The following is a 96,600-nucleotide window of genomic DNA, read 5'->3' as shown; positions in this document are numbered from 1 at the left end:
GCTTTTTTAATGTTTTAAAGTATGTTTAAAAACTGATTAAAGAACTAAGCGAATAATAACACGTGTTAAATTTTGAGCAATTTGGTTTTGCCTAATATGCAATTTCGTTTTGCCGATTATAGTAATACAGGCCCGCAGACACCGTAGAAAAGAAAATAATGGTAGGCAATACCGAGAAAGCGAAGATAAAGCCCAGTCCGGCATTTTGAGCCGGATTGGCCAGGTTACCGAAGAGGAACTGCGCCCCTGCCTGCGAGAAATCAAGAAATGTAACGAAACCGCGACTGACCGCCGCAAAACCATCTGCCACCAGGGGAACCTGGGTAACCATGATCCCAAAGAAGACCTGTAAAAAGACACCGAAGCCAACGAGCTTCCAGTCTATCAGCTTTTTGTTTTTTGAGAACACAAACGCTATTGCCAACAAGGCAATAAGACCAATGACACCTCTTAAAATATCGTACATAGTATTGGACAAATATTGCCAAAAGTAAACCTAATATCCCATAAAACAAAAAGTCCTGTGCCTAACTGGCACAGGACTTTTCCTACTACATAGGATGTTAAATCAGTTACGCTTGTTTAACTCGTCGCGGATCTTTGCTGCTCTTTCGTAGTCCTCCTTTTCCAGAGCTTCGTTTAACAGCTTATTCAGCTCATCCACAGATATTTGGTTCAGGGGTTCCTTTGATCCTGATGAAGCGGAGGCAGCGGTAGAGCTGCTTTTTACCGCTAGCTCTTCATTTTCCTCTTCCTCTTCCTCCAGGTCGCTTAAAATAATGCCTGCCTCCGACAGCACACTCTCCACCGTGTAAATAGGTACGCCGAAACGCAATCCGATGGCAATAGCGTCAGAAGGTCGGGAGTCCAACTCAAAATCGGAGGTGCCGTTTGTGCACATGATCTTGGAGTAAAACACGCCCTCCTTAAGGTCAGAGATCAAAATCTCCGTCACCCGTACATCCATTTGTTCGGCAAACGACTTGAACAGGTCGTGCGTGAGCGGCCGGTTGGGGTTTATCTTCTCGATCTGGATGGCAATGGACTGTGCCTCAAACATGCCGATGATGATCGGCAACCTTCTGTTTCCGTCTCTCTCCCCTAACACCAGGGCAAACGATCCCGTTTGCGACTGGCTGGATGAAAGCCCGAGTATCTCTAACTGAATTTTCTTCACAGTATCTTCTACGTCTATTTGTCTAAAGCTTTGGCAGCTTCAATTAATTTAGGAACAACCTCAAAAGCGTCGCCCACAATGCCATAATCAGCAGCTTTGAAGAACGGTGCTTCCGGATCCTTATTAATAACGACAATCACTTTAGAAGAGTTAACCCCTGCCAGGTGCTGAATTGCACCGGAAATGCCAATAGCGATGTACAGGTTAGGGCTAACCGTGATGCCTGTCTGGCCTACGTGCTCGTGGTGCGGGCGCCAGTCCATGTCTGACACCGGTTTGGAGCAGGCTGTGGCCGCACCAAGCGCTTTTGCCAGGTCCTCTACCAGGTGCCAGTTTTCGGGGCCCTTCAGGCCACGGCCACCCGACACCACGATTTCGGCCTCCGGCAGCAGCACGCCGTCTGTCTCCTGCATCACGGTCTCTTTTGGTGCAGCTGCGAAATCGGCATCCGTCAGATCGGCTGAAAGCTTCTCTACCGTTGCTGTTCCTCCCGCATGCGATACCTCAATGGAGTTTTTCTTTACCGCAATGATCTTCACATCAGCTGTTAGTTCCACATCGGCAAACGCTTTGCCCGAAAACACGCCGCGCGTTACCACAAAACTGTCTCCGTTTATGGCAGGCAGGGCGGTTACGTTCGTGGCCAGGGAGCCATTAAGGCGAACGGCAAGCTTAGAGCCTACCGCCGCGCCCACGTTCGTGTTCGAGAACACCAGTACTTTGGCACTCTCCTGCTGGGCCGCGTTCGCGATCACTTTTACATAGGCATCGGCCACAAACTGCGTCAGGCGCTCATCGGCATCGTAAAGCACTTTGCTGATTCCCTGCTCCCCAAGTTTTGTGAGCGCATCCTCGTGCACTTCTCCGATAGCTACGGCTGTGGCAGATGTGCCCAGCTGTTTGGCTACCTGGCTTCCGTAAGACGCCGCCTCCAGCGAGGACTTTTTGATCTCTCCGTTCAGACCTTCTACAAATACTAATACAGACATAGTTATAGTACTTTAGCTTCGTTTCTCAATAATGAAATTAATTCTCCTGCGTTTTCAGGATCGATCATGCGCACGCCGCTCTTTTTCTCCGGCTTGCTGAAGGCATCGATGCTGGTTTTAGCAGTTGCCTCTATAGGCTCTTTTACCGTCAAAGGCTTCGTGCGGGCCGTCATGATGCCGCGCATGTTCGGTATTCTGGGCTCCGACATGGGCTGTTGCGCGCTGGCCACAAAAGGCAGCTTCACTTCCACCACCTCTTTGCCTCCTTCTATCTCGCGCTCCAGTCTGGCGGTGCTGTCGTCAAGCATTTCCAGCTTAAAGGCCGGCGTAATACTCGGGATGCCCAGCATCTCTCCGACCATGTTATGCACCTGGAAACCGTTGTAGTCGATGGACTCCTTGCCCATCAGGATCATGTCGTAATTGTTCTCTTTGGCCACGGCGCTTATCTGCTGGGCTACAAAGTATGCATCTTTTGGAAATGCGTTCACGCGTATGGCATCGTCTGCGCCTATGGCAAGCGCTTTGCGGATGTTTGGCTCAGTATCGGCCTCGCCTACGTTTAAAACCGTCACACTGCCGCCCTTTGCCTCTTTCAGCTCAATGGCTCTGGTCAGTGCGTATTCATCCCAGGGGTTGATAACAAACTGAACGCCGTTCTTGTCGAATTCCTTGTTATCTCCCGTGAAATTGATCTTGGATGTAGTATCGGGAACGTTACTAATGCAAACTAATATTTTCATGGTTAGAAATGTTAGCTTATTAAAAGTTAAATTTGTGCGAAGTTAGTTAAAATATAGCCAAATCGAAATGTCGCAGAATAGAATAGAGCAACTTCATAAATTCCTGGAAGAGGACCCGAATGATCCTTTCACCATTTATGCCCTGGCCATGGAATATCGCCCCACAGACAAGGAAAAAGCACTTACCTACTACACACAACTCCTGACCGAGCATGAAAACTACGTGGGTACATATTACCACGCAGCTAAGCTGTACGAAGAGTTAGGCCAAAACGACGAAGCAGAACGCATCTATAAAAAAGGAATGCTGATTAGCAGGCAGGAAGGAAACCTGCACGCCTTCTCAGAATTGCAGCAAGCTTACAACAAGCTGATGGGCCTTGATTACGAAGATGATTAAACTGCCGGCTGCAGAAACCAAAAATAGTATGCATGCAGCATATTTCCAAACTATACTTATATAACTTGTTTAGGCTGGTTTTGTTGCATCAACGTTTAACCAGTTCGGGATTTGCGGAATGCACGGGTTTAGGGGATTTGGTTGTCCCTTGTCGAAGCGCTGTGGTTGCGGGTTGCAATTTTTGTGATACCGGGTCGAACCACCCCCAACCCCTCCTTATCCAAGGCGGGGAGTTTTTTTCTGCTAAAGCTGCTGTTTACTTCGTGAAGGACAGTAGTCAATTGTTGGAATACATATTTGTTTTCAAATCGCAGTACTTTTCTCCCTTGCTCCCGAAGTCTTTGGCCTCTTTCATTTAATACTTCCAATGTTCTGCTTCAAAAGGCGTAAGATTTTTTCTTAGAGCTCTCAGGTATTTTTAGTTAAGCATAATTTTTATACTTCTGCACCAGAAGCTACCCTAAAGCAACCAAGTTTATGTAGTAGGTAAAAACTCCCCGCCTTGGATAAGGAGGGGTTGGGGGTGGTTCGGCCCGGTATCACAAAATGTCAACCTGCAAACACAGCAGTTAGAACCTGCACCTCAAATAAATCCCCTAAGTCCCTACTTTCCGAAAAAAAACTGGCTCTTAAAAACAACATCGACACCACAGATGAAGAAACAACTATTATAGAAGGCACAGAAGCAGTGGTAGCCCAGGAACTGTAATTCCAGAGAAATACCGCTAGTTTGAACGCATCGGTAACTTTGGAGAATGATAGCTGCCAGTTGTAACTGCTTAAAAAAACAGCTAAACATGCTGCCAGCTACAAACTGGCAGCATGTTTAGGTTTAACTCCTGTAGGGACAGGCCGCGACCTGTCCGGACGTACTGCTGTAACTATAGAACTATAACCGCAACTAATCCTGCAGCAGCTTTTTCATCTGTAAATTAAACCTGTATGTTTTAGCAAAAGCCTGTCTAAACTGAAGCACGGACAGGTCGCGACCTGTCCCTACGAGATCGCGCCAGCAAATGCTACAAACAATACCTTACGCCAGCGTCAGCACCAGATCGTCGGTATTCACCAGCGTTCCCTCTGTCAGCTGGATTGCCGTAACCTTGGTGTCTTCGGAAGCGGTAATGGTGGTTTCCATTTTCATGGCTTCGATGATGAAGAGCGGCGTGTTCTTTTTAACAGTTTGATCCTTCTCCACCAATATTTTTGAGAGCAGGCCCTGCAAGGGCGCCCCAATCTGCTTCGGGTTCGTCTTGTCTACTTTCTGGTGCGCTACCCGCTCTACCTTTACTGAGGTGTCGCGCACCTCGATATTGCGCGTCTGGCCGTTCAGCTTAAAGAAAATGGTGCGCATGCCATCCTCGTTCACCGGCCCCATCGACTGGTACTTGATCACGATGGATTTTCCGCGCGCGATGTCAATGATCGCCTCCTCACCGGGTTGCAGGCCATAGAAGAACAGGCGCGTCGGTATTTTGGACACATCGCTGTACAGCTCATAGTGTTGGTGATAGTCCTCGTATACTTTAGGGTATAACTGGTGCGAAAGGAAATCGGTGAAGCCGCACACCTTGCCGAACTTCTCCTGGAAATCAGCGAACGCCTGGTTCAGGTTAACAGACTCCAGGTGCTCGTTCGGTCTTTCGGTAAAGGGTTTCTCATCTTTGAGCACGATCTCCTGCAACCTTTTTGGGAATCCGCCCACAGGCTGGCCCAGGTCGCCACGGAAAAACGACTGCACCGACGCCGGGAAAGAAACCTGCTCGCCCCGCTCCAGCACATCCACGGTAGTCAGGTTGTTGGATACCAGGTAAAGCGCCATGTCGCCTACCACTTTGGAGCTCGGCGTTACTTTCACCACATCCCCGAACAGCTGGTTCACCTCCGCATAGGTCTCCTTTATCAGCTCCCATTTATCGCCCAGGCCCAGAGCCTCGGCCTGCGGACGCAGGTTGGAATACTGCCCACCCGGAATCTCGTGGCGGTATACTTCGGCAGTGCCTGCCTTTAAGCCCGACTCGAACGGGTAATAGTATTCCCGCACCGTTTCCCAGTAATTGGAATGCTTGTTCAGGCTCAGCTGGTCAAACTCGCGGTGCCGGTCCTGGCCGCGCATCATCTCCACAATAGCGTTAAAGTTTGGCTGCGAGGTAAGGCCCGACATCGAGCCCAGGGCCACGTCCACCACATCCACGCCCGCCTCAATGGCTTTTAAATAAGTGGCCGACTGTATAGAAGACGTATCGTGGGTGTGCAGGTGAATCGGGATCTTAACGGTGTCGCGCAGGGCGGTGATCAGCTCGGTGGCCGCATACGGCTTCAGCAGTCCGGCCATGTCTTTCACAGACAGTATGTGCGCGCCGGCATCTTCCAGCTGCTTGGCCAGCTGCAGGTAGTAATCCAGGGTATACTTGGTCTTTTTTGGGTTCAGGATGTCGCCGGTGTAGCAGATGGCTCCCTCGGCCAAACCCTGCGTTCGCTTGCGCACATAGTTGATGCAGGGCTCCATGCTCTTCATCCAGTTAAGGGAGTCGAAAATGCGGAAAACATCCACACCCGTCTCCCATGATTTCTCCACAAACGCCTCGATCAGGTTATCCGGGTAGGCCTTGTAACCCACGCCATTCGAGCCCCGGATCAGCATCTGCAGCAGGATGTTGGGTACCGATTTGCGTATTTCCTTCAGCCTGTCCCAGGGGTCTTCGTGCAAAAAGCGCAGGCAAACATCAAATGTGGCCCCGCCCCATACTTCCATACTAAAGGTTTGCGGGTGGTCTTTGGCAAAGCCTTCCGCTATCTTCAGCATATCAAAGGTGCGCATGCGCGTAGCCAGCAGCGACTGGTGCGCATCCCGGAAAGTGGTGTCGGTATAATGGATCTGCTTGTCGTTGCGCAGCCACTTGGAGAACTCCTCCGGACCGAGCTCGGTAAGCAGATCTTTCGTGCCTTTTGGGAAAGGATGCTGCAGGTTGCTGCCAAAAAAGTCTGGCTTACGGAGCATCTTGTCCTTGTCCGGATTCTTCACGTCCGGGTTCCCGTTCACGATCACATCTCCCAGAAAAGTGAGCATTTTGGTGGCCCTGTCGCGGCGCTGCTTAAATATAAACAACTCGGGGTGGGTCTTGATGAAATCCACGGTATAGGCACCTGAGATAAACTCCGGGTGATTGATGATATTCTGCAGGAACTGGATATTCTGCTTCACGCCGCGAATCCGGAATTCATCCAGGGTGCGCGACATTTTCAGGGCCGCATGGCGCAGCGTAGGCGCATGGGCTGATACCTTTACCAGCAGCGAATCGAAGAAAGGGCTGATCTTGGCCCCCTGGTATACGCTGCCCTGGTCGAGGCGGATGCCGAAACCGCCGGCACTGCGGTACGCGATCACGGTGCCGTAGTCAGGTTTAAAGTCGTTCTCGGGGTCTTCGGTGGTAATGCGGCACTGAATGGCCACGCCGTTTGCCCTTACCGTGTGCTGTGGCCCGAGCAGTACTTCCTCGTTATCCAGGGTATAGCCGTCGGCAATAAAAATCTGCGTTTTTATCAGGTCGATGCCCGTGATCATTTCCGTCACAGTGTGCTCCACCTGAATGCGCGGGTTCACCTCGATAAAGAAGATGTTGTTCGTGTGGGGCTCTACCAGGAACTCTACCGTGCCCACATTGTTGTAGTTCACCGCTTTGCAAATACTAATGGCGTAGTCGTAGAGCTGCTGCCTGATCCCCTCATTCAGGCTGATGGCAGGCGCCACCTCCACCACTTTCTGGAAACGGCGCTGCACCGAGCAGTCGCGCTCGAACAAATGCGTGATGTTGCCATAGTTGTCGGCCACGATCTGCACCTCGATGTGCTTGGGGCTCTCCACATACTTCTCCAGGAACAGCGTATCGTCGCCGAAGGCTTTCAGCGCCTCGTTCTTAGCCTCAAAGAAACCCCGCTCCAGTTGGTCATCATCCCGGATCACGCGCATGCCCCTGCCGCCGCCGCCAGCAGCTGCTTTGAGCATGAGCGGATACCCGATGCGCTGGGCTTCCTCACGGGCCGTATCAAAAGTGTTCAGGTCCAGGTCGCTGCTTTGGATGATGGGCACCTGGCAGCTTACCGCCACCTTCTTGGCTGCTATCTTATCGCCCAGCGAGGCCATTACCTTGGGTTTGGGGCCAATAAAGATAATGCCGTTGTCGGCGCACTTTTGCGAGAAATGCTGGTTCTCTGAAAGAAAGCCGTAACCGGGGTGTATGGCGTCTACGCCGTTATCCTTGGCAATCTGTATAATGCCGTCTATGTCGAGGTAAGGCTGCAGGGGCTGGTTGTCCTTGCCCACCTGGTAGGCCTCGTCGGCTTTGTAGCGGTGCAGGGAGTAACGGTCTTCGTAGGTATAAATAGCTACAGTTCTGATGCTTAGCTCGGAGCAGGCGCGTAAAACGCGTATCGCTATCTCGCCACGGTTCGCGACAAGTACTTTCTTTATGTTCATAGAAGGTGAGATGAGGTAAAAATTTCAACCATTGATACTGCTGTGGATTTCCTGTAAAGCGGCTTATACCGCTCGTAAAGCCTTAAAACCGGACGGGAATACTAAAATATTCATTATCCGACATATTTTGTCCTGATAGCTGATAATACCTGATTTTGGGGCAGAAGGTTATATCACAATTTAGCCAGTTTTTTGAGGCCGCGCAGTTCACCTACCATTTATGAACAACAAAGCACAGCCCGGTACCGCCCCATAGTGAAAAGGTAGCCGAACAAATAGCAAATAGGCAGGTTTAAGGAGGGAAAAGCCACAGACCACACGCATGGAAAAGAACATACTGATTATAGGGGGCACCTCGGGCATCGGCCTGGAGATAGCCCGCCAGTTGCAGGAACAGGGAGCGAACGTGATCACGGCATCCCGGAAAAATTCAGATGAGGCCAAAGCGCTGGGCTTGCAGCACATTGTGTTGGATGTACTGCAGTTCGACGTTCTGTTTACTGCCCAGCTTCCCGAAGTGCTGCACGGGGTGGTGTACTGCCCCGGAAGTATAAAGCTGAAGCCTTTTGAGCGCCTGCAAACCGAGGATTTCCGGAACGACTTTGCGCTGAATGTGCTGGGTGCCGTACAGGTGTTAAAAGCTGTGATCCCGCTCTTGAAAAAAGCTGCCGGTGCCAGTGTGGTACTCTTCAGCACGGTGGCGGCGGAGTTGGGCATGCCCTACCATGCCTCCATTGCCACTGCCAAGGCCGCTGTGCAGGGCTTAACCGTGGCGCTTGCCGCAGAATACGCCACTTCTTTTATCCGATTCAACGCTGTAGCCCCTTCCCTTACAGCCACTCCCCTTGCCGCCTCGCTGCTCAGCAGCCCCGAAAAAACGGAGGCCGCCGGTAAACGGCACCCTTTGGGCCGTGTGGGGCAACCGCAGGACATGGCCAGCGCCGCCTGCTTTTTACTATCCGAGCAGGCCAGCTGGATGACCGGGCAGGTGCTGCACGTGGATGGCGGCATGAGTACATTAAAACTCCTATAACGGATGTTCAGCAACATTTATCGCTTAATCTAAACACAACTTTCTATGCTCCTTTTCTGGTTTCGCCGCGATCTGCGGCTTCATGACAATGCCGGTTTTCACCACGCCCTGAAAAGTGGCGAGCATGTACTGCCGCTGTTCATTTTTGACCGGGACATTCTGGATGACCTGGAAAACGATGCCGACCCACGCGTCTCGTTCATTCACGAAGCCGTTTCGGAAATGCATAGGCAGCTGCAGGAACAGGGCAGCACCTTGCTGGTAAAGTATGGCAAGCCGGAGGAAGTTATACAGCAACTGTTGCAGGAGTATGAGGTAACGGGCCTTTACACCAACCGGGATTACGAGCCATATGCCCTGCAGCGCGATGAGCGGGTGCGAACGCGCATGCAGCAGCAGGGGCTGGACTTTGTAGCCTTTAAAGACCAGGTGATTTTTGAGCGCGACGAGATCATGACGCAATCCGGAACGCCCTACAAAGTATACACGCCTTACAAGAACGCCTGGAAAAAAGCTTTCAAGGCAAGTATGGCCGAGCCGTATCCACTTGAAAAATATTTCAGCAACCTGTTTCCGCATGCTAAAACCCACCTGATCAGCTTGCAGGAGCTAGGGTTTAAGCAATCAGGTATGTCGATTCCGGACCCAGACCTCTCTGCCGCCACCCTGCAAAAGTATTCCGAAACCCGTAACCTGCCCGCCCTCGATGCCACCAGCCGGATAAGTACGCACCTGCGTTTCGGTACAGTAAGCGTGCGCGAGGTGGTAAAGCTGGCGCTCCAGCACAGCGACACCTGGCTGCAGGAACTGATCTGGCGGGAGTTTTTCATGCAACTCCTTTTCCATTTCCCGGAGTCGGCCACAGAAAGCTTTGCCCCCAAGTTCAGGCAGATAGCGTGGCGCAACAACGAGAAGGAGTTCATACGCTGGTGCGCGGGCAAAACGGGTTTTCCGCTGGTGGATGCCGGCATGCGCGAGTTGAACCAGACGGGCTTTATGCATAACCGGGTGCGCATGGTGGTGGCCAGTTTCCTGGTAAAAGACCTGTTGATCGATTGGCGCTGGGGCGAGGCATACTTTGCCGAAAAGCTACTGGATTATGAAATGGCCAGCAATGTGGGCAACTGGCAGTGGGCCGCGGGTACGGGTGCCGATGCCCAGCCCTACTTTCGGGTATTCAACCCCGACAGCCAGATCAAAAAATTCGACAAGGACCATACTTACATCAAGCGCTGGGTGCCCGAATTCGGCACACCTGCCTATCCCGAGCCGATGGTAGACCATCGCCTGGCGCGCGAGGATGCCATTCAAGCTTATAAAAAATCGATAGCGGCTACGGAGGCATAAGCGGCAGCCGTCAAAAATCTGCCTGCCACTTCCCAATTCCTGTGTATATTTGGGCCGATGCTCCCACGACTTATAACCATACTTTGCTTCCCGTTGCTGTGCCTGCCCACCTTGGGCAAAGCGCAGCAGGCCCTACCCGACACTGCCCAGATCAACGCCAGGAAACTGGTAGTGCTGGGCAGTACGTTTACCGTAGGCTACGCTGCCCTGATGGTATCGCTGAACCAGGCCTGGTACACGAAAGAGGACCGCACCGATTTCCATTTCTTCGACGATAACAGCGAGTGGAAGCAGGTGGACAAGGTGGGGCATTTCTGGGGCGCTTTCCATGAGAGCAGGGCCGGCATAGACATGCTGCGCTGGGCCGGGGTACCCGATAAAAAAGCCATACTTTACGGGGGGTTGCTGGGGGTGGTGCTCCAGACACCTATCGAGCTTTTTGATGGCTACCAGGCAAGTTACGGCGCCTCGGTGGGCGACCTGCTGGCCAACGCCACCGGCTCGGCCACTGTAATTGCCCAAGAGCTGGCCTGGAACGAGGTCCGCATCATGCCCAAGTATTCCTTCCACACCACCACATACGCCGACATGCGCCCCAACGTGCTGGGCAGCAACCTGAGCGAGCAGGCCCTGAAAGACTACAATGGACAAACCTACTGGTTCTCGGTAAACGTTGGCGCCTTTTTACCGGAGGCCTCCCCTTACCCCAAATGGCTGAACATTGCCCTGGGCTACGGTGTGCAGGAAATAGTGTACAACAGTGCCAGTGGGAACAAGGCCCTGGGTCTGGATGCGCACCGCCAGTTTTACCTGAGCCCCGACCTGAACCTGATGCACTTTAAAGGACGCAGCAAAGTATGGAACACGGCCCTCTATGTGCTCAGCATCGTGAAGATCCCGGCCCCTGCGCTGGAGTATAACCGCAAAGACGGCTTCACCCTGCACCCTTTATACTTCTAAGTCGCTTTTACATCGTATCTTTACAAAGAAATAAAGTATAAGCTGCTGAAGGCATAGAGTCCGCATCAGTTTAACATAATAAAAACACTATGAACGTAGGAGACAGAGTGCGTTTAATGTCCGGCCGCGAGGAAGGCATTATTACCCGCATTTTAGACAATAATATTGTAGAAGTTGCCATCGACAACGATTTCACCATACCCGTGGCCCGGCGCGAGGTGGTGGTGATCGCCCCGGAGGAGGCTGCTTTCTTGAAAAAGGACGACACCGCCATTCAGCCGTCAAAGCGGCAGGAACCCGCTGCCCCGGTATTGGCAGCGCAGGGCATCTACCTGGCGCTGGTGCATCAGTCGGAGGAGTTGCTGGCGGTGACCGTGGTGAACAACACCGATTACGACGTACTGTTTACCTCCGGTGAGGAACGCGAGAACAAGTACCGCGGCTTGCAAAACGACAAACTCGCCCCCAAGGCTACGCGTGTGATCACGCATTATCACCTGAAGGATTTTGAGAAGTGGCCCAGCCTGTTGATCCAGTTCTTGCAACACCGCAATGGTTGTCCGGCACTTTTTGAGCCGGTGACCAAGCGGGTGCAGTTCCGGGCCAGTTCCTTTTACAAGAGCAAGAAAACGGCTCCGGTGCTGAATAAAGAGGCTTACCTGTTTCAGCTGGACCAAAAGCCTGTAGCCGTTGACACCGACAAGATTGCGGAGCAGCTGATAGAGGCCACGGCCAAGCACGAAACTTTTAAACTGCAGGCCCCGGAGCACGAGATCGACCTGCACATCGAAAAGCTGGTGGACGACCACAGCAGCATGAGCAACAGCGCCATGCTGCGGTTGCAGCTGGAGAAGTTCCAGGACGCCTTGGACAGGGCCATGGCCGCCAACATGCACGAGATCGTTTTCATACACGGCGCCGGCAACGGCATCCTGCGCAAAGAGATACAGAAAGCGCTTAGCCGCACACCAGGCATAAAATACTTTGAGGACGCCAAAAAAGAGAAGTTCGGTTACGGCGCCACGCTGGTAAAACTCAAATAGTATTCAGCGTACGGCTGTGGATAGCACAGCAGGTAAAGTCTATACTTTTAATCCGCAATTTTAAACTAATAGCCGTATCTTTGTAGTATAAAATGTAACAGCAAGCCGTCTTATCGCCGCGAAGCAATTCGGGGAGGAAAGTCCGGGCAACACAGAGCATCCTACTTCCTAACGGGAAGGGTTTCGGGTGACCGGAATACAGCCAGTGCCACAGAAAATAACCGCCGCGGGCAACCGGGGTAAGGGTGAAAAGGTGCGGTAAGAGCGCACCAGCGGCTGGGTGACCAGTCCGGCTGGGTAAACCTTAGGAGTTGAAAGACCAAATAGGTCCCGATTTACGGAGTTGCTCGCTCCATGGTAACTTCGGTTGCCTATCGGGATGGGTAGGTCGATGGAGCCTGTGCGCGAGTGCAGGCCTAGATAAATGATAAGATCCCGATTCGTCGGGAACAGAACCCGGCTTACAGGCTTGCTGTTACTTTTTATACTTCCCTCCTCCGGGCTTGCACCCTTTGTACAGTTCCTATCTCCATTCTTTTTCTAACATGTACATGCTTTTCTGCCCAAGGCGGTAGAGGGTTGTATTCGGAACTCGCTTTTTCCCTGCTTATCTTTGCGGCTCAATTCCACACCCCATGCCTGACTTAACTTTATACGACCCGTTTGAGCACATGCAGTTCACGGCTACCAACTGCTTTTTGTGCGGCACTGCCATTACACCCGATCACCGGGCCCCCGTATTTGGCGCGTGGCTGCAGGAGCGCTACCACCTGCAGCACAAAGAACTGTTGCTCCTCGATAAAAGCGTTACCACCTTCGGGCAGCTCACCATCCCCTGCTGCGACCATTGCCACACCCATTACCTGCTCCCCCTGGAGGAAGAAGTGGCGCAGGCTGCCAGCCAGGGGCTTGCCGGCTTACAACAGCTGGACCCGCAGCGGTTGTTTCAGTGGATAGGAAAAATGTATTATGGCATACTGGTTAACGAGTTGATAAAGGAGGCGAACCCCTTGGTAATGCCCGAGCACGCGGTAAGCGAAAATCCTAAGATGCTGGGCAAGTTCAGGTCTTTTTTCCAGGTGCTGCAGTCATTGCGGGTTCCCATGGTGTTCTCTGATTTCCTGCCTTGCTCCCTCTTTTTCATGGAAGTGAACCCACTGGAGGATGCCTTGCCTTTTGAGTACCAGGATGAGCTGACCACCATGGCCTTCAGCATCAAGCTGGGTGAGGTGGCCATTGTGTGCACCCTGCTCGACAATGGCATCATTGCCCGAGCGCTTGGCAGGTTGCAGCAGATTACGGCAGGGCAGCTACTGCACCCGATACAGGTAGCCGAGTTCAAGGCGCGGGTTTTCTATGCGGCCTATATTTTTAACGTAGTGCCGGAATATTTCATCCGTCCTGTAAAGGCTGGCGAAACCCACCTGGTGCTGGACACCATTATTGATGATGTAACGAACGAGATCTTTAACCCCTGGGACATGACGGCTTACGCGCACATGCTGGAGGAGATGTGGAAGCCCTGGGGAATACGGGAGCAGGAGATTTTGACGGATGCCCGTAAGCCGGTGAGCTATCTTTTAACAGAAGACAACGCATTTAAACCGATAGAAAGGCTGGAAAGGTAAAAAACAGCAGAACCGAAGCCGTAATCCGCTCTGGTTCTGCTGGTGTAGTATTCTGTAATTATTCAATTACAAAGCTGACATCCACTGTTGATGAGATGATGATCTCGCCGGCCGAAATGGAGGGACCGCCTTCGCTGTCCTGCATGGCAACCTCCATCATTGCAGCCTTGTACATGGGCCTGGGCCCACCGCCGGATGTATTGTCGCTGATGGCATAAACGCGGCCTAATTTTGCACCAAGCTCAGAAGTGAGTGCTGTGGCTTTCTGCTTAGCATTTGAAACAGCTTTTTTTCGGGCTTCTGCTTTATACTTTTCAATATCGGCTACCTGAAAATTTATGCCGTCGATATGGTTAGCCCCTACTTTGTAAAGCCCGGAAATGATCTCATCATACTTATCAAGTTTTTTGATAAGTACTGTCATGCTTTTAATGGCCATGTAAAAATCAGGCGTGGTCTTGCCGTAGTCTCCCCCGCTGTACACAGGCCGGAGCGTAACAAAGGAAGTCTGAACATCACGGGCATCAACGCCTTGCTTTTTTAAATATGCAATGATGGCTGCAGCCTTTTTATCCGTCTCTGCTCGGGCGGCCTCCAACGTTTTTTCGCGGGTTTCAACGCCCAGGTTCACCACCACTTCGGTGGGCTGCACTTTCACCTCGCCGCTGCCTGTTACGCTCACAAGCGGTGGCATTACGGGCATTTGTTGGGCCTGCAACTGAAAGGTACCTAATATAAAAGCAACCAATAAAATTAATTTTCCCTTTTTCATAATTTTAGAGCGTTTGAGGTTACAAAAGTTCAGTCAGAAATATTGCGTTCGGTTTTCAAAGATTGATGCCAGGTGCTTTGTCCATTCTTCAAATGTTGTACCATTTTAGGTTCAGTGCCAAAAATAAGAAACCCCTGACACATCATGCCAGGGGTTTCTTATAAATATTCTTTCGCTTAATACTGCTTAATCAACACTCTCATCGTCGTCCGTGCTGTAACGGGCTAAAAGTACTGCCCCGATCGTAAGTGCACCCGCAGTCATGATCAGTTGTGTCGTAGTGAAGCGTTTAGTAGCTTTTAGTATGATATTACCGATATCCTGCATCAGTTCAGGCAGCTTTTCGTGGCGCCCCTGAAAAACGTGCAAAGCCGACTCGACTGTTCGTGACATATCGTGCGGCTGCAGGAGGGTCAGCATGCCTTCGCTACTGTTTGAGTTTTGGTTGCCTGCGTTACTGCTTTTATTTCCTGAGTTATTATTTTGATTTTGTGAATTATTTTTTTCCATAGTGCTATAAGTTTTTCTTTTTGTATCAGTAGTACGTTATACGGTGCCTTTTCGGTAAAAGGTCTGATTTAAGCCAAAGGGGTTCCTCCATGTTGTATGATCATGTCGGTCATGCGCTTTTGTAAGGAATCGGCACTTAACATCATGCTAGCCGGAAACCCCACCTTTAATTCATCTATATCCAGTGTTTCAGTCGCTGGATCGTAGTTATACTTCCCGGACACGCCCTTTTCGCTAAAGCTGCCTACATTTGCCTGCAGTCCGAGGCCCATTTGCTGCAACTGTTCTTTTAACTGATCAAAAGCCTCTGGCTTTACACCAGTATACTGTAATCTCCTGCTCATTTTGGTTCTACTTTAATTGTTTGATGGATGCATTTTCTAACGCAAGATGCTTCTGTTGGTTGAGATGCGCCAAACACTACGCCCTATGCTCCTGACAGTCAATCAGATTATAAAAACTATCAAAAAAAATTTCCGGACACTGTTGCACATAAAAAAACAGCTAGTATATTTGCACCACAATTAGGCAGAACGGCCCGTTCGTCTAGGGGTTAGGACGCTAGATTTTCATTCTAGTAACAGGGGTTCGATTCCCCTACGGGCTACTGGAAGGGGAAAGTGAACTAAAAGATCACTTTCCCCTTTTCCTGTTTGGGTAAAAAACGCCTTATCTCGCTGGTAATGGCGAAAAACCCGTTGTCCTGCGAGGTTCGATACCCCTTCATTTCTTTGTAATAATACACCCTTCGGGTAACACCATCGCCTGCAGCTGCTTGTGGCCCTGCACATTTACCTTACCCCATGATTGTAAGATAATTACCGCCTTTCCCAAACACTTTTCTATGAACGCTTTAGGGTTCGAGAAGCCGGCGCCATTTTTTTAAATTCTGCTCGATTTCCAACAGTTCTACTTTAAACTTCACGAACATTTCTTTCTCAATCTCGCCGAAGGCGTAGCGGCGTGTTAAGGTGTCCAGTTTCTTTTTCAGCTCAGTTTGCTGGGTTTGCAGCCGCTTCTCTTCGCCCCTGCTCTCTTCAGTGAGCTTATGGCAGGTCTCCTCCAAGATATTGGGCGTATAGTGCGTGTCCAGCTCGGAGAGAAAGCTTTCATAGAACTTTTTACTTTGACTGAATACTTTTTCAGCCAAATCTAAAGAAAGGGTTAGATTTGGCTATGATGGTAAAAGAGTTTATGACGCCTCCTTCAAACGGATGGCCATTGACCTCTCTCATGCAAGCGGATCGGTAAAAGAGGTAGCTGATGAGTTGGCATTGATGCCGGCCGGCTGAGCAAGTGGCGGCGGAAGGACAGTTCACCAGTAAGATCTACCGAAGGGATAAGCGACGATCAGCAGTAGATCAAGTGGCAAGGCCTGCAGAGAAGTGGGTATACAATCTAACCTACTTCAGGACCGGGGAAGGGTGGCTGTACCTGACAGCGGCGCTGGGCTATGACTTCTTGCCAGCTTGGAAGCCTGTTGTACAACCAGGCTGTGGCTGCCTGAGAAAGTCTCCAGTAAAGCATTGCAATTGCTATCTAAGCATGATCTAAAATTAATAAGGGTGTTATAGGTGCATACTATCATGACAAGAGATTATATTGCCTAACAGCAGCCTCCACCATCATAGAAGTAACTAGATTCTGTAATAAACAGGTCGTTTCTGTTCAGATCATGTAAAGATTTGGCAGTTTTATCACATACGGCCAGCGGCTGGTTCTGAATCAGGATATGTCCTTTTCCGTCGTCAAACAACTCGTCCGAGCCATAATAAATGGTATGCTTGCCAGTAAATACACAAGGACCATCAACCGGCATTGGATCTTTGATGGCACATATTTCTACGCTTTCGATATAAACTAGTTTATCTGTGTCGTACTGCCCCGGAGCCAGCACGCGGTAAGGCCTTCTGGCACGCACCTCCACAGTACCGAACCCTACCCTGGTGATCATATCAATATATTGCTGCAGGGGCAAAGCGCCGCTCAGGCACAGAGCACGCAGCCTGTCGTCGCCGCGCAGGCTCTCGCTCATGTGGTCCTCACTTGTTGGGTCCGAGAGCACCAACCTGCCATGCGGCTTCAATACGCGGTACATCTCTTTAAGTGCTAGTTCCAGCTCTTCTTCCTTAAAAATATTGAACAGGCAATTTTGCGCGGCAACGTCTATACTCTCACTCTCAACAGGAAGTTCCAGTGCATCCCCATTCCGTAGCTCCACATAGTCATTTTTAAACCAGCTATTCTGTTTTTCAGCTGCCTGCAGGTTCTCTGCGCAAACATCCAGCATCCTATTCACCGGGTCAACGCCTATAACGGCACCAGGTCTACGGCAGAAATAGGAAAACTGCAGCAGTTCCATGCCGCCCCCAACGCCCACATATAAAACCGTAGGGTTGTTGCTCAGGTCACGGGGATTTACCGTGGAGCCGCAGCCATAGTTCATCTCCAGCATCTTAGATGGCACATAAAGTTCCGGCAGTTGCCACACCGGAGTAGTGGTGCAACAAAGTCCCTTCTGCGGATTATTGGCAGCATCTTCATAGACTTGTTTGGCTGCTTCCAGGTAATTACTCATACGACTAAAATTATAGTTTCTGTTCTAAATCGCTTCTTATACTAATCTAAATTGCTTCTTATACTAATTGTAAAATACTATACACTACACCCGCTATAAAGGCCGCTACAGGTAAAGTCAACAGCCAAGAAAGCAATATATTTTTGGCAACTTTTAAATCGCTTTTCCCGGTTATTGCACCAATTCCAAATATAGAACCAACTGAAACATGGGTGGTAGAAACAGGTAAGCCATGCATACTGGCTGTTGTAACCAGCACACCGGTGATCATGTTTGCTGCAAAGCCTTGCCCATGGCTCATACTTGTTATTTTCTTGCTCATGGTTTCACCCACTTTTCTAGCGCTGGTAAGCCCTCCTACTGCTATAGCGATAGTCACTATTCCAAGGCCCCACTTGATGTCAAAAGCCTGTACGATCAGAAGCAGTCCTGCAATTTTAGGAGCGTCATTTAACCCTCGCGCAAAGCTTACCACACCTGCACTCAGAAAATGTGCTCCGTCCAATATACGTTGCAAGTTCAGGCCAAGAAGACTTCCCTTATAAACATCAACGCAACTCTGCTCAGAATCTATTTTTAAAGATGCAACGGAAACGGCTGCCACTGATCCGACTGGTATCTTATCAGGATCTAGCTTATAAAGGGGCACGTATTCTTTACCTACACATATACAGGTTGTTTTGGATAAACCTAATACATGACTACTTCTACGAAATGCGTAATAGGCAATTAAACTCAATACTGCTGCCATCAGCGGACTAACCAGCAAAGGGATCAGAAAAACGCTACCAAGTTTTACAAAATTAAAGGCCGATCCTACAGCTACCAAGCCACTACCAAATAGCCCTCCCACCAGCCCGTGCGTCGTTGATATTGGCATGCCTACTCTAGTGGCAATAAAAACAGTCAACGATGCTCCAACAGCAACTGATATGGCAAACTCCGGCCCTTGTAACAGGGCATCGGGCACCAGCCCCTTACCCGAGAAGTTTTTAACCAGCACCCCAGCTAAAAAAATTGCCGCAATTGAGCCTATCAGCGTGGTAACAGTTGCCCAAGTTATAGCAGTTCGATAGTTGGTGGTGCCGCTTCCGAACAGAGTCGCAACACCTTTAAAATTGTCATTAGCGCCATTGCTGAATGCCAAAAAACATGCTGCTGCAAACAAAAGGATTATCATATAGCTATTATTTAATTTACTGCTTCTTCGCCACAGCTCGAGCCTGACCCTGCTGTACAACCATAACAGTGCTGTTATGTTTTTTTGAAGAAATCGGGCAAGTCGTTATACTTCTTGTTGGCCAAAATGATGGTCAGATTATCCCTCACACTCACCTGCCTTTTAATAACAGAAAGTTATTCTACAAACCACTTGAAATCAGGCTACATTTCCGGCGCTCCTCTGATTAAATCAACTGTTGTAATTTGTGGTGAAAGGCGTACAGCATCGGGGCAAAGCTGAATCTTTTCCCGCGTCTTGACTCCTTGCGGTCCGTTCCTACATTAACATGGCAGTGCTTGCGAACCTGGTTGTACACCTTGCTCAAGTTGAACTGCATAATGGGGGTGCCTGAAGGCTTAAGGGGGAACTCGCTCTAGTTTACAAAGTCAGTTGCTTACCCGGTTCTTATCTGACCCCTGTGCAAAAGGTAATGCTTCTAATGATGGCCATAGTCACAGAGAAAGTTTTCTGTAGCGCATTTTGCTTTTTTTAGTTTAATTAAATTGTATACCGCTATAAAACATGTTTAAATAAAACTAATATTCTAAAGGTATGCTATAGTTTATAAATATATTGTCAAGGAGCAGACAAGTATGAAAGGAAGTTCTAATTTTAGACAGATTTGAAGCTATTAATTCTTAACCACCAATATAATTTTGAGGCAAGAACTACTGTAAGCACTGCGGGTTGTGTAGCTATCAGGCGAAGCAGAGAACTCACAGCAAATGCCAAAGAAACTAGCATCTAAAGGCATCCAATCCTCCAGCATAAGATTACCATACTTACTTTTAAAATATAATTGAAGCAAAGCATTGTCTTCCAGATAAATCCATTTTACAAATACCAGGCTCATAAAGCTCTGCCATCTAATAAAGAAGCACAATCGAAGCGTTAAGTACTGTACCACACAATATTCCCTCCTAAATTTTACAAAGCACAGGTACGAAGGTCTACAATCATGGCCAAACACTGGATGACAATAATATTTTCTTTCTTTCCCTTATACTTATCTATTATCTAAAATCAAATCACATACTTGATATATGACATTTTAGGAAATAATTATTGTCAGAAACGGAATCAGGTTTAATTCTAGCAAATGCAAAAGGCTTATTAAATTAAACTGCTATCCTAACATTAAAGTCAGTTATTCACAATACAAATGTCGATGCTGCGACAAAAACTCATTAATAAATCTACAGACTTGATTAACTCAGATAACTGCATATTAACTAAACCAGTTCTTGCAAGCCAGCGTTAAAAATGATCTAAGAGGATATACACTATAATCTAAAATACCAGGATGAAAGGTAGAGAAGACAGAAACAAGGATGTTGAAAGGGGGATGAAGCTTGCCGCTAGTTTGCCGGACATCATGCCTGATCAGGCCGATGAGCGAATAAAACTTGTTTATGAAGAAATTCAACAAAAATTGCGCGTTCCTATTGTTAACCTGATATTCCGCACGCTTGCGAATTACCCTGATTATTTAGTTAATGTCTGGGAGCAATTAAATCCCAAACTGTGCACTAAAGCTTTTGAACTGGCTGCCGACAACTTACGCAACGAAGCATTGCTGAAGCCTATACCTGATGTAAAGGGACTGGACAAGGAAAATATTGATGACCTGAGTAAGCTGAAGGCCTTTAACGATACCATTCATTATGTCCTACCCAAGCTCCTGATTATTACTACTGCTTTCGAAGAATCTACCTTTAATCTGGATGTAGGGAACGGCCATAATGATAAAGACTTAAGTGACTCTAAACAAATACCTTTGGGAATTGCAGATGGTACCACAGAAGTACAGATGGTAGCTCCTGAAAAGGCATCAAAAAGGCTACAGGAAATTTTTGAATCAATAAAGAGCAGTCATGGACATCCGCTGGTATCTTCTTATTTTCGCGGACTTGGAAATTGGCCCGACTTTTTGGAGCAAACCTGGACTAAACTACAACCAATTGTTGGCACTTCTGATTATGAGGAACGCAAACATAAACTTATAAATCGGACGGAATCAACAATCCAGCAGCTGAATTTCCCTAAGTTAAAGCAAACAATGCTAAATGAGAAAAAATCTACAGAAGTAAAAGCCATTTTAGCTGCTTTCCGGCTCAAGTTCATTCCTGAAATGCTCCTTGACGTTGCCTTAATCAAAGCGATGCTGGATGGCCCTGAAGAAGCTTCAACTTCTCGCTTCAGCGTAGCAGGTTTGAGCGGCGAAATAGGTTAATACGTTGTAATGAGTTACCACATAGTAGGGATGTTACCGTCAAAAGGGTCAACAGCTTAAATAGCTTGAGCATTTTCTTCTTCTAGAAAATATTTAATGAGAGAATATATATAATCTATTTCAAAGGACAAAGAAATAGGGTTAAGGGGTATTTGCGTAGAAATGCACGCTAGTCAAACTCTCGCCACATCTCTCCTACCTACAGCAGATTGCTTAACATATTCAAGTCTCTGTGGAGCTGTAAGTTTCCCCGAAAATTGAGCCACTGTAAAGTTGAATTTTCAAGTTGCAATTTCTTCCAATAATTCCACAGGCGTTCTGAAATTCAGCGCCTGATGTGGCCGGTGGTGGTTGTAATCCTGCATCTACTCCTCACTCTTCTGTCGCACTTCGGATAGGGTTCTGGACACATAGGCATTCAATAATTCACGCCTGATGTTGCCATTGCAGCGTTCTATGTAAGCGTTCTGCATCGGTTTGCCAGGCTGAATAATGACCAGCCTTACCTTATTCTCCTTGCATCAGTCCTCAAGTTTGTGGGAGATGAACTCCGGCCCGTTGTCGACACGGATCATCTCGGGCAGCCCCCTGAACTCCCTCAGGTACTCCGGCGCTGGCTCCAGAACCTCAGGCGAATAATGGGGGGAGAGTTCTCCAGGGGAGACACAGGATATAACTCCATCTCCTCACTCGGGTAAGGCTGCTTTTTGGTTGAAGAGTTTCTCCACGCTTGCTGCCCACGCGTTAAAGGATTTGTGCCTATAGCCCTCAAGGCTACGTGTTACAAAGTGCCGGGATAGCGCACATTGTAGTTTGGTATTGTGAGGATGATGGAAAAGAATATCGGGTAGTTTTACCAAGGTTATGCCTCCAAAAGCTATATGAAAGTACTGTAAACGCAGTTACTGAAGTTGAAGTAGCGAGTTTCAGTTAGTTGATATTACTTGTTCCTGGGTTATTCTAGAAACTAACAGCTTGTAATTAGTTTTTGCAAATCATAACAGTGAACCTGTTTAAGGTTTTAAGAACCTTCAAAGCATTAGATTGGTAGAAATGTTTGGAAGCACATTCAAACACCAGGCCCTAATTCAATGGAAGTTTTAAGTGAAAATAGCATAAATAAATGGATCGTGCCACAGCTAAGCGCTGGCACACGCGGCCCTAAGCTCCAGGTGGTAGCCCCCTCTCTATCCAACACGTACAAGCCCAGCAGCTCCTTGTAGCCCGTCGTGGTCAATACCCGGGATGTTGCCCAGCTGACCACGCGTCCCTCCTGGCGCACCTGGTAGTGTATAGCGGTTGCCTTTCTGACGCTCTCTTGATTCGAGGTAAAGGGGCATTTCCGCATCCAAAGCGGCCTAGAAGAAGTGTTTTAAAAGAGGAACCAATGCTCTGTTCTTGCAGAAGTTGGGCTTGCCGCTCCGAAACTCCTCCAGGAACTGGCGCTTGATATTTCCAGATCTAGCAGCTCCTAATTTTCCATGTTAACTGCGTTAAAGGTGTCACTCAATACCCTTTGACTCGATTTAAATTATACTCCCGGACTTTCAGTTAGAACTCTGCGATTTACCGTATTAATAGCCATTTCTACTTGCATTTAATTGCATGGTCTACCCCCACTTGGTTAAGTTAGCAATGTTATCCAACTAAATTAAGCGCCTTTCTCCAAATTTAGATTTGCGCTACAAAATCCAGAAATACTTTTTTATGGAGTTCAAGATCCATATCAGGAGATAGTGCCACACGGGCAATATAATCTTTGTCGGCTTCTTTGGTCGTGCCCTGTGTAGAGGTCGCGGGTATCGTCCAGTAGCATCCTTTTAACTGACCATAGCTCACACAGTACTTACTCTCGTTCGGAATACTTGTGATCATCATATCGATAAGTTTTTGATTTAATGATCGTTTATATACTTCTCTTTCTGCATCCGTGTCTCCTTTCGTGGGAAGATCGAGTGAAAATACGGAGGGTGTAAAGCCTTCTTTGGCTAACTTTTCAGAAACGAAATTGATCTTTGCCGCTGGTAAAACCTCTTTGATGAAGTTTACAAATGCACGCGTATTCCTGTAAGCATCTGCAATCCTTTGATTCATGGAAGGTAATTGCTCTGCTAATATCTCCATCTGAAGATCTGTCGCCTGGTTGTCGCATAGTATGAGGTGCTTTTCTATTTTTCCCAGCAAGGCTTCTGCTTTTGTGTTTGCTACACAGTAGCCGGCTGTAGCTTTTCCGCCACTCGGGAATTTCGAGCCACTTACATATGAAATGGTCCTGACAGCTGAGAGTATCCCGTCTGCGCTTACGAATTGTACATTAGGACAAAACGTTTGATCTAAGATAAATACCGGATCGATAGCCACTTCACCAGCTGCAGTCTTACGCGCTTTACTTAGAACATCTCTTAATTTTTCAAGATCCGGAACCTCCACTCTTGGGTTTGTAGGTATTTCAGCGATAATGTAAGGCACAGCATCCTGCCTGGCAATGTTCTCCAGCACTGTATCTATACTTCGAACCATATCATTATCCCCGTCAACCGGTAAATCCACTACTTCAACATTGTCAATACAGGCAGCTACCCGTCTTGCCTGGTCATTCGTTCCGCCATAGCAATTCGGAGGAACAATAAACTTAATGGCCTTTCCTTTATGGTTCTCCAGGGCATCATGAACAAGTCCCATCATAATTGCATATTGCATAGAAAGTCCGGAAGAACCAACAAGCGCTTTTGTGGTGGTACCGGTAATTTTCTTGATTGAATCCTGGACCAGTGCCTTATTCGTTTCTACATCTTTTCTCTCGTTTTCAAAAGAAGGCTTTCCTATCAACTGCTGCAAGGCAGAGAAACAATTGGCTGGCGTCATGGCAATGGTCTCTCTTCTTCGCACATGCTGAATCTCAGAGATGTAACCTTCATTCTGTTCACCATTTACTAGTAAAACACTTCCCAAATGAGGGTGAACACTGATTAAGAAGTCAATGTTAGAGATAAGGTCCGCATGACCAATTTCAGCTTCTTGTGAAACGTAAATGGTACTGCCGTTAAACTCTGCAATCTCTTCTGCTTTCTCAACACGTTTAAGATCAAATTTATAGCCGTAAACACGCTTTAACACTTCAGCATCAAAGGCATCCGGTAATGCTCCGGTATATAAGATTCGGGTATTTTTATGGTCTATTAAGTTTTTTCTTAGTACGGCTAAAACAGGAACCGTTTTGGAAGAAAAACTGATGACACAATCCGGTTTTAGACCATTCAACTTAGCAATTACCCATTCGAGTACGGAAGATAAGGGGTGGCCCAAGCGAATATAGTCGAAAGCAGTGGGTAACTCCCTGAGCGCTGATGTTTCAGCATTATTGTTGTTAAAGAGGTTTTCAAATTGCTCCAGGAATTGCGTTTTGGCCAACTCTTCCTTATAGATATCCAGCCGATGGGTGGTTAGCCTCAACCAGTCTGTTGGCATGTTTTCTAAAACGTGTTCAATATATTTTAGCACTTTGTAATCTTTCATGATTTTATTCTTTGATAGGCTGTTTAACTAAATTGCTAAGTTAAAAATTAAAAGTCGTAAAGACATTTGTTACAGCAACTCTAACCGCTTGGCTAAGCATGCATGTGCGGTAATTGCCTAGTCAAACTAGTGTGTTGATATACTCCGCGCACCAGTAAAGGGTGCCAATGATGCTCCTGCTAACTATATCCCAACAAAGTATCCTGGCTTCAGGTATAGCAGGAATAATTGGAAGTGGTTGTGCTATATGCCAACACTTGCAGCGGCCGCTGCATTCCATTCAACAATTATCTTTAGTATGACCAAAGAGAACACGCAGCAAAAAAAATTCCGCATACTCTATAAGCTTGAGGCCTGGCTGGAAGGCCCCATGTTCTTACTCGCAATCGTCTGGTTGTACCTTTTTATAATAGAGCTGGTGAGGGGCTTATCCCCCCTTCAGGAAAAGCTGGTTATTCTGATATGGATTCTTTTTGTGCTGGAGTTCGTGATAAAATTAGTACTCTCTGCCAACAAAATAACTTACATAAAAAAAAACTGGCTGACCATACTGGCACTCTTCATTCCTGCCTTCCGGGCATTCCGCCTGCTCCCGGCCATCAGGGTGTTACAGCTGAGCCGGGTTGCCACTACAACTACCTTTGTGAGAGGCCTTACTTCCTCTAAGCGCTTGCTGAGTGAACTAAAAAGTGCGCAAGGCATAAATCCGGATGCAGAGATGCACGTAGGAGTGCTGCTTGCTTACAGCCCTGCCGTCACGCCGGAGGGCATGCAACCACTTCTGCAGCAGCTGGTGCTTGATGTGCAGCCGGAGATGACTTTCTCCACCGGAATCCCATGGTCATTCCACCTGGTGGAACCAGTGGCCCTGACATCCGACAGGACAAGGGAGCCCTCCGATTTTCTGGGCGCGGCCACCATGCGGATGACCGAAGGCCCTTACGATATTGTGGTGGTGGTGACAGATGTCACCCTGATCTCCCGCAAGGACAGGATTGAAGCAGGACTTGCCTCTCCCGTTACCTATACGGCTGTGATTTCTACCCAACGGCTTACCACTACATCCAGAGGAAAACCTGTACGCACCCTGGATGCTCCGGCCGTACGGGTAAATGCTGCCACCCTCCTGTTGCACTTGCTCGGGCACATCAGCGGTCTGCAGCATACGGCAGGAGAACAAGGAGGTATAATGGCTCCCTACTCTTTCCGGGAGAGAAGAGAATCTACGCCCCAGTTTAAGGACCAGGAACGCAAGCAGCTGAAGGAGAACGTGAAGTATCTTCCGGAAAGAGAGCTGCATGGGGGCACCGCCCTGGAAGGCTTCATATTTCACCTGATCATGGCTGCTAAACATCCAAAGGCGGTTTTTACTCCGCTGCTGCGTAACTGGGCCATCCTGTTGCCTCTGTCGCTGCCGGGGCTTGCCACAGCGGCGGTGGCCCCCAGCCTGCTCTTGATCTTTACAGCAGAGATATGGGATGTCGGGCTCAATATGGGAAACCAGACCACGGCTTTCTTTGCGACTGCCAGTATTTTGGGGGCTTCTTTTTACCTGATCAAGATCCAATCGCTGTTTCTTCCCAGGAAAGAGAAAAACGTGCTGACCGAGCATCAGGCCATAGCCAATGTCGTCATCTTCCTGAGCATCCTTTTGGCCTGCTTCGGGCTTTTCCTGATGATTGGCGGGCTGATGATGATCATCGAGCTACACGTTTTTCCCGAAGACCTTATCAGCACCTGGCCCACACTGGACAAACCTGTAGTAGGACTCTCGGACAAGTTGCGCCTGGCAGCCTTCATCAGCACGGTAGGCGTGACTACGGGCGCCCTGGCGGGAGGCCTGGAGAAAAAAACCGTTATCCAGCACCTGGCTTTGTTCCTTAACAAACCCTAAGCGCAACCTAACTTTAGCCTTCCGCTTATAATTAGCAAGCTTCATTTTCCGGTTTACTGAAAAGGCCTTCAACTAGCGCTGGAAGACTTTTTCTTTTCTTTTTGGACATTCGTCGAAGAGTATTTCATGCCCAATCTATACAAATAAGCTTGGCCATAATACCTCTCTCGCTAATACTGCGTAAGTATAAATAATAATAAACATAATCATAATTTATAGTTCAAATTCATCATGGCATCTAAAAAGATCATCACCGTATTCGGTGCAACCGGCGCGCAGGGAGGCGGGCTTGCGCGGGCTGTTCTGACCGATAAGCAGAGTGAGTTTGCTGTTCGCGCTGTAACCCGAAACCCCGAATCAGATAAGGCCAAAGAACTGAAGGATTTGGGGGCCGAGGTTGTTGAAGCGGACATCGACGATAAAGCAAGCATGCAACGTGTCCTGCAAGGGGCTTACGGGGCCTACTTTGTTACTTTCTTCTGGTCGCATTTTTCTCCTGAAAAAGAATTCGCAGAAGCAAAAAGTATGGCGGAGGCGGCAAAGGAGGCAGGCTTGAAACATGTGATCTGGTCCACGCTGGAAGACACCCGTAAGTGGGTGCCCCTTGATGACAACCGGATGCCCACCCTACAAGGAAAATACAAGGTGCCACATTTCGACGCAAAAGGGGAAGCTGATCATTTTTTCACTGACCTGGGTGTGCCTACAACTTTTATGCGGGCTTCTTTTTACTGGGATAACTTTGTATACTTTGGCATGGGCCCAAAGAAAGGGCCTGACGGAAAACTGTATTTGACGCTGCCCATCGGAGACAAAAAAATGGCAGGTATAGCTGCCGAAGACATCGGAAAATGTGCCTACGGTATTTTTAAACGAGGTGGCGAACTGATAGGGCAGACAGTAGGAATAGCGGGAGAACAACTGACCGGCCATGAAATGGCGGCAGCATTTTCAAAAGCATTGGGCCAGCAGGTTTCCTACAACAGCGTGTCGCCGGAAACGTTCCGGAATTTCGGTTTTCCAGGCGCAGACGACCTGGGCAACATGTTCCAGTTCTACCGCGACTTTGATGAGGTTTGCAACAGCGTGCGGGATGTGAGCTTTTCAAGAAAACTGAACCCCGAACTGGAATCATTCAGCTCCTGGCTGGCTGAAAACGCCTCCCGCATTCCGTTAGAATAACCAGGAACAAGATCAGCTTGCCAGCACTGGTTACGAGCCTGCCTTCCGCTGCGATTTCTTCGGAATCTGGCTGCAGGGGCCCTCGTAACGCACAAAGATGTGGATCCATAAGGCTCTGGACAGTCTGAAAATGATGGGCAGAAAGCCAACCACGATGAAGGCAACAAGACCGGCCATTAAGGCGATTGAAACATCCTCCAAAAACTGATACAGCACAAAAAGCGCGACGAAAAAAATCGCCACATTGATACCGAAGCTCACATACATCGCACCGTAATAGTAACCGGGTTCCGGCTCAAATGGCTGTCCGCAACAAGGGCAATACGCATGCATATCAGCAAATTTACTACTGTACAAAGTGCCTTCCGGAAACATGTTCCCTTCCCGGCAGCGGGGGCACTTAACTGCTGCAATGCTGTATAAAAGTGAATTTCGCTGCTCCATTATTTACTGTTTTACTAATTTTACAAAGTTACTATTATGCTTGTTTCTGTAAGGCTTAAAACTTCCTTTTTCTATACTTTCCAGGTAAAAGGAATGAATACCAGCACTTTTTGAGGGAAAAATGTGAAGGTTGTATTTGATTCTAAATTTGTAGAATTTTTTGGAATTAATGCCGTTGTATGCAAGTTAATGATTCGTAAAATAAATACGCGTTGGTAGTTTGCAGTATGGTATTCTCAAGAGCACAAGCCCCTTTCTTAAATTTAATTATAGCATCTTTTTTCTGTTTCACCTTCTTATCCTGCCAGGAGGAAAAAAAAGAACAGGCAATTGCGGTTAAACCTCCTACCGAGCAGCAAGAAACCAGGCAGCAGGTGCAGATTCCTGCCTCTTTCACCGATTCACGCGCCAAGGCTTTGGGGAACCAGCTTGATTCTATTTTTAGCTTTTTAAACCGGAAAAAAGGGTTCAACGGCACTGTTTTAGTCACCAAGTACGATCAAATAATTTATAAGGGCGCTTTCGGATACTCCGATTTTCCACGAAAAGACACCCTAACGACGCAAACCGCTTTCCAGTTGGCCTCGGTATCCAAACAATTTACGGCCATGGCCATCATGATGCTGAAAGAACAGGGCAAGCTCAAGTACGACGACAGTGTGCAGCAGTATATCCCTGATTTTCCTTACAAAGGCATTACCATCCGGCAGCTGCTCACGCATCGGTCAGGTTTGCCAAACTATACTTACTTCAGCGATAAACTGTGGCCAGACCGTAATGTTCCGATCACCAACCAGGATGTGCTTATCCTAATGGCTACCTATAAGCCTGCGATCTATCACCAGCCTGGTTCACACTTCGATTACAGCAACACGGGGTATGCTTTGCTGGCTTCGGTGGTAAGCCAGGCATCCGGCATGCCCTTTGCCACCTTTCTGCAGCAGCGTATCTTCGGCCCCCTGCACATGACGCACACGTTTACGTTCCGTGATAATTTAGCTGTGCTTACCCAAGGCGTGGCGACCGGCCATACCGGAGGCAGACGCAAAAGAACACCTGACTATCTGGACACTGTGCTCGGCGACAAGGGCATCTACTCTACCGTGGAAGACCTGTATAAATGGGACCAGGCGCTGTATACACAGCGCTTGGTTAAGCAGGAAACCCTGGCAGAAGCTTTTACCGGCTCGCGCCACCAGAAAAGAGCCGAGGAGGATTATGGTTTTGGCTGGCGCATCCGTTCGCTTGAGAACGGAGACACCGCTGTGTACCATGCAGGTTTATGGCATGGCTACACCAGTTACCTGCTGCGCAACCCAAAGGATCACAGCGCCCTTATCGTGTTAAGCAACGTGCCCAACGGAAGCCTGAATCATTTGAAGGACCTGCGGCACTTTTTGTATGCCGCTCAGGAATAGGCTTATTGCTATCAAATAAATGCCAATTTATGCTTGAACCATTCCGGTAAAAGGCTGTTTTTAGCGCTCTGACTTCTCAGGCATGTAATCGGGTCTTATTTTGAACGGCTGCCTGCCAGCTGCACCACCAGTTGGGCAATCTCCCCGGGAACCTCCTCCTGCAAAAAATGCCTGGAGTCGAGTTGATGTACGGTGTTCAGGTTGGCAGCTGCTTTTATTTCCTTCCCGTAACGATCATAGTCCAACCCTGGGTCGTCGGCTCCCCATATGGCCTGGATGGGATAGGGCACCCCCTCCACGGCCTGGTTGCAGAGCCGCTTAAACTCCTCCGATTTCTGAAAGTTCCGCATGATTTTCAGGAAGGCTTTTCCCCCATCGTCCCGCTTCAGCAGGTCTACATAGGCGTACACCTCATTTTTAGGCAGGGCATCGGCATGGTTTACCCCCAACTGCGAGAAAAGCAGGTACCAGGTCAGGTGGGTGATGGTTTTTAGCTCCGCCTCTCCGAGCAGCGGCACCTCAAAAGGCCGCATGGGCAGGGGCTTCTTAAACGTGTCAACGTCAATCCAGGTGTTCAGGATGGTGAGCGAAAGCACCTTTTCTCTGTTCTCCGCCGCCAGGGCAAACCCGATCGGGCCACCAATATCGTGAACGAGCAGGTGAAACTTCTCTATGCCCATCACCTCGGCAGCACGGGCACAGAAGCGTGCAAAGTGGTGGAAAGTATACGTAAAGTCCTCGGGCCTGTCAGAGAGTCCGAGGCCGGGCAGGTCAATGGCTACGCCGCGCATTCCCTTCGCCACCAGTGCCTTTATTACCTTTCGGTACAGGTACGACGAAGTAGGCACGCCATGTATGCAGAACACCACCTCCCCTTCTCCCTGATCCAGTACAAAGGTTCTTATCCCGTCTACTTCTATAAATTTTCCTGCGGCCTGGTGCTGTGCAATTACCTGTTCTACAGATGGATCGTTTTGCATGGGCTTGTGAATTAGATTGATGACTTGCCGGTAACAAGTTGATAGGCTGGTTTAAGGGAGGAGAAATTGATTACGGCTCCGGCAACGCAGTAGATGCAGACTTTTTTTTGCACGAAGGCCATGTTATATAAATACTGCGCCGCCCCTACGGCCTGCCCTGCCACTACTCCCGCCAGGGCCAGGTCTAGCAACCGCGACTCCTTTTTAAAGCGCGAGGCGGCCATAGCCAGCAACATAGTGGCTGCATAAGCACCCAGGCTTATCACGCCGTCCGGCATGCCAAGGAGCATCGCGTCTTTTGAAGTATTCACTTTTACGGTGTCGAACACTTTGCCGGGCAGGTCGGGCAGCTTCCGGATATAACCCATTTGCAGCAACGAGATCAGGCTGAAATCCACCAGGCCTGCGGCAGCCGATGCGGCGATTTTCCGGCGAAGCTCCGTGTCAGTACTCTTATCCTTACGAATTTGGTCTATCTGAGATGTTTTCATAGCGTTGTAGTTAGTTGTATCCTGCTCTACGAGACAAAGCCCGGAAAGTGTTCCTAACAAAATGCTTGCTTGTAATCGATGATGGCGCCAATCAGGGAGGCATGCACAAAAGCCTGGGGCACATTGCCCAGCCACTCCCCGGTTTCAGGATCCCCTTCTTCGGGCATAATACCGGCATCGTTCATAAACCGGAGGGCGGCCCCCAGTATCTGCTCACACTTCTCGCGGTTTCTGCGCATTACCCAGTACTGGGCAACCCAGCAGGTGCCGGCCAGAAATGCGCCTTCCTGCTGCGAGTCGAATGCTACCAGGTGGCGGCGGTAAAGGTTATTGGCGCAGTATTCGCGCTCCAGTTTCGCCATGGTCTCCAGCATTTCCGGAGTATCCGCCTCGATAAACCCCCAGATGGGGAATAGCGCGGCGCTCACGTCCACCTCTTCGCTGCCCGCATACACGGCATAGGCACCGCCGGAGGTCAGGCAGTTAGTAGCCACAAAAGCGCGTATCTCCGCAGCGGCATCCTGCCAGCGCTTCTGCTGCTGCGTATCATGGGAGTGCTCCGCGATGTATTTCAGGCTGATGGAAGCCACTACCTTGCTCGAAGTATACTGGTGCGTTTCGGATTCTTCCCAGATGCCGTGGTCCGGTTTGTGCCAGTTGGCAACCAGGAAGTCCGCCATTCGCTCCACCGTTTCCCAATGCTCGCGGGTGTTGTAGCGGTTATAGATCACCTTGGCTGCGATGAGCACATTGCTGTTGGCATCGAGCTGCAGCTGGTTGTTGGCACCGTTGCCATAGCACACGGGCCTGCTGCTGCGGTACCCGGCAAAGTCCAGCGCCTGTTCATCCCCTGCCGGTTGCTGATCCAGGGTGAGCATGGGCACCACGGGTTTAGGGATGCGGTGCATGGCCCCGCACACGAAGTTCAGAAACTCACGCTCTTCCTCGCCATTGCTGCCGGCCCGGGCCAGGGCACTCACGATCATGGCTGCATCGCGAAGCCAGACATACCGGTAATCATAGTTCCGCCGGCCTCCCAGCACCTCGGGCAGTGAAGTGGTAGCTGCCGCAATCACGCCCCCGTTCCGGGCATAGGTAAGCATGCGCAGCTGCCTCAACGATTTGCGCACCTGCTCTTCGTAAGGCCCTTCGTAGGCAATGCGGCGCGCTACTGTACGCCAGTTCTTCAAAGTCAGCTCCCTGGATTCCTCCAGCGCCTTCCCTGCATCGTCAAGGGCTTTCTCTGAAAGTATGCACCAGGCCACCTCGCCGGCAGGCACCTGGCAGACCACCGCCTCCTGCAAGAGCTCCAAAGGATGCGAGGCGTACACGTGAAAATCATACTGCAGGGTTACGTGCCTTTCGCTTGCACGGGTAAGCACCACAGGCTCGCGGCCGTAGTTTGGGCGCGGAAACAGGTGCATCTTGTAAGCCGCTGGCGCTTTAGACAGCTTGCGGCAGATGCCGAAGAAACTACCTTCCAGCGGCATCCAGTCTTCCAGCACCAGCTTTCCCTTGTCGCTGGTAAAGTATGTCTGCAAAAGGGCGCTGTCTTCCAGGTACTCCCTTTTTTCAAAGTCCATGCCCGGCATTTCTATCCGCCAGAAGCCGCCTTTCTGCTGGTCCAGCAAATGGGCAAAATAAGAGGGATGGTCAAATCGCTTCGGACAGTACCACACCACGCTCCCCTGCTTGTCCAGCAGGGCGCAGGTGCGCCTGTCGCCTATCATGGCCAGATCCTGTGTGTTCACTAACTTTTGATCCATTGCTTTATTTCACGTTTGCGTGCTCCTGTTACGGAAACCACGCTCAAGAAACTATACTAAGCTGCAGCGAGTCGAGTTGTTTAAAAGTGGCGTGCCTAAAAAAGAAGGCTTATACGTATCCCTTGCTGCGCTACACTTTTATTCATTCAGGCGCCAGTCATAAGGCAAATAACTTACCTGTGCCCCAGGTTTAACAGTGATGTTGCTATACTTGTTGAGGAAATCCGGCAGGCTGCCGTTTTTTGTAAAATCTCCTTTAAACCAATTGAATAGCTGTGACAACTCTACCCGTTCGGGGGTAATGAGGTTGCGCTTCGGGTCATTGATAAATGCCCGTGCCTGCGCATCGAGTTGCGCGTTCAGGTTTGCCGCCGTAAAGGCTTGGTTGCGCAGGGGCGGGCAGGAAAAGGAGGCGCAGTTAATGGCAAAATGAATGCGCGGCTCGCTGAACTGCTTGCGCAGAATCTGGTGCTCGATCTCATTGAGACTCGCTTCCTTGCCCCCGATCCTGAAGAATTTCTGATGCCATACGGTGTTTACCCCTGGCACATGCAGCGTGGGGTGCAGGTCCTGTATACTGTTTAGCGGGTAATTGTCCAGGATCAGCTTTACAGTAAAAGCATTGTAGGCATTAATCCAGTAAGCCAGTTGCTCCTCCTGTGTCCACTGCTGCTTGTCCGGTGGGTTGTTGCTCAGGGTATCCAGGTACTGCTGCAACAGGGTGCTGTCTTTCAGAAATCCTTTGTAATTTACCACTCCGGCATGGCTCACGTATTGTTGCAGTAGTTGATCCCACACCTGGTGCGAGGGTGGCGTAGTGCCTTTACCACCTAAGGTAGAAGCACGCTGGCAACCGAAACTTGTGCAAAACAGGAGCAGGAAAAGGCGTAATCTCATGTTTTCTTTATCTTTGATGGTGTGACAGCGTATTTACAATACCTGCTGCCCTAACCGTTAGCCCTTTTAGCATGTTCCAGTAACATGCGAACATGCAGTTAATTATACTTTGAAATACGTTAACCTACTCTGATGAAACTTAACCTGTCGCAAATTGTTCTGGCCACCTTGCTCTGCACCGCTTGCCAGCCCTCCGGGGATCAGAAAAATGAGGTGATGCACGCAGCACCCGAATCAACCGCTGCCACCCCCGCGTACCCGGATTACTTCATGAAGGTACTGCAGGCACATGGCGGATTAAACAGGTGGAAAAAAATGGGCGCCATGCAGTACCATCTCACCAGCGACGGCAAAACGGAAACCCACACCATCGACCTTAGGAACCGCAAAGACCTGGTAGTGGCTGACACCTTCCGGATGGGTAACGACGGCAAGCAGGTATGGGTTAGTCCTAATAAAGCAGCCTACCCCGGTAAGTCTGCCCGATTTTACCATAACCTGTTCTTTTACTTCTACGCCATCCCCTTTGTACTGGCCGACCCGGGAGTAACGTATGAGCAGTTAGGGCAAATGGAACTGGAGGGTAAGCCCTATAACGTGATCGGGGTTACTTTTGGCGAAGGCATAGGCGACTCGCCGCAGGATAAGTACCGCCTGCTTATTAACCCGCAAACCAACCGCATGGAGTGGCTGCTGTACACCGTTACCTTTTTTGACGGCAAGCCTAGCGATAAGTTCAATGCTTTGAAGTATGAAGATTATCAGGAGCATAAAGGCCTGCTTTTCCCCCGAAAGCTTACCGGCTACAAGTATGAAAACGGGAAGATAGGCGATGTGCGCTACAGCGCCACCCTGGATAACCTGCAGCTACAGGAGCAGCAGCCGAACCAGCAGCAATTCGAGATGCCCGAAAAGGCAGAGGTAGCCACGGAATAGCCCGCAGGGGCGCCACGCTTCGACTACCTTTAACTTTGGTTAATTTCATTATATTTGTAGTGGGGTGCCTTTAGAACCGACGTGCCATTCATGAAAAAAACAAGGCCTAACACAAAAACAGGATACCGGACGCTTCTGCTCTTAGCAGTGTTCGTGCACCTGTACTTTGTACAGCTGGTTTGTAAACTGCCTTCGCTGGCATTCGGTCTGCAACCCACTGAAACAGCCCAACCGCATTCGCATGGCACGGCACACAAGGGCCAAAACCACCATGCGCTTCCGGCCGCCGGCCTGCCTGAGCAGCATGCCCACAACCAGGCAACAATGCCCCCTGACCAAGACGATGCATGCTGCGCTGATCAACAGTACGCCCCTTTTGTAAATGCGTCAGCTTCGTATACTTTACAGGAACCTACAAAAGCCCCTGCCTTTATAAGTCTCGGCCGCTTGCAGGCCATGCTGCAAAAGCTCGCCAGCAATAGCATTAAGGCAGCATTCTATGCTCCACCAGACCGCCTTCCCCCTAAAATCCCTGATATCAGGGTATTCCTGCACTCCTTTCTTATCTGATTCACTTTCTCTTCCTTTGCCACACGCAAGCGTATATGCCTATGCCCTCCCGGCACAGGCATAAGCTTCATACTTGCGGTATTTTTGCCGGACTTTCGGGTGCGGCATTTTTACCAACCACTATGCAAAGTATAATTTAGAACATAAGTGTATTATACCTGCCTTTGCGACCCGGAGGCAGCCGCTAATTCTTTTGGCGATGAAGGAAAAGGAAAAAACGTTAGAGGTGCTTCAGATCAAGAACATGGTTTGTCCGCGCTGCATTAAAGTAGTGCAGGATGAGCTCAGAGCATTGGGCTTACAGGTAGAAACCGTTCTGCTTGGCAGTGCCGTGGTTGTGGCCAACCCCAGCATAGAACCCGGCCAGATAAAAGCTGTGCTGGAAAGAAACGGATTCGAGCTGCTGCACGACAAGCGCGAGGAACTGGTGGAGAACACAAAGCTGGCCGTGATTGATCTTATTTACAACGATAAGCTGGCAGCGCTGAACACAACCGTATCTACGTACCTGGCAGATGCGCTCGGGAAAGACTATGCCACGATCAGCCAAGCTTTTAAAGTAACCGAAGGCCTGGCCCTGAGCAGGTACGTTGTGCTACAGAAAATAGAACATGCCAAAGAGTTGCTTACCTACAACGAGTTAAGTTTGAGCAGCATTGCGGCCAAACTCGGTTATAAAAGCATGCAGCACCTCTCCAGCCAGTTTAAAGCTGTAACAGGCGTGGCTCCTAATACATACCGCAAACAGGGTGGCGCAGCGAGGCAAACCATAGACGATGTACACCATACCTCCCAAAATGTGAAAGATATGTAAGTCCTAGCATCAAATCTGTAAAACAAGCCCCGGTGCATGCTAGTAAAAGTTTAGGTTAGCCAGGGCGCTACCTGTAGCAAAGCACGTAGAGTACAGACACTGAATGCTTGACCTGCCGCTATACTTTTAGCAGGAGTACTGTTAAAGAATCAACCTTCAGAAAAACACCATTTAATCTATCGACCAAAAACCCGAACCGCATGAAAAACATAACCCTTTTAATAGCATTCACCCTTTTATTTGTTCTAAGCAGCAGTAGCACGTTTGCGCACGGCGGCGAGAAACACGGTAATAAGGAGAAAACGGAGGAAGCAACCGCGACTGCGCATGACACCACCTCCGCCACGCACCCAGTCACCCCTGCGACACATGCCGCCCACGAGCAGAGCCCTGCCACCGTGCATGCCTCCCTCGATGACTTCCCGAACAAACACCCGCTGTTTGTCCATTTCCCGATCGTGCTGCTGCTGGTGGCTGCCGCCGTGCAACTTGCCAATGTATACTTCCTGCGCAAAGATCTGGATTGGATCACCACACTTACCATTCTGGTTAGTTTCATTACAGCTTACTATGTTGCCAGAATTGTGCACCCGCATACTTCGGGCTTAAGCGAACATGCCAAGCTGGTGCTGGGGCAGCACGACTTTTACGCAGACTGGACCATCTACTTAGCCGGTGCGGCACTGGCAGCGCAGTTGCTGAACCAGTTCCTGTTTAAAGGAAAACGCTGGAGTGTGCTGGTGGTGGCACTGATACTTGCCGGGGCCGCCTGGTCGGTGTCTATGGCTGGCCATTACGGAGCTCAGCTGGTTTACCTGGAGGGCGTAGGCCCGCAAGGCAAGTTCCTGGATACCGGCCACAACCATTAACATAGCAGCGGCGCCTGATCTTTCAGGCGCCGCTGAACGTTAACAACCAATTACTACTAAGAACCTATACTATGAACGATAACCACGACCATCACCACAGCCCGAAAAAGGAAGCAGCGCATAAAGTAGCTGCGATAGAAGACAAGCTGGAGGAAAAGACGCTCCATGGCCACCAAAGAGCCATGCCAAACGAGCACACGGGCCATGCTGGCGGCGGCCATGACCACCACCGCATGATGATAGCGGATTTTAAAAAGCGGTTCTGGATATCGCTGGCCCTCTCAGTGCCTGTGATCATCATCAGCCCCATGGTGCAGTATATTTTGGGATACTCCCTTCATATACCCTACAGCCTCTACATTGCCTTTGTCCTGTCCAGTGTCATTTATTTTTACGGTGGATGGCCTTTTCTTACCGGGTTGGTAGCAGAGGTTAAAAAGGGTGCTCCGGGTATGATGACCCTGATCGGAGTGGCCATTACGGTGGCCTACCTGTACAGCACCGCGGTTGCGTTTGGGTTACCCGGCATGGATTTTTTCTGGGAACTGGCCACCCTGATCGTGATCATGCTGCTGGGCCATTGGATTGAAATGCGCTCGGTACTGGGTGCCTCCAAAGCCCTGGAACTGCTGGTAAGCATGATGCCGGCGGAGGCTGTGCTGCTGCGCAATGGGGAACCGGTACAGGTGCGCCTTGAAGAACTTCGGAAAGGTGACCTTATTCTGGTGAAGCCCGGGGAGAAAGTGCCAGCCGACGGTGTGGTGGAAAATGGCGAAAGTCACCTGAACGAAAGCATGCTGACCGGCGAGAGTAAACCCGTGAAAAAAAGCACCGGCGAGCGTGTGATCGGGGGGGCCATAAACGGCAACGGCTCGCTGCAGGTGCGGGTTGAGCACACCGGACAGGAAAGTTACCTGAACAAGGTGATCACGCTGGTGCAGGAGGCACAAAAAACCAAGTCAGAGACGCAGCGGCTGGCTGACCGTGCCGCCAAATGGCTGACCTACGTGGCACTTGCTTCTGGTTTTGGCACTCTGGCCGTCTGGCTGATTCTGGACCATTCGTTCTCGTTCGCCCTGGAGCGCATGGTTACCGTAATGGTCATCTCGTGCCCGCACGCGCTGGGCCTGGCCATTCCGTTGGTAGTGGCCATCTCTACGGCAGTTTCTGCCAACAACGGCCTGCTTATCCGTAACCGGACCGCCTTCGAGAACTCCCGCAGAATCACCACCATCATCTTCGACAAAACAGGCACGCTCACCAAGGGCTCGCATGAAATTTCCACCGTGCAGACTTTCCAGCATACCCTTGATGAACGTGAAATGCTGCGCCTGGCCTCAGGTGTGGAGCAAAACTCGGAGCATTTTATCGCACAGGGTATCCTCCGCGACGTAAAGGAGAAAGGTATAGCAGTGCCGCCCTCACAGGGCTTCAACTACCTGCCAGGCAAAGGCCTGGTGGGCAAAGTGGAGGGCCGTGACGTGAAAGTGGTAGGACCTAACTACATTAAAGAATTCAACGTTCAGGTGCCGGCCAGCAAGGCTGAAGAGGGGGTGGAAACGGTGGTGTATGTGCTCGTGGACGGACAGCCCATCGGTTTCATCACCATGCGTGACCAGATTCGGGAGGAATCGGCTGGGGCTATTAAGCTACTGAAAGAAAACGGTATCAAAAACCTGCTGCTCACCGGCGATAATGAACGGGTGGCGAAAAATGTGAGCGAAAAGCTGGGCATGGATGGCTACCTGGCCAATGTGCTCCCGCACCAGAAGCAGGAAAAGGTGAAGGAACTGCAGGCACAGGGAGAGTTTGTGGCCATGACCGGCGACGGTGTGAACGATGCCCCCGCCCTGGCCCAGGCCGATGTGGGCATAGCCATAGGCTCCGGCACCGATGTGGCCGCCGAGACAGCCGACATTATATTGGTGAACAGTAACCCACAGGACATTGCCGCACTTATATTGTTTGGCAAAGCCACCTATAAAAAGATGATCCAGAACCTGGTCTGGGCCACAGGCTATAACGTACTTGCACTGCCTCTTGCCGCCGGCGTGCTCTACCAGCAGGGCATCATGGTCTCGCCGGCTGTAGGGGCTGCCCTCATGAGCCTAAGCACTGTGATCGTGGCGATTAATGCACAACTGCTGCGCAAGCAGATCCGGCGGCAATAGCACGCAAAACTTTGGCATTGGCAGCAAAAACTTTAATCCGCTACGCTTACCGGAACCCGCACCCCGAGCTTATCCCAGGAAATGGCGATATTGCCTGCCTTTTCGGAGGTAGAACTGATCGTGTACTGTAGCCTTTCCTGGTGTTGTCCGTTTGTGTATGGCTTTATCCGCACACGCACCAAGTCATCTTTCTGATCGTAATTGTCAGCCAGGTGCTGTTTAAAGTTTTTATTCAGGATAACGGTCCACTCCTCACGGCCCGGAATGGTAAATAAAGCGTACTTCCCGGCTGGTATGGTTTCCTGCCCGATTACCAGGGGTTTGTCTGTTTCCAGGGTGGTCGCCATGTGCGCCCCTGTCACCCAAACCTGGTCGTAGGCTACCAGGCCGCCCCATATCGTGCGCCCCTTCACACCCGGCGCATGATAAGTAATTTTAAGGTTGGCTGCCCCAATTTCCCCTTCTGCCACAGACGGGATGCTTCCTTTAATGGTATCCTGTAGGGCAGCGGCATTCACCTCCTGCATTTCCTGCGTTTGCGATGCCGTCACCTGGCCCTGTACACTTTCCTGCTGTTCTGATGCGCAGGCGGCCAGCAGGCCCACCGCTAACGTAACTGCCGAAATTAACTTTGCTGTTTTTTTCATTGATTCGGATGATAAGATAAGGTCAGAGAATTCATCAGGCTTTTAAGAATCCTTACTTTCATTTTAATTGGCAGAAGCTATACTTTGTGGCTTATTTTCTTCTTTACCTTCCTGACCGAGGGAGAGGAAACGTAGTAAAGCCAGAAGCCGGAAAGTATGGTTACGAGCCCGAAGAGGGAGAATGCCCTTAGCAGGATGTTGCCGAAGTTATCCCTGCCCTCGTAATCCATGGTGTGCAGCATCCACAGAAAGTCGAACACTCGCCATTGGTTGTGGCGTATGGCCTGAAAAGTACCCATCTCGGCGGAAATGTAAACCGTGCAGTTAGGCGCTGCAAAGGTAATAGCCCAGGCGGGTAAGGGTTTTTCGCGGTACTCGTGGTGCGCTCCTACTGCTGTCAGATATTCCACCTGCTTCACCACCGCCGGCTCAACGATGTTGTTTTTGGCAATACGCACCGCCTCTGCCTTGTTCAGTGGGGCAAGCAAGTGACCGGTGGTTGCACTGGCCAACTGTATTTTCACGTTGGCATGCCCTGCTTCATGCATGCCTGCCCCCATCCCGGCATGGTCGGCGCTACCTTGCGTAAAGTACCGGATCTGGTAGGCTGGCTTGCCAAGTATATCGATCAGCTGAACAGAGTTTATGGAATCTACGGGTGTGGAAGCCTGCAGCTCGTTTAAAGCCAGCTGCGGCGACACCAGACCCATGGAGGCCGGCAGGTAACTCTTCTCCTTGCGCATGTGGTCCCCGTGCACGTCGTCTATGTTGTTCCAGCTGAAGTACAGCCCGCCCAAAGTCCAGAACAGGAACTGAACGCCTAATATGAGGCCCAGGTATCGGTGTGTTTTACGGATATAATACTGCTTGTTTTTTGCCATGATAAAGCAAATATACCAATAAAATCACACGTGATCCCTTTCGGCATACCTGTTTATTGCAAATAACGGCTGTTTATATAAACTTAAAACCGTACTGATAAGCCGCCTCCGGCCCCGAAGCGGTTGTCGTAGCTTCCGGTGAGTAAGAAGTTCTTTGCCAGGAAATACTCCAACCCCAGACTCCAGGTAATCTCTTTGCGAAAATTATCTTTGCCGCCGCCGGGGCCCTCATTCGTAAAGTCATTTACCCACCCGAAATCTGCCTGGTACTCATACTCTCCGAAGAGCACTGTGCGCGGAAAGATCATGAGCTCGCGGCTCAGACTGACCTGGGGTCGGAGTTTATTATCCAGGCGCACATCCAGGTTAAACATGTAAGGCGTGAAATAACGCACGCCTGCAATTGCGGTGGTCTCTATCTTATCCAGACTTTTGTCTTCTTCGTTCTCCACGTTTACTCCCCCAAACAGCCGCAGGTAATCATACAGGTAGCGCTCATAGGTAAACTCGGCCTCCAGGTTCTTGTTCCAGCCATATTCTGCCCGCAAATTAAACTGGTTTCGCAGATTAGAGGAAACCAGGTTCAGCTCCGTCATATGCGAGGCTACATCGGCCAGGCCCCAGGTAAAGAAATGGTTACTCATGTTAGTGAGTCGGGTAAGTGGGTACCGTTTCAGGCGTTCGTCGCGGGGAGTATCGTAGCTGAAGATCCGCGCCATGCCGGCATCCAGGTGGTAGAGGATATGGCAATGGAAGAACCAGTCGCCGTACTCGTTGGCATCAAACTCGATCACTACTTTTTGCATCGGCGCCACATTAACGGTGTGCTTGAGGGGAGAGTACTCGCCGTTCTCGTTGAGGACCCTGAAAAAATGCCCGTGCAGGTGCATGGGATGGTGCATCATGGTTAGGTTATTCAGCGTAATGCGGGTTACCTGCCCCTGCTTGATCTTAATTTTGTCTGCCTCATTCAGGGGCACACCGTTCAAACTCCAGATGTAGCGCGTCATGTTCCCCGTTAAGTTCAGCAGGATTTCCCTTACCGGTTTATCTTCGGCAAAGTCTGTGGGTACCGGCGACCTCAGGTAGTCGTAGTTATACGCTGCGAACATCCCCATGTGCCCCATGCCGCCGTGGCCCTGCATGCCTGCCATAGGCTTGGCTTCCCGGGGCTTCTTATCCGCGGCTACTGCCGGCTTTTGCTGCATGTCCTCCATCTGATGGCCCATCTTGCTGTGGTCCATTTTAGAGTGGTCAATCTTTGGACTGGCAGCTGTATCTTTCTTCATCTCCCCCATCTGGTGCTGCATGCCGGCATGGTCCATTTTGGCGGCTGCCGTGTCTTTCTGCATCCCTTTCATGCCGTCGTGCTGCTTGGCATTCATTTTTTTGGTTTGACCCATTTTCGCATGGTCAGGCGTGTTTGTCTTGCCCGGGTCCATCTGCGCCATATCGTCCATCTGCATACCCCATTCCTCCATCATCTCATGGGGCTCTACATGGCTGGGGTTAAACTGAATAGCAGGGGCACCCATTTTCATTTTCATGGCTGCCATTTGCTGCATCATGGCAATCTTATCGGGTCGCTCCACATCCGGTGCACTCAGCACAGGTCCTTGCCCCAAAAAGGCCGAGGTTTGCCCGGAGCCATCCTGCACGGTTGCCCGCATCTCCATTTTGCCGTTCTCCGGAATGGTCACAATAAAGTCATACGTCTCGGCTACTGCAATAAATGTTTTGTTGTGGACCACGGGTACCACGTCCAGTCCGTCGGCAGCTACCAAAAGCGGGTCTTTGCCCCCAAAGGTTAACCAAAACTGGCTGGAGGCAGCCGCATTGATGATCCGCAGACGCACCCGCTGGCCGGGTTTGTACTGGGTATATTGCTGCACCTCCTCGCCATTGGTCAGAAAGGCGGGATAGTACACGTCGGCAATGTCTGCACCGTCCATACGCTGTTTCCAGAAATTCAGCTGCGCCCCGAATGCACCCCGGGCGATCACCCTGTTCAGGGGCGTTGACGTGCCCTTTTTAATGTCGTACCATTCCAGTCCACGCTTTAAAGTGCGCAGCACGTTCCTGGGTTTCTCATAGGTCCAGTCCGATAGCACAATTACCAGGTCAGTGTCATAATCCAGGCGTTCTTCCCTGTCTTCGATCACGATAGAGCCATACACCCCCGACTGCTCCTGCAGGGCAGTATGGGAATGATACCAGTAGGTACCGGCCTGTTTAGTAGGGAACTCATACTTAAAGGTAGTGCCGGGCTTGATAGGTGGCGTGGTCAGGTAGGGCACCCCGTCAAAAAAATTAGGCACCAGCAAGCCATGCCAGTGCACAGAGGTTTCCACATCCATCTCATTGGTTACGTACATTACAGCGTAATCGCCTTCGGTAAAGCGCAGCGTGGGGCCCGGAATGGAGCCGTTCACGGTCATACCCATGCTTGCTTTGCCGGCAATATTCACTTTTTTCTGGTTGATGGTGAGCCGGTAAGTAACCGTATCCGTCTGTGCCTCGGCTGCAAGGCCTACTAAGCTGCAAACAAGTAACAGCAACAGGGTAAGGAAGTTATAAAAGGTATCTTTCAAGGTGCCTGGTGATTTGAGTTAAGGTTTACTGCATAAAGCATTTAAGGAGCCAATTCGTTGAACTAAACAATTTAATGGCCGAAACGCATGCTCCTTTTATACCATACTTCGGGGTGGCTTGTTTTACATATATTTGTTTTACTGTTATATATTTTCGGCCAATGGAACACCACCCGTACACTCGCCGATAAGGCGGCAGCTGATATATCTGTTTGAAGCACTCTTCATACATAGCTGAATTACACCCCGTAAAAACGCCACGCTCGCTTATCCGTTAGAAGCCATAGTTTACTAAAACTTGAAGAGGCATGCAGGTAGTTTATTTAAGCAGCGGAATCATACTTTTTGCAGTCGTGATACTGGATATCATCAAAACCACTTTCTCTGCTAACGGAGGTGGCAAGATCACCACATGGGTATCAAGAGGAGTCTGGAATTTGTTCTTCGTGGCGGCAGGGAAAAAAGGCAGGTCGGAGTTGCTGAAGTACGCGGGACCGGCCGTATTGATTTCCGTACTTTTTGTATGGGTAACCGGACTATGGACAGGTTTGTTGCTGGCATTACTATCAGACACCAATGCGGTTATAAACAGCACCACCAAAGCCAGCGCCGGTGCCTGGGAAAAATTTTATTATGCGGGTTTCACCCTCTCCACGCTGGGTATGGGCGATTATATCCCCTCTAATAACTTTTGGCGGGTTGTTACCGATGTGGCAGCTTACTCAGGACTGGTTTTTATCACAGCTTCCATCACCTATTTCGTTCCGGTGCTTTCAGCTGTAGGGCTGCAAAGCAAACTGAGCCTTTACATCAGCAGCATGGGAAAAACACCGCAGCAAATGCTAATCAACAGCTGGAGTGGCAAAGATTTTTCTTCGTTTTTTGACAATACCTCCGACCTGTGCCAGCTGCTGATGCAGCATACGCTGAACCACCAATCCTACCCTGTTATTCATTACTTTCACAACAGCAAGCCCAATCTGTCTATCACAACTGCTCTTGTGCTGCTCGATGAAACGATCAGAATAATGCGAGATAGAGTGACGCAGGAAGCCGTACAAGACAAATTGAAATTTACCATGCTACAGACTGCTCTCGATGCATACCTGGAAATGGTACAGGAGAGTTTTTTAAAGGATCCGTCTCCCCGGCAGGAGGCACCCCATCCGGATGTTAGGCTTCTCGCAGAAAAAGGCATTCCGTTGCAGCAAACAAGTCACACCCCACTGGCAACAGGCGATCCTGTACAGCGAAGGCGCCAGTTGCTTACCGCTCTGTTAGAAATGGATGGCTGGGGTTGGCAGGAGGTGTATGAAACGAATGCCTGATTATCTTATCGTAAAGCCATAAACTTAAGGCGCAAGCCAGGGGAGCATGCAACAGCCCTGCCCTTTTAACGGACAGGGCTATTGCAATAACTGGTCACACGCCGTTTGCCTTAACACCACATTGTTAACAATCACAAGTGTTCTGTATGCGAGGCGGGCACTGCCAAACTTGGCTGCCTCAATACCTCATCGTTGCGGCAAGCGCTATTCCTCAGTCAAGCGCTTAATCATAGCTTTCATCTCCCCAATCTCTCTTCGCTGGGCTTTAATAATTTCATTCGCCAGCTTCTTTACTTCCGGGTCTTTTATATCTGCACGCTCACTTGTTAATATGGCGATAGAATGATGCGGGATCATTGCTTTCATCCAAAGCACATCCCCAATTGGTTCTTGTGCGCGCACAAGAAATAAGGCACTCACAAACAAGAGAAAGCTCCCTGCAAGAATTGCCATGTTCTTTTTTCTGTTTTTGTACATTCTCCGCATAAAAAGATACATGATCACGGCCATTGCTGAAATACCCAAACAGGACATGTAAAAGCGGGTCAGACTAAAATAAACATGGTCAAGCTGATACGTATTCAGGTACATGGTAATGTACATGGCAACAAAAGATAAAGCCAACATGGAAACGAAATTAGTATAGCTACCGCTCATGTTGTTGCTTTGATGCTGGTTTTCCATTTTTATAGTTTTATAGTTGGTGTAAAACATCTAGAAACGGTAATATTAAGGCTGAGTTGGTTTTATGTGCATTTTGTAACTTGGATGGCGTTTTATATAAGTCTTCTGCTTCTCCAACCCTATCACAGTGGGATGCTCCGCATGGTAGCCATCATCAACGCACCTGGGGTGTAAACCAACTGCATACGGATAACCCAGAAGCTGAAGGCAGTTTTTTTACCTGCTTAGGTTCTGATGAAGGGGTAACCACACAGCCTACTGCCTCCAGCTAATTATTGGATCAAGTATACCTTTCCAGTTTTTCCTGTCGGGCCTTCCTTGTCGGTCCCCAGGATGTAGACCTCGCCGCTGTTGTCTTGCCCAAAGCCTAACACGTAGTGCCCGAAGGCATTGCCCGGCTTATCCCGAAAGTAAAGTTTTCTGTGGTTCCAGGGTCCCTGTTCTCCACTTACCTTCGCTGCAAAAACGGCGCCGTCCGGTTTACCGTGGTGCTGTGTCCAGACGCCAAAAAGGTAATCCCCATTCAGGGCGGCGCGCTTGTCTCCCCTATACACGTAGCCTCCTACACTCACTATACCCAAGCCTTCCTGCGGATAACTCATGCTGTTTTTGAATTCTATCACAGGATCCACGAATTTGTTTCCCAGGCTGTCCTGGTTAGGGCAATCTGGCAGCGGGTTCTTGTTATCGGCAGCATTAAAGCAAAGCGTGCCTTCTTTCACGTTCCATCCATAGTTAGCTCCTCTCCTGATCACATTCACCTCCTCGCGCAACACCTGCCCTGCATCAGCCGCTATAATCATACCTGTTTCGCTATCTATAGAGAAGCGATAGGGGTTGCGCAGGCCGTAAGCAAAAATCTCTTTCATGCCACCCTGGTTCCCGGCAAAAGGATTATCCGAGGGCACACCATAAGGCGACCCGCTGTTTACATCGATGCGCAATATACTGCCCAGCAGGTTCTGCCTTACATCCTGCCCGTTTCCTCCGTCATTCTTTTCGTACCAGTCATCCACATGGCCTGTACCGATATCGTTCTTGTTGCCGCCATCACCCAGGCTGATGTAAAGGTTGCCATCCGGACCAAACATCAGAGTACCGGCATTGTGGTTGTCATAAGGCTGATCTACGTACATAATTACTTTCCCGGAGTTCAGGTCAACCATTTCTCGGTTATTTCCTGAAGCAGTGTACTGTGCGATCACGCTGGTGTGGTCAAAGTTATCAGGAGCTCCTTTACGCAATGGGGCGCTGTAGTACACAAAAAACCTCCCATTTTTCTGAAAATCAGGGTGGAAGGCAAGCCCGAGCAACCCACGCTCTTCATGCTCAGGTTTCAGGTTAACAATTTTTGACTTGAGGTCGAGAAAAGGCGTTGGCAGTAGCTGGCCGTTTTGCACTACCCGCACCTCTCCGATCTGATCAAGGATAAACAGCCTGCCATCGTTAGGCGGCTGCGTCAGGAAAACCGGTGAAACAAGGGCTGAGGCAATGAGTTGCAGTCCCACAGAATCGACTACAGCTTGGTCTGAAGTTGTAGTTGCTGTTTGCGCTTGTTCTGCAGAATCTGGTGTTGATGTACAGGAAATGCAAAGCATCAGCCCTGCAGCCATATAGAACAGGTTTGTGTTTTTCATAGTTGTTTCTTTTTTTGGTAGGTACGTGCTGGAGTGGCTTTTTGATTAACCAAGCTATGTGAGCGATATAATTAACAAACGTTCATCACCATATAAAACCATCCTTCCCGCTAGTGGCATAACCCAAAACTGACACATGATCACATGAAAGCAAGGTGTTTAGCAATACCTATACTTGCCTCTTCGTGCCGCTACCGGAATTTAAGAACCTGCGTCTTACGCGATACGTCTTCCTTATCCACCACAATAAGAGAGTGGTTAAGCTTTATCCTCCCCTGCCTTGATCTGGGCATGGTTGATGGCCGCCACCAGAATAACGCCACCCAGTATGTTGCCGAGCAGGGTAGGCAGGCAGTAGTTTGCCAACACTTCGCCCCAGCCCGCCTTGCCCATGGCCGCCAGGGTAAACGTTTCGACAGAGCCTGCTATGATGTGACTGAAATGGCCCAACCCAACCACATAGGTGATGATGATGATCACCCAGACGCGCGCAGTTTCGGCATAGGGTAAGAGCCATACCATCAGGGCGATCAGCCAACCGGCAAAAATACCGCGCAACAGTGTGGTACCAAAGTCCGGTTCCATGGCCTTGTTGCCGATCTCCTCAAATGCTTGTAATACATGCGGACTGAACGTAGTGGTCTGGGCAACCACCAGTGCCACAATCAAGGCACCCAGCAGGTTGGAAAAAAGCACAACGCCCCAGAGCCTGAGAACATTTAAAAAAGTATCCACATCTTTCCGGTGCAGCAGCGGCAGGATGGGTGTCAGGGTGTTCTCCGTGAACAACTGTTGCTTACCAATTATAACGATCAGGAAGCCTATGCTATAGCCGAAGCTCGACACCAGTATGCTCCAGTCCGAGTCGGGGAGGTAGGCCTCCATCAAACCTTCGGTGATCATGGAGAAGCCCATGGAAAGACCCGCCGCCAGGCCGGACCAGAACAGGGCTGCGGACGATCGCTTCAGCTCTGATTCTGCTTCTATAAAAACAACATCGTGTATGTTCCTGGCTGAGGGGGTGTGGTCCAGGTTCGTGCCTTCCTCATCGGCGTCGATTTCCTTTTTATCATTCATCATTTTGTAACAAGCCCGTCTGTTAAAGGTTATGCAGCCTTTAACGGTGGCAACGTATGGCAGGCTGCCAAAACAACGTTATTCTACATATTCAAACAGCGCACCAGGTGCAGAGTAAGTGGCTAATCCCAAGGCCTTGTCGTGCCCCTGGCTTTTGTTACTAAAGATATTTACCTGCAGTGTCGGAAGACCTGGTTACCAGAAATCCGAGGGGCTGAATACCTTGCCCCGGTTGTTGAGCAGGATGCCCAATACAACTTCATGCGCCCCGCCCCCAAGTCTACTTATTCTGGCACCCGACATGTCGTAAGCGTAGCCTACCTGCAGCAGACTACTCACATTTAGCCCCCCCAACAGCACCACCGTGTCGTACTGCCTCACCGAGCCACCCACCCAGACTACATCTTTATAAAGCATTTTCAGGTTGAGGTCCACAGATAAAGGAGCAGGCCCGGCATACTTCAACAATGCGGAGGGAAGCAACGAATAATTTGGGGTGAGCATTACTTTATAGCCACCCGTCAGGTAATGGTGTACGCGCGTGCTGGCGCCATGACTATCTTCTTCGCTGAACCTTGACGTAAGCTCGTCCTGCATGATCTGTGCGCTGGAGGCGCCTATGAAAAAGCGTTTGGAATAGAGCAGCGCCCCTGCCGTGATGTTGGGTTTGACACGGTTGTAATTGCCTCCCGTAAAGGTAGGGTCATTTGGGTCGGTGAGTCGCAACCCTGCCTCATCGACGCGGTAAACCGAGAGTCCTCCCGAGAGGCCGACGGACATGTTAACCGCCTTGCTCACCGGCAAATGGTAGGCATAGGTAAGTCCAACATCTGTTCGCTTCAGTGCCCCGGCTTTATCAGAGATGGCGGCAAAGCCGATACCATGGTGCGGTTCAGCCTGCACCACATCCTTCTTGGTGTAATTCCGGAAGAGCGCCTTACTGCCGGTTCGGCCCCGGTAGGGCACACTGGTGGCCGTTGTATTAAGGTTCGTTTTCCCGAGTGGCATGTGCACTGTCAGGTAATAGGATTCTGGTGCGCCTTCTACCCCACCCCATTGGTTGCGGTACCCGGACTTTACCTCACCGTAGTTTTCGGAACCTGCCAAGGCCGGGTTTACCAAAAAACCGTTGAGCATGTATTGGCTGAAATGTGGAATTTGCTGCGGGAGCGCCTCCAGGCACAGCAAAGTTAGCAGTAGCAGTAAGCCTGGCTTTCTCATTAGCGTAGTACCGTTATGGAGCCCGTAAATGCTTTGCGCCCTTTGTTGGTGTCTATCACATAATAATAAGCCCCATCTGGCAGCGGAGCGCCGTTACGGCTGCCGTCCCAGGGTTTACTGTAACCCTGAGATGAAAAAACCTTGTCGCCCCAGCGGTTATAAACTGTGATACTGACATTAGGGTAATCCTCAATTCCTTTGATAAGCCAAACCTCGTTCAGCCCGTCGCCGTTCGGCGAGATGCCATTGGGAATCTGCAGGCGCTGCAACACGCGCACGGTCACCTGATCGGTACGCACACAACCGTCGGCGGAGGTCGCTTGCAATGTGTAAGTTGTCGTCACCTCCGGAGCGGCTGTCGGCTGGGCTACCGTTGCATTGTCAAGGAACTGTGTCGGCGTCCATATAAGGGTGCCCGTGCCGCTGCCGGACAGCACGATCTTCTCTCCCTCAATAATCTCCAGGTCAGGACCTGCGTCAACCTCAGGGTAAGGACTGAACTTTAGCATAAGCTCATCGGTGGCGGCCACGCAAGGGCTATTACTCACCGTCCAGCGCAGTTGATACGTTTCGCCCATCAGGCCGGTGAAGCGTGAGCTCGGATTTGCGGGGTCAGCCAATTGCCCGCCAGTACCGCTCAAAATAGACCAAACACCCGTTCCGAATGCTGGTTTTGTGGCGGAAAGCGCTGTGTAGGTAATGCCGCAGACGGGTAATTGATCCGGGCCTGCGTCTGCCACCGGTATGGGCAGGATAACCACGCTCTTTTGCAGCGCAGCCACACAACCATTAGCAGAGGTTACTTCCAGCTTAACCGTATAACTGCCCGCTTGCGCATACTTGTGCATTGGGTTTTGGGCGTCGGAAGTACTTCCGTCGCCAAAGCTCCAGCGCCAGGCCTGCAGGCTCCCGGGGTTTACCGAGCTTTCATCCTTAAATACAACGGCATCGGACACACAGCTTATTACAGGGGAGAAGGCCACCTGTGGCCTGGCGTATACTGTCACTGTCTGCGTGGCAGTATGCTGGCAGCCTGTATCGGTTGTTACGACCAGCGTAATTTCGTAATCCCCGGCGGCACTGTACTGGTGCTCCGGGTTCGCCTGGCTGGAGACAGCCCCATCGCCAAAAGCCCATTGAAGGGCAACAATACTCCCTTGCGCCACCGAGGAAGAGTTGGTAAAACGCGTCTTTTCGCCAAAGCATACATTTGCGGTCTCGAAACTGGCCTGCGGGCTGGCATTTACGGTGATGGTCTTACTGATGACGCCCTGGCACACGATGCCGGAGTAGGCCACCAGGCTTACTTTATAAGTTCCCGCCTTTTGGTATACATGGAGCGGGTTTTGCTCACCGGACACCGTGCCGTCCCCGAAATTCCACTGCCAGCGGACTATCCTGCCGAAAGCTACTGAAGAAGCATCCGTGAACTGAACGCCTTCCCGTTGGCAGAATGCTGCCGCCGAGAAGTCAGCCAGCGGGTTAGCCCCACTCACCACGTAGTCCTGAGCTATGGTTTCGGTGCAGCCTTTATCAGAGGTGGCGGTCAGCTGTACCTTGTAAGTACCTTCGGCTTTGTATTTATGCTTCGGATGCTCCAATGCAGAAGAGGTGCCATCGCCAAAGTCCCAAAGGTAGCGCATGGTACCTGACAGGATGGTACTTTTGTTCGTAAACTGCGCCTCATCACTGATACACACGTCGGGCAGTTCCATTCGCACCTGTGGCTTGGGGTAAACCACCACTTGCCGGGTATACGATAGCTTGCAGTCGGGGCCGAATTGCAGTGTTTGGACCACCGTATAGGTGCCGGGGTTCGCATACACGTGCTGCGGGTGCTGCACGTTGCCCATGGCCGTACCATCCCCGAAATCCCATTGCCAGCCTATCACAGGCTCGCTGGCCACTGATTTATCGCTAAATACAGTTGCGCTTCCCTGGCACACGGCCAGTGCTTCAAAGGCTGGCACGGGCTTGGGCAGCTGTTCCACCTCCTTTTGGATTTCATTGGTACAGCCGGCGCTGGTGGTAACGCTCAATTTTACGGTATACTTTCCTGGTTTGCTGAAAATGTGTCGTGGGTGCTGCTCTGAGGCGGTGGTGCCATCGCCGAAGTCCCAGGCCCACACAGTTACCCGGCTGTTATCTCCGGCTACAGTACTTTCGTCCTTAAACTGCAACGCCTCATTCAGGCACTCAGGGGTGTAAGAGAAAGCTGCCTGCGGGTTGGGATAAACGATGAGTTCGGCAGTGCTTTCATCCTTCGAATTACAGTCATTCCCGTTGTTCTTTACCGTAGTGAGTTTCACGGTATAAGTTCCCGGGGCCGCGTAAGTATGGGTCGGGTTTTGTTCCGGGGAGGTGTTACCGTCTCCGAAGTCCCATAGCCAGCTCTGGGGTTCATAGGAAGCAAAGCCGGTAAAGGTCACTTTCTCTCCGTCGCAATAAGTTTCTGAATCGAAGGTAAAATTCTGAAGCAGGTTTTTCACGTTTGCCCCGGCGGAATAGCCATACGACTCTACAGGGCCAAACCCGTAGGCCATGGCGGTAAAGCCTTCGTCCGCTTTCAGGGTGTGGTTGCCAGGCCCCACCTGGCGCTGCGCATATGAGTAAACGGGGTTACCTGGTATGGGTGTAAAGGACATGGCAGTGCCGTCCAGGCGGAAACTACCGATAACACTGGTTTGCATCACGACATTGATGTAATGCTTTTGAATGTTAAAATAAGGAGATGAGTATACGGTGATCTCGGTAAGGGTCTGCTCTGCCGGGCTGAGTATGATCATCTCCGGGTCTCCTGTCACGTTATCACAATTCTGGGTAAGGGTGAACTGCGCCAGCATCACAGGCTTGTCTGCCATTATAAAGTTCGGCGTGTTCGTGATAAACTCGTAGTATTTGCCCTTGTTGACAGTAATTGCCCCCCCCCCGTTAACGGTTATTTTCGTGTCATCCTGCGATGCCAGTATCCTGAATTTGTCTCCCCCTGTCCTGGTCATGGCCGGTGCGGTGGCAAAATTTTGGCCCCAGGCGCTGACAGGGTACAGTTGCTGGTACAAGTTATCGCCTGATGTGGCATTCTCGCAGCCCATCCTGGTATAGGAGCTTCCTGAAAACACCGCGATCCTTTTACAGTCCGCCCCGTTTGTGCTGATCGACTCTACCTTGCTTCCTGTCAGGTCATCCAACGACTGTACCTGAAACACCTGCCCTTGCATTAACGTCACATAAAACGGGTTTCCCTTCGCTGCGCCCCCTATGGTATTATCGGTGGGGGTAATTTGCACGGTCGTGTTATCCTCAATGGCCACCACGGTAAACTCTGAGTAAGGAGCCACCTGCGAGTTAAGCGATGTTCCTATATCGCTGTGGCTCATAACATAGTACTCACGCCCGAGTGTGGAAGCAGGGAGCGCCAGCGTAGAGCCAGACTGGTTTCTGGAGTAAATATGCGAGAAAACCACGACAGGGTCCTTGGTTACCAGGTGAATGCCCTTGTCTTCCACCTTTTCGGAGGAAGCAATATAGGCTGTTTGCGGAATGTTCACGATAGTTACCTGGTTGGCCGTTACGGTAAAAGGGGCCGAATAATTTTGTCCGGGTATCGACACCGTGCCCGTGGTGGGCACGGTGGAGGTGATGTATAAACTCATCTGCGAGTTCAGTCCGCTTAAATGAGTGGGGTAGGCCAGCCAGAAATCCTTACCTTTATTAGAAGAGTTCTGAGCCAGAACTTTTGCGCCTGATACACTCAGTATTAAAAACGCGACAAGCAGGCAAAGTGTAAAACGTATTCTCAAAACAGCAATGTTGATGAAGAATTAAAGTGAAAACAGCCCTTCTCCCAAAATCAGGGTGAGGGTAATCGTAAATTTGTTTTCTGCCGTGAGTAAAAAAACGGGAATCCTGTCGTAGCGTGAGATGCTTCTGGACAAAAGAAGAGGTTTGGACTATTTAGCCGCTAAAAGGAAAGTAATTACTTTTCCTAATCTTAAAAACACTAGAACCAGCGTGTAAAGGTTAAATCATAAAACGGGTTGTAAAGTATAAATTTTAACTTTTAAATATATGAACTTCAGTTAAAAGTATCAAAAATTTATTTGCTGAGGAATGCGTATAGCCTTTCCGGAACTACTAAATCTTCGCAGGCAGCCTCTAATCGAACTCTCTGGCAAGTGCTGATAAACTTTAAAGGAACATTAGGTTTCTGTTTACTTTCAAATTGCGCTTCCAGAAGAACTTGAGAAAAAGCCAGGGAAGCAGTACTTAAACGACTGTAGCGACATTTTTAAACATGCTGTTTAGCAGATACTTACAAATAAAATCGGGATTATAAGCTTTAAAAATCAATATTGCCAATTTTTTATCGTAAATTGTAGAAAATAATGAACATATATACTTGCAAATATGTAGTAAGTGTATAACAAACAAAATATCATGAATAACGGAACAGTAAAATTCTTCAACGACCTGAAAGGGTTCGGCTTTATCAAAGATTCAAATTCTAATGAGGAGTACTTCGTACACGTATCTGGCCTGGTAGACGAGATCAGAGAAAACGACGAGGTGACTTTTGAGCTACAAGATGGTAAAAAAGGGCTAAACGCAGTTAATGTTAAGCGTGCTTAGTTTTAACATATAGTACTAATAAAAAAGCCTTACATGCGTAAGGCTTTTTTATTTTTTTGGAAGAGCCGGTTTTTTATACTTCCAATGCAAAAGAATAAAGTTAAATTAATGTTAAATATTCTCTAAACTAAGATGAACAGAAAATATTTAGTAGATACAGCGACACGCGAGTACCTGTGTGTCGCACTACAAAAAGGACAGGAGTGGGAACCGAATAACCAGGATTCACTGGAAAGCTTTATGGATTCCCGCCCTAACAAAGACAGCGCCGATTTCGAATTAGTATCCGGCGAATACAACGATAATTCCTTCTTCGAGAAGTGGATTAGAAATGGCACCAACTTCCTGTTTCGCTACTAAGCAGAAACAGGAAAGCCTGATGACGCGTGGGTAACATAATACTTAACAACTAAGAGCAAGAACAATTAATGGGTAGATCGCAGGAAACCTTCAGTAAAAAAGAGAAGGAAAAGAAAAAACTGAAAAAAAGACAGGATAAAGAACAAAAGAAAGAAGAACGCAAAGCTACTTCCAACAAAGGAAAAGGCATTGATGAAATGCTTGCCTATGTTGACGATAATGGCAATATTACGGATACTCCCCCAGATCCGCTCAAGAAAAAGAAGGTGATCAAGCAGGAAGATATCCAGATCGGTGTTTCCAGACAAGAAGCAGTTGACCCAGCTGACCTGATCCGGAAAGGAACAATCACGTTCTTCAACACTTCTAAAGGCTACGGCTTTATCAAAGATCACGATTCGCAGGAAAGTATTTTCGTGCACCAGAATGGCCTGGCCAGTCCGGTAAAAGAAAATGACAAAGTAACATTTGAAGTAGAGAAAGGCTTGAAAGGCTTAAATGCTGTTAATGTGAAAGCCATTAGCTAGCAAAACATACTTCACTATGTCAGGTGCCTGGCATAAAAAAGGAAAAATGGAAAGCAAACGGATGCTGCAGGTTTATGGTTAAACCGCAACGCCTGTCTCGCTTTCCTTCTTCTTTTTTAGCCCGGGCCTGATTGTCTTGCCTGACTGGCATCACTCCTATCCGACGCAAGTGCTTAAAAATACTTTGAGCTTATTAAACCTCTGGCATTCCGAAGCAATTACGCTTAAAAGTGGCACCACCATGGGTCAGTTTCATAAAACTTGCTTAAACCATTCGCACTAATGTTTTTATCCTGTTACTAGCGCGTAGCCACTGCGCCTTGTCCCTACTTTCCCTCATTTAAAATTTGCACAAAACAATGATTATTATATATAATATATACTAATCTAAATAAGTCACGTACAGTGAACTAATATTAGGTGAAATAAAAATATGTATAATTATATTTTTAATAAAATAATTATATTAAATATGTTAAACCCAACCGCTAATCTATAAGCAAAGACCAAAACCACGAGATATCCATTAATAAAGTCCTAAATACATTGTTCATGTTTACTTAATTTAACTTGCTATGAGGAACAATTTTACATTGATTATTTTGCTGCTATTAATAGGTTGGGCTCCAGGTGCATTGGCCCAGGAGAACTTCGTGAGCGGCAAGGTTACTGGCGCAGAGGCAGGCATGGCCTTGCCCGGCGTTAGCGTTATTATCAAAGGCACCACCAGGGGCACCACCACCGATGCCTCCGGGGACTACCGGATCCAGGTACCCGATAACCAGGCTGTGCTTGTGTTCAGGTACCTCGGCTACGAGGTGAAGGAAGTAAGCGTGGGCAACCAGTCTACCATAAACGTAAGCCTGAACACCGACACGAAGCAACTTTCTGAGGTGGTGGTAACGGCCCTGGGCATTACACGGGAGAAAAAGGCGCTTGGCTACGCGGCACAAAGCGTAGAATCGGAGTCGCTGACCCGAAACAGGCAGCCGAACGTGATCAACGCCTTACAAGGCAAAGTGGCCGGGGCAACTATCTCCAGCACAGGCGGAGCACCGGGCCAGGGTGCCAGCATTCTGATACGGGGCATCAACTCCATCGACCCGAGCAGGCCCAACCAGCCGCTATTCGTTATCGATGGTATTCTGATCGACAACTCCACCTCCACGTTTGGAGCAGGCACAGAGTTGCGGGGCATGAGTAACCGATTGGCCGACATCAACCCCGATAACATTGAAAGTATAAACGTGCTGAAAGGAGGCGCTGCCACCGCGCTCTATGGCCTGCGCGGCGCCAACGGCGTAGTGGTGATCACGACAAAAGAAGGACAGAAAGGCGCTTTGCGAGTAAACCTTACCAGCACGGCAGGCATTGAGGAAGTGAACAAATTCCCGGATATCCAGGATACCTACACACAAGGGTATTTGGGCGTGTATGACCCGGAAAGCTTCTGGCCATCGTGGGGACCTACCGTGGCCGAGGCCCGGAAACTGGACCCGACGCATCCTGCAGAACTCTATAACCATTTTAGGGATGCTTACGAAACCGGTCACCAGTTTCGAAACACGCTCTCCTTTTCTGGCGGCAGCGATGCCATTACCTACTCCTCCTCTCTTTCGCACCTGAAGCACGAAGGGGTGTTGCCCTTCACGGATTACGAGAATATTTCGGCGCGGCTGAATACCGATGTGAAGCTCAGCGACAAGTTCAGGACAGGTGCCAACTTTACGTTTATCAACTCGGGAGGCAAGCGTTACAACGCCGACCGTTTTAACGAAAGCCTGAGTTACTGGTCGCCCCGCTGGGATGTGACTGATTTCAGGAAGCCCGATGGCACCATGAAAACCTACGGCAACAACAACCCGGTGTATGGCGCCGCTACCAATCAGTTAGAAGATGACGTGAACAGGTTTATCGGCGGCCTGAGCTTTGGCTACACCCCCTTAAGCTGGCTGGACCTTAACTACCGCGTTGGCTTAGACACGTATAACGATGCACGCACCGCCACCGCACCCGGACCAAGGGGTTTTGCCGATGAGCGGGTGTATGAAGACAATGGCCAGGGGTTCATTAATGAGTACACGTCCAAATTCAGGGCGATCAACTCCACTTTTATTGCCACTGCCACGTTACCCCTCGGCACTGACTTTAACAGTACCTTCCGGCTGGGCCATGATCTATACGACCGGAAAGTAGAGAGTTTCGGCGCTGAAGGAAGCGAGTTAGCCGTGTTTGATTATTTTGACCTCAGAAATGCCCGCTTCTTATCGGCGGTGCAACAGAAGGAAGAGTACCGTTTGATGGGTTTTTTCGGGGAGGCCTCCATCGATTACAAAGATTTCCTCTTCCTGACCCTGACCGGACGTAACGACATTACCTCTACCCTCCGAAAACCAAATAACTCCTTCTTCTACCCTTCCGCAAGCCTTAGCTACGTGTTCTCCGAGCACCTGGACCTGCCCGATTTTATCAACCAAAGCAAGCTCCGGCTATCGTATGCCCAGATCGGTAAAGATGCGTTGCCTTACGCCACCTCCTCGGGTTACTCCACATACGGCGGCTTCCCGACAGGCTTTACCGGCTTTACCAGGTCGGCTCTGCTGGGCAACAAAGACCTGCGGCCCGAGTTCACAAACACTTATGAGGCCGGCCTCGAAATGGCTTTCCTGGATAACCGCATAGGGTTCGACTTCACGTACTACTACTCGCTGAGCAAAGACCAGATCCTGAACATCAACGTAGCCTCTACCACAGGTTTTGTGCGGGCAGCCGTAAACTCCGGTGAAATGCGAAACAAAGGTGTGGAGGTGGTACTGAACGCCAACCCTATCAGAACCAGCGACTTCAACTGGACCTCGAAGCTGGTGTTCTCGGCGAACCGCAACAAGATCCTGAGTATCCGCGAAGGACTGGAAGAAATCGCCTACGCTTCGCAGTTCGGTTACGTGGGTTCTACGGTTACCCTGAAACTGATACCCGGCCAGCCTTACGGCAATATCTACGGCTCACACTACCAGCGCTACTACGGCCCCGGTGAGGAGGAGGACCCTCTGTTCCTGGATACATCCAGGCCGATTGTGATCGGGGCCAATGGCTTTCCAAAGCGGGCTCCCCTCTCCAGCCAGAAAATACTGGGCAACTCGCAACCCGATTGGATTGCCGGTTTTACCAACACTTTTTCTTATAAAAACCTGAGCCTGACCGGCCTGATAGACACGCGCCAGGGCCAGGACAAGTATAACCAGATGGGCAATTTCTTTGCTGCGTTCGGTATTGCCAAGTACACCGAAAACCGCGACCAGACCATTGTCTTTGACGGCGTGCTGGAAGACGGCACCCCCAACACCAAAGCGGTTTACCTGGGCCAGGGCATCGGGCCAGATGGCGTAAATTACGGAAACGGGTATTATCGGAACGTCTACCGGGGCGTGTCAGAGAACTTTGTGGAGGATGCCTCCTGGGTGCGCTTGCGTTCACTTACCCTAAGCTATACTTTGCCGAGCCAGTGGTTCGAGAAGATATTTGTGCGAAACGCCGCTGTTTCACTTACGGGCAACAACCTGTGGCTCTCTACCGATTATTCCGGCTTCGACCCTGAGAACAGCTCCACACCCGCCGGCAGCAACGTAGATGCTTTCGCCGGATTCACATACCCGGCTGTCAGAAGCTATCTGTTCACACTTAATGTAGGATTTTAACCAGACAAGGCATGAAAAAGATATTCAAATACACATTCGCCATTCTGATGCTGACAGGGGCCATGCTCAGTTTGCAAAGCTGCGAGGATTATTTTGACCTGGATGAGAACCCGAACCTGGTGAACAACCCTCCCTTAAACACGCTCCTCTCCACCACCACCCAGAAAACCGGGCTCAACAGCCAGCGGGTGGGCAGCATTACCTCCTTCTTTGTGCAGTACCTGGCGGGCCCAACCGCTGGCGGGTCTACGGATACGTACCAGGTAACGGACTATTCCTCTACCTGGGATGCGCTTTACCTGGCCATGGCCGACATTTACGACATGAAGCAAATGGCCATGGAGGCGGGCGCCACCGATTATGTGGGCGTGGCAGACGTGATGATGGCCTACCACCTTACGCTGGTGTCGGATATGTGGGGCGCTGCGCCGTATAAGCAGGCTTTCGTTAGCACCACCCTCACCCCGGGCTTCGACTCGGCTGAGGAACTGTACAGCACTTCGCTCAACCTGCTCGACGAAGGCATTGCCGAACTATCCAAAGCTGACTCCAAAGTGATTCTGAGCCCGACGAATGATCTTATTCACAACGGCAGCAAGGAAAACTGGATTAAAACGGCCTATGCCCTAAAAGCCAGGCTCCTGAACAAGGTGAGCGAAACTTCCAGTTACGATCCGCAGGCAGTCTTGAGCGCTGTAGAGAACTCCTACACCTCCAACGCTGACAATGCTGACATGGGTGTTTTCGCCACCCGCAACCCCTGGGCCGCCATAGCGCTGAACAACGAGAACCTGGTATTGGGCGGATGGCTTTCAGAACAACTGGTGCAGCACCTGAATGGCGTTACCTACGGCGTGGTAGATCCGAGGCTTGCTAAGATAACCGACCCTACCATTAATGGCGATTTTGTGGGCACACCGAACGGAACGGGTAATGTTGGCTCCGCCAGCAGTACCATACACGATGAAGTATACATTTCCCGCAACTCACCGCTCACCTCCGACGAGGCGCCCCTGCTCATCGTTTCGTATCCCGAGGTGAAAATGATAGAGGCCGAAGCTGCCCTGCGTGCTGGCCAGCGCGACAGGGCCTACGCTGCTTACCTGGAGGGTATCCGGGCAAGCATGCGCCTGTTTGAAGTAGATGCCGCCGCTGCCAACGCGTATATTGCTTCCCCTGCCGTGGCGGTTGGGCCCGCTGCCCTTTCGCTCGACCATATCTTTAAGGAGAAGTACGTGATCACGTATCTGAACCCCGAGGCCTGGGTAGATGCCCGGCGCTACAATTACCAGTACGCCAACTTCACCCTGCCCGAGGGTGCAGCTCTCAACACGTTCATCAGAAGAGTGGCCTACCCACAGGGAGAAACCTCCAAGAACCCCAACACGCCGGAGAGTCCCGTTCTTTCGGATCCGCTCTGGTGGGATAAATAAAAGCTGCTAAAGACTGTTCTATACCTTAAAGCAGCGAGCCAGCCCATTAAAGGGTTGGCTCGCTGCTTTTTCTAGCCTATAGCAAACAGGCTTTTTTCTTGAAAAACATCATTCATACTCTAATCTGAACCGCTCCAGGTCGGGAAGGTATTTCTTTTTGCGTTTTCGCTCATACTGGTAAACGGCTTTGCCCAGATTCTTCATAAACGGAAAGCCTACTTCGTCATAGGCATACTTCCCATCGTTCAGAATGTCGTTCTCATTCACATAGATCACCGCCGTTAGCAAAAACTCCACTTCATGCTCCAGGTCAACCACGTAGGCATTGTCGATCATGAAGCCGTAGGCATCCCCTATTTTGTTAAAGATGCGGATGTTGCCCGGGATTCGGTGCTTGTCCTGCCCGTACAGCAGGAACTTCACGTAGCTGTCCGGGTATTCCGCTTCATCATACTTCGGGTAACTACTTTCGCGCGGCAGCATCGACATGTATTTGTACAGGAAATCATAATCGTCGGGTTTCAGGTTAAAGCGCTGCGCAGCCGGCACTGCCTCCGGGAAAAGGATACTTTTCAGCACACCCTGCAGCACCTCCACAGAGATGTAGTTTTTGGCCGAAAAATCCATGGGCCGGTTCACCAATGTATCGTCCTGCATGTAGCCTTTGCCCAGGTAAACTTCCTTTAAAGGGCTGGGGTTAGGGCTGGCGTTGAACAACATTGGTTGCCGGTACAGCACCTGATCGCCTTTGTAAAAGGTAAAAGGATTGGTATGGCTGTTCTCGTCCGGGGTCAGGAAAATGGACAGCCTGTGCGAGAGGCGCACATCCGTAAAGCCTTTCTCGTGCAGCCCTTCGTTCAGGCGCTGCTGGCCCAGAAACTCATACAGGCGGTTATAGGCGTCGTTGTCGCTTACGAGCAGCACTTTCTTGATATAATGCGCCAGGGAAGGCAGGCCATTCTCTGAGCTGCTGTCGGTGCTGACCGCCGATTGGCCGGCATAGGCGCTGTCGATGCGCAGGGCAGTGTACTTATCCACGCCCTCCAGGTTCAGCGCATTCAATTTCTCCAGCGCCAGGGCGGCGGCGGGTAACTTTACTGTGCTGGCCGGGTAAAAATACTCATTTGGGTTCAGGCGATAGCTGTAGGAGGTAAAGTGGGGCTCGTTCTGCGCATCGCGGTCTATCTGGGTATAGAGTACCTGCACACGGTATTTTTCGGGCTGCCCCAGAATCTGCTGAAACTGCTCCGGGTGCTTTTTCATGATCTTCTCAACCATCGTAGTCTTTTGTTTTGCAGTTGCCGCACAGGACGCCAGCACTATGGAAAACAGGCCATAAAGTATGAACCTGGCAATAAGCGGCCGGCGCCTCTGAAAATAACTTAAATCTCGGATCATATACACAGGTTTGCTTCAACAGGAAGATACAAACCTTTTTTAATATCTGCCAGCTTGTTGCAGGGCTTTGGCTAAAAGTACAAACAAGCTGCGTTAATTTCGTAAACTACAGTTTTGGGGCTACTTTCAGGTTTAAGCACGGAGCATGTTTTTGATGCGGCGACATCTGAAACCCCGGCTATCCTACTTTAAGGCGGCCAGAAATTCAGTTTTCGCTTTGCAGAGGCGATAATTCACGGGTTTTATCTTACGTTAGTGCTTAAACTTGGCTCCATGCGAAAATTTAATACGATTGTCTTTCTCCTGTTGGCATTGACTCCCTTTAGGTGCCAGCAGAAAACCTCCATCCAGAAACCTCTCCCGTACATGGCCAGACTACCGTATCAACAGCACCATGCCTACAAAGAACAGGCTTTGCAAAACCGCCGTTTCAAGCACCACGACATCGTGCCGTTGCTGGAGCAACTCAGGCAAAACCCACTGTTCGAGGTGCAGGTCGTGGGCAAATCTGTGGAACAGCGCGATATTTACCTGGTAAAGGCAGGGACCGGCAAAACGAAGGTGATGCTTTGGTCGCAAATGCACGGCGATGAGTCGACTGCCACGATGGCCCTGTTCGACCTCTTTAACTTTTTGCAGCAAAGCGACAGTCTGGATGCAGTGCGGCAGCAGATCCTGCAGCAGCTCACCCTCTACATCGTGCCCATGCTGAACCCGGATGGAGCGGAGCAGTTCATGCGCCGCAATGCCCTGCAGCTGGACCTGAACCGGGATGCGCTGCGGCTGCAGAGTCCGGAGGCGGAGCTGCTCAAAAGCCTGCGCGACAGCCTGAACCCGGCGTTTGGCTTCAACCTGCATGATCAAAGCATCCATTACACCGTGGGCAACACGGCAAAACCAGCCACCATCTCGTTCCTGGCCCCGGCCTACGATTACGCCCAGACGGTGAACCCTGTGCGGGCCCGCGCCATGCGCACCATTGTGGGCATGAACGAGGCCCTGCAGCAGTTGATACCCGGGCAGGTGGCCAAGTACTCCGATGAGCACGAGCCCCGGGCTTTTGGTGACAACATCCAGAAATGGGGCACCAGCGTGATCCTGATCGAATCGGGGGGGTATGCCGGGGATCCGGAGAAACAGGAGATCCGGAAGCTTAATTTTGCGGCCATTGTTTCGGCGTTGCAACTCATCGCCAGCGGGGCTTACACGCAGTATACTTTAGAGGACTACTACACTATACCCGAAAATGAACGAAACCTGTTCGACCTGATCGTGCGGAACGCGCGTTACCCGCAGCAGGGCATTAACACACAGCTGGACGTGGGTATTATACGAAACGAGGAGGAGGCCGCTGCCGCCCCCTCCGGTTTTTACTACAACAGCACCGTGGAGGAGCTTGGCGACATGCGTGTTTTTTATGGCTACGAAGAAGTGGACGCAGAAGGCCTGACGCTGGTGCCCGGCAAAGTATACCCGCCTCCTTTCAATAACCTGGCGCAACTGGCAGCCGCCAACACCCGCGAACTGCTGGCCGGCGGCTATACCACCGTCCGGTTAAAGCAACTCCCCGACCCTGGCTTTAACCCACTGCAGCTGCCGCTGAATGTCACCTCCGTTACAGGCGATGTGAACCACGCCCTCGGCCTGGACCGAAAAGCGAACTTTGTGCTGCAGGATGCGCAAGGCAAGGTGCGCTACGCGATCGTGAATGGCTTTGTGTTTGACCTGCAGGCCGAAAAGCCGGCGCTTTTTCACGGGCTGGTGCTCTAAAAAGCAATAGCCGGATATATAGGAGGTTGATATTATTGGATCACTTTGTATCTTACGGTTTCAACCGGACCTAGCTAACCTATTCTACATGGTTTTAAATTATCTGTGGGCAGGATTCTTCCTGATCGCCTTTGCTATTGCCCTTTTCCAGCTTATCTTTTTCCAGGATTATGATATTTTTCAGAAGCTCGTAGCCAGCACCTTCGATAATGCCAAGCTTGGCTTCGAGATTTCGCTGGGACTGACCGGTGTGATGACACTCTGGCTGGGACTGATGAAAGTGGGAGAAAGAGGCGGCATCATTGCCGTGTTCGCCCGGTTGGTGGGGCCTTTCTTTCACCGCCTGTTCCCCGAGATCCCGAACAACCACCCTGTGTTCGGCTCCATCCTGATGAATTTCTCTGCCAACATGCTGGGCCTCGATAATGCCGCTACGCCTTTAGGCCTGAAGGCCATGAAAGAGATGCAGGCGCTTAATCCGCGCGAAGACACGGCTTCTAATGCGCAGATCATGTTCCTGGTGCTGAACACCTCTGGCCTTACCGTTATCCCGATCAGCGTGATGGTGTTCCGGGCACAGTTGGGGGCCGTTGACCCCTCCGATGTTTTCATCCCGATACTGCTGGCTACTTTTTTCTCCACTATTGTTGGCCTGATTGCCGTGGCGCTTTACCAGCGCATCAACCTGCTTCATCCCGTTATTCTGGCTTACCTGGGCACCCTGATGCTCCTGATCATCGGCCTGATCTATTATTTCAGCATCATCCCGCAGGAGCAGGTTAGTGTTATTTCCACGGTGGCCAGCAATGTTATCCTGTTCACTATCATCGTTTCTTTTATCGGCCTGGCACTTTACAGAAAGGTAAATGTGTACGAGGCGTTCATTGAGGGGGCAAAAGAGGGCTTTGCGGTGGCCATTACCATCATCCCCTACCTGGTGGCAATACTGGTCGCCATAGGGGTTTTCAGGACGTCCGGCGCACTCGACCTGCTGGTGGGGGGCATCGGGTACCTGGTAAGCTTGACCGGCGTAAACACGGACTTTGTACCTGCGCTGCCTGTCGCGTTTATGAAGCCGCTCAGTGGCAGCGGTGCCAGGGGCATGATGGTGGAAGCCCTAAACACCTATGGCGTAGACTCGTTCGTTGGCCGCCTGGCCTCCACGATACAGGGCTCCACGGAAACCACATTTTACATTCTGGCCGTTTACTTTGGCTCTGTGGGTATCCGCAACACCCGCTACGCCCTGGTGTGCGGCTTAATTGCCGACCTGGCCGGTGTGATAGCAGCTATTTTAATTTCTTACCTTTTCTTTCACTAAGATACTGTAGGAAGGTCTGATTCTTAAAACGCGCAGCCTCCTGCTTTAAAAACAGGAGGCTGCGCGTTTTAAATGTTAATAGTTCTGATTTATTTTACCCAGTTCTTGCGTTCGGTGAAGTGATTACAGCCGAACATGGCGCCGGTTATCATCTCAAATTGCTTGGGCTTCATGTCTTTTTCCGGTCCTTCGTGCACCAGGGGTAATACATAGGACGGCTCCATAGCATGTTGCCCGGTCAGCTCGTCGCACACGCCAAAATCTTCGCTTTTTACTTGCACCTTACCCGGGTTCTGTTCCCAGTGATTGCAATGATTGCAGGTTGCTTCCATAGTTGTGTATTTTAGTTTTCGGATAGTAATCAGTTACTTAAATATACTCCCATCAGGCTGTTAAGGGTTGCACGATCGGGCTGCCCTTCAGCAATTTAGAATTATGCTAAACAAGTTTAAGGCCAACATTCAACACGATCATAATTTGTTGAAAATCCATATCACAGAAAGAAGAGAAAACAACCTAAGCCATCACTGCCTTCTCTTGTAAGTTATGTGGCTAAACGCTGACTGGCTCGATACCCGACCAATGTATTTATGTAAATCTTTTAGATAGGCTGAACCGTAATAATTGAAAATAGCGATATCAAACTTTATAAGGTAAAAAGGATGCGATCGCTTGATGTCTTATCTAAGAAGAAAAAAATGAAGAAACTGATGTACACGGGTCTTGTCGTTCTCGGAACGGCCGGCCTCTTCTCATGCGACAACAACGAGCATAGAGACGATGATGAACTGGACGACAATAAAAATGTTGTGGCACGCGATACCGTTGTGACTGAATATCAAGTTGAGGAAACCGTGGTGGAGTATGATACCACCAAAAGAACCAAAACAGTTGATCCGGATATAGAGGAAGAACATTAATCTTTAATTCCGAAGGCAAAAGCCTCGCATAAAGCATAAAGCCGGTTGACCCTCGTGTATAAGGTCAACCGGCTTTATGCTTTATGCTTCAACAGGAATTACTCGGCAAGTTCGCGATGCTGCCTTTTACGTGCGCACCTTATGGCCGGCCATGGCATAGTATAAAATAAAGAGGTAGCAGGGCACCATAAGCCAATACGCCTGCTGGGCACTAAAGGCATCCGTGAGGGCACCGTAGGCCAGCGGCAGCAACGCGCCCCCGGCAATGCCCATGATCAGTAACGAGGACCCGATCTTGGTAAAGCGCCCTAAGTCAGCAATGGCCAGTGGCCAGATGGCCGGCCACATCAGGGCATTGGCCAGGCCCAGCAAGGCAATGAACAGCACAGAGGTATACCCGCTGGTAAGTATGGCGGCAATGGCAAACAGCACACCCAATACCGCCGACACCTGCAGGGCTTTGTCCTGTTTGATGTATGTGGGTATGGCCACAATGCCGATCAGGTAGCCCACCAGCATTGCGCCTAAGGTAAACGAGAAAAAGAACTTAGCCTCCTCCAAAGTAAAGCCCTGCGCCACCCCATAGCTGATAATGGTATCGACTGACATCACTTCTACGCCAACATACAGAAACAAGGCCAGCACGCCCAGCAACAGGTGCGGAAACTGGGTGATCGATTTTTTACGGCTGTTAGCCGCCGCCACTGTTTCGTTTTCCTGATCTGTGTCAACCTCGGGTAAGGAGGATAGCAGCACCAGCACCGCGAGTATGATTAAGGCTACTGCCACCACAATATAAGGTGTGATCACGCGATGGGCAAGGGCATCCAGTTGCAAGGCCTGCTCCTGAAGGCTCATGGAGTCCAGTTTTTTGAGCAGCTCATCGGTATCCAGGAACACGATCGCGCCCAATGCGATGGGGGCCAGTATTCCACCCACCTTGTTACAGATACCCATGATACTGATGCGCTTGGCAGCGCTTTCTGAGGGCCCCAGGATGGTGATATAGGGATTAGAGGCTGTTTGCAGCAATGCCAGGCCGGTGCCCTGCACAAACAAGCCGATCAGGAAAATGCTGTACGTGCGCGTTAAGGCAGCAGGGATAAATATGAGTGCCCCTATAGCCATGATAGCCAGTCCGGCCGCCATCCCTTTCTTGAACCCTGTCGCCTTGAGCACCCACGACGACGGAATTGCCATCACCAGGTAGGAAATATAAAAGGCAAAAGCCACCAGGTACGACTCGAAATTAGTCAGCTGGCAGGCAATTTTCAGGTAAGGGATCAGGACGGAGTTTAACCAGGTGACGGAGCCGAAGATAAAGAACAAGGCGCCTATGATCAGGATGGGCCGCAGGTAAGAACCGCCGGTCTTCTGTGGCGTGTCTGTTCCGGTGGAAGCTACTTTTGTCATGCTGCAATTAAATTAAGATGGATGCTGCCTTGCTTAACCCATTCGTGCCTTCAGGTGGTGTTTCCGGTGCGCAACAGCGGTACAATATAAATTTAATCTTCTATACTTCCTGCTTTACTCGATGATTATTTCATCCACCATCAGCCAGGTTTTCTGCCCGGCAGAGGGATATTTTTCCGGACTGGGGCCGATGTTTTTGGCAATCACCCGTACATACCTTGCTTTAACGGGGGCAAAAGTGGCGGCAACCGGGTGCCTGACTATGCCCTCCGAACCAGCCGGGTTTGCATCCCCGATCATTTTAACGGTTGTAAAGTTCCTGCCATCCTCCGACACCGCGTAGGCCACCACGTTTGGCAGGAAAATTCGGTACCCGATGTGTTGCAGAAAAGAAGTGCTGAGCTTTGAGATCGTTTTCACCTGGCCCAGGTCTATTACGGCTTCCATATCCTTGCCATAAAAGCAGGACCACTGCCCGTCAGTCTGGTCCGTGGACCCTGTCTGGCCATCCACCAGTTTTTCTTTTGGGACATAGCTGCCGTGCGCAGGCGTACCAAGCGTAACAGGTCGTGCAAGGCCCTGGTGTGCGGTAAAGGTTTTAGAACTCACTTTGCCTGCCCGCCGGCCATCGGTAAAGGAGGCCGCCCTGATGGTGGCGGTTTTGCGAAGCGTAAAGGGTTTGGTATACAAAAGGGATGAAGTGGTGGGTTCGCTCCCATCCAGGGTATAGTATAACTTTACAGCAGCAGCATCTGTGGCAAAACGCACTTCCAACCTATCGCCGGGGCTGCTCAACTGCAGTTGCTGGCGCACATCGAACGCGCTTCTGGCATAGTTTATACCCAACGCATCGTAGCGTTTATACTGCTGTTGCATGCGGCTCTTAAAGCTTTCCCAGTCTTTTTTGCTGGCCGGGGTCCAGAGCACTTCTGCCAGTGCCGCCATACGGGGCATCACCATGTACTCCAGGTGCTTTTCGGTTGGGATATACTCGGTCCATACATTGGCCTGGGCACCCAGAATATACTTTTGCTCCTCTTTGGAAAGCTCTGCCGGGGTGGGGTTAAATGCATATACATTGGAAAGCGGACTGTAACCGTGTATAGCCGTGGGCTCCAATTCGCGTGCGCCCTGGTAATGGTCAAAATACAGGTGCGTGCCTGGCGCCATCACCACATAGTGCCGGGCTTTGGCCGCCGCAATGCCCCCTTTGGTACCGCGCCACGACATCACATAGGCGTTCGGCGCCAGTCCGCCCTCCAGTATCTCATCCCAGCCGATAATGGTTCTGCCCCTGGCGTTCACAAACTTTTCCATGCGCTGCACAAAGTAGCTTTGTAATTCATGTTCGTCTTTCAACCCTTCCGCCCTCATGCGCGCCTGGCACTTGGGGCACGCTTCCCAGCGCGTCTTCGGCGATTCATCACCCCCAATGTGGATGACCTTGCTCGGAAAAAGGGCCATTACCTCTGTCAGCACATCCTCCAGAAAAGTAAAGGTTTGCTCGTTTCCGGCACAGAATATATCCGAGAAAATACCCCACTTAGCAGCCACATGAAAGGGGCCGCCTGTGCAGGAAAGCTCCGGATAAGCCGCCAGTGCAGCCAGCGCATGACCCGGCATCTCGATTTCCGGCACCACGGTAATATAGCGCTCCTGGGCATACTTCACCACTTCCCGTATCTGGTCCTGTGTATAAAATCCACCGTGGCGTTCCTGCTTATACGTTTGGGGCAGGTCCCAGTAATGCCCGATCAGGGTGCTGTCGCGCCAGGCTCCAACGCTAGTCAGTTTCGGGTACTTCTTTATTTCGATACGCCAGCCCTGGTCGTCGGTCAGGTGCCAATGGAAGGTGTTCATCTTGTGCATGGCCAGGTAGTCGATGTACTGCTTCACGAATGCTACCGGGTAGAAATGGCGGGTCACGTCAAGGTGCATCCCCCTCCACCCATAGCGGGGCTTGTCTACTACCTCGAGGACCGGAATGGCAACGGTTGCTTCTGTTTTGCTGACAGGCAGCAACTGCCGGATCGTTTGTGTGCCCCAGAAAAGACCCGATGGCTGATTGGCAGCCAATGTGATACAGGCGGGGCTCACACGCAGGGTATAGCCTTCTGAGCCCAGCGTATCGGGGGCATGCTGGAGCGTGAGGTGAATCAGGTTGCTCGCGTTGCTCTTGGGCTCCTGCTGCACAATTTCAGGCAAGGTGCCTGTTACAAGCTGTATCTGGTGCGCCAGGCTCTGCCCGATCCGATTTAGCTCCTCGTTTTTAGCATCCACATAAATTTTTGTGTCCGCATTTAAAGTAAAGCTGCCCTTTTGGGAAATGAGCTGCGCCGGTTGTGGGATAAGCGAAATACCTGACTCGTTACCAGCCGGTTGTGCCAGTGCAGGAACTGCTGCGCACATGGCAGCCAGACAAAAGAAAAGGGTGATGATGCTGCAAGTGCTCTTCATGCTGGGTGTAAGGGTGAATAGAGGTATGTTCAAGTTGCTCTGTTAACGAAAGTAAGTAAGATAATAACGCATATTATACTTTACATAATAATCAAACTAAATGCATTTTTACACTTGCTGCCATGCCTTATCCCCTTTACCGCTGCGGGCAAGCCGGTGATAAGATCATGAGCAATATAACGCTGTACAGAAACGGGTTACAACGCGTGCCAGGGCAGCCATAAAGCTGAGCACCCAGATCTTAAAACTTCCACCGCACAAAGGCCTCCATGGCCTCATATTCTGCCAGGCCAAGCGCATCGTAATGCTGGGCTGTTTCACGGGTTCTCTCCTCGGCCCTGATCCAGAACTCCCGAGCATCATCGCCGGGGAAAACCGGCCTGTCCTTCTGCGACTGGTGCTTAAAGATAGCATGCCGCTTCCGCATCACCTCCTGGGGTGAGAGCGGCACGGCCATCTCGATCTCGTGCGTCTCAAACTCGTGCCAGGCGCCGCGGTACATCCAAAGCCAGCAGTCCTTGGCCCAGTCTTCCGTTTCCTGAAGCCTGCGCAGGGCCTCCTCCACTATTCTGAAGCAAACAATATGCGTGCCATGCGGGTCGGCGAAGTCGCCGGCGGCAAACACCTGCTGCGGCTTAACCTGGCGCAACAAGTCCATGGTAAGCTGCACATCGGTGTCGGTCACCGGCTTTTTAACCGTTTTGCCTGTCTCATAGAAAGGGAGTGCCATAAAATGGATGTGGTCATCGGACAAGCCGGCATAACGGGCACCGGCAAAAGCCTCACTTTTCCGGATGAAGGCCTTCACATCGCGTATCTCCTTTGTGTCTACCTGGTTGGGTTGTTTCTGCTCGATAAAGTCGCGCATATCGGAGTAGATTGCTTCCAGTTTCGCACTGTCCTCCCCGATACTCTGGTTAAAGTCAATGGCAAACTCCATGTAGCGCAGCACATCATCGTCCCAAACGGCTGTGTTGCCTGAGGTCTGGTAAGCTACATGCACCGCGTGCCCCTGGTCTACGAGGCGGATAAACGTGCCCCCCATCGAGATCACGTCATCGTCGGGGTGGGGCGAGAAGATCACGACGCGCTTCTGCGCCGGTTCCGCGCGCTCCGGACGGCGCGAATCATCGGCTCCGGGCTTGCCACCCGGCCAACCGGTAATGGTGCGCTGTAGCTTGTTAAAGATAGCAATGTTAATGTTGTAGGCTGGCCCTTTCTCTGTGGCCAGCTGTGCCATGCCATTGTTATTATAATCCTCCTCGGTCAGTTTCAGGATGGGCTTCTGCACTGTTTTGGAAAGCCAGATCACCGCTTTTTTGATCAGGGTATCCTCCCAAACGCAGTCTTTTACCAGCCAGGGGGTGTTAAAACGGGTCAGCTCGCAGGCAGCGTCCCTGTCCAGCACAAACTCAACGTTGTCGGAAAGCTGCAGGTAGCTGGCCGGCACATCGCTGGACATCTCCCCTTCCACTGCTTTTCTGATAATGGGTGCTTTTTTACCGCTCCAGGCCATCAGAATGATTTCACGGGCCTTGAAGATGGTGCCGATCCCCATGGTGATGGCTTTGCGCGGAACGTTCTCCTTGCCGCCAAAGTCGCGGGAGGCATCACGGCGGGTCAGGTCATCGAGGGTTACCAAGCGGGTACCCGAGTTTGGCGCAGAGCCCGGTTCGTTAAAACCGATGTGGCCTGTTCGACCAATACCCAGCAGCTGCAGATCCAGGCCTCCCAGCGCCTCGATCCTACGTTCGTACTCCAGGCAATACGCGTGAATTTCCTCTAAGGGCAGCGTGCCGTCCGGAATGTGCACGTTCTCCCGCTTGATGTCGACGTGGTCGAAGAGGTGCTCGTGCATAAACGTGACGTAGCTCTGAGCCGCCGTTGGCTGCATCGGGTAATACTCATCCAGGTTAAAGGTGATCACATTCCGGAAGCTGAGCCCCTCCTCGCGGTGCAGGCGCACCAGCTCGGCATACACCCTCACAGGCGTAGCGCCGGTGGCCAGACCAAGCACAGCCGTCTCTTTCAGCTGCTGCTTGCTCCTGATCAGGTTGGCGATGCGCTGCGCCACGTTAAGGGAGGCAACTTGCTGATCAGGATAAATGGTGACAGGAAGCTTCTCAAAACGCGTTTCTTCCAGAAGGTTTAATCGTGCCATGTGCGTGTATCAGCGTATGTTCCGAAGTATATAGGTCAGGTTAGGTATAATCTACTGGCATGCTTTTACCAGTTCAGGCGCTATTCCGTTTCATATAGGGCAGCCTCTCGCAGGTTCAGCAGTGTGGTGTCTGGTGTGATGCGCTTGGCCCTCAGAAAACGGTCCAGCTCATAGGCATCGTGGTTGGGGGCTTTCGGGTTCATGCTGTTGATGCGCACTTTTCCGGCGGAATGAATGAACTCCTGGTCACCGCCGATCCACATGCCCACATGCACTACCCGCTCCGGCTTTCCGTCCTGGGCAGGTGTTCCGAAAAACAGCAGATCGCCGGGTTTCATGTTCGCCCAGCCCTTCGAGGTGTCCACCAGCTCCCCGACGTGCACCTGCTGGGAGGCGTCGCGTGGCAGCACCAGGCCATTCATGAAGTAGATCGTTTTGGTAAAGCCACTGCAGTCTACGCCTTTCACAGAGGTTCCGCCCCAGAGGTAGGGCAAGCCCAGCAAGCCTTTGCCGGCCTGCACCAGGTTATCGCCGGTCGGTTGCCGGCTGGCAGCCCATACGCGGTAATCTGTCGCTTCGTTTGCGGCGATGTAGGCGCTGCGCCCATCCGGAAAGGCAACTTTGTAAAAGCCTTTCTCCTGCCCCTGCAGCAGCAGTACATCCCCGTAAACCAGATCAGAAACAGTGCTGCCTGCGGCGTCGGGGGCAGCGTAAGCAAAGCCGAAAGGATTCGTGTACAGCAGCTTTTCTCCTTTTTGCCAGGCGGAAAAATCGCTGTCCTGCATCAGCGTGATGCCTCCGTAATCAACCCAGGCCAGGTACTTATCCGGTGTTTGCACCAGGTACCAGCCCTCCTGTTTTTTCCATACTTTAACGGTTGTGCCCATGGTGGCCTGTGTGGCAAGTTCAGCCGAATGCTTTGGCTCTGAGCGTATGTTAGCCACCGAAACACTCACCACCGCATGGTGCTGCCCGTTCAGTTCAGCCTCCGGCAGCACGAGGATGCTATCCACAAAGGGAATGCCGGCGTCCTGTAAATCCGCCAGCAGCGCAGCTTTGGCTTCCGGCAGATTGGTCTCGCCACGCAGCACCTGATGAACAGGCTCCACGTTGAACAGGGCCACGCGTTTGTCAGGAGCGTATTGCTGGCGTGTTTGATCGATGTGCGTTTGCAGCAAGGCCGTGTCTGATGCTGGCGTAGTGCTTGTCTTGCCTGAAACGCAGGACATCATACTTACCAACAGCAGCACAAACAGGGAATTCTTCATCTTTTATCTGTAAAAGGAAAAGTCTGGTCTCTACTAGATACAACTTTACGCCGGTGAATAAGGTTCGCCAGGCGTTGCAGGTCAGCGGGTAAATGCAGGCTGTTCAGCACGATGCGGGTAATAGGTGCATCGGCCGGGGTGGGGTACCGGAAGCTGGAGAGCATCACCTTGTGCTTGAGCAGATAGGGACACAAGCCCTGGTCCGGGGAATGGAACACGGGATACTGCTCAAAACTTTGGAATGGTGCCGGTTGCTGCAGCTGCTGCTTAAAATCAGCAATGTTGGCAAGTAACCGCTCCCGGGCCCGGGCATACACTACTTTGCTTTGCAGCAGCGCATACAGGTAGGCGGGCACTGCCGGGGAGGCGCCGCCAAAGTATGGGCTTCGCCTTAACTGTGCAATGGTGTGCCCGTCAGAAAGTATGATGCCTGCCGGAATGCCCAGCGCTTTTCCAAGGGAGCCCAGCACGATCAGGCGCAGAGAAGCCGGAGCGAGCGCTTTTACCTGCCTGAAACAACCAGCCCCCTCCTCCCCCGTCACGCCAAATCCATGCGAATCATCGATAATGAGCGTGATCCCTTTGTCCTGGGGCAGGGCAGCAACCCAGTTGAAGGAGTAGTTGCGGGCCTGCAGCGGATCGAGCGAATTACATACGATTGTGACATGCTGTGCGGATAAAGTGCCCAGGTGCTGCAGCAGCTGACCCACCCACGCATCATAGTCCTGCTTTGCATCCGGGGCATCTGCAACGCTTCGCCATAAGGCAGGGTGCGCACCGGGGGCATACACAAAAGGGCCGGTATCATGCAGCGCCTGCACCACAATCTGACCCGCCAAATACCCGGACGACATGGTGAGCGCAGCCTCTGCCCCGGCCCAACCTGCCAAATACGCTTCTGCCTCGGCGTATATTTGCAGGCGCAGGTTAGAATGGCGTGAACTGGAATAGTTGGTGCCGTACCTCGCCATGCCCTCGATCAGGTTGGCCCTGAACTGTGGGTTATGCGGAATGCCTAAATAAGAGGTGCCACTGAAGTACAGGTACTCTTCCCCCTTCAGGTGGAGTGTACGCCCGGGCAGTTGGTCCGTATAGAGCAGGTCTGGCTTCAAGCTCAGGCAATCAGTGTGGCTCCTGTCCCGTTTACCGGGCTGAATTGAACCTTTCCGTAATCGATGGTGACACCGGTGGCAATGTCCTCACGCAGTAAGAGCGCCCCGTCCATGTCCACGTAATCCAGCAGGGGCAACAGTTGTGCAATGGCCGAAATACCGATGCTCGACTCCGTCATGCAGCCCACCATTACCTTCATACCCAGGCTTTTGGCCTCCGCCAGCATACGGCGCGCCGGGGTTAATCCGCCGCATTTCACGAGCTTTACATTTACCCCATGGAAGTGCCCGTGGCACTTGGCTACATCTGCCTCCGTAATGCAGCTTTCATCGGCTATCAGGGGCAACTCTGAGTTTTTGTATACTTCCCTCATGCCCTTGAGGTCGTCGGCGTGCATGGGTTGCTCTATAAACTCCACCCCCAGCGGCTTAAGCTGCCGCGCGTTTTCAATGGTTTCCGCCACGCCCCAGGCGCAGTTGGCATCTACCCTGAAAACGGCATCCGTGTGCTTGCGCAGCTCCCGCACGATGGCCACATCATCCGGTGTGCCGAGCTTTATCTTATAGAGCGGCCAGGGGGTTTCCTGCAGTTTTTTCACCATGTTCTCCAGCGTGTCGATGCCAATGGTATAATCGGTGAGTGGCATGTGCTCCGCCTCCAGGCCCCACATTTTATAGAGTGGCTGCCCGTTCATTTTACCGTACAGGTCGTTAGCGGCCAGGTCGAGGGCGCACAAGGCGAAGGGGTTGTCGGCAAGCAAAGGTTGCATCCTGGCCCAGAATGCCGCCGGATCAGTCAGTACTTCCGCTTCGATCCGTTCCCGTACCTGCTCCAGGGCCTGGGTCATACTTTCTATGGTGAAGCCATAGTAGGGGTTGCTGGTTGCCTCGCCGTAGCCTTTGTGCTGCCCGTGCTGGAGCTCCACAACCAACGTGGGCTGCACATCCCGTGAATCGTAAGAGATGGTGAAGGTATGTTTCAGGGGCAGATCGAATGAACGGATGGTCAGTTTCAACATAGTGGTTCGGATAAAACGTTTGCTCAGTATTTCTCGTGTACTTCTGTCATGATGCGCTCCATATCCTTACGAATATCAGCGGATGATGCACTAAAGTTATTGTTTAGAAAGCTGTACAGCAGCATTTTGCCGCTTTTGGTAAAAATATAGCCGCTCTGGTTGTGCACATGCGACAGGGTGCCGGACTTGCCGAACACAAAGGGCACCTCGGCTCTGTAGATGTTCCGGAATGTGCCGGGTCTGCCGCCGGCGGCCAGCAAGGGGAACAGCTTCTCACGGGGTCTTTCCTGCTGCAGCTTCAGCAGCAAGGCGATGATGGTTCGGGGTGTGAACATGTTTTTAGTTGACAAGCCGGAGCCGTCTACCCAAACCGGGGCGTCAGGCAGAGCGTTTAACTGCTGGCTTAGCACATGCCTGATGGCGCGCTCCACAGCCAGCGTGTCTGAAAGCATGCCGGAGCTCAGCACCATCAGCTGCTCTGCCAGCAGGTTGTCACTCACCTGCAACATGCGCTTAAAAACCGTATCAGCCGGAAGTCCATAAAGTACCGTCGCGTCTTTTGGCAGCGGCCGCTTCACCAGCTTCACAGGCCGATTGAGTGTGTCGGCCAGCAACTGCGCCGTTAACTCGGGTGAGGTGATAAATGGCACTTCCACCGAAAAATCTCCCTTCGCATACTTGGGGTAGTAGGTGAATTTGTTTTCCCGCCACGCACGCACGAATGCCTCCTGCTGTGGGTGAGCGGCTGTGTCTGTTTGCACGAATTGCCTGAAGTAGGCAGGCGTTATACTTATAGCTGAATCAACCCTGCCCACGAATTTCACGATATTCCCATGGATAGGGAAAATGCTCCGTTCCGGCTGGTAATAATAATTGTAATCATCCCAGCCCCAGTTCACGGCAAAGGGAGTGCTGACCAATGGCGCATCGAGGTAGTATAGTTTTTCAGGCCGGTTTTTCAGGAAGTCGTAGGCAATCGTGTTCTGCAGGTCCATGTGCGTGAAGGTTGGGTCGCCGGTGCCCCAGAAAAGCAGGGAGTCGCCGCGCACGGCATACTTCAGGGCCGGTATCGAATCGGGCAGCATGCTTTGGCTGGCATAAAAAGAGAACAGCTTGGTGTTGGAGGCCGGCACAAAGTACTTGTCGGCGTTGTGCGCCACCACCATTTGCCCCAACGCCGGATCGTAGAGCGCAAAGCCCACAAAACCCTGGCGCAAGCGCTCTACCTCCAGCACCTGCTGCCTGATCACCTCCGGACCATAATCCACTACCGCGCCAGGCTTGCTTTTGTGAGGCGTGCGGGCCGTGCCACAAGCCGATAGAATTAGCAGCGCAAGCATTGTGTACAGGCTTAAACGAAGTGCAGGGAACAGGATACGGCTATGGGTCATGGGGCTGGATCAGTGTGTGCGTTGGCTATGGTTTTTCCCCATACAGATACTTCTTGTAAAGGTTGTACAGGATGCGTTTATCGTTCTCAGTTAAAGTAGCGTCGACCTCTTTTTGTATGAAATGCCGTTTAAACGCCGTTATGGCGGCGGCCAGGTTGCGGGTGTCATACCCGATGATGCGCAGCGCCGCCTCCGGGTCGAAAGACGCTGGAACGGGATGCCGCGGCACCTGCACAAAGGAGATCACGCTGTCCTGCACCCCATTTTTCAAAATCGTGGAATCAGACAAAGGACTGGTTTTAGCCACCAGCACACTGTCCAGCGCATCCGCATCGTACCATAGGCCATAGCCTCTCTCCGCCAACCTCTTCCAGGGGAACGCAGCGTTCGGATCGTCTTTGCGGGTGGGGGCTATGTCGGAGTGGCCTATAAAATTGGCCGCGGGAATGCTATACTTCCCTTTCAGCAGCGCCAGCACTTCCAGCAAACTGCTTACCTGGGCATCGGTAAAAGGCACTTCCCCGTTGTTATCCAGCTCTATGCCGATAGAGGATGAATTGATATCCGTGTCGTTTCCCCACTTGCCTACCCCGGCATGCCAGGCGCGCAGGTAGTCGTTGAGCATGTGGTAGACGTTGCCGTCGCGCCCGATCACATAATGAGCACTTACACTGGTGGCTGGCGTGGTGAAGGTCTTGAGGGTCTGGGTCAAAGAGTCCTGGGCGGTGTGGTGAATGATCACAAAATTCGGCTTGCGCATGTTGAAGTTGGTAGCCCCCACCCGGTATTGGCCCTGCGGGTAAGCCGCCCCGGCGCTTAGCCGGGGCCATTCTGAAAGCGTGCGAGCGTATGCCCTTGCCTGCTTTTTATACTGCCTGTTGCTCGCGGCATACGGGTTAACGGCGCATGCAGTAATTGCAAGACCTGCCAATGCTATACTGCCGTAACGGAACAAGGCGTTTTTCATGCAGTTTGTTTTTTCTGATAAACCCTGCCTGCTTCCAGCTGGTGCGGGCCAGCAAATTTACAGGCAAAAGGCACGATTAGAGAAGAAACGGCTTTTATGCCGGAAAAGGTTTGGTTAGCTTCTGGTCCCGCTTTTCAGATCGCCTGTTTCCATCTTATCTGCTCTGCCTCTTCCAGGGAGTCCATCATCATTCCTCCTCCGGGTTTGCTGGTTGCCAGCAGCAGCAGAAAAGTAATGGCGCCGTTCACCACGATCAGTTCAAAGCCCATGGCATACCCAAACCAGTCCACTGAGTTAGCATCCAGGACATAGGTGAGGAGCGGTGACACCACGCAGATGTAGGGCACCAGTTTATCGGCCACCGCACGCTTGTTGGCCATACCAAAGGCAAACAAGCCCAGCAGCGGACCATAGGTATAGCCTGCCGCCCTGAAGATGGCGTTGACCACAGAGTCGTTGTTGATCACCCGGAACACGAGAATGACCAGGAGCATCAGCACCGAAAATGCAATGTGCACGATGTGGCGGGTACGGATCAGCTTGAGATCGTCGTGGTTTTGTTTTTTGGTGAACCCCAGAAAATCCACGCAGAAGGAGGTGGTTAAGGCGGTGAGGGCCGAATCGGTGGTGGCAAAGGTGGCGGCCGTCAGGCCCAGCATGAAGATAACCCCCGGCAGCAGGGCCAGGTGGTTCAGCGCTATTTCAGGGAACAGGTGATCGGGGGTTCGGAGGGCGGACACATCAATGCCCTTGGCGTTGGCGTACATGTACAGCAAGGCGCCTACGCTGAGGAAGAAGATGTTGATGGCCACGAAAACAGCTGTAAAAGTGAGCATGTTTTTCTGGGCCTCACCTATGTTCTTGCAGCTCAGGTTCTTCTGCATCAGGTCCTGGTCCAGGCCCGTCATGGCGATGGTCACAAATATACCCCCGAAAAAGTATTTCAGAAAATGGTTTTTGCTCCCCATAAAATCATCCCAGAAAAATATTTTGGAGTAGGAGCTTTCCTTCACTGCCTCAAAGGTCTGCATCAGGTTCATATTCAGGCTGCGGGAGATAAACCAGATGGAAAGCAGCACAGAGGAAAGCAGGAAAACGGTTTGAAGGGTATCGGTGATCACGATCGTTTTAAGCCCTCCTTTGTGCGTGTACACCCAGATCAGCACCAGGCAAATAGCCACTGTAACCCCAAAGGGCACGTTCCAGGCATCGAAAATAAATTTCTGCAGCACAATGGCCACCAGGTACAGCCGGAAGGCCGAACCGATGGTACGGGAGATCAGGAAGATCATAGAGCCGGTTTTGTAGCTCCAGTAGCCAAACCTTTTCTCGAGGTAAGTATAGATCGAGATCAGGTTCATGCGGTAGTACAGGGGCAGCAACACGAATGCGATCAGTACAAAGCCAACCGCATTGCCCAGCACAAACTGGAAATAACTGAAGCTGCTGTTGCTCACGGCCCCGGGCACAGAAATGAAGGTGACACCTGACAAAGCCGTGCCGATCATGCCAAAAGCCACGAAGTACCATTTCGAGTTGCGGTTGGCGATAAAGAAACTGGAGTTATCCGAAGCGCCTCTCGAAGTATAGTAGGAGATGCCAATGAGAACGGCAAAATAGCCTATCAAAAAAGACAGGAGAACGAATGGAGACATAAGCAGTGGTTTAACACAGGTTACTGCGCGGAACTTCCGTTCGGCAGTTACTTTTAGGGTATGAAGATATTAAAAACTTCCGACTGCTCACTGCTTACCGTCATATTTTTGCCGATCATTTACCTGGGCAGGTCCAGCACAAACTCCTTCCCCTCCGGCACTGTCAGCCTGTAGCCTTTTATCCAGGGGTTGTAGAGGCGCAGGGTCTTGTAGTTAGTGCCTTGCTGCAGGGCAAAAGCGGGCAGGTCGGGAATGGTGGACGTGACGGTGAGAGGGCGCGTGGGCAGCGGGTTATAGCCCAGTTCCTCGCTCAGCTCAAAGCCATACTTGGCCGGGTTGCCCAGCACCTCTTTCAAGGCCAGGATCCGGAACATGTACCGGGCTGTCTCATCGTTCAGGTACAGGTCGTAATAGGAGCTTACCCCCTGCCGCTCCAGGGCCCGGTCTATGCCGCCCATGCCACGGTTGTACGAGGCGGCAGCGTTTGTCCAGGAGTCGAAGCGTTGGTGAGCAGTTTTAAGGTACTGGATGGCGGCCAGTGTGGCTTTCTGCACATGAAAGCGTTCGTCCACCTCCTCGTTTACCAGCAGGCCATAGCCCCGGGCCGTGTCAGGCATCAGCTGCCAGAAACCTGCAGCCCCGGCCGGCGAGGTAACCTGCCCGAACAGGCTTTCGGCCAGCGCCAGGTAAACAAAATCTCTGGGGATGTTGTGGGCGGCCAATACCTTTTCCATTTCGGGTACATAGCGCTGCATGCGTTTAAGACCCAACAGTGTAGTGGCGTGCAGGTAGGAGTTTACAAGCAGTTCGCGGTCCAGGCGCTCGGCCACATCGGGCACATCGAGGGGCACGGGCTCACCGGCGAAAGTCATGGAAGTGGGTAAGGCCGGAGGCACAAATACCCGCCTGTTTACATTCGCGCTGTTGTCGTTGCGAGTTAATGCGGAATCGTGGTGCACCTGCTGCTGGCTGCAAAGCTGCAGGGCCACTAGCAGTATCGCCGATATCCATATGTATTTCCAGATTTGCTGTGCCATGCTATGCTCCTCCTTTGTTTTTAGTGCTCTACCTAGAATAACAGTTCGTTCCTTAATTTATTCTTTAAGGTAAGGAAAAAAGGGGAAGTTTAAAAGAGCAGAAGCGGCAACCCTTCTGGGAGTTGCCGCTTCTGCTCTAGCTTTTTTCGGGCAATTTACACCTTTTGCCCGCGCTGCTCCGCCTCCAGCCCTTCCAGAACCTCCAGGGCAGTACTGACATGCTCCAGGGGCTTCGACATGGAGTTAAAGATGTAGCGCACCGTTCCTTGCCTATCAATAATATAAGTGACGCGACCCGGCAGTATACCCAGCTTTTTAGGCACCCCGTACAACTTGCGAATACTTTTGCCCTTATCGCTCAATAACACGAACGGCAAATGGTACACGCGCTCAAACCGCTTGTGCGAATCAATGCTATCAGAGCTGATGCCCACCACTTCGGCGCCGTGCTCTTTAAAAACCTCATACTGGTCCCTGAACTCGCATGCTTGCTTGGTGCAACCGGGGGTTCGATCCTTCGGGTAAAAGTACAAGACCACGTTTTTTTCCTTCAACAGGTCATACAGGCGAAAGAATCCTCCGTCTTGTCTTTCTAATTCAAAGTCAGGAGCTTTATCGCCTACCTTCACTGTGCTGTCTTTCATACTGATACTTTCTTTTACCTCTTTATAACCAACCCTGGCTTAAAAAGTTCTATTTGCTCCCTGCGGAAAGAAGGGCTACAAAGATAAGCCGAACTTTCTCATAAGGCCAGGGTTTACCAGAATTTACAGATACATGCTGGCATTTGCTTATTACTTTGCACCAGAGCAAAGAAAAAGCCAATCAATAGCAAAGGAACCAGAATTTAAAGATATTTGCGCCTTTCCATACTCTATGCCCATTCTCAACGTCATCATCCCGGCTTACAACGAAGAAAATTCCATTGCCAAAGTGATACAGGCGATTCCTGCCGGCCTGGCACAGGATGTGATCGTGGTGAACAACAACTCTACTGACCGCACCGCCGAAAACGCAGCCGCAACCGGTGCAACCGTTTTGCATGAACCTACCCCTGGCTACGGCAACGCCTGCCTGAAAGGAATTGCCTATGCCGCCGCAAAACCCATAGCCGCGCGCCCTGAGATCATCGTTTTCCTGGATGGGGATTTTTCGGATTACCCCGAAGAGTTGCCTCTACTGGTACAGCCCATTTTGCTGGGTGAGGCGGATATGGTTATCGGATCACGGGCTCTGGGCACCCGGGAAAAGGGTGCCATGCTGCCGCAGCAGCTGTTCGGGAACTGGCTGGCCACTACTTTGCTCAGGTGGTTCTATGGCGCGCGGTTCACAGACCTGGGTCCCTTCCGGGCCATCAGGCTGCAAACGCTGCTGGCCCTTGATATGCGCGACAGAACCTATGGCTGGACCGTGGAGATGCAGGCCAAGGCCGCCCGAAAAAAAATATCGTATACCGAGGTTCCGGTAAATTACCGCCGCCGCATTGGCACATCCAAAGTATCGGGCACAGTAAAAGGCACGGTGATGGCGGGCTATAAGATAATTTTTACCATCTTTAGGTACCTTTAACCTCAACCCCGAAAATGGCCGGTATGCCGCGAAGCCAGACTGCAGTTTATACTTTGCTGGGTTTATCAGCGGCTGCTTACCTGGCCCTGGCCTATGCCATTCCCCGCACACAGTTTACACAGCTGCTCCTCCTTTATGCGTTTGTTTTCGGGGCCTATGTATACATCATCAACCAAAAGGTAAACCTGTGGCTGGGCGTGGCGGCAGCCATACTTTTCCGCCTCCTGTTCCTGCTGGCCATTCCCGCATTATCTGACGATTATTTCCGGTTTATTTGGGATGGGCGTCTGCTGGTGGCCGGACTCAACCCCTACCTCCACCTGCCCGCCTTTTACCTGACTGCCAAGGCGCCCCAAATTACGGGTATCACGGAGACGCTTTACCAACAGTTGAATTCGCAGCAGTATTACAGTGTGTACCCTCCGGTGGCGCAGGCGGTGTTCTGGCTATCGGCCAAGCTTTCGCCCCACAGCATGGCAGGCAGCGTGTGGGTGATGCGGCTAGTTGTTGTGCTGGCAGAGGCGGGCAGCATACTGCTGTTATGGCGCCTGCTCCGCAAGATGGCCCTTTCTGAAAAAGCGGTGTTGCTTTACGCCCTGAACCCGCTTGTCATTATTGAGTTAACGGGTAACCTGCACTTTGAGGCCCTGATGATTTTCTTCCTGCTGCTCATGCTGCATCAGCTCTTCTATCAGCGCTACTTGGTGTCAGGCATTGCCCTTGGCCTGGCGGTAGGCACCAAGTTGTTGCCACTCATGTTTCTGCCTTTCCTGTTACGGAAACTCAGCATCCGGGAGTTTTTGGTATTTAGCACCGCTGCTTTCTGTACTGTGCTGGCCGTTTTCTATCCGCTGGTTTCGGTGGAGGTACTGCAGCATGTGTTTCAAAGCATCGACCTGTACTTTCAGCGATTCGAGTTTAACGCCTGCGTGTATTACCTGCTGCGCTGGCTTGGTTTCCGGTTAACAGGCTACAACCAGATCGCGGTTTTGGGCCCCGCGCTCTCCCTGCTTACACTCGGTATTATTTTGGCCTTGGCTACCGTTAAAAAACTGGGTTCGGTCAGGCGCCTGGCGGGCTACATGGCTGCGGCGCTTACTGTGTTTTTTCTGTTGGCCACCACCGTGCACCCCTGGTACATCTGCACCCTGGTCGCGCTCACGGCTGTGAGCCATTTCCGTTTCGCTGTGGTATGGTCGGGTTTGGTGATGCTTACCTATGCCACCTATCGCTCCAGCAGTTACCAGGAAGACCTTTCGCTGGTTACTCTGGAATACGCAGTAGTTTTGCTGTGGCTACTGGTTGAGTTGTATTTATACCGGCAGCGCAGGCGTGTATCAAATTTAGAGGGCCGGTAAGCTTAACGGCCGCTACATTAAACTTGCCGCTGGCCCTCATGTCCCCACACCTACAATCAGAACTTCATACTTTATATTAATAATTCAATATTATTTGTTTATATTCATTCACCTACCAATGCTATCCTTTTACTTATTTTTTATACTATTTTAATGTTCTGCATAATCTTTTTACCCTTTTAGTAGTAAATGATTATGAATAACATCCAATTTTCTACAGTGTTTCACCACTGTAGAGGTACAGTTCGCAAACGGGGTTTGCTGGAGCCGTATCTGTTTGTGTGAGTGCCCCTTGTTACTCGTGTAAACCTTGCTTAATAAAACATCTATCAAAAATTTATTGTACTCCTATGAAAGTAAAAATTATTTACTCAATGCTACTTTGTGTAGCAACATTTTTTATGCAGTCTTGTTCGCCTGACGCGGAGGATGCGATGCCTTTAGGCAGTGCACGATCTGCTAATTTAGTTGACCCATGTGCCGATTGTGAATATGAAAACTTGTATAAAACAGTAAGCAACAATAACGAAGTAGTAGGAACAGTTGCTATTTGTCAGACAACTACAGAATTAAAAATTACATTAACAGTTTCGGGTAGCAGAGACAAAGCTTGGTTTCAACAAACCGGCTACGGAATTTACACTGAAGAGCCTACTGCCATAACTCCTTCTCCAGAGTATCTAACTTCTAAAGATTCACGCCATGATGGAAAGTTACGATCATATACCTACACGATACCTTTATCAGATTTAGGTGAATCAGGAGATCCAGGAGATGTAATTTACATAGCAGTATATGCTGTAGTGCCCGGACCTGATGGCGCAGGTGGTATGATCTGGGCTGGAAACTTAACTCCTCCAACTCAAAATCCAAACTCCCGCTATTTCTCTTATACTATTAAAGAATGTACCACACCTCCGCCTCCCTCAGAAAACTGTTTCTTCACTCAGGGCTACTGGTTCGCAAAACCAGATGGCAGTCAGTGGCCAGGCTCATATGCAACTGATGGAATTGAATTCGGAGGCAATGAGTATACTTATGCTGATGCCCGAGCAATATTTTTTGGAAAGAATAATAAAACAGGTAAAACTATTGCTAAACAGGCTTTTTTACAAGGTTTAGCACTTAAACTGAGTATTGCAGGCGGTGCTGATGCAGAAGGTCTAAGTGGTTCGTGTGAAGGCGTAACTGCTGCACTACGTGACATTGAAGCTTATTTCTCTGCAATAAAGACTAATGGCACAAACCCGATAACAATAAAAGTGACACCGGATAATATCAATACCTCAGCGTTCAACAAAACTTCATCTGGAGGAGTTACCCTCCAACGTTTAAATCAAGCAGCAGGACAAATTTCTGATTGCTTAAATCAAAACCACTGCGATAAGCTTACGTTGTAATAATAAAAACAAATATTGCCTGGATACCTGATAAAATATTCAAGTATCCAGGCAATATTTTATATCGTTTAGCTTAGTGATTAACCTCCCGCAGCGGCTCCATCAAAAAGTCATTCAGCGGTTTTACGGCCTTAAACCCTTCCAACACCACATCCGGAAACTCCTGGCTCAGCACCACGTTATCGGGCAGGGGCATGATGGCGTTCCAACTTTTGTGGCGCAGGTAGTCTATGGCGGGGTTTTCTTTGTCGTAGCCTTTGGGAGTGGTCTTCAGTTTCTCGCCTTGCAAACCTCCGAACCGCTTTTTGAAGGCTGGCGCTTCCACAATGCCGGTTAATTCGTGCAGGTTATAGTCGATTTCCTGGCGTACGGCTTTCAGGTAGTCTGCCGGGGGCATCCAGAGGCCGCCGGCCAGAAAGGATTTGTTGTTGGCGGCCAGGTGCAGGTAATAGCCCGGAAGTATGGATTTACGTCCCCCTTCTGCCAAATAGGCACCGAAGTGATCTTTGTAAGGCCTCTTGTCGTGCGAGAAGCGCACGTCGCGGTATATCCGGAACACCAGGTCTTTGCCCTGCTGCCCCTGCGCTGCCGGCTCAAACTGCTGCATCTGCAGCAGCAGTTCATCCAAAAAAACAAAAAAGTCTTTACGGGCGGTTTCATAGCGCTTTTTATTCTCCGCAAACCATTCCCGGGTGTTGTGCTCGACAAGTTCTTCCAGAAAAGCCAGTGTACTTTTTTCTATTGTTTTGGGCATCGTATCGCTTTTAAATAAATCAGATAATGGACTCCAGGCTTTCGTACTCCCAAGTGCCTGAAATGAAGGCCTAATCCTGATCAACCAGCCTAAACAGGAAGTTTGAATACAACTGCCCTGCACATAAGGTGCGAGTCAGGAACCCGTGCCATGCCGAAGTTACGGAAAAACCGTAAAACAGTATAGGCTATTCTTTTTTTGCCATGGTACACTTTTTACGCGTTCTTCTCATACTTTTACTCCCGGGTCTCTTATTTGCGCAGCAGCAAAATATCCCTTACCACGAAGGCAGGCTGATGCAGGCCATTCGGCAATACCAGAACCTGGTAGACGCCAACAACTGGCACTCCCTCCCCGCTGGCCTGCTCCTGCGCCCCAACGACACCAGCCGCTATGTATCTCCGCTACAGGAAAACCTGCTGCTCACCGGTGACCTGCCCCTGGACTCTGCCACCAGTACAGCCGTGTATACTTCAGCGCTTCAAAAGGCCGTGTCAAAGTTTCAGGCCCGGCATGGCCTGATCACGGATGGGGTACTGGGCCCAAATACCGTGGCAGCCCTGAATGTGCCGCTCTCGGAAAGGTTGCGGCAACTGCAGCAAAACCTGGCCCGCTTCGATACCACGCTGGCCACCGTATCGCAACCGTATGTGGTGATCAACCTGCCCGATTATACTTTGCAGGTAGTGGACAGCAACCGGACGGTGATGGAGATGCGCGTAATTGTGGGCAAACCTGATCTTGTGACCTATCCCCTTGTCAGCGAAGTAGACATGGTGGTGCTGCACCCTTATTGGTACCTGCCTACCTCCATTGCCGTAAACGAAATTGTGCCTTTGTTGCGCCGAAACCCTGGTTACCTTGCCAAAAAGAAAATGCGGCTGGAGAAGGATACGAACCTGGGATGGGTGCGCGTAAACCCCTGGCGCGTGAACTGGGATAACATCGATGAAACCAATTTTAACTACCGGATCGTGCAACTGTCGGGGCCGGACAATGAGCTGGGCCAGGTAAAATTCCCTTATCCTAACAAGCTGCCGCAGTACATGCACGACACACCAAACAAGGAACTGTTTAACTACCCTGACAGGGCCTTTAGCCATGGGTGCATCCGGCTGGAGAACCCGGTTGCCTTTGCGTATTATTTGCTAAACATAGGTTCGGGGTATGATGCAGAAAAAGTAGACAAGCTATGGCACAGGCAAAAGCCTAACCACTACATAAAAGTAAAAAACCCATTGCCCCTGTACATCATTTACCAAACCGCCTGGCCCGACGCACAAATGCAGGTGCAGTTCCGGGATGATGTGTATGGCTACGATAAAGCACCCAGCCAAACGGTAGAATAGCGCCAGGCAATTAATTCCTGGTATCCGGGAAAAATTCCCTGCTCATTTGATACATTGTATTCAGAAAAGCGCTTAACTGCCGGCCTCCTCCCAAAAATCGTCACCCAGATCCTCAATATAATCCACATCAGAGAGCTCGGGCAGTACGGTGTGCGTTAAATGCAGTTTCTCGATGTCGTGCAGGGTATCCGGGAAAACGTGTTCGGTGCTCCAGCGTTTGTGCAGGAACAGCTCCGGATGCCAGTAGTTCATGCCGAGCAGGTAATAGCCGCCGTCCAGGGCAGGGCCGATCACTACTTCCTTGCTTTCCAGTGCCGTAAAAGCCCTGCTGATGATCTCTGGGGTCAGTTGATGGCAGTCGCTGCCAATGATCACCACCGACGTGTAGCCGTCCTTAAAAGCCTGCTCAAAGGCTGCTGACATCTTCTCGCCCAGGTCGCCGGGGGGTTGCACAGCTTTCGCATACACACTGTCTGTCCAGAGGTCGTTACGCGCCACCCTATCGGAGTAGTACACCAGCTTGTCATGGGGCAGGTGCTGGGTGATTTGCCTGGTGTGCTTGAGCAGGTGCATGTAAATGGCCAGGGCTTCTTCGGGACCTACCGAGGAGGCCAGCCGGGTTTTTACCTTGCCCAACTCCGGGTTGCGCACAAAAAGCATGAGCAGCTGTTTCTTAGTCATATACTTTCTCTCCCTTTAATAGCCACATACCCCAGACACCCGAAAAGGCGTGTACTTTAGTTGTTAATTTTTTTCCCTGATAAACGGGCAAGCCCTGGTTCACCCACTCAAAAACACCCCCGTACAGGTTCCATACCTGCGTAAAACCTGCCTCTTGCAGCTGTTCCCCGATCTGCTCGCTGCGGTAGCCCACCGAGCAGTACAAAACGATGGGGGTATCCTTTGGCAGGTCCTTTAACTGGTTTACTTCAAAATGCTGGAAGCCGGCAAAGCGGGCACCCGCCAGGTGGCTCACCTCATACTCTTTACGGCTTCGGGTATCCAGCAGTACTGGTTGTGCACCCAAAGGGCGGCTGAGCAAATCCTTTAACGCTGTAACCCGGATCAGGGGCACGGTGTGTTCATAGAGCGCTCCCAGCAGCACATGATAGGCCTTAGCAGTAGGCTGCCCGCAGGCTTTCAGCAAAAAGACAGCGGTTACCAGAAAAACATAGGCTACCCTTTTAGGCAAACGCACGTCAGCCTTCCGCTTTTACGGTTTCGCCCCCACAGCTGGAACCGGCACCTGCCGTGCAGCCGTAGCAATGCTGGTTAAGTATGATCTGCCGGTTATCCAAGGCGGCCACCTCAAAGTCGCGGATGTGCTGGGGCATGTTCTGGGCCACCTTCAGCTCCAGCATCTGGTTAAAGTCGCAGTCGTAGAGGTAACCGTCCCAGCCAACCGAAACGGTGTTGCGGCACATCACACCGGCGGCGGCCACCGGGTTAAAGGCATCCACTAGTTTCTGCATGTAGCTGTCGTAATTGCCGCTCTCCACCAAATAATCCAGGTAGCGGCTCACAGGCAGGTTCGTGATGCAGAACAGGTTGTTAAACCCGATGCCATAGCCATTCTGGAGCCTGCGCTTGAACTCGGCCTCCAACGATTTTTGTCCGCTGGGCAAAAAAGCCCCCGAAGGGTTATACACCAGGTCCAATTGCAGGCCACTGTCCTGCTGGCCATACCCTACGGCATTGAGCATCTGAAGCGCCTTAATGGATTTCTCAAACACCCCCTCGCCGCGCTGTGCATCTGTGCGGGAGGCCTGAAAGTAAGGAAGCGAAGAGATGACATGCACCCCGTGCAGCTTAAAGAAATCGGGCAGGTCGTGGTACTTTTTGTTGGCCAATATGATCGTAAGGTTACAGCGCACGATCACTTGTCGGCCCAGCTGCGAGAGTTCCTCCACAAACCACCTGAAATCCGGGTTCATCTCGGGTGCACCGCCAGTCAGGTCGACGGTGTCGATGCCGGGGGAATGGCGCAGGGCATCCAGGCAAAGCTGCATGGTCTCGCGGGTCATGATCTCTTTCCGGTCCGGACCCGCGTCCACGTGGCAGTGGCGGCAGGTCTGGTTGCACATCTTGCCCACGTTTATCTGCAGGATAGTGGTACCGGTGGGCCGGAGCGGGAAAAGGGCGTGCTCCTGCAGTTTCCGGGCAAAAGCCGGAAACTGCTCGCCGTGCCTGGTGGGCTGCTGCAGCACATTCAGCTGAAACAGCGCATCAGACATGGCATGGTGCTGCCCTTGTAATGATTTGGTAGTAGAACCCATGCTTACATCGTCACTTTTTTGATCTTGTTCATCATTTGCACCCCGTGCACCAGGGCGGATCCTCCTTTTATGGCCGCCGCCACATGCACGGCCTCCATCATCTGGTTTTCATCGGCCCCCTTCTGCAGGCAGTCGGTGCTGTAAGCATCAATGCAATACGGGCACTGCACGGCATGCGCCACAGCCAGTGCGATCAACGATTTCTCACGCTCCGTCAGGGCGCCTTCTTTGAACACCTCGCCGTAATAATCAAAAAACTTGCGGCCCATTTCAGGCTGTAATTCTGATATGTCACCAAATTTGGCTAAATCTGCGGGGTTATAATAGGTATCTTCCATGTGATGTTTTCTTAATGATTTATAAATAGGGTAAAGGCCACAGCTTTTGCGGTCGTCAGGTTTTGTGCCCCACATGTGTTGCGCGTACGGCACAAAGATAAAATTCAGGAAATCAGGAGATGGGAGGAGCCCGTAACTGATGGCTCTTGCAAAGTGCCCCAAAACAGACTGACAGCGTAAAAGCAGCGGGTTTTGGTTTAGGCACGCACCAGGCCAGCAGGGCGACAAGAGCTATCCGGACACGGTGTGTTACTGCTAGCTGCGCCAGCAACAGTGGCACGTCGGCGCTGCTGTCTACATCTGATCTTAAAGGCAAAACGCCTTCGCTGTGCAGGTGGGCATGGTGCATGGCGGCATACCCTTTCAGGTCTTCCAGCACCCTGTTGCTCTGCCAGTGTAGAGCGGCAAAGGCTTCCGGATTAAAGCTGCTCACGTGCATGCCGATCAGGTAAGCGCCTCCGTCGGTGGCGGGACCTGCCACCATCGCGCCGGATTGTTGCAGCAACGCCTGCGCATTCGCTAGGTCGGCCACGGTCAGGCCGGGGCAATCGCTGCCAATGCAGATCACGCGTTGGTAACCGAGTGCAAATGCGCACAGAAAAGCATTTGCTATACGCGCGCCAAACGTACGGCCTGCCTGTTGTTCCGAGGAATGGTGAACAACGTGCAGGCCGGTTTTTTGCGCAATAGCGTGCGCGCGCTTTAAAAAGAGTTTCGCAATTTTCTTATCCCTGGCTGTGCGTACTTCTGCCGTGAAGGTTTTAGATTTCACTTCTTCTGCGGGCCGGTGGGCAAACAAAAGTATGGCGGTATCGGATGGTTTCGTACGCAAGGCAGGTGATCTTATCCTTTTAACCTGTAAAAGCGTGTTTTGTTACATTTTTCAGGGTGCCAGGTCTTACCCAATACACTTTTAAAGTCGGTTTAAAAACAAAGCAATGATCAGGAATTAACCTCACCCATCACATACATTTCTTCCAGGGTAGGGTTTACGCTTCCGCCTACAGGTTCCAGGGTAATGGCAAAGGCCTGTGCCGATCCGATCTCCTTCATCTGCTGCATAATGGCTTCCCTGCCCCCTCCCATCGCAATCATGCCTGCGTCCACGGGCTTACCCTGATCCAGGGCCCAGAGCTGGTATTGTTTTCCGGAAGGTGGCGCTGGCAGTTTGAGCACATCCAGGTATACTTGCTGGCGCTCAGGGTTCCAGTAAACCATTACGTTGGCATCGGGGTGCGCCTGCACGCCCTGCAGTTTCACAGACCTGAAGCTGCCGTCGCGCATAATAGCGAGCAGTTGCTGCTGCTCTTCCATTTTATAGGAAACTGTGTTATAGTTCTGCGCCAGGGTTTGTTCGGAGGCCAGGGCAACGGCCAGTCTGCCTTCGGCCGCTTTCCAGTTCTGGTAAAACCGGAAACTCATAAAGCCAGACAACAGGAACAGCACGATGCTGGCTGCGAACATCCATTTGTAAGGGCTGCTCTCCTTCTCGTAATCCGTGTACATGGGGCGCACCGGGGTTTCTTCCCGGGGTGCGCTCTCTGCTTCCACTTGTTGCATGATGCGGTCTTTCAGGGCAGGCCGCGGCTGCACGGCATGCAGCTGGGCGTAGCGTTCCAGAGTGGTGCATACCTCCTGCAACGCGGTCCGGACTTCTGGTGCACTGTCTGCCCTTTGCTCTACCTCCTGACGCTCCTGGTCAGTCAGTGCGCCAGCAGCGTACAGCTCAAGTATTCCGGATGCTATGTATTCTTCGTTATTCACGCCCTTTAAAAAATTTACCTAACGTTTTAATTGCACTTCTAGCCCTGGTTTTTACAGTCCCCAACGGAATGTTATACTCTTCGGCTATTTCACTTTGGGTCATTCCCTCAAAGTACATCAGATCAATGATCAACTTTTGGTCAGGGTGCAGGTGCTCGGTAATTTCCCTTACGCCTATATGGTCTGGCTTAAAGCTATCCACCCCGGAGTCCGCTCCCAACGCGTTGTCTATGTCGTCTGTCCTCTGACTTACGCGGTGCTGCTTCGAGCGGATTTTATCGATAGATAAATTTCTGCATATATTTATCATCCAGGTAAAAAGTCGCCCTTTAGAAGCATCGTAGCTATGAAAAGAGTTCCAGATCTTCAGGAAGGCTTCCTGCATCACATCCTCTGCGGTCTCCTCCACCTTTACTACCTGCAAAATAACACCGTAGAGGGTGGCGCTGTACATATCGTACAACCGCGACATGGCTGCTGTGTCCCGCGCCTGTAGCCGGGCAACCAACTCCTCTTCTGAAATGGTATGTTGTGTATCGTTATGCAAAGTGAATGTTTGTTAACAGTTGCTGCAAGCATACAATAAAAGCTGCTGCTGGCAATGTGGTCAAATATAGATATTTTTTATATAACACGCTTCTCTAACTTTGGCTTACGAAAATTGTTTTAAAAAGAAGGTGCCATTCTGACGCTTTGGTCCTCAGCCGCCTTGGCTTAGGATGCGTATAGTTAACATGCATGAAACCGAAACTATGTCTATCAAAACTATAAACCCCGCCACCGGAGAAGTAATCAAGTCGTTTAAGCCGGACAGTCCGGATCAGGTAAGCCAAAAAATTGATGCCGCCCAGCAAGCTTTTCTAAGCTGGAGAGAAACAAGCTTTGAGGTTCGCGCCCGCCACATGAACAGGCAGGCGGACATACTGGAGCAGGAGGCCGAAAAGTATGGCCGCATCATTTCACTGGAAATGGGCAAGCCCCTGAAAGACGCCATCGCCGAGGTAAAAAAGTGTGCCACGGCCTGCCGGTACTACGCTGAAAACGCAGCCGAATTTATGCAGGACGAGGCGATAGAAACAGCCGCCTCTAAAAGCATCATTTCCTACGAGCCCCTGGGCGTGGTACTCGCTATTATGCCCTGGAACTTCCCATTCTGGCAGGCCTACCGTTTCCTGGCTCCTGCCCTGATGGCTGGTAACGTCGGGGTTTTGAAGCATGCCTCCAACGTGCCCCAGTGCGCATTAGCCATCGAGGAGATCGTGCTGAAGGCAGGCTTCCCGGAACATACTTTCCAGACACTGCTCATCGGCTCTGACCAGGTTGACGCCGTTATAGCACACCCGCATGTGAAAGCCGTTACCCTGACGGGTAGTGAGGCCGCCGGTGCCAAGGTAGCCGGAAAAGCAGGGAAAGAGATCAAGAAAACCGTGTTGGAACTGGGCGGGAGCGATGCCTTTATCGTGCTGGAGGATGCCGACCTGGAGCAGGCGGCGCAGGTGGCAGTAAAATCCAGGATGGTGAATAGCGGGCAAAGCTGCATCGCGGCCAAGCGCTTTATTGTGGTAGAGGGTGTGGCAGAAGCCTTTGTTGCCAAAATGAAGGCGCTGATGACGGATTTAAAAACCGGTGACCCGCTGCACGAGGATGTGGACTACGGCCCCCTGGCAAGGGTGGACCTGGCCGAGGAATTGGAGAAACAGGTGAAAGCCTCTGTTGAGAAAGGCGCTGAGATTGTGCTGGATGGCGGCCGCGAAGGAAAAGACAGCGCCTATTTTAAACCGATGATCCTGAAGAACGTGAAACCCGGCATGCCCGCCTACTACGAGGAAATGTTCGGGCCCGTTGCTGCCATTATGATCGTGAAAGATGAGGCAGCGGCCATTGCTGTTGCCAACGATTCCCGTTTCGGACTGGGTGGCGCCGTTTGGACGCAGGACAAGGAACGCGGCCTGCGGGTGGCACGCCAAATAGAAACCGGGGCCATGTTCGTAAACGCCCTGGTAGCCTCCTCGCCCGAAATGCCCTTTGGCGGCATCAAGAAATCCGGCTACGGAAGAGAGCTTTCATACCTGGGCATCCGCGAGTTTGTGAACCAGAAAAGTATTTGGGTGGCGTAAGAGGAAAGCTTATACTTGCTGGTAAGAGCCTGGAGTTGCTTTTTGCTTTTTCAAATTTTACTTATAAACTCGTCTCAAAAAGGCAGGAATGGTTTTGTTTTTTGAGACGGCAATTTGAGAATTTGATGTCTGCGCCTGAGGCTTTCTGAGCAAGGTTTCAGAAAATGCTTTAGTTGGTATTTTTCATCTCAAAAAACGGCCGTTTTGTGAGATGGAATAGGCAGCTCCTACTATAAAAAAAGCCCCCGGCTGATCCCATGGGTTGAGGGTAAGATTTCAAGCGCGAAGCGGCTGCGAGCGAAAGCCAAAGCCAGCCAGGAGAAGAACGCCCGTGAGGGTGGGCGCCTGGACGTGGGGCAGCTGACCCGCAGGCGAGCAATAACCAGGGATGTGGGTTTGGTTTTTGGCCTTAGCCCCGCAGGGATAAAAACAACTTCAAAAACAAAACAGCAACAGACGTGAGGAGTACCGCAGGCTGGCAAGCGGAGGCAAAAGCAAGGCCGAGCGTGAGCGAGCTTGTACAGCCTTGCTTTTGCCGCAGCGCAGTCTGGCCGAGGACACGGACGAACACCGCTTCTCCTGCCTTAGACTCTTGCTGTGGTAGTTGCTTTTGCTATGAAAATGGAAGAGCGGAAAAGCACAAACCCATCCTATTAGAATGGGCTTGTGTAATTTATGCGCGTACAAGTCTTATGATATAAAAGTCACAAAAGCTTGTCACCATCTTTACCACAAGTTCCCTCAACGCTCAAACTTGCGGCATGGAGGGGATAAAAGCTAAAAGATTTTACCCATGGAAGGATTTTCTATATCCCAGATTTCAATCACTTTTTTTGCTTGTTTAGTTATGAATATCCATTCAGGATCTACTAAAATTTCTTCATCAGATTTACCATTTTTATCATATTTATCTAATAAATGATGCAGGCCAAGCAATTCTTTGTACAAACTTTTGCTTAATACTTCCAGTTTATAATAATCATCTTCTAAAAAGTTACAAAAGTCGAAGCTATCGTAAAGCATACTAGTGTCTTCTAAGAATGATGCTGCCCTATTCTTGTCTTTCCCCAACCAAGCTTTTCTTTGGCGTTCAATATCTGAAATAGCTTTTATTGAGTCATAAATATTCTTTCCCCAAATATCATCCATCATTATTTAAACTTAAATTTATCTACTGGTATATGTGACTCCGGTGAATCCGAGGGCACTTGTTTTTTATTAACATCTACTGTTTTTCCATTTACTACTTGTTTAACATAAGGCTTCTGCTGTGCTGGGTTAGGGCTATTTGGATTCCCTCTCTGCACTCTAACATTATCCCCCCCTTTGCTATTAGGTTTTGTGAACATCGTTCCTTCTTTATTTTTTGTAGTTTTCATTTCATAGGTACTTGGCACCTGTTTTGTAACAGTTGCACCTGCATCCCCTGCTGGCCCTATTTGTTTTACTACATCTACACCAGCCTTTTTAACACCTGCTGTTCTAGCTAATAAACCTGCTGGCCCTGAACTTGGCCCTGCTGCTGCAACAGTCAATGCACTAAATAGTACGGCTTTTCCTACTTCTCCGTCACCAAGCTCAACTACATTAGCTTGTCTTCCGTTCTCGCCATAGGTAAAGTTAACTACCTTCACGGAAATATCATCGCTGAACTGTGAGCCAATTGCTGTACCCAGTGTTACTAAGCTAGATACCATATTGTCCCTAAAATCCCAGTAGACATTCTCAATCGTAGTCCCCAAGCCTCCCGAGCCGTCTCCGGGTCCACTAGGCCACATGCCGTCAGGGTCAATAAAGCGTATAGGGTTATTGAAAGCATAATTATACAGGCTCCATCTTCTTCCTTGCTCTCCAAGCGGATCCACCACGTGCCACCTTCCTAGCTGGGCATCGTACATCCTGGCCCCGTAGTCCATCCAGTTCAATCCCAGCTCGGATTGTTTCTCTTTCCCGTTGTACTGGAACAAATGATCGGGCGTCCCCTGCCTTTCGATGCCCGCGAGGTTGAGCCCCCACGGGTCGTAGTGCTACAGAATGCAAAAGAGCGCCCGGCCAGCGCTGCTTATGATTCTAAAGATAGTGGATTTACAGTCATGATTTGTTGCGGAAAAGTAAAAGCCCAATCCGGAATGGAAAGGGCTTCTGCTATGATACTGGAATAGGAAATGGGCTATAAGCCCGCGCCAGCGGGAGGCTTTGAGTATGGAGTTTGTGGCTAATAAGAAGTATCAGTAAGTGAATCTACTGGGCACAAGAGCACCTTTCGGCAGCATAGCTCCCGGAGCTTCTTATCGAATCTTAATGCAAACCTTTGGGTACTGTCCACAGCTTCTGCCGTTATCTTGTCTTGAAGAGACTCATGAGCTAAATCCACACTAAGCAACCTGTAGTAACGGTTCCTTTTGATAAGTTCTGCATCGCATAGCTTAGTGGCATATTCAAAATGTTCTGGCGATCCATTCTCCTCCATGCACGCACAGTACTCTTCGGCTGCTTTCTCAGGATTAAACTGCTCAGGGGCACAGGAAACCAGTAGGATTAGGTTAACATTTAAAAACTGAACCCACACGAGCATTTTTATTCGTAGCAAACTTCTTCTTTTCATTTCTTATTATCCTTCTGGGGTTGGGTCATCCGGGCAGTTGCACGGCATTTTAATAACAGGAGCTTTTCTTTGCCCATCCACCGGCGAGCCTTTTATAAGCAGGTTGAGGTTAAAGTGCATTCTTGGGCTTAACGTCACTCCTATACCATTTACGGCATCTATAGAAGTATTGTAATATTTTCGTAACACACCTTCATTCATTGCACCTGTACTGGTAGTATAGCTAAACTGCCTGTACGCTCTACTTTCCCAACGAGCCCCCTGGTCCATAATCCCCTCTCTCTTTAGAGCTTCACTTTTACCATGTTTCTTGAATACTCCGTAATGCGTCGCCTCGTGCATGATTGCCAAGCTTACTCTGAACATCTGGAAGCCCAACTCGTCGGTATTCCCCGATCCGACGGCAGCCTGCATACTTTGTTCTAACCTCTGTAAACTGGTTTGAGAAATATAAAGGTTATCAGGAGAATCTGCATCGAAGCCGCTGTGCTCGCTGTGCGCCGGGTTGCCCTGATCCATCCAATTGGCTAACTCCGGCTGAGTTGGAGTAATCCACGGTCCAGAGCCATAGCTTACCATCTGGTCAAATTCTCCGCTACTGAAACCCGTAACGCCCATGAATGCTTCTTTTACAACCGCATTGTCCTTTAGCATGGGCAGGTACCATTTAAGCATTTTCGCTAAAGTAGGGTATTGACGAGCAAACATGGCATCTATCTTGAAAAGACCACCAACATCGGTGAGCCTGATCGGAGAATTTCCTGCAAACACATAAGGAGATTCTGAATAATAGAGTTCCGCCAGCGGGTCCACCACGTGCCACCTACCCAGTTGGGCATCATACATCCTGGCCCCGTAGTCGGTCCACTCCAGCCCCAGCTCTTGCTGCTTCTCCTTACCGTTGTACTGGAAGAGATGGTCCGGCGTCCCCTGCCTTTCGATGCCCGCGAGATTAGCCCCCCATGGGTCGTAGTGGTCCAAAGTACAAAAATATGCCCACCCAGCACATGCTCTTTTGCTAAGCATCATTAGCTATCTAAGCTGGCTAGCCAAACAGAGGAATGGCCTGACCTTAAGCTCAGGCCATCATTGACACATTCTTGAATCCTACTGCTGTTAATTCTCTGCCTTACCGGCCGTCCTGAATCAATTCCAGCAACTTAGTGCATGTTATTGCCAGGCCAACCTTTTCAAGGTTTCCTAGGACCTCCATTTTCGTTTTGGGCGGATTCCGCAGGCATGCTACTTGATTTTCAAACGCCTGAAGGGCTTTATCCGCATTAAGATTAATTAACTCAAGTTGCGTGATACTTCACACGTTGTAAAACAAAAAATCTGTTCTGCCAATGGGCTGTGTACGTTTTAAAGTTTGGACACTTTCAAAATGCAACAGCCATGACAGAACAGA

At 50.7% G+C, this 96,600-nt stretch carries 82 protein-coding genes, 1 tRNA gene, 1 other RNA gene and 2 pseudogenes; 31 read left to right on the top strand and 55 right to left on the bottom strand.

Annotated features, from left to right (window positions below; all coding sequences use genetic code 11):
- Positions 1–91: 91 nt before the first annotated feature.
- The 4 genes from AC4BAN_RS15855 to AC4BAN_RS15840 all read right to left on the bottom strand — a co-directional run bounded on the left by AC4BAN_RS15855 (position 92) and on the right by AC4BAN_RS15840 (position 2,909).
- Complete coding sequence (locus tag AC4BAN_RS15855) at positions 92–466, bottom strand: Na+ dependent nucleoside transporter N-terminal domain-containing protein (protein WP_490565390.1); 375 nt, start codon at positions 464–466, stop codon at positions 92–94.
- A gap of 102 nt (positions 467–568) precedes the next feature.
- Positions 569–1,177 carry a bifunctional nuclease family protein gene (locus AC4BAN_RS15850; RefSeq protein ID WP_490565389.1) on the bottom strand — a complete coding sequence of 203 codons (609 nt, stop codon included), beginning with the start codon at positions 1,175–1,177 and terminating at the stop codon, positions 569–571.
- Positions 1,178–1,191: 14 nt separating this feature from the next.
- Positions 1,192–2,166, bottom strand: coding sequence for an electron transfer flavoprotein subunit alpha/FixB family protein (locus AC4BAN_RS15845; RefSeq protein ID WP_490565388.1), 975 nt, complete (start codon positions 2,164–2,166; stop codon positions 1,192–1,194).
- Positions 2,167–2,168: 2 nt separating this feature from the next.
- On the bottom strand, positions 2,169–2,909 hold the full coding sequence (locus tag AC4BAN_RS15840) for an electron transfer flavoprotein subunit beta/FixA family protein (protein WP_490565387.1): 741 nt from the start codon (positions 2,907–2,909) through the stop codon (positions 2,169–2,171).
- Between the two features lie 67 nt (positions 2,910–2,976).
- On the opposite strand from AC4BAN_RS15840, the gene AC4BAN_RS15835 reads away from it, so the two are divergent.
- Positions 2,977–3,309, top strand: coding sequence for a tetratricopeptide repeat protein (locus AC4BAN_RS15835; protein WP_490565386.1), 333 nt, complete (start codon positions 2,977–2,979; stop codon positions 3,307–3,309).
- 1,033 nt (positions 3,310–4,342) lie between these two features.
- On the opposite strand, the gene AC4BAN_RS15830 is transcribed toward AC4BAN_RS15835, so the two are convergent.
- Positions 4,343–7,786: a pyruvate carboxylase gene (locus AC4BAN_RS15830; protein ID WP_490565385.1), complete on the bottom strand. Its 3,444-nt coding sequence runs from the start codon at positions 7,784–7,786 to the stop codon at positions 4,343–4,345.
- A gap of 322 nt (positions 7,787–8,108) precedes the next feature.
- Here AC4BAN_RS15830 and AC4BAN_RS15825 point away from each other — a divergent pair, with 322 nt between their 5' ends.
- The 6 genes from AC4BAN_RS15825 (at position 8,109) to AC4BAN_RS15800 (ending at position 13,797) form a co-directional block, all read left to right on the top strand.
- Positions 8,109–8,819 carry an SDR family NAD(P)-dependent oxidoreductase gene (locus AC4BAN_RS15825; protein WP_490565384.1) on the top strand — a complete coding sequence of 237 codons (711 nt, stop codon included), beginning with the start codon at positions 8,109–8,111 and terminating at the stop codon, positions 8,817–8,819.
- 45 nt (positions 8,820–8,864) lie between these two features.
- On the top strand, positions 8,865–10,166 hold the full coding sequence (locus tag AC4BAN_RS15820) for a cryptochrome/photolyase family protein (protein ID WP_490565383.1): 1,302 nt from the start codon (positions 8,865–8,867) through the stop codon (positions 10,164–10,166).
- Between the two features lie 57 nt (positions 10,167–10,223).
- Positions 10,224–11,126, top strand: coding sequence for a DUF2279 domain-containing protein (locus tag AC4BAN_RS15815; RefSeq protein WP_490565382.1), 903 nt, complete (start codon positions 10,224–10,226; stop codon positions 11,124–11,126).
- An 89-nt stretch (positions 11,127–11,215) separates the two neighbouring features.
- Positions 11,216–12,169 (top strand): Smr/MutS family protein, encoded by a 954-nt coding sequence (locus AC4BAN_RS15810; RefSeq protein ID WP_490565381.1) that lies wholly within the window; start codon positions 11,216–11,218, stop codon positions 12,167–12,169.
- A gap of 97 nt (positions 12,170–12,266) precedes the next feature.
- An RNA gene (gene rnpB / locus AC4BAN_RS15805) (RNase P RNA component class A) lies at positions 12,267–12,649 on the top strand.
- Between the two features lie 155 nt (positions 12,650–12,804).
- Positions 12,805–13,797 (top strand): hypothetical protein, encoded by a 993-nt coding sequence (locus AC4BAN_RS15800; RefSeq protein ID WP_490565380.1) that lies wholly within the window; start codon positions 12,805–12,807, stop codon positions 13,795–13,797.
- Positions 13,798–13,855: 58 nt separating this feature from the next.
- On the opposite strand, the gene AC4BAN_RS15795 is transcribed toward AC4BAN_RS15800, so the two are convergent.
- From AC4BAN_RS15795 to AC4BAN_RS15785, 3 genes are all read right to left on the bottom strand, one after another.
- Positions 13,856–14,569 carry an SIMPL domain-containing protein gene (locus AC4BAN_RS15795; protein WP_490565379.1) on the bottom strand — a complete coding sequence of 238 codons (714 nt, stop codon included), beginning with the start codon at positions 14,567–14,569 and terminating at the stop codon, positions 13,856–13,858.
- Positions 14,570–14,755: 186 nt separating this feature from the next.
- Positions 14,756–14,989, bottom strand: coding sequence for a hypothetical protein (locus AC4BAN_RS15790; RefSeq protein ID WP_490565378.1), 234 nt, complete (start codon positions 14,987–14,989; stop codon positions 14,756–14,758).
- Positions 14,990–15,147: 158 nt separating this feature from the next.
- Entirely contained in the window at positions 15,148–15,423 is a 276-nt protein-coding gene (locus AC4BAN_RS15785) for a hypothetical protein (protein ID WP_490565377.1), read from the bottom strand.
- A gap of 191 nt (positions 15,424–15,614) precedes the next feature.
- Between AC4BAN_RS15785 and AC4BAN_RS15780 the strand changes: the two genes are divergently transcribed.
- Positions 15,615–15,686 (top strand) — tRNA-Glu (locus AC4BAN_RS15780).
- A 246-nt stretch (positions 15,687–15,932) separates the two neighbouring features.
- Here the strand turns inward: AC4BAN_RS15780 and AC4BAN_RS15775 are convergent.
- The 4 genes from AC4BAN_RS15775 to AC4BAN_RS15760 all read right to left on the bottom strand — a co-directional run bounded on the left by AC4BAN_RS15775 (position 15,933) and on the right by AC4BAN_RS15760 (position 19,216).
- Positions 15,933–16,229, bottom strand: a complete 297-nt coding sequence (locus AC4BAN_RS15775) for a hypothetical protein (protein WP_490565376.1) — start codon at positions 16,227–16,229, stop codon at positions 15,933–15,935.
- 456 nt (positions 16,230–16,685) lie between these two features.
- Positions 16,686–17,657 (bottom strand): arsenosugar biosynthesis arsenite methyltransferase ArsM, encoded by a 972-nt coding sequence (gene arsM / locus AC4BAN_RS15770; protein ID WP_490565375.1) that lies wholly within the window; start codon positions 17,655–17,657, stop codon positions 16,686–16,688.
- Between the two features lie 58 nt (positions 17,658–17,715).
- Positions 17,716–18,837 (bottom strand): inorganic phosphate transporter, encoded by a 1,122-nt coding sequence (locus AC4BAN_RS15765; RefSeq protein ID WP_490565374.1) that lies wholly within the window; start codon positions 18,835–18,837, stop codon positions 17,716–17,718.
- Positions 18,838–19,063: 226 nt separating this feature from the next.
- Positions 19,064–19,216, bottom strand: coding sequence for a hypothetical protein (locus AC4BAN_RS15760; protein ID WP_490565373.1), 153 nt, complete (start codon positions 19,214–19,216; stop codon positions 19,064–19,066).
- Positions 19,217–20,182: 966 nt separating this feature from the next.
- Here AC4BAN_RS15760 and AC4BAN_RS15755 point away from each other — a divergent pair.
- Positions 20,183–21,112, top strand: coding sequence for a halocarboxylic acid dehydrogenase DehI family protein (locus AC4BAN_RS15755; RefSeq protein WP_490565372.1), 930 nt, complete (start codon positions 20,183–20,185; stop codon positions 21,110–21,112).
- A gap of 365 nt (positions 21,113–21,477) precedes the next feature.
- Here the strand turns inward: AC4BAN_RS15755 and AC4BAN_RS15750 are convergent, their stop codons facing one another.
- The 4 genes and pseudogenes from AC4BAN_RS15750 to AC4BAN_RS15735 form a co-directional block, all read right to left on the bottom strand.
- Positions 21,478–21,612: an integrase core domain-containing protein gene (locus AC4BAN_RS15750; RefSeq protein ID WP_490565393.1), complete on the bottom strand. Its 135-nt coding sequence runs from the start codon at positions 21,610–21,612 to the stop codon at positions 21,478–21,480.
- A gap of 569 nt (positions 21,613–22,181) precedes the next feature.
- The gene (locus tag AC4BAN_RS15745) at positions 22,182–22,460 is read right to left on the bottom strand and encodes a hypothetical protein (RefSeq protein ID WP_490565371.1); all 279 of its coding nucleotides are present in this window, start codon (positions 22,458–22,460) and stop codon (positions 22,182–22,184) included.
- Positions 22,408–22,563, bottom strand: a pseudogene (locus tag AC4BAN_RS15740) (IS256 family transposase); the annotation flags it as partial. The gene AC4BAN_RS15745 and the pseudogene AC4BAN_RS15740, both read right to left, overlap by 53 nt.
- Positions 22,564–22,783: 220 nt before the next feature.
- On the bottom strand, positions 22,784–24,628 hold the full coding sequence (locus AC4BAN_RS15735; protein WP_490565370.1) for a PLP-dependent transferase: 1,845 nt from the start codon (positions 24,626–24,628) through the stop codon (positions 22,784–22,786).
- Between the two features lie 298 nt (positions 24,629–24,926).
- Between AC4BAN_RS15735 and AC4BAN_RS15730 the strand changes: the two genes are divergently transcribed.
- Both AC4BAN_RS15730 and AC4BAN_RS15725 read left to right on the top strand, forming a co-directional pair.
- Positions 24,927–26,522: a hypothetical protein gene (locus AC4BAN_RS15730; protein WP_490565369.1), complete on the top strand. Its 1,596-nt coding sequence runs from the start codon at positions 24,927–24,929 to the stop codon at positions 26,520–26,522.
- A 231-nt stretch (positions 26,523–26,753) separates the two neighbouring features.
- A complete protein-coding gene (locus AC4BAN_RS15725) occupies positions 26,754–27,704 on the top strand; it encodes an NmrA/HSCARG family protein (protein ID WP_490565368.1) in 951 nt (316 codons plus the stop codon).
- 30 nt (positions 27,705–27,734) lie between these two features.
- Here AC4BAN_RS15725 and AC4BAN_RS15720 read toward each other — a convergent pair whose 3' ends face one another.
- A complete protein-coding gene (locus AC4BAN_RS15720; RefSeq protein WP_490565367.1) occupies positions 27,735–28,148 on the bottom strand; it encodes a DUF983 domain-containing protein in 414 nt (137 codons plus the stop codon).
- Positions 28,149–28,375: 227 nt separating this feature from the next.
- Here AC4BAN_RS15720 and AC4BAN_RS15715 point away from each other — a divergent pair, with 227 nt between their 5' ends.
- Positions 28,376–29,566, top strand: coding sequence for a serine hydrolase domain-containing protein (locus AC4BAN_RS15715; RefSeq protein WP_490565366.1), 1,191 nt, complete (start codon positions 28,376–28,378; stop codon positions 29,564–29,566).
- A gap of 95 nt (positions 29,567–29,661) precedes the next feature.
- On the opposite strand, the gene AC4BAN_RS15710 is transcribed toward AC4BAN_RS15715, so the two are convergent.
- From AC4BAN_RS15710 to AC4BAN_RS15695, 4 genes are all read right to left on the bottom strand, one after another.
- Entirely contained in the window at positions 29,662–30,546 is an 885-nt protein-coding gene (locus tag AC4BAN_RS15710; protein WP_490565365.1) for an alpha/beta fold hydrolase, read from the bottom strand.
- Between the two features lie 11 nt (positions 30,547–30,557).
- Positions 30,558–31,037: a vitamin K epoxide reductase family protein gene (locus AC4BAN_RS15705; RefSeq protein ID WP_490565364.1), complete on the bottom strand. Its 480-nt coding sequence runs from the start codon at positions 31,035–31,037 to the stop codon at positions 30,558–30,560.
- A gap of 53 nt (positions 31,038–31,090) precedes the next feature.
- Positions 31,091–32,803, bottom strand: coding sequence for a glycoside hydrolase family 15 protein (locus AC4BAN_RS15700; RefSeq protein ID WP_490565363.1), 1,713 nt, complete (start codon positions 32,801–32,803; stop codon positions 31,091–31,093).
- A 138-nt stretch (positions 32,804–32,941) separates the two neighbouring features.
- Positions 32,942–33,700: a DUF547 domain-containing protein gene (locus AC4BAN_RS15695; RefSeq protein ID WP_490565362.1), complete on the bottom strand. Its 759-nt coding sequence runs from the start codon at positions 33,698–33,700 to the stop codon at positions 32,942–32,944.
- Positions 33,701–33,832: 132 nt separating this feature from the next.
- On the opposite strand from AC4BAN_RS15695, the gene AC4BAN_RS15690 reads away from it, so the two are divergent.
- The 5 genes from AC4BAN_RS15690 to AC4BAN_RS15670 all read left to right on the top strand — a co-directional run bounded on the left by AC4BAN_RS15690 (position 33,833) and on the right by AC4BAN_RS15670 (position 39,060).
- Positions 33,833–34,636 carry a DUF6503 family protein gene (locus AC4BAN_RS15690; protein WP_490565361.1) on the top strand — a complete coding sequence of 268 codons (804 nt, stop codon included), beginning with the start codon at positions 33,833–33,835 and terminating at the stop codon, positions 34,634–34,636.
- Between the two features lie 90 nt (positions 34,637–34,726).
- Positions 34,727–35,206: a hypothetical protein gene (locus AC4BAN_RS15685; RefSeq protein ID WP_490565360.1), complete on the top strand. Its 480-nt coding sequence runs from the start codon at positions 34,727–34,729 to the stop codon at positions 35,204–35,206.
- Between the two features lie 199 nt (positions 35,207–35,405).
- Complete coding sequence (locus tag AC4BAN_RS15680; RefSeq protein WP_490565359.1) at positions 35,406–36,020, top strand: helix-turn-helix domain-containing protein; 615 nt, start codon at positions 35,406–35,408, stop codon at positions 36,018–36,020.
- 200 nt (positions 36,021–36,220) lie between these two features.
- Positions 36,221–36,889 carry a DUF2231 domain-containing protein gene (locus tag AC4BAN_RS15675; protein WP_490565358.1) on the top strand — a complete coding sequence of 223 codons (669 nt, stop codon included), beginning with the start codon at positions 36,221–36,223 and terminating at the stop codon, positions 36,887–36,889.
- A 71-nt stretch (positions 36,890–36,960) separates the two neighbouring features.
- The gene (locus tag AC4BAN_RS15670) at positions 36,961–39,060 is read left to right on the top strand and encodes a copper-translocating P-type ATPase (protein ID WP_490565357.1); all 2,100 of its coding nucleotides are present in this window, start codon (positions 36,961–36,963) and stop codon (positions 39,058–39,060) included.
- Between the two features lie 32 nt (positions 39,061–39,092).
- On the opposite strand, the gene AC4BAN_RS15665 is transcribed toward AC4BAN_RS15670, so the two are convergent.
- The 3 genes from AC4BAN_RS15665 to AC4BAN_RS15655 all read right to left on the bottom strand — a co-directional run bounded on the left by AC4BAN_RS15665 (position 39,093) and on the right by AC4BAN_RS15655 (position 43,179).
- A complete protein-coding gene (locus AC4BAN_RS15665) occupies positions 39,093–39,707 on the bottom strand; it encodes a DUF2911 domain-containing protein (protein WP_490565356.1) in 615 nt (204 codons plus the stop codon).
- A gap of 77 nt (positions 39,708–39,784) precedes the next feature.
- Positions 39,785–40,588 carry a PepSY domain-containing protein gene (locus tag AC4BAN_RS15660; protein WP_490565355.1) on the bottom strand — a complete coding sequence of 268 codons (804 nt, stop codon included), beginning with the start codon at positions 40,586–40,588 and terminating at the stop codon, positions 39,785–39,787.
- An 83-nt stretch (positions 40,589–40,671) separates the two neighbouring features.
- On the bottom strand, positions 40,672–43,179 hold the full coding sequence (locus AC4BAN_RS15655) for a multicopper oxidase domain-containing protein (protein WP_490565354.1): 2,508 nt from the start codon (positions 43,177–43,179) through the stop codon (positions 40,672–40,674).
- Positions 43,180–43,487: 308 nt separating this feature from the next.
- Between AC4BAN_RS15655 and AC4BAN_RS15650 the strand changes: the two genes are divergently transcribed.
- Positions 43,488–44,507 carry an ion channel gene (locus AC4BAN_RS15650; RefSeq protein WP_490565353.1) on the top strand — a complete coding sequence of 340 codons (1,020 nt, stop codon included), beginning with the start codon at positions 43,488–43,490 and terminating at the stop codon, positions 44,505–44,507.
- A gap of 204 nt (positions 44,508–44,711) precedes the next feature.
- On the opposite strand, the gene AC4BAN_RS15645 is transcribed toward AC4BAN_RS15650, so the two are convergent.
- The 5 genes from AC4BAN_RS15645 to AC4BAN_RS15625 all read right to left on the bottom strand — a co-directional run bounded on the left by AC4BAN_RS15645 (position 44,712) and on the right by AC4BAN_RS15625 (position 52,926).
- Positions 44,712–45,191, bottom strand: coding sequence for a DUF305 domain-containing protein (locus tag AC4BAN_RS15645; RefSeq protein WP_490565352.1), 480 nt, complete (start codon positions 45,189–45,191; stop codon positions 44,712–44,714).
- 272 nt (positions 45,192–45,463) lie between these two features.
- Positions 45,464–46,828, bottom strand: a complete 1,365-nt coding sequence (locus AC4BAN_RS15640) for a PQQ-dependent sugar dehydrogenase (RefSeq protein ID WP_490565351.1) — start codon at positions 46,826–46,828, stop codon at positions 45,464–45,466.
- 258 nt (positions 46,829–47,086) lie between these two features.
- Positions 47,087–47,908, bottom strand: coding sequence for a formate/nitrite transporter family protein (locus AC4BAN_RS15635; protein ID WP_490565350.1), 822 nt, complete (start codon positions 47,906–47,908; stop codon positions 47,087–47,089).
- A 192-nt stretch (positions 47,909–48,100) separates the two neighbouring features.
- Positions 48,101–49,126, bottom strand: coding sequence for a PorP/SprF family type IX secretion system membrane protein (locus AC4BAN_RS15630; protein WP_490565349.1), 1,026 nt, complete (start codon positions 49,124–49,126; stop codon positions 48,101–48,103).
- The gene (locus tag AC4BAN_RS15625) at positions 49,126–52,926 is read right to left on the bottom strand and encodes a gliding motility-associated C-terminal domain-containing protein (protein ID WP_490565348.1); all 3,801 of its coding nucleotides are present in this window, start codon (positions 52,924–52,926) and stop codon (positions 49,126–49,128) included. Before AC4BAN_RS15625 ends, AC4BAN_RS15630 begins: the two co-directional genes overlap by 1 nt.
- A gap of 637 nt (positions 52,927–53,563) precedes the next feature.
- Between AC4BAN_RS15625 and AC4BAN_RS15620 the strand changes: the two genes are divergently transcribed.
- From AC4BAN_RS15620 to AC4BAN_RS15600, 5 genes are all read left to right on the top strand, one after another.
- A complete protein-coding gene (locus AC4BAN_RS15620) occupies positions 53,564–53,755 on the top strand; it encodes a cold-shock protein (protein ID WP_490565347.1) in 192 nt (63 codons plus the stop codon).
- A 132-nt stretch (positions 53,756–53,887) separates the two neighbouring features.
- Positions 53,888–54,115: a hypothetical protein gene (locus AC4BAN_RS15615; protein ID WP_490565346.1), complete on the top strand. Its 228-nt coding sequence runs from the start codon at positions 53,888–53,890 to the stop codon at positions 54,113–54,115.
- Positions 54,116–54,183: 68 nt separating this feature from the next.
- Positions 54,184–54,642 carry a cold-shock protein gene (locus AC4BAN_RS15610; RefSeq protein ID WP_490565345.1) on the top strand — a complete coding sequence of 153 codons (459 nt, stop codon included), beginning with the start codon at positions 54,184–54,186 and terminating at the stop codon, positions 54,640–54,642.
- 575 nt (positions 54,643–55,217) lie between these two features.
- Positions 55,218–58,340, top strand: a complete 3,123-nt coding sequence (locus AC4BAN_RS15605) for a SusC/RagA family TonB-linked outer membrane protein (protein WP_490565344.1) — start codon at positions 55,218–55,220, stop codon at positions 58,338–58,340.
- 11 nt (positions 58,341–58,351) lie between these two features.
- Positions 58,352–59,773: a SusD/RagB family nutrient-binding outer membrane lipoprotein gene (locus AC4BAN_RS15600; RefSeq protein ID WP_490565343.1), complete on the top strand. Its 1,422-nt coding sequence runs from the start codon at positions 58,352–58,354 to the stop codon at positions 59,771–59,773.
- A 108-nt stretch (positions 59,774–59,881) separates the two neighbouring features.
- Here AC4BAN_RS15600 and AC4BAN_RS15595 read toward each other — a convergent pair whose 3' ends face one another.
- Positions 59,882–61,171, bottom strand: coding sequence for a serine hydrolase (locus AC4BAN_RS15595; protein ID WP_490565342.1), 1,290 nt, complete (start codon positions 61,169–61,171; stop codon positions 59,882–59,884).
- Positions 61,172–61,537: 366 nt separating this feature from the next.
- Between AC4BAN_RS15595 and AC4BAN_RS15590 the strand changes: the two genes are divergently transcribed.
- Positions 61,538–62,941 carry a M14 family zinc carboxypeptidase gene (locus tag AC4BAN_RS15590; protein ID WP_490565341.1) on the top strand — a complete coding sequence of 468 codons (1,404 nt, stop codon included), beginning with the start codon at positions 61,538–61,540 and terminating at the stop codon, positions 62,939–62,941.
- Positions 62,942–63,029: 88 nt separating this feature from the next.
- The gene (locus tag AC4BAN_RS15585; protein WP_490565340.1) at positions 63,030–64,262 is read left to right on the top strand and encodes a nucleoside recognition domain-containing protein; all 1,233 of its coding nucleotides are present in this window, start codon (positions 63,030–63,032) and stop codon (positions 64,260–64,262) included.
- Between the two features lie 89 nt (positions 64,263–64,351).
- Here AC4BAN_RS15585 and AC4BAN_RS15580 read toward each other — a convergent pair whose 3' ends face one another.
- Entirely contained in the window at positions 64,352–64,594 is a 243-nt protein-coding gene (locus AC4BAN_RS15580; protein ID WP_490565339.1) for a hypothetical protein, read from the bottom strand.
- Between the two features lie 366 nt (positions 64,595–64,960).
- Here AC4BAN_RS15580 and AC4BAN_RS15575 point away from each other — a divergent pair, with 366 nt between their 5' ends.
- Entirely contained in the window at positions 64,961–65,182 is a 222-nt protein-coding gene (locus tag AC4BAN_RS15575; RefSeq protein ID WP_490565338.1) for a hypothetical protein, read from the top strand.
- A gap of 126 nt (positions 65,183–65,308) precedes the next feature.
- On the opposite strand, the gene AC4BAN_RS15570 is transcribed toward AC4BAN_RS15575, so the two are convergent.
- From AC4BAN_RS15570 to AC4BAN_RS15520, 11 genes are all read right to left on the bottom strand, one after another.
- Complete coding sequence (locus AC4BAN_RS15570; RefSeq protein WP_490565337.1) at positions 65,309–66,595, bottom strand: sugar MFS transporter; 1,287 nt, start codon at positions 66,593–66,595, stop codon at positions 65,309–65,311.
- Between the two features lie 114 nt (positions 66,596–66,709).
- Positions 66,710–69,052: a glycoside hydrolase family 20 protein gene (locus AC4BAN_RS15565; RefSeq protein WP_490565336.1), complete on the bottom strand. Its 2,343-nt coding sequence runs from the start codon at positions 69,050–69,052 to the stop codon at positions 66,710–66,712.
- A 241-nt stretch (positions 69,053–69,293) separates the two neighbouring features.
- Positions 69,294–71,213 carry a glucosamine-6-phosphate deaminase gene (gene nagB / locus AC4BAN_RS15560; RefSeq protein WP_490565335.1) on the bottom strand — a complete coding sequence of 640 codons (1,920 nt, stop codon included), beginning with the start codon at positions 71,211–71,213 and terminating at the stop codon, positions 69,294–69,296.
- An 80-nt stretch (positions 71,214–71,293) separates the two neighbouring features.
- Complete coding sequence (locus tag AC4BAN_RS15555; protein ID WP_490565334.1) at positions 71,294–72,481, bottom strand: C40 family peptidase; 1,188 nt, start codon at positions 72,479–72,481, stop codon at positions 71,294–71,296.
- Positions 72,478–73,593 (bottom strand): aminotransferase class I/II-fold pyridoxal phosphate-dependent enzyme, encoded by a 1,116-nt coding sequence (locus AC4BAN_RS15550; protein WP_490565333.1) that lies wholly within the window; start codon positions 73,591–73,593, stop codon positions 72,478–72,480. Before AC4BAN_RS15550 ends, AC4BAN_RS15555 begins: the two co-directional genes overlap by 4 nt.
- Positions 73,594–73,595: 2 nt before the next feature.
- The gene (locus AC4BAN_RS15545; protein ID WP_490565392.1) at positions 73,596–74,609 is read right to left on the bottom strand and encodes a dipeptide epimerase; all 1,014 of its coding nucleotides are present in this window, start codon (positions 74,607–74,609) and stop codon (positions 73,596–73,598) included.
- 26 nt (positions 74,610–74,635) lie between these two features.
- Entirely contained in the window at positions 74,636–76,003 is a 1,368-nt protein-coding gene (locus tag AC4BAN_RS15540; protein ID WP_490565332.1) for a D-alanyl-D-alanine carboxypeptidase, read from the bottom strand.
- 25 nt (positions 76,004–76,028) lie between these two features.
- A complete protein-coding gene (locus tag AC4BAN_RS15535; protein WP_490565331.1) occupies positions 76,029–76,970 on the bottom strand; it encodes an N-acetylmuramoyl-L-alanine amidase in 942 nt (313 codons plus the stop codon).
- 134 nt (positions 76,971–77,104) lie between these two features.
- On the bottom strand, positions 77,105–78,625 hold the full coding sequence (locus AC4BAN_RS15530) for a sodium:solute symporter (protein WP_490565330.1): 1,521 nt from the start codon (positions 78,623–78,625) through the stop codon (positions 77,105–77,107).
- A 119-nt stretch (positions 78,626–78,744) separates the two neighbouring features.
- The gene (locus AC4BAN_RS15525) at positions 78,745–79,662 is read right to left on the bottom strand and encodes a lytic transglycosylase domain-containing protein (RefSeq protein ID WP_490565329.1); all 918 of its coding nucleotides are present in this window, start codon (positions 79,660–79,662) and stop codon (positions 78,745–78,747) included.
- 155 nt (positions 79,663–79,817) lie between these two features.
- A complete protein-coding gene (locus AC4BAN_RS15520; RefSeq protein ID WP_490565328.1) occupies positions 79,818–80,306 on the bottom strand; it encodes a peroxiredoxin in 489 nt (162 codons plus the stop codon).
- 232 nt (positions 80,307–80,538) lie between these two features.
- Between AC4BAN_RS15520 and AC4BAN_RS15515 the strand changes: the two genes are divergently transcribed.
- The 3 genes from AC4BAN_RS15515 to AC4BAN_RS15505 all read left to right on the top strand — a co-directional run bounded on the left by AC4BAN_RS15515 (position 80,539) and on the right by AC4BAN_RS15505 (position 83,989).
- On the top strand, positions 80,539–81,231 hold the full coding sequence (locus AC4BAN_RS15515; protein ID WP_490565327.1) for a glycosyltransferase family 2 protein: 693 nt from the start codon (positions 80,539–80,541) through the stop codon (positions 81,229–81,231).
- 14 nt (positions 81,232–81,245) lie between these two features.
- Positions 81,246–82,589, top strand: a complete 1,344-nt coding sequence (locus tag AC4BAN_RS15510) for an MptA/MptB family glycosyltransferase (RefSeq protein ID WP_490565326.1) — start codon at positions 81,246–81,248, stop codon at positions 82,587–82,589.
- A 350-nt stretch (positions 82,590–82,939) separates the two neighbouring features.
- A complete protein-coding gene (locus tag AC4BAN_RS15505) occupies positions 82,940–83,989 on the top strand; it encodes a hypothetical protein (protein ID WP_490565325.1) in 1,050 nt (349 codons plus the stop codon).
- Between the two features lie 73 nt (positions 83,990–84,062).
- Here AC4BAN_RS15505 and AC4BAN_RS15500 read toward each other — a convergent pair whose 3' ends face one another.
- Complete coding sequence (locus tag AC4BAN_RS15500; RefSeq protein ID WP_490565324.1) at positions 84,063–84,743, bottom strand: DUF2461 domain-containing protein; 681 nt, start codon at positions 84,741–84,743, stop codon at positions 84,063–84,065.
- A 203-nt stretch (positions 84,744–84,946) separates the two neighbouring features.
- Between AC4BAN_RS15500 and AC4BAN_RS15495 the strand changes: the two genes are divergently transcribed.
- Complete coding sequence (locus AC4BAN_RS15495; protein WP_490565323.1) at positions 84,947–86,092, top strand: L,D-transpeptidase family protein; 1,146 nt, start codon at positions 84,947–84,949, stop codon at positions 86,090–86,092.
- Between the two features lie 72 nt (positions 86,093–86,164).
- Here the strand turns inward: AC4BAN_RS15495 and AC4BAN_RS15490 are convergent, their stop codons facing one another.
- From AC4BAN_RS15490 to AC4BAN_RS15460, 7 genes are all read right to left on the bottom strand, one after another.
- Positions 86,165–86,773, bottom strand: coding sequence for a TIGR04282 family arsenosugar biosynthesis glycosyltransferase (locus tag AC4BAN_RS15490; protein ID WP_490565322.1), 609 nt, complete (start codon positions 86,771–86,773; stop codon positions 86,165–86,167).
- Positions 86,766–87,290, bottom strand: coding sequence for a rhodanese-like domain-containing protein (locus AC4BAN_RS15485; protein ID WP_490565321.1), 525 nt, complete (start codon positions 87,288–87,290; stop codon positions 86,766–86,768). Before AC4BAN_RS15485 ends, AC4BAN_RS15490 begins: the two co-directional genes overlap by 8 nt.
- Before the next feature lies 1 nt (position 87,291).
- Positions 87,292–88,368: an arsenosugar biosynthesis radical SAM (seleno)protein ArsS gene (gene arsS / locus AC4BAN_RS15480; RefSeq protein WP_490565320.1), complete on the bottom strand. Its 1,077-nt coding sequence runs from the start codon at positions 88,366–88,368 to the stop codon at positions 87,292–87,294.
- Between the two features lie 2 nt (positions 88,369–88,370).
- A complete protein-coding gene (locus AC4BAN_RS15475; protein ID WP_490565319.1) occupies positions 88,371–88,706 on the bottom strand; it encodes an arsenosugar biosynthesis-associated peroxidase-like protein in 336 nt (111 codons plus the stop codon).
- A 112-nt stretch (positions 88,707–88,818) separates the two neighbouring features.
- The gene (locus AC4BAN_RS15470; protein ID WP_490565318.1) at positions 88,819–89,538 is read right to left on the bottom strand and encodes a TIGR04282 family arsenosugar biosynthesis glycosyltransferase; all 720 of its coding nucleotides are present in this window, start codon (positions 89,536–89,538) and stop codon (positions 88,819–88,821) included.
- A gap of 110 nt (positions 89,539–89,648) precedes the next feature.
- On the bottom strand, positions 89,649–90,470 hold the full coding sequence (locus AC4BAN_RS15465; protein ID WP_490565317.1) for an anti-sigma factor: 822 nt from the start codon (positions 90,468–90,470) through the stop codon (positions 89,649–89,651).
- The gene (locus AC4BAN_RS15460) at positions 90,463–91,017 is read right to left on the bottom strand and encodes an RNA polymerase sigma factor (RefSeq protein ID WP_490565316.1); all 555 of its coding nucleotides are present in this window, start codon (positions 91,015–91,017) and stop codon (positions 90,463–90,465) included. Before AC4BAN_RS15460 ends, AC4BAN_RS15465 begins: the two co-directional genes overlap by 8 nt.
- Before the next feature lie 205 nt (positions 91,018–91,222).
- On the opposite strand from AC4BAN_RS15460, the gene AC4BAN_RS15455 reads away from it, so the two are divergent.
- Positions 91,223–92,587 carry an NAD-dependent succinate-semialdehyde dehydrogenase gene (locus tag AC4BAN_RS15455; protein ID WP_490565315.1) on the top strand — a complete coding sequence of 455 codons (1,365 nt, stop codon included), beginning with the start codon at positions 91,223–91,225 and terminating at the stop codon, positions 92,585–92,587.
- Between the two features lie 777 nt (positions 92,588–93,364).
- Here AC4BAN_RS15455 and AC4BAN_RS15450 read toward each other — a convergent pair.
- The 5 genes and pseudogenes from AC4BAN_RS15450 to AC4BAN_RS15430 all read right to left on the bottom strand — a co-directional run bounded on the left by AC4BAN_RS15450 (position 93,365) and on the right by AC4BAN_RS15430 (position 96,483).
- A complete protein-coding gene (locus AC4BAN_RS15450; RefSeq protein ID WP_490565314.1) occupies positions 93,365–93,739 on the bottom strand; it encodes a hypothetical protein in 375 nt (124 codons plus the stop codon).
- Positions 93,739–94,599 (bottom strand): annotated as a pseudogene (locus AC4BAN_RS15445) (RHS repeat-associated core domain-containing protein); the annotation flags it as partial. The pseudogene AC4BAN_RS15445 and the gene AC4BAN_RS15450, both read right to left, overlap by 1 nt.
- Before the next feature lie 203 nt (positions 94,600–94,802).
- A complete protein-coding gene (locus AC4BAN_RS15440; RefSeq protein ID WP_490565313.1) occupies positions 94,803–95,192 on the bottom strand; it encodes a hypothetical protein in 390 nt (129 codons plus the stop codon).
- 6 nt (positions 95,193–95,198) lie between these two features.
- Complete coding sequence (locus tag AC4BAN_RS15435) at positions 95,199–96,173, bottom strand: RHS repeat domain-containing protein (RefSeq protein ID WP_490565312.1); 975 nt, start codon at positions 96,171–96,173, stop codon at positions 95,199–95,201.
- A gap of 148 nt (positions 96,174–96,321) precedes the next feature.
- Positions 96,322–96,483, bottom strand: coding sequence for a VapC50 family PIN domain-containing toxin (locus AC4BAN_RS15430; RefSeq protein ID WP_490565391.1), 162 nt, complete (start codon positions 96,481–96,483; stop codon positions 96,322–96,324).
- Positions 96,484–96,600 lie beyond the last annotated feature (117 nt).

Source organism: Pontibacter sp. GD13 (assembly GCF_058216355.1).
This window is presented reverse-complemented; position numbering and strand designations above follow the sequence as displayed.

Excerpts from the sequence above, each read along its gene's own strand:
- AC4BAN_RS15530 (WP_490565330.1), bottom strand. The coding sequence starts at position 78,625 with ATGTCTCCATTCGTTCTCCTGTCTTTTTTGATAGGCTATTTTGCCGTT.
- AC4BAN_RS15735 (WP_490565370.1), bottom strand. The coding sequence starts at position 24,628 with ATGAAAGATTACAAAGTGCTAAAATATATTGAACACGTTTTAGAAAAC.
- AC4BAN_RS15755 (WP_490565372.1), top strand. The coding sequence starts at position 20,183 with ATGAAAGGTAGAGAAGACAGAAACAAGGATGTTGAAAGGGGGATGAAG.
- AC4BAN_RS15595 (WP_490565342.1), bottom strand. The coding sequence starts at position 61,171 with ATGATCCGAGATTTAAGTTATTTTCAGAGGCGCCGGCCGCTTATTGCC.
- AC4BAN_RS15475 (WP_490565319.1), bottom strand. The coding sequence starts at position 88,706 with ATGGAAGATACCTATTATAACCCCGCAGATTTAGCCAAATTTGGTGAC.
- AC4BAN_RS15675 (WP_490565358.1), top strand. The coding sequence starts at position 36,221 with ATGAAAAACATAACCCTTTTAATAGCATTCACCCTTTTATTTGTTCTA.
- AC4BAN_RS15855 (WP_490565390.1), bottom strand. The coding sequence starts at position 466 with ATGTACGATATTTTAAGAGGTGTCATTGGTCTTATTGCCTTGTTGGCA.
- AC4BAN_RS15680 (WP_490565359.1), top strand. The coding sequence starts at position 35,406 with ATGAAGGAAAAGGAAAAAACGTTAGAGGTGCTTCAGATCAAGAACATG.
- AC4BAN_RS15535 (WP_490565331.1), bottom strand. The coding sequence starts at position 76,970 with ATGAAAAACGCCTTGTTCCGTTACGGCAGTATAGCATTGGCAGGTCTT.
- AC4BAN_RS15605 (WP_490565344.1), top strand. The coding sequence starts at position 55,218 with ATGAGGAACAATTTTACATTGATTATTTTGCTGCTATTAATAGGTTGG.
- AC4BAN_RS15505 (WP_490565325.1), top strand. The coding sequence starts at position 82,940 with ATGAAAGTAAAAATTATTTACTCAATGCTACTTTGTGTAGCAACATTT.
- AC4BAN_RS15685 (WP_490565360.1), top strand. The coding sequence starts at position 34,727 with ATGAAAAAAACAAGGCCTAACACAAAAACAGGATACCGGACGCTTCTG.
- AC4BAN_RS15810 (WP_490565381.1), top strand. The coding sequence starts at position 11,216 with ATGAACGTAGGAGACAGAGTGCGTTTAATGTCCGGCCGCGAGGAAGGC.
- AC4BAN_RS15490 (WP_490565322.1), bottom strand. The coding sequence starts at position 86,773 with ATGACTAAGAAACAGCTGCTCATGCTTTTTGTGCGCAACCCGGAGTTG.
- AC4BAN_RS15515 (WP_490565327.1), top strand. The coding sequence starts at position 80,539 with ATGCCCATTCTCAACGTCATCATCCCGGCTTACAACGAAGAAAATTCC.
- AC4BAN_RS15510 (WP_490565326.1), top strand. The coding sequence starts at position 81,246 with ATGGCCGGTATGCCGCGAAGCCAGACTGCAGTTTATACTTTGCTGGGT.
- AC4BAN_RS15795 (WP_490565379.1), bottom strand. The coding sequence starts at position 14,569 with ATGAAAAAGGGAAAATTAATTTTATTGGTTGCTTTTATATTAGGTACC.
- AC4BAN_RS15635 (WP_490565350.1), bottom strand. The coding sequence starts at position 47,908 with ATGATGAATGATAAAAAGGAAATCGACGCCGATGAGGAAGGCACGAAC.
- AC4BAN_RS15540 (WP_490565332.1), bottom strand. The coding sequence starts at position 76,003 with ATGACCCATAGCCGTATCCTGTTCCCTGCACTTCGTTTAAGCCTGTAC.
- AC4BAN_RS15745 (WP_490565371.1), bottom strand. The coding sequence starts at position 22,460 with ATGCGGAAATGCCCCTTTACCTCGAATCAAGAGAGCGTCAGAAAGGCA.
- AC4BAN_RS15455 (WP_490565315.1), top strand. The coding sequence starts at position 91,223 with ATGTCTATCAAAACTATAAACCCCGCCACCGGAGAAGTAATCAAGTCG.
- AC4BAN_RS15830 (WP_490565385.1), bottom strand. The coding sequence starts at position 7,786 with ATGAACATAAAGAAAGTACTTGTCGCGAACCGTGGCGAGATAGCGATA.
- AC4BAN_RS15670 (WP_490565357.1), top strand. The coding sequence starts at position 36,961 with ATGAACGATAACCACGACCATCACCACAGCCCGAAAAAGGAAGCAGCG.
- AC4BAN_RS15815 (WP_490565382.1), top strand. The coding sequence starts at position 10,224 with ATGCTCCCACGACTTATAACCATACTTTGCTTCCCGTTGCTGTGCCTG.
- AC4BAN_RS15520 (WP_490565328.1), bottom strand. The coding sequence starts at position 80,306 with ATGAAAGACAGCACAGTGAAGGTAGGCGATAAAGCTCCTGACTTTGAA.
- AC4BAN_RS15630 (WP_490565349.1), bottom strand. The coding sequence starts at position 49,126 with ATGAGAAAGCCAGGCTTACTGCTACTGCTAACTTTGCTGTGCCTGGAG.
- AC4BAN_RS15575 (WP_490565338.1), top strand. The coding sequence starts at position 64,961 with ATGAAGAAACTGATGTACACGGGTCTTGTCGTTCTCGGAACGGCCGGC.
- AC4BAN_RS15660 (WP_490565355.1), bottom strand. The coding sequence starts at position 40,588 with ATGGCAAAAAACAAGCAGTATTATATCCGTAAAACACACCGATACCTG.
- AC4BAN_RS15835 (WP_490565386.1), top strand. The coding sequence starts at position 2,977 with ATGTCGCAGAATAGAATAGAGCAACTTCATAAATTCCTGGAAGAGGAC.
- AC4BAN_RS15730 (WP_490565369.1), top strand. The coding sequence starts at position 24,927 with ATGACCAAAGAGAACACGCAGCAAAAAAAATTCCGCATACTCTATAAG.
- AC4BAN_RS15790 (WP_490565378.1), bottom strand. The coding sequence starts at position 14,989 with ATGCTGACCCTCCTGCAGCCGCACGATATGTCACGAACAGTCGAGTCG.
- AC4BAN_RS15590 (WP_490565341.1), top strand. The coding sequence starts at position 61,538 with ATGGCCAGACTACCGTATCAACAGCACCATGCCTACAAAGAACAGGCT.
- AC4BAN_RS15725 (WP_490565368.1), top strand. The coding sequence starts at position 26,754 with ATGGCATCTAAAAAGATCATCACCGTATTCGGTGCAACCGGCGCGCAG.
- AC4BAN_RS15650 (WP_490565353.1), top strand. The coding sequence starts at position 43,488 with ATGCAGGTAGTTTATTTAAGCAGCGGAATCATACTTTTTGCAGTCGTG.
- AC4BAN_RS15525 (WP_490565329.1), bottom strand. The coding sequence starts at position 79,662 with ATGGCACAGCAAATCTGGAAATACATATGGATATCGGCGATACTGCTA.
- AC4BAN_RS15620 (WP_490565347.1), top strand. The coding sequence starts at position 53,564 with ATGAATAACGGAACAGTAAAATTCTTCAACGACCTGAAAGGGTTCGGC.
- AC4BAN_RS15840 (WP_490565387.1), bottom strand. The coding sequence starts at position 2,909 with ATGAAAATATTAGTTTGCATTAGTAACGTTCCCGATACTACATCCAAG.
- AC4BAN_RS15495 (WP_490565323.1), top strand. The coding sequence starts at position 84,947 with ATGGTACACTTTTTACGCGTTCTTCTCATACTTTTACTCCCGGGTCTC.
- AC4BAN_RS15800 (WP_490565380.1), top strand. The coding sequence starts at position 12,805 with ATGCCTGACTTAACTTTATACGACCCGTTTGAGCACATGCAGTTCACG.
- AC4BAN_RS15760 (WP_490565373.1), bottom strand. The coding sequence starts at position 19,216 with ATGCAGTTCAACTTGAGCAAGGTGTACAACCAGGTTCGCAAGCACTGC.
- AC4BAN_RS15710 (WP_490565365.1), bottom strand. The coding sequence starts at position 30,546 with ATGCAAAACGATCCATCTGTAGAACAGGTAATTGCACAGCACCAGGCC.
- AC4BAN_RS15705 (WP_490565364.1), bottom strand. The coding sequence starts at position 31,037 with ATGAAAACATCTCAGATAGACCAAATTCGTAAGGATAAGAGTACTGAC.
- AC4BAN_RS15825 (WP_490565384.1), top strand. The coding sequence starts at position 8,109 with ATGGAAAAGAACATACTGATTATAGGGGGCACCTCGGGCATCGGCCTG.
- AC4BAN_RS15640 (WP_490565351.1), bottom strand. The coding sequence starts at position 46,828 with ATGAAAAACACAAACCTGTTCTATATGGCTGCAGGGCTGATGCTTTGC.
- AC4BAN_RS15440 (WP_490565313.1), bottom strand. The coding sequence starts at position 95,192 with ATGAAAAGAAGAAGTTTGCTACGAATAAAAATGCTCGTGTGGGTTCAG.
- AC4BAN_RS15580 (WP_490565339.1), bottom strand. The coding sequence starts at position 64,594 with ATGGAAGCAACCTGCAATCATTGCAATCACTGGGAACAGAACCCGGGT.
- AC4BAN_RS15555 (WP_490565334.1), bottom strand. The coding sequence starts at position 72,481 with ATGAAGAATTCCCTGTTTGTGCTGCTGTTGGTAAGTATGATGTCCTGC.
- AC4BAN_RS15700 (WP_490565363.1), bottom strand. The coding sequence starts at position 32,803 with ATGGATCAAAAGTTAGTGAACACACAGGATCTGGCCATGATAGGCGAC.
- AC4BAN_RS15845 (WP_490565388.1), bottom strand. The coding sequence starts at position 2,166 with ATGTCTGTATTAGTATTTGTAGAAGGTCTGAACGGAGAGATCAAAAAG.
- AC4BAN_RS15570 (WP_490565337.1), bottom strand. The coding sequence starts at position 66,595 with ATGACAAAAGTAGCTTCCACCGGAACAGACACGCCACAGAAGACCGGC.
- arsS (WP_490565320.1), bottom strand. The coding sequence starts at position 88,368 with ATGGGTTCTACTACCAAATCATTACAAGGGCAGCACCATGCCATGTCT.
- AC4BAN_RS15765 (WP_490565374.1), bottom strand. The coding sequence starts at position 18,837 with ATGATAATCCTTTTGTTTGCAGCAGCATGTTTTTTGGCATTCAGCAAT.
- AC4BAN_RS15500 (WP_490565324.1), bottom strand. The coding sequence starts at position 84,743 with ATGCCCAAAACAATAGAAAAAAGTACACTGGCTTTTCTGGAAGAACTT.
- AC4BAN_RS15715 (WP_490565366.1), top strand. The coding sequence starts at position 28,376 with ATGGTATTCTCAAGAGCACAAGCCCCTTTCTTAAATTTAATTATAGCA.
- AC4BAN_RS15690 (WP_490565361.1), top strand. The coding sequence starts at position 33,833 with ATGAAACTTAACCTGTCGCAAATTGTTCTGGCCACCTTGCTCTGCACC.
- arsM (WP_490565375.1), bottom strand. The coding sequence starts at position 17,657 with ATGAGTAATTACCTGGAAGCAGCCAAACAAGTCTATGAAGATGCTGCC.
- AC4BAN_RS15785 (WP_490565377.1), bottom strand. The coding sequence starts at position 15,423 with ATGAGCAGGAGATTACAGTATACTGGTGTAAAGCCAGAGGCTTTTGAT.
- AC4BAN_RS15600 (WP_490565343.1), top strand. The coding sequence starts at position 58,352 with ATGAAAAAGATATTCAAATACACATTCGCCATTCTGATGCTGACAGGG.
- AC4BAN_RS15720 (WP_490565367.1), bottom strand. The coding sequence starts at position 28,148 with ATGGAGCAGCGAAATTCACTTTTATACAGCATTGCAGCAGTTAAGTGC.
- AC4BAN_RS15665 (WP_490565356.1), bottom strand. The coding sequence starts at position 39,707 with ATGAAAAAAACAGCAAAGTTAATTTCGGCAGTTACGTTAGCGGTGGGC.
- AC4BAN_RS15645 (WP_490565352.1), bottom strand. The coding sequence starts at position 45,191 with ATGGAAAACCAGCATCAAAGCAACAACATGAGCGGTAGCTATACTAAT.
- AC4BAN_RS15820 (WP_490565383.1), top strand. The coding sequence starts at position 8,865 with ATGCTCCTTTTCTGGTTTCGCCGCGATCTGCGGCTTCATGACAATGCC.
- AC4BAN_RS15565 (WP_490565336.1), bottom strand. The coding sequence starts at position 69,052 with ATGAAGAGCACTTGCAGCATCATCACCCTTTTCTTTTGTCTGGCTGCC.
- AC4BAN_RS15450 (WP_490565314.1), bottom strand. The coding sequence starts at position 93,739 with ATGATGGATGATATTTGGGGAAAGAATATTTATGACTCAATAAAAGCT.
- AC4BAN_RS15610 (WP_490565345.1), top strand. The coding sequence starts at position 54,184 with ATGGGTAGATCGCAGGAAACCTTCAGTAAAAAAGAGAAGGAAAAGAAA.
- AC4BAN_RS15585 (WP_490565340.1), top strand. The coding sequence starts at position 63,030 with ATGGTTTTAAATTATCTGTGGGCAGGATTCTTCCTGATCGCCTTTGCT.
- AC4BAN_RS15695 (WP_490565362.1), bottom strand. The coding sequence starts at position 33,700 with ATGAGATTACGCCTTTTCCTGCTCCTGTTTTGCACAAGTTTCGGTTGC.
- nagB (WP_490565335.1), bottom strand. The coding sequence starts at position 71,213 with ATGGCACGATTAAACCTTCTGGAAGAAACGCGTTTTGAGAAGCTTCCT.
- AC4BAN_RS15615 (WP_490565346.1), top strand. The coding sequence starts at position 53,888 with ATGAACAGAAAATATTTAGTAGATACAGCGACACGCGAGTACCTGTGT.